At 65.5% G+C, this 105,175-nt stretch carries 121 protein-coding genes, 6 tRNA genes, 1 other RNA gene and 1 pseudogene (2 of these 129 cut by a window edge); 59 read left to right on the forward strand and 70 right to left on the reverse strand.

The window, feature by feature from the left end; translation table 11 throughout:
* A protein-coding gene (alr, locus tag G584_RS0105230) for an alanine racemase (RefSeq protein WP_028493672.1) crosses the window boundary here: on the forward strand, positions 1–692 show its 3' portion. It extends 433 nt beyond the left edge of the window; 692 of the gene's 1,125 nt are visible here — the last part of the coding sequence; the start codon falls outside the window, past its left edge; its stop codon occupies positions 690–692.
* 4 nt (positions 693–696) lie between these two features.
* Entirely contained in the window at positions 697–1,017 is a 321-nt protein-coding gene (locus G584_RS0105235; RefSeq protein WP_028493673.1) for a DUF3208 domain-containing protein, read from the forward strand.
* On the opposite strand, the gene G584_RS0105240 is transcribed toward G584_RS0105235, so the two are convergent.
* From G584_RS0105240 to G584_RS0105280, 9 genes are read right to left on the reverse strand one after another with little or no spacing between them, the layout of a single operon-like run.
* Positions 1,014–1,712, reverse strand: a complete 699-nt coding sequence (locus G584_RS0105240) for a glucodextranase DOMON-like domain-containing protein (protein WP_028493674.1) — start codon at positions 1,710–1,712, stop codon at positions 1,014–1,016. The two genes, G584_RS0105235 and G584_RS0105240, sit on opposite strands and share 4 nt — an antisense overlap.
* Before the next feature lie 8 nt (positions 1,713–1,720).
* Entirely contained in the window at positions 1,721–2,974 is a 1,254-nt protein-coding gene (locus G584_RS0105245; protein ID WP_028493675.1) for a gluconeogenesis factor YvcK family protein, read from the reverse strand.
* Positions 2,955–3,776: an RNase adapter RapZ gene (gene rapZ / locus G584_RS0105250; protein WP_028493676.1), complete on the reverse strand. Its 822-nt coding sequence runs from the start codon at positions 3,774–3,776 to the stop codon at positions 2,955–2,957. The genes G584_RS0105245 and rapZ overlap by 20 nt, the downstream gene beginning before the upstream one ends.
* Before the next feature lie 8 nt (positions 3,777–3,784).
* Entirely contained in the window at positions 3,785–4,579 is a 795-nt protein-coding gene (locus G584_RS0105255) for a CPBP family glutamic-type intramembrane protease (RefSeq protein WP_028493677.1), read from the reverse strand.
* A complete protein-coding gene (locus tag G584_RS0105260; protein ID WP_028493678.1) occupies positions 4,576–5,085 on the reverse strand; it encodes a hypothetical protein in 510 nt (169 codons plus the stop codon). The genes G584_RS0105255 and G584_RS0105260 overlap by 4 nt, the downstream gene beginning before the upstream one ends.
* The gene (locus G584_RS0105265) at positions 5,051–5,239 is read right to left on the reverse strand and encodes a type II toxin-antitoxin system antitoxin (RefSeq protein WP_015718336.1); all 189 of its coding nucleotides are present in this window, start codon (positions 5,237–5,239) and stop codon (positions 5,051–5,053) included. Before G584_RS0105265 ends, G584_RS0105260 begins: the two co-directional genes overlap by 35 nt.
* A 10-nt stretch (positions 5,240–5,249) precedes the next feature.
* Positions 5,250–6,113 (reverse strand): SPFH domain-containing protein, encoded by an 864-nt coding sequence (locus G584_RS0105270; RefSeq protein WP_028493679.1) that lies wholly within the window; start codon positions 6,111–6,113, stop codon positions 5,250–5,252.
* A gap of 11 nt (positions 6,114–6,124) precedes the next feature.
* Complete coding sequence (locus G584_RS0105275; protein ID WP_028493680.1) at positions 6,125–7,303, reverse strand: ABC transporter permease; 1,179 nt, start codon at positions 7,301–7,303, stop codon at positions 6,125–6,127.
* Complete coding sequence (locus G584_RS0105280) at positions 7,300–8,019, reverse strand: ATP-binding cassette domain-containing protein (protein WP_028493681.1); 720 nt, start codon at positions 8,017–8,019, stop codon at positions 7,300–7,302. Before G584_RS0105280 ends, G584_RS0105275 begins: the two co-directional genes overlap by 4 nt.
* A gap of 55 nt (positions 8,020–8,074) precedes the next feature.
* Between G584_RS0105280 and G584_RS0105285 the strand changes: the two genes are divergently transcribed.
* Entirely contained in the window at positions 8,075–8,359 is a 285-nt protein-coding gene (locus G584_RS0105285) for a hypothetical protein (RefSeq protein WP_028493682.1), read from the forward strand.
* On the opposite strand, the gene G584_RS0105290 is transcribed toward G584_RS0105285, so the two are convergent.
* Complete coding sequence (locus G584_RS0105290) at positions 8,356–8,919, reverse strand: cob(I)yrinic acid a,c-diamide adenosyltransferase (RefSeq protein WP_028493683.1); 564 nt, start codon at positions 8,917–8,919, stop codon at positions 8,356–8,358. The two genes, G584_RS0105285 and G584_RS0105290, sit on opposite strands and share 4 nt — an antisense overlap.
* Before the next feature lie 57 nt (positions 8,920–8,976).
* Positions 8,977–9,053 (reverse strand) — tRNA-Arg (locus G584_RS0105295).
* Positions 9,054–9,106: 53 nt separating this feature from the next.
* On the opposite strand from G584_RS0105295, the gene G584_RS0105300 reads away from it, so the two are divergent.
* The 5 genes from G584_RS0105300 (at position 9,107) to leuS (ending at position 15,436) form a co-directional block, all read left to right on the forward strand.
* Positions 9,107–9,316 (forward strand): hypothetical protein, encoded by a 210-nt coding sequence (locus tag G584_RS0105300; RefSeq protein ID WP_157626381.1) that lies wholly within the window; start codon positions 9,107–9,109, stop codon positions 9,314–9,316.
* A 142-nt stretch (positions 9,317–9,458) separates the two neighbouring features.
* On the forward strand, positions 9,459–10,562 hold the full coding sequence (gene proB, locus G584_RS0105305) for a glutamate 5-kinase (RefSeq protein WP_028493685.1): 1,104 nt from the start codon (positions 9,459–9,461) through the stop codon (positions 10,560–10,562).
* Positions 10,559–11,830, forward strand: a complete 1,272-nt coding sequence (locus G584_RS0105310) for a glutamate-5-semialdehyde dehydrogenase (RefSeq protein WP_051209178.1) — start codon at positions 10,559–10,561, stop codon at positions 11,828–11,830. Before proB ends, G584_RS0105310 begins: the two co-directional genes overlap by 4 nt.
* Positions 11,831–11,883: 53 nt before the next feature.
* Complete coding sequence (locus G584_RS0105315; RefSeq protein WP_028493687.1) at positions 11,884–12,666, forward strand: YhjD/YihY/BrkB family envelope integrity protein; 783 nt, start codon at positions 11,884–11,886, stop codon at positions 12,664–12,666.
* Between the two features lie 133 nt (positions 12,667–12,799).
* Positions 12,800–15,436, forward strand: a complete 2,637-nt coding sequence (leuS, locus tag G584_RS0105320) for a leucine--tRNA ligase (RefSeq protein ID WP_028493688.1) — start codon at positions 12,800–12,802, stop codon at positions 15,434–15,436.
* Here the strand turns inward: leuS and G584_RS0105325 are convergent.
* Positions 15,414–16,136: a Clp1/GlmU family protein gene (locus tag G584_RS0105325; protein ID WP_028493689.1), complete on the reverse strand. Its 723-nt coding sequence runs from the start codon at positions 16,134–16,136 to the stop codon at positions 15,414–15,416. The genes leuS and G584_RS0105325 overlap by 23 nt on opposite strands.
* A gap of 94 nt (positions 16,137–16,230) precedes the next feature.
* Between G584_RS0105325 and G584_RS0105330 the strand changes: the two genes are divergently transcribed.
* On the forward strand, positions 16,231–17,394 hold the full coding sequence (locus tag G584_RS0105330) for an acyl-CoA dehydrogenase family protein (protein WP_028493690.1): 1,164 nt from the start codon (positions 16,231–16,233) through the stop codon (positions 17,392–17,394).
* Here G584_RS0105330 and rlmN read toward each other — a convergent pair.
* The 7 genes from rlmN to G584_RS0105365 are packed head-to-tail and all read right to left on the reverse strand — an operon-like array spanning position 17,363 to position 22,462.
* On the reverse strand, positions 17,363–18,412 hold the full coding sequence (rlmN, locus tag G584_RS0105335; protein ID WP_028493691.1) for a dual-specificity RNA methyltransferase RlmN: 1,050 nt from the start codon (positions 18,410–18,412) through the stop codon (positions 17,363–17,365). The two genes, G584_RS0105330 and rlmN, sit on opposite strands and share 32 nt — an antisense overlap.
* Complete coding sequence (locus tag G584_RS0105340; protein WP_028493692.1) at positions 18,409–18,948, reverse strand: Uma2 family endonuclease; 540 nt, start codon at positions 18,946–18,948, stop codon at positions 18,409–18,411. Before G584_RS0105340 ends, rlmN begins: the two co-directional genes overlap by 4 nt.
* A gap of 31 nt (positions 18,949–18,979) precedes the next feature.
* Positions 18,980–19,204 (reverse strand): hypothetical protein, encoded by a 225-nt coding sequence (locus G584_RS0105345; protein ID WP_028493693.1) that lies wholly within the window; start codon positions 19,202–19,204, stop codon positions 18,980–18,982.
* 11 nt (positions 19,205–19,215) lie between these two features.
* A complete protein-coding gene (locus tag G584_RS0105350) occupies positions 19,216–19,887 on the reverse strand; it encodes a molybdenum cofactor biosynthesis protein (protein WP_028493694.1) in 672 nt (223 codons plus the stop codon).
* Positions 19,877–20,782 carry an HrcA family transcriptional regulator gene (locus G584_RS0105355; protein WP_028493695.1) on the reverse strand — a complete coding sequence of 302 codons (906 nt, stop codon included), beginning with the start codon at positions 20,780–20,782 and terminating at the stop codon, positions 19,877–19,879. The genes G584_RS0105350 and G584_RS0105355 overlap by 11 nt, the downstream gene beginning before the upstream one ends.
* 4 nt (positions 20,783–20,786) lie before the next feature.
* Positions 20,787–21,137, reverse strand: coding sequence for a P-II family nitrogen regulator (locus tag G584_RS0105360; protein ID WP_028493696.1), 351 nt, complete (start codon positions 21,135–21,137; stop codon positions 20,787–20,789).
* Positions 21,134–22,462, reverse strand: a complete 1,329-nt coding sequence (locus G584_RS0105365; RefSeq protein WP_028493697.1) for an ammonium transporter — start codon at positions 22,460–22,462, stop codon at positions 21,134–21,136. Before G584_RS0105365 ends, G584_RS0105360 begins: the two co-directional genes overlap by 4 nt.
* 219 nt (positions 22,463–22,681) lie before the next feature.
* Between G584_RS0105365 and G584_RS0105370 the strand changes: the two genes are divergently transcribed.
* The 3 genes from G584_RS0105370 to G584_RS0105380 are packed head-to-tail and all read left to right on the forward strand — an operon-like array spanning position 22,682 to position 25,571.
* The gene (locus G584_RS0105370; protein WP_028493698.1) at positions 22,682–24,229 is read left to right on the forward strand and encodes an ATP-binding protein; all 1,548 of its coding nucleotides are present in this window, start codon (positions 22,682–22,684) and stop codon (positions 24,227–24,229) included.
* Positions 24,230–24,232: 3 nt separating this feature from the next.
* Positions 24,233–24,682 (forward strand): tRNA (cytidine(34)-2'-O)-methyltransferase, encoded by a 450-nt coding sequence (locus G584_RS0105375; RefSeq protein ID WP_028493699.1) that lies wholly within the window; start codon positions 24,233–24,235, stop codon positions 24,680–24,682.
* Positions 24,683–24,689: 7 nt separating this feature from the next.
* Positions 24,690–25,571 (forward strand): histone deacetylase family protein, encoded by an 882-nt coding sequence (locus G584_RS0105380; RefSeq protein ID WP_028493700.1) that lies wholly within the window; start codon positions 24,690–24,692, stop codon positions 25,569–25,571.
* On the opposite strand, the gene G584_RS0105385 is transcribed toward G584_RS0105380, so the two are convergent.
* Positions 25,541–26,395 (reverse strand): GNAT family N-acetyltransferase, encoded by an 855-nt coding sequence (locus G584_RS0105385; RefSeq protein WP_028493701.1) that lies wholly within the window; start codon positions 26,393–26,395, stop codon positions 25,541–25,543. The two genes, G584_RS0105380 and G584_RS0105385, sit on opposite strands and share 31 nt — an antisense overlap.
* A gap of 249 nt (positions 26,396–26,644) precedes the next feature.
* Here G584_RS0105385 and G584_RS0105390 point away from each other — a divergent pair, with 249 nt between their 5' ends.
* Positions 26,645–26,971 (forward strand): nucleotidyltransferase domain-containing protein, encoded by a 327-nt coding sequence (locus G584_RS0105390; RefSeq protein WP_028493702.1) that lies wholly within the window; start codon positions 26,645–26,647, stop codon positions 26,969–26,971.
* Positions 26,946–27,362 carry a HEPN domain-containing protein gene (locus G584_RS0105395; protein ID WP_028493703.1) on the forward strand — a complete coding sequence of 139 codons (417 nt, stop codon included), beginning with the start codon at positions 26,946–26,948 and terminating at the stop codon, positions 27,360–27,362. Before G584_RS0105390 ends, G584_RS0105395 begins: the two co-directional genes overlap by 26 nt.
* A 211-nt stretch (positions 27,363–27,573) precedes the next feature.
* Here G584_RS0105395 and G584_RS11970 read toward each other — a convergent pair whose 3' ends face one another.
* The gene (locus G584_RS11970; RefSeq protein ID WP_051209181.1) at positions 27,574–28,239 is read right to left on the reverse strand and encodes a histidine phosphatase family protein; all 666 of its coding nucleotides are present in this window, start codon (positions 28,237–28,239) and stop codon (positions 27,574–27,576) included.
* Positions 28,240–28,256: 17 nt separating this feature from the next.
* Between G584_RS11970 and G584_RS0105405 the strand changes: the two genes are divergently transcribed.
* Entirely contained in the window at positions 28,257–29,177 is a 921-nt protein-coding gene (locus tag G584_RS0105405) for a diacylglycerol/lipid kinase family protein (RefSeq protein WP_028493704.1), read from the forward strand.
* A gap of 213 nt (positions 29,178–29,390) precedes the next feature.
* Here the strand turns inward: G584_RS0105405 and G584_RS0105415 are convergent, their stop codons facing one another.
* Complete coding sequence (locus G584_RS0105415; protein ID WP_245563322.1) at positions 29,391–29,789, reverse strand: nucleotidyltransferase substrate binding protein; 399 nt, start codon at positions 29,787–29,789, stop codon at positions 29,391–29,393.
* Positions 29,770–30,081 carry a nucleotidyltransferase family protein gene (locus G584_RS0105420; protein ID WP_028493707.1) on the reverse strand — a complete coding sequence of 104 codons (312 nt, stop codon included), beginning with the start codon at positions 30,079–30,081 and terminating at the stop codon, positions 29,770–29,772. Before G584_RS0105420 ends, G584_RS0105415 begins: the two co-directional genes overlap by 20 nt.
* Positions 30,082–30,109: 28 nt before the next feature.
* Here G584_RS0105420 and aspC point away from each other — a divergent pair, with 28 nt between their 5' ends.
* Positions 30,110–31,267 (forward strand): aspartate/prephenate aminotransferase, encoded by a 1,158-nt coding sequence (gene aspC, locus G584_RS0105425; protein WP_028493708.1) that lies wholly within the window; start codon positions 30,110–30,112, stop codon positions 31,265–31,267.
* A 4-nt stretch (positions 31,268–31,271) separates the two neighbouring features.
* On the opposite strand, the gene G584_RS0105430 is transcribed toward aspC, so the two are convergent.
* Positions 31,272–31,490 (reverse strand): DUF2283 domain-containing protein, encoded by a 219-nt coding sequence (locus G584_RS0105430; RefSeq protein WP_028493709.1) that lies wholly within the window; start codon positions 31,488–31,490, stop codon positions 31,272–31,274.
* A 72-nt stretch (positions 31,491–31,562) separates the two neighbouring features.
* Positions 31,563–32,012, reverse strand: coding sequence for a signal peptidase II (gene lspA / locus G584_RS0105435; RefSeq protein WP_028493710.1), 450 nt, complete (start codon positions 32,010–32,012; stop codon positions 31,563–31,565).
* A 73-nt stretch (positions 32,013–32,085) separates the two neighbouring features.
* On the opposite strand from lspA, the gene rpmB reads away from it, so the two are divergent.
* Genes rpmB through G584_RS0105455 form a run of 3 tightly spaced genes read left to right on the forward strand, consistent with a single transcriptional unit; the run spans position 32,086 to position 34,236 of the window.
* Positions 32,086–32,382: a 50S ribosomal protein L28 gene (rpmB, locus tag G584_RS0105440; protein WP_015718306.1), complete on the forward strand. Its 297-nt coding sequence runs from the start codon at positions 32,086–32,088 to the stop codon at positions 32,380–32,382.
* A gap of 56 nt (positions 32,383–32,438) precedes the next feature.
* Positions 32,439–33,134: a M23 family metallopeptidase gene (locus tag G584_RS0105450; RefSeq protein ID WP_028493711.1), complete on the forward strand. Its 696-nt coding sequence runs from the start codon at positions 32,439–32,441 to the stop codon at positions 33,132–33,134.
* A 4-nt stretch (positions 33,135–33,138) separates the two neighbouring features.
* Entirely contained in the window at positions 33,139–34,236 is a 1,098-nt protein-coding gene (locus G584_RS0105455) for an AI-2E family transporter (protein ID WP_028493712.1), read from the forward strand.
* 47 nt (positions 34,237–34,283) lie between these two features.
* Here G584_RS0105455 and tgt read toward each other — a convergent pair whose 3' ends face one another.
* The 6 genes from tgt to G584_RS0105485 all read right to left on the reverse strand — a co-directional run bounded on the left by tgt (position 34,284) and on the right by G584_RS0105485 (position 38,576).
* Positions 34,284–35,441, reverse strand: coding sequence for a tRNA guanosine(34) transglycosylase Tgt (gene tgt, locus G584_RS0105460; RefSeq protein WP_028493713.1), 1,158 nt, complete (start codon positions 35,439–35,441; stop codon positions 34,284–34,286).
* Positions 35,441–36,649: a flavodoxin-dependent (E)-4-hydroxy-3-methylbut-2-enyl-diphosphate synthase gene (gene ispG / locus G584_RS0105465; protein WP_028493714.1), complete on the reverse strand. Its 1,209-nt coding sequence runs from the start codon at positions 36,647–36,649 to the stop codon at positions 35,441–35,443. The genes tgt and ispG overlap by 1 nt, the downstream gene beginning before the upstream one ends.
* 55 nt (positions 36,650–36,704) lie before the next feature.
* On the reverse strand, positions 36,705–37,484 hold the full coding sequence (locus tag G584_RS0105470; protein WP_028493715.1) for an enoyl-ACP reductase FabI: 780 nt from the start codon (positions 37,482–37,484) through the stop codon (positions 36,705–36,707).
* Between the two features lie 34 nt (positions 37,485–37,518).
* Complete coding sequence (locus G584_RS0105475; protein WP_015718300.1) at positions 37,519–37,962, reverse strand: PIN domain-containing protein; 444 nt, start codon at positions 37,960–37,962, stop codon at positions 37,519–37,521.
* Positions 37,962–38,210 (reverse strand): AbrB/MazE/SpoVT family DNA-binding domain-containing protein, encoded by a 249-nt coding sequence (locus tag G584_RS0105480; RefSeq protein ID WP_028493716.1) that lies wholly within the window; start codon positions 38,208–38,210, stop codon positions 37,962–37,964. Before G584_RS0105480 ends, G584_RS0105475 begins: the two co-directional genes overlap by 1 nt.
* A gap of 99 nt (positions 38,211–38,309) precedes the next feature.
* Complete coding sequence (locus G584_RS0105485; RefSeq protein WP_028493717.1) at positions 38,310–38,576, reverse strand: glutaredoxin family protein; 267 nt, start codon at positions 38,574–38,576, stop codon at positions 38,310–38,312.
* 45 nt (positions 38,577–38,621) lie between these two features.
* Between G584_RS0105485 and G584_RS0105490 the strand changes: the two genes are divergently transcribed.
* Genes G584_RS0105490 through fmt form a run of 9 tightly spaced genes read left to right on the forward strand, consistent with a single transcriptional unit; the run spans position 38,622 to position 44,708 of the window.
* Entirely contained in the window at positions 38,622–38,897 is a 276-nt protein-coding gene (locus G584_RS0105490) for an AbrB/MazE/SpoVT family DNA-binding domain-containing protein (RefSeq protein WP_028493718.1), read from the forward strand.
* Complete coding sequence (locus tag G584_RS0105495) at positions 38,894–39,292, forward strand: type II toxin-antitoxin system VapC family toxin (RefSeq protein WP_028493719.1); 399 nt, start codon at positions 38,894–38,896, stop codon at positions 39,290–39,292. Before G584_RS0105490 ends, G584_RS0105495 begins: the two co-directional genes overlap by 4 nt.
* An 18-nt stretch (positions 39,293–39,310) precedes the next feature.
* Entirely contained in the window at positions 39,311–40,282 is a 972-nt protein-coding gene (gene zapE, locus G584_RS0105500) for a cell division protein ZapE (protein ID WP_028493720.1), read from the forward strand.
* A 9-nt stretch (positions 40,283–40,291) separates the two neighbouring features.
* Positions 40,292–40,546, forward strand: coding sequence for a hypothetical protein (locus G584_RS0105505; protein WP_028493721.1), 255 nt, complete (start codon positions 40,292–40,294; stop codon positions 40,544–40,546).
* Positions 40,546–41,688, forward strand: a complete 1,143-nt coding sequence (locus G584_RS0105510; RefSeq protein WP_028493722.1) for a phosphopentomutase — start codon at positions 40,546–40,548, stop codon at positions 41,686–41,688. The genes G584_RS0105505 and G584_RS0105510 overlap by 1 nt, the downstream gene beginning before the upstream one ends.
* Before the next feature lie 3 nt (positions 41,689–41,691).
* A complete protein-coding gene (gene cdaA, locus G584_RS0105515; protein ID WP_028493723.1) occupies positions 41,692–42,405 on the forward strand; it encodes a diadenylate cyclase CdaA in 714 nt (237 codons plus the stop codon).
* Complete coding sequence (locus G584_RS0105520; RefSeq protein ID WP_028493724.1) at positions 42,398–43,216, forward strand: CdaR family protein; 819 nt, start codon at positions 42,398–42,400, stop codon at positions 43,214–43,216. Before cdaA ends, G584_RS0105520 begins: the two co-directional genes overlap by 8 nt.
* A gap of 5 nt (positions 43,217–43,221) precedes the next feature.
* Positions 43,222–43,797, forward strand: coding sequence for a peptide deformylase (def, locus tag G584_RS0105525; RefSeq protein WP_028493725.1), 576 nt, complete (start codon positions 43,222–43,224; stop codon positions 43,795–43,797).
* Positions 43,794–44,708, forward strand: a complete 915-nt coding sequence (gene fmt / locus G584_RS0105530) for a methionyl-tRNA formyltransferase (protein ID WP_028493726.1) — start codon at positions 43,794–43,796, stop codon at positions 44,706–44,708. The genes def and fmt overlap by 4 nt, the downstream gene beginning before the upstream one ends.
* A 36-nt stretch (positions 44,709–44,744) precedes the next feature.
* Here fmt and G584_RS0105535 read toward each other — a convergent pair whose 3' ends face one another.
* On the reverse strand, positions 44,745–46,502 hold the full coding sequence (locus G584_RS0105535) for a hypothetical protein (RefSeq protein ID WP_028493727.1): 1,758 nt from the start codon (positions 46,500–46,502) through the stop codon (positions 44,745–44,747).
* The gene (locus tag G584_RS0105540; protein WP_245563324.1) at positions 46,499–47,110 is read right to left on the reverse strand and encodes a hypothetical protein; all 612 of its coding nucleotides are present in this window, start codon (positions 47,108–47,110) and stop codon (positions 46,499–46,501) included. The genes G584_RS0105535 and G584_RS0105540 overlap by 4 nt, the downstream gene beginning before the upstream one ends.
* Positions 47,111–47,188: 78 nt before the next feature.
* On the opposite strand from G584_RS0105540, the gene G584_RS0105545 reads away from it, so the two are divergent.
* The 5 genes from G584_RS0105545 (at position 47,189) to G584_RS0105565 (ending at position 49,791) form a co-directional block, all read left to right on the forward strand.
* A tRNA-Gln gene (locus G584_RS0105545) sits at positions 47,189–47,262 on the forward strand.
* Between the two features lie 6 nt (positions 47,263–47,268).
* Positions 47,269–47,343 (forward strand) — tRNA-Glu (locus G584_RS0105550).
* 21 nt (positions 47,344–47,364) lie between these two features.
* Positions 47,365–47,440 (forward strand) — tRNA-Glu (locus tag G584_RS0105555).
* Positions 47,441–47,572: 132 nt separating this feature from the next.
* Positions 47,573–48,547, forward strand: a complete 975-nt coding sequence (gene trxB / locus G584_RS0105560) for a thioredoxin-disulfide reductase (protein ID WP_028493729.1) — start codon at positions 47,573–47,575, stop codon at positions 48,545–48,547.
* 8 nt (positions 48,548–48,555) lie between these two features.
* Positions 48,556–49,791: a DUF4127 family protein gene (locus G584_RS0105565; protein WP_028493730.1), complete on the forward strand. Its 1,236-nt coding sequence runs from the start codon at positions 48,556–48,558 to the stop codon at positions 49,789–49,791.
* Positions 49,792–49,849: 58 nt separating this feature from the next.
* Here the strand turns inward: G584_RS0105565 and glmS are convergent, their stop codons facing one another.
* Entirely contained in the window at positions 49,850–51,664 is a 1,815-nt protein-coding gene (glmS, locus tag G584_RS0105570) for a glutamine--fructose-6-phosphate transaminase (isomerizing) (RefSeq protein WP_028493731.1), read from the reverse strand.
* A gap of 477 nt (positions 51,665–52,141) precedes the next feature.
* Here glmS and G584_RS0105580 point away from each other — a divergent pair, with 477 nt between their 5' ends.
* Complete coding sequence (locus G584_RS0105580; protein ID WP_028493733.1) at positions 52,142–54,823, forward strand: S-layer homology domain-containing protein; 2,682 nt, start codon at positions 52,142–52,144, stop codon at positions 54,821–54,823.
* 77 nt (positions 54,824–54,900) lie between these two features.
* Positions 54,901–56,901 (forward strand): excinuclease ABC subunit UvrB, encoded by a 2,001-nt coding sequence (gene uvrB, locus G584_RS0105585; protein ID WP_028493734.1) that lies wholly within the window; start codon positions 54,901–54,903, stop codon positions 56,899–56,901.
* On the opposite strand, the gene G584_RS0105590 is transcribed toward uvrB, so the two are convergent.
* Positions 56,898–58,013, reverse strand: coding sequence for an E3 binding domain-containing protein (locus G584_RS0105590; RefSeq protein ID WP_028493735.1), 1,116 nt, complete (start codon positions 58,011–58,013; stop codon positions 56,898–56,900). The two genes, uvrB and G584_RS0105590, sit on opposite strands and share 4 nt — an antisense overlap.
* A gap of 20 nt (positions 58,014–58,033) precedes the next feature.
* Here G584_RS0105590 and G584_RS0105595 point away from each other — a divergent pair, with 20 nt between their 5' ends.
* Positions 58,034–59,122 (forward strand): aminopeptidase, encoded by a 1,089-nt coding sequence (locus G584_RS0105595; RefSeq protein ID WP_028493736.1) that lies wholly within the window; start codon positions 58,034–58,036, stop codon positions 59,120–59,122.
* Here the strand turns inward: G584_RS0105595 and G584_RS0105600 are convergent.
* Together G584_RS0105600 and G584_RS0105605 are read right to left on the reverse strand one after the other, a co-directional pair.
* Entirely contained in the window at positions 59,119–59,889 is a 771-nt protein-coding gene (locus tag G584_RS0105600) for an ABC transporter permease (RefSeq protein WP_028493737.1), read from the reverse strand. The two genes, G584_RS0105595 and G584_RS0105600, sit on opposite strands and share 4 nt — an antisense overlap.
* Positions 59,882–60,760 carry an ABC transporter ATP-binding protein gene (locus G584_RS0105605; protein WP_028493738.1) on the reverse strand — a complete coding sequence of 293 codons (879 nt, stop codon included), beginning with the start codon at positions 60,758–60,760 and terminating at the stop codon, positions 59,882–59,884. Before G584_RS0105605 ends, G584_RS0105600 begins: the two co-directional genes overlap by 8 nt.
* Before the next feature lie 19 nt (positions 60,761–60,779).
* On the opposite strand from G584_RS0105605, the gene ffs reads away from it, so the two are divergent.
* An RNA gene (ffs, locus tag G584_RS12460) (signal recognition particle sRNA small type) lies at positions 60,780–60,880 on the forward strand.
* Between the two features lie 85 nt (positions 60,881–60,965).
* On the opposite strand, the gene G584_RS0105615 is transcribed toward ffs, so the two are convergent.
* Positions 60,966–62,168: a CaiB/BaiF CoA transferase family protein gene (locus G584_RS0105615; protein ID WP_028493739.1), complete on the reverse strand. Its 1,203-nt coding sequence runs from the start codon at positions 62,166–62,168 to the stop codon at positions 60,966–60,968.
* Positions 62,169–62,212: 44 nt separating this feature from the next.
* Here G584_RS0105615 and G584_RS0105620 point away from each other — a divergent pair, with 44 nt between their 5' ends.
* Together G584_RS0105620 and G584_RS12650 are read left to right on the forward strand one after the other, a co-directional pair.
* The gene (locus tag G584_RS0105620; RefSeq protein ID WP_028493740.1) at positions 62,213–62,998 is read left to right on the forward strand and encodes a carbohydrate ABC transporter permease; all 786 of its coding nucleotides are present in this window, start codon (positions 62,213–62,215) and stop codon (positions 62,996–62,998) included.
* Between the two features lie 39 nt (positions 62,999–63,037).
* Entirely contained in the window at positions 63,038–63,628 is a 591-nt protein-coding gene (locus tag G584_RS12650; RefSeq protein WP_028493741.1) for a hypothetical protein, read from the forward strand.
* Here the strand turns inward: G584_RS12650 and G584_RS0105630 are convergent.
* The gene (locus tag G584_RS0105630; protein WP_028493742.1) at positions 63,579–64,853 is read right to left on the reverse strand and encodes a replication-associated recombination protein A; all 1,275 of its coding nucleotides are present in this window, start codon (positions 64,851–64,853) and stop codon (positions 63,579–63,581) included. The two genes, G584_RS12650 and G584_RS0105630, sit on opposite strands and share 50 nt — an antisense overlap.
* A 44-nt stretch (positions 64,854–64,897) precedes the next feature.
* On the opposite strand from G584_RS0105630, the gene G584_RS0105635 reads away from it, so the two are divergent.
* Both G584_RS0105635 and G584_RS13075 read left to right on the forward strand, forming a co-directional pair.
* Positions 64,898–65,581 (forward strand): nucleotidyl cyclase domain-containing protein, encoded by a 684-nt coding sequence (locus G584_RS0105635; RefSeq protein WP_028493743.1) that lies wholly within the window; start codon positions 64,898–64,900, stop codon positions 65,579–65,581.
* Between the two features lie 65 nt (positions 65,582–65,646).
* The gene (locus G584_RS13075; protein ID WP_272595912.1) at positions 65,647–65,769 is read left to right on the forward strand and encodes a hypothetical protein; all 123 of its coding nucleotides are present in this window, start codon (positions 65,647–65,649) and stop codon (positions 65,767–65,769) included.
* Between the two features lie 44 nt (positions 65,770–65,813).
* Here the strand turns inward: G584_RS13075 and phnE are convergent, their stop codons facing one another.
* The 4 genes from phnE to typA all read right to left on the reverse strand — a co-directional run bounded on the left by phnE (position 65,814) and on the right by typA (position 70,927).
* Positions 65,814–67,439 (reverse strand): phosphonate ABC transporter, permease protein PhnE, encoded by a 1,626-nt coding sequence (gene phnE, locus G584_RS0105645; protein ID WP_028493744.1) that lies wholly within the window; start codon positions 67,437–67,439, stop codon positions 65,814–65,816.
* Positions 67,436–68,185 (reverse strand): phosphonate ABC transporter ATP-binding protein, encoded by a 750-nt coding sequence (gene phnC, locus G584_RS0105650; protein ID WP_028493745.1) that lies wholly within the window; start codon positions 68,183–68,185, stop codon positions 67,436–67,438. The genes phnE and phnC overlap by 4 nt, the downstream gene beginning before the upstream one ends.
* 61 nt (positions 68,186–68,246) lie before the next feature.
* Entirely contained in the window at positions 68,247–69,110 is an 864-nt protein-coding gene (locus G584_RS0105655) for a phosphate/phosphite/phosphonate ABC transporter substrate-binding protein (RefSeq protein WP_015718266.1), read from the reverse strand.
* Between the two features lie 53 nt (positions 69,111–69,163).
* Positions 69,164–70,927 (reverse strand): translational GTPase TypA, encoded by a 1,764-nt coding sequence (typA, locus tag G584_RS0105660; RefSeq protein ID WP_028493747.1) that lies wholly within the window; start codon positions 70,925–70,927, stop codon positions 69,164–69,166.
* A 52-nt stretch (positions 70,928–70,979) separates the two neighbouring features.
* On the opposite strand from typA, the gene G584_RS0105665 reads away from it, so the two are divergent.
* From G584_RS0105665 to folE, 4 genes are read left to right on the forward strand one after another with little or no spacing between them, the layout of a single operon-like run.
* Positions 70,980–71,846, forward strand: a complete 867-nt coding sequence (locus G584_RS0105665; RefSeq protein ID WP_028493748.1) for a DUF1028 domain-containing protein — start codon at positions 70,980–70,982, stop codon at positions 71,844–71,846.
* On the forward strand, positions 71,837–72,217 hold the full coding sequence (locus G584_RS0105670; protein WP_015718263.1) for an NUDIX hydrolase: 381 nt from the start codon (positions 71,837–71,839) through the stop codon (positions 72,215–72,217). Before G584_RS0105665 ends, G584_RS0105670 begins: the two co-directional genes overlap by 10 nt.
* A complete protein-coding gene (locus G584_RS0105675) occupies positions 72,198–72,890 on the forward strand; it encodes a gamma carbonic anhydrase family protein (protein WP_028493749.1) in 693 nt (230 codons plus the stop codon). The genes G584_RS0105670 and G584_RS0105675 overlap by 20 nt, the downstream gene beginning before the upstream one ends.
* 38 nt (positions 72,891–72,928) lie before the next feature.
* On the forward strand, positions 72,929–73,537 hold the full coding sequence (folE, locus tag G584_RS0105680) for a GTP cyclohydrolase I FolE (RefSeq protein ID WP_028493750.1): 609 nt from the start codon (positions 72,929–72,931) through the stop codon (positions 73,535–73,537).
* A 198-nt stretch (positions 73,538–73,735) separates the two neighbouring features.
* Here the strand turns inward: folE and G584_RS0105685 are convergent, their stop codons facing one another.
* Genes G584_RS0105685 through rlmB form a run of 5 tightly spaced genes read right to left on the reverse strand, consistent with a single transcriptional unit; the run spans position 73,736 to position 76,861 of the window.
* Positions 73,736–73,957, reverse strand: coding sequence for a DUF2905 domain-containing protein (locus G584_RS0105685; RefSeq protein WP_028493751.1), 222 nt, complete (start codon positions 73,955–73,957; stop codon positions 73,736–73,738).
* Positions 73,944–74,852, reverse strand: coding sequence for a glucokinase (locus G584_RS0105690; RefSeq protein WP_028493752.1), 909 nt, complete (start codon positions 74,850–74,852; stop codon positions 73,944–73,946). The genes G584_RS0105685 and G584_RS0105690 overlap by 14 nt, the downstream gene beginning before the upstream one ends.
* Positions 74,849–75,085, reverse strand: coding sequence for a putative signal transducing protein (locus G584_RS0105695; protein WP_028493753.1), 237 nt, complete (start codon positions 75,083–75,085; stop codon positions 74,849–74,851). The genes G584_RS0105690 and G584_RS0105695 overlap by 4 nt, the downstream gene beginning before the upstream one ends.
* On the reverse strand, positions 75,070–76,140 hold the full coding sequence (locus tag G584_RS0105700; protein ID WP_028493754.1) for a M20 family metallopeptidase: 1,071 nt from the start codon (positions 76,138–76,140) through the stop codon (positions 75,070–75,072). The genes G584_RS0105695 and G584_RS0105700 overlap by 16 nt, the downstream gene beginning before the upstream one ends.
* Before the next feature lie 4 nt (positions 76,141–76,144).
* Entirely contained in the window at positions 76,145–76,861 is a 717-nt protein-coding gene (gene rlmB / locus G584_RS0105705) for a 23S rRNA (guanosine(2251)-2'-O)-methyltransferase RlmB (protein WP_028493755.1), read from the reverse strand.
* A 46-nt stretch (positions 76,862–76,907) separates the two neighbouring features.
* Between rlmB and G584_RS0105710 the strand changes: the two genes are divergently transcribed.
* The 5 genes from G584_RS0105710 (at position 76,908) to G584_RS0105730 (ending at position 79,517) form a co-directional block, all read left to right on the forward strand.
* Positions 76,908–77,342: a universal stress protein gene (locus G584_RS0105710; RefSeq protein WP_028493756.1), complete on the forward strand. Its 435-nt coding sequence runs from the start codon at positions 76,908–76,910 to the stop codon at positions 77,340–77,342.
* Between the two features lie 42 nt (positions 77,343–77,384).
* Positions 77,385–77,900, forward strand: coding sequence for an LOG family protein (locus tag G584_RS0105715; RefSeq protein ID WP_028493757.1), 516 nt, complete (start codon positions 77,385–77,387; stop codon positions 77,898–77,900).
* Positions 77,897–78,280, forward strand: coding sequence for a hypothetical protein (locus G584_RS0105720; RefSeq protein WP_028493758.1), 384 nt, complete (start codon positions 77,897–77,899; stop codon positions 78,278–78,280). The genes G584_RS0105715 and G584_RS0105720 overlap by 4 nt, the downstream gene beginning before the upstream one ends.
* A gap of 13 nt (positions 78,281–78,293) precedes the next feature.
* Complete coding sequence (locus G584_RS0105725; RefSeq protein WP_028493759.1) at positions 78,294–79,043, forward strand: HAD family hydrolase; 750 nt, start codon at positions 78,294–78,296, stop codon at positions 79,041–79,043.
* A gap of 84 nt (positions 79,044–79,127) precedes the next feature.
* A complete protein-coding gene (locus tag G584_RS0105730; protein ID WP_028493760.1) occupies positions 79,128–79,517 on the forward strand; it encodes a hypothetical protein in 390 nt (129 codons plus the stop codon).
* Here the strand turns inward: G584_RS0105730 and G584_RS0105735 are convergent.
* Genes G584_RS0105735 through amrS form a run of 3 tightly spaced genes read right to left on the reverse strand, consistent with a single transcriptional unit; the run spans position 79,514 to position 81,928 of the window.
* The gene (locus G584_RS0105735; protein ID WP_028493761.1) at positions 79,514–80,071 is read right to left on the reverse strand and encodes a Uma2 family endonuclease; all 558 of its coding nucleotides are present in this window, start codon (positions 80,069–80,071) and stop codon (positions 79,514–79,516) included. The genes G584_RS0105730 and G584_RS0105735 overlap by 4 nt on opposite strands.
* Positions 80,072–80,075: 4 nt before the next feature.
* Positions 80,076–80,888 (reverse strand): AmmeMemoRadiSam system protein B, encoded by an 813-nt coding sequence (gene amrB / locus G584_RS0105740; RefSeq protein WP_028493762.1) that lies wholly within the window; start codon positions 80,886–80,888, stop codon positions 80,076–80,078.
* Positions 80,876–81,928, reverse strand: coding sequence for an AmmeMemoRadiSam system radical SAM enzyme (gene amrS / locus G584_RS0105745; protein WP_028493763.1), 1,053 nt, complete (start codon positions 81,926–81,928; stop codon positions 80,876–80,878). The genes amrB and amrS overlap by 13 nt, the downstream gene beginning before the upstream one ends.
* 72 nt (positions 81,929–82,000) lie before the next feature.
* Between amrS and G584_RS0105750 the strand changes: the two genes are divergently transcribed.
* The 3 genes and pseudogenes from G584_RS0105750 to G584_RS0105760 all read left to right on the forward strand — a co-directional run bounded on the left by G584_RS0105750 (position 82,001) and on the right by G584_RS0105760 (position 85,360).
* Positions 82,001–83,437, forward strand: coding sequence for an SWIM zinc finger family protein (locus G584_RS0105750; protein ID WP_028493764.1), 1,437 nt, complete (start codon positions 82,001–82,003; stop codon positions 83,435–83,437).
* A gap of 22 nt (positions 83,438–83,459) precedes the next feature.
* Positions 83,460–84,458, forward strand: a pseudogene (locus G584_RS11975) (acyltransferase family protein).
* A 92-nt stretch (positions 84,459–84,550) separates the two neighbouring features.
* Entirely contained in the window at positions 84,551–85,360 is an 810-nt protein-coding gene (locus G584_RS0105760) for an alpha/beta hydrolase family protein (RefSeq protein ID WP_245563326.1), read from the forward strand.
* On the opposite strand, the gene G584_RS0105765 is transcribed toward G584_RS0105760, so the two are convergent.
* Together G584_RS0105765 and G584_RS0105770 are read right to left on the reverse strand one after the other, a co-directional pair.
* Positions 85,357–85,689, reverse strand: a complete 333-nt coding sequence (locus G584_RS0105765; protein ID WP_028493766.1) for a nucleotidyltransferase domain-containing protein — start codon at positions 85,687–85,689, stop codon at positions 85,357–85,359. The genes G584_RS0105760 and G584_RS0105765 overlap by 4 nt on opposite strands.
* The gene (locus G584_RS0105770; protein ID WP_028493767.1) at positions 85,652–86,047 is read right to left on the reverse strand and encodes a HEPN domain-containing protein; all 396 of its coding nucleotides are present in this window, start codon (positions 86,045–86,047) and stop codon (positions 85,652–85,654) included. Before G584_RS0105770 ends, G584_RS0105765 begins: the two co-directional genes overlap by 38 nt.
* 72 nt (positions 86,048–86,119) lie before the next feature.
* On the opposite strand from G584_RS0105770, the gene G584_RS0105775 reads away from it, so the two are divergent.
* The 3 genes from G584_RS0105775 (at position 86,120) to G584_RS11980 (ending at position 87,058) form a co-directional block, all read left to right on the forward strand.
* Positions 86,120–86,210: transfer RNA gene (locus tag G584_RS0105775), tRNA-Ser, on the forward strand.
* Positions 86,211–86,218: 8 nt separating this feature from the next.
* A tRNA-Ser gene (locus G584_RS0105780) sits at positions 86,219–86,311 on the forward strand.
* Positions 86,312–86,347: 36 nt separating this feature from the next.
* The gene (locus tag G584_RS11980; RefSeq protein WP_157626383.1) at positions 86,348–87,058 is read left to right on the forward strand and encodes a DNA/RNA nuclease SfsA; all 711 of its coding nucleotides are present in this window, start codon (positions 86,348–86,350) and stop codon (positions 87,056–87,058) included.
* On the opposite strand, the gene G584_RS0105790 is transcribed toward G584_RS11980, so the two are convergent.
* Positions 87,011–87,757 (reverse strand): ZIP family metal transporter, encoded by a 747-nt coding sequence (locus G584_RS0105790; RefSeq protein ID WP_028493768.1) that lies wholly within the window; start codon positions 87,755–87,757, stop codon positions 87,011–87,013. The genes G584_RS11980 and G584_RS0105790 overlap by 48 nt on opposite strands.
* A 10-nt stretch (positions 87,758–87,767) precedes the next feature.
* A complete protein-coding gene (locus tag G584_RS11985) occupies positions 87,768–88,091 on the reverse strand; it encodes a hypothetical protein (protein WP_211218400.1) in 324 nt (107 codons plus the stop codon).
* Positions 88,092–88,185: 94 nt separating this feature from the next.
* On the opposite strand from G584_RS11985, the gene G584_RS0105800 reads away from it, so the two are divergent.
* Both G584_RS0105800 and G584_RS0105805 read left to right on the forward strand, forming a co-directional pair.
* The gene (locus G584_RS0105800; RefSeq protein ID WP_051209188.1) at positions 88,186–89,010 is read left to right on the forward strand and encodes a DUF4388 domain-containing protein; all 825 of its coding nucleotides are present in this window, start codon (positions 88,186–88,188) and stop codon (positions 89,008–89,010) included.
* A gap of 2 nt (positions 89,011–89,012) precedes the next feature.
* Positions 89,013–90,368 carry an alanine/glycine:cation symporter family protein gene (locus G584_RS0105805; RefSeq protein WP_028493770.1) on the forward strand — a complete coding sequence of 452 codons (1,356 nt, stop codon included), beginning with the start codon at positions 89,013–89,015 and terminating at the stop codon, positions 90,366–90,368.
* Positions 90,369–90,398: 30 nt separating this feature from the next.
* Here G584_RS0105805 and G584_RS0105810 read toward each other — a convergent pair whose 3' ends face one another.
* From G584_RS0105810 to G584_RS0105830, 5 genes are read right to left on the reverse strand one after another with little or no spacing between them, the layout of a single operon-like run.
* Positions 90,399–90,797 carry a hypothetical protein gene (locus G584_RS0105810; protein ID WP_028493771.1) on the reverse strand — a complete coding sequence of 133 codons (399 nt, stop codon included), beginning with the start codon at positions 90,795–90,797 and terminating at the stop codon, positions 90,399–90,401.
* A 10-nt stretch (positions 90,798–90,807) separates the two neighbouring features.
* Positions 90,808–91,092: a hypothetical protein gene (locus G584_RS0105815; protein ID WP_028493772.1), complete on the reverse strand. Its 285-nt coding sequence runs from the start codon at positions 91,090–91,092 to the stop codon at positions 90,808–90,810.
* A gap of 9 nt (positions 91,093–91,101) precedes the next feature.
* A complete protein-coding gene (locus tag G584_RS0105820; RefSeq protein ID WP_028493773.1) occupies positions 91,102–91,380 on the reverse strand; it encodes a hypothetical protein in 279 nt (92 codons plus the stop codon).
* A gap of 2 nt (positions 91,381–91,382) precedes the next feature.
* Positions 91,383–91,859, reverse strand: coding sequence for a YbaK/EbsC family protein (locus G584_RS0105825; RefSeq protein ID WP_028493774.1), 477 nt, complete (start codon positions 91,857–91,859; stop codon positions 91,383–91,385).
* Entirely contained in the window at positions 91,856–92,971 is a 1,116-nt protein-coding gene (locus tag G584_RS0105830) for a M20 family metallopeptidase (RefSeq protein WP_028493775.1), read from the reverse strand. The genes G584_RS0105825 and G584_RS0105830 overlap by 4 nt, the downstream gene beginning before the upstream one ends.
* 198 nt (positions 92,972–93,169) lie before the next feature.
* On the opposite strand from G584_RS0105830, the gene G584_RS0105835 reads away from it, so the two are divergent.
* Positions 93,170–94,798, forward strand: coding sequence for a 30S ribosomal protein S1 (locus G584_RS0105835; protein WP_028493776.1), 1,629 nt, complete (start codon positions 93,170–93,172; stop codon positions 94,796–94,798).
* Positions 94,799–94,862: 64 nt separating this feature from the next.
* Here G584_RS0105835 and G584_RS0105840 read toward each other — a convergent pair whose 3' ends face one another.
* From G584_RS0105840 to G584_RS0105885, 10 genes are all read right to left on the reverse strand, one after another.
* The gene (locus G584_RS0105840) at positions 94,863–96,125 is read right to left on the reverse strand and encodes a cytochrome b (RefSeq protein ID WP_028493777.1); all 1,263 of its coding nucleotides are present in this window, start codon (positions 96,123–96,125) and stop codon (positions 94,863–94,865) included.
* 9 nt (positions 96,126–96,134) lie between these two features.
* Entirely contained in the window at positions 96,135–96,764 is a 630-nt protein-coding gene (locus G584_RS0105845) for a QcrA and Rieske domain-containing protein (RefSeq protein WP_028493778.1), read from the reverse strand.
* Between the two features lie 10 nt (positions 96,765–96,774).
* A complete protein-coding gene (locus G584_RS0105850; RefSeq protein WP_028493779.1) occupies positions 96,775–97,257 on the reverse strand; it encodes a hypothetical protein in 483 nt (160 codons plus the stop codon).
* A gap of 13 nt (positions 97,258–97,270) precedes the next feature.
* Positions 97,271–97,996 carry a c-type cytochrome gene (locus G584_RS0105855; protein WP_028493780.1) on the reverse strand — a complete coding sequence of 242 codons (726 nt, stop codon included), beginning with the start codon at positions 97,994–97,996 and terminating at the stop codon, positions 97,271–97,273.
* Positions 97,997–98,092: 96 nt separating this feature from the next.
* Positions 98,093–98,860, reverse strand: coding sequence for a sugar phosphate isomerase/epimerase family protein (locus G584_RS0105860; RefSeq protein WP_028493781.1), 768 nt, complete (start codon positions 98,858–98,860; stop codon positions 98,093–98,095).
* Positions 98,861–98,994: 134 nt separating this feature from the next.
* Entirely contained in the window at positions 98,995–100,191 is a 1,197-nt protein-coding gene (locus tag G584_RS0105865; protein ID WP_028493782.1) for an ABC transporter substrate-binding protein, read from the reverse strand.
* 140 nt (positions 100,192–100,331) lie between these two features.
* Entirely contained in the window at positions 100,332–101,522 is a 1,191-nt protein-coding gene (locus G584_RS0105870) for an ABC transporter substrate-binding protein (protein ID WP_028493783.1), read from the reverse strand.
* A 10-nt stretch (positions 101,523–101,532) separates the two neighbouring features.
* A complete protein-coding gene (locus G584_RS0105875) occupies positions 101,533–102,315 on the reverse strand; it encodes a PaaX family transcriptional regulator C-terminal domain-containing protein (protein ID WP_028493784.1) in 783 nt (260 codons plus the stop codon).
* Positions 102,315–104,294: a threonine--tRNA ligase gene (gene thrS / locus G584_RS0105880; protein ID WP_028493785.1), complete on the reverse strand. Its 1,980-nt coding sequence runs from the start codon at positions 104,292–104,294 to the stop codon at positions 102,315–102,317. The genes G584_RS0105875 and thrS overlap by 1 nt, the downstream gene beginning before the upstream one ends.
* A gap of 170 nt (positions 104,295–104,464) precedes the next feature.
* A protein-coding gene (locus G584_RS0105885; protein WP_028493786.1) for an MFS transporter crosses the window boundary here: on the reverse strand, positions 104,465–105,175 show its 3' portion. The gene runs 513 nt beyond the window's last position; the window shows 711 of its 1,224 coding nt (coding positions 514–1,224); its start codon lies beyond the right edge, outside the window; it ends in the stop codon at positions 104,465–104,467.

The raw sequence follows: 105,175 nt of genomic DNA on the forward strand, positions 1-105,175 counted from the left end.
TGAACCGGGTGGGCTTTCCCTGGGAGAAGGCCAAGGATGCCCTCCTGGCGGTGGAGGCCTTGGGGATAAGGGTGGAGGGAGTCTACACCCACCTGGCCACCGCCGGGGAGGACGAGGCTTTCGTGGAGGTGCAGAGAAGCCGCTTCCAAAGGGTGCGGGAGGCTTTGGGGGAAGGCTACTTCTACCACCTGGAAAACTCCTACGGGCTTCTGCTGCACGGGGGGGAGAACGTGCGGGTGGGTCTTGCCCTCTATGGCCTCATCCCGGGTTTCAGCCTAAAGCCCATCCTCCGCCTTCTCGCCCGGCCCACCCTGGTGAAGCAGCTGGGGCCGGGGGATCGGGTGGGCTACGGAGGGGAGTACGTGGCCCGGGGTGGGGAGTGGCTCTTGACCTTGCCCGTGGGTTATGCCGACGGTCTTCCCCGGGGGGCGGTGCGCTTCGTGAAGGGTCCCGAAGGAGACCTTTACCCGGTGGCGGGCCGTATCTCCATGGACCAGACCACGGTTCTTTCCCCGGGGCCTTTGTCCCTGGAGGCGGTCTTGGAAGTGCTCTCCCCGGATTTCGGCCCCACGGGGCTTTGCGCCTGGGCCGAGGCCCGGGGGACCATCCCTTACGAGGTAGCGGTGCACCTTTCCCGGAGGCTTCCTCGGGTTTACCGTTATGGCGAGGAGGTGTGGGAGGTTCTAAACTAGACGGGTGCAAGCGGTGCGCCTGTTCCAGGGCTACCTTTGGTACCCCAGGGAGCTTGCCTTGGACCTGAAAACCCTGCTTCCCCAGGAGGTGGAGGGAGCCAGGCTTCTCCTGGACGAGGTGCCGCCCCCCGCGCCCTTCTTTGAGGACGGTACCCCCACCCACACCCAGCGTTTTTACCAGGTTACCCTTCTTCTCCTCACCGAGGAACCTCCCGAGGCCTTGAAGCCCCTGACGGAAACCCTGGCCCCCATCCTTCGGGGGATGCTGGAGGGGCTTCCCAAGGAGGTGGGGTGGCTTCTTCTGGAGGATTTGCGTCCCCTCTAGGGCTTGCGGAGGAGGAAGGCCAGGAGGAGGGAGGCCCCGCCCAGGGCAAAGGCCAGGAGGCTTTCCCTTTTGAGGGCGAATCCCTTGGGCCTTAAGGGCTTCAGGATGCCGGTTTGGTAGGCCTTTACCTGGTCCAAGGGTGCCTCCGCCAAAAGGTCCACCACCGGGGGGCTTCCCGGGGGGGCCCCCAGGGTCCAGGGGCCTCCTTCCGGGCCTGTGGGGCGCAGGTACCAGGAAGCGAAGGGGTCGAAGAGGCCCACGGCCCCGTAGTAGCCGTAAGGCCCGGGGGAAATCCCGGTGTCCACCACCACCCATTCCCCTTCCCGCCACACCCTCGCGGGCGTCCTTTCCCCGGTGGGGGTGCGCTTTTCCCCGCCAAATCCCGTGAGGATATAGGCCACCTCCCAGCCTTGGCCAGGAGGGGTGGAAAGCCCAGGAAGCAAGGCTTCCTCCCCTCCTTCCCCGGTGTCCAACCAGAGGGCCACCGTGGCCAGGCTGAAGCCCAAGGGGCCCCCGAGGGGATTCGGGTAGCGGCTCAGGCGCACCTTCAGGACCAGCCTCCCTTCCCGTTCTTCCCCTGCCAGGGCCAGGAGGTCGGCATAGCCCTCCCCCGCCTCCTGGAACAGGGCTGCCCGGGGATAGAGGTAGGCCAGGCCCTGATCGTCGCCCACGGGGTCCTGGAAGAGAAACAGCATGCCCATCTTTATACCAGGGCCACGAGGGCCCTCACCACCTTTTCCGGGTCGTGCTGGGCCAAGGGGCCCTCCTCCCGGAAATCCCCGGCGATCACCCTCACCCCATCCGCGGCGAAGGGCCTCGGGTCAAAGGCCACGGGAAAACGCCCTTCTGCCGCATACCGCCTTTGGACTTCCTCCGGGATGGGGGCGGTGTGCACCAGGACCACCTCGGGCCTCCTGCCGAGATGGTAGGCGATGGCCTTGTAATGGTCGTAAGCGGTGTAGCCATCGGTTTCCCCCGGCTCGGTCATGAGGTTCACCACGTAGACCAGGGGAGCCCTGGCCTTGGCCATGGCCTCCAGGAGGGGCTTGGGCAGGAAGCTGGGGATGACGCTGGTGTAGAGGCTTCCCGGGCCCAGAACCAGGAGGTCCGCTTGGCGGATGGCTCTAAGGGCTTCCTCCATGACCCGCTGGGGTTCGGGTTCCAGGAAGACCTCCTGGATCCGCCCCCTTTTTTCCCGGATGGCCACCTCGCCCACCACCTCCGAGCCATCGCGGAAGCGGGCTTTAAGCCGCACGGCCTCGGGGGTGGCGGGAAAGACCTGGCCCCTAAGCTGCAGGATGGCGTTGGCCTCGAGGATGGCCTGGGCGAAATCCCTGGCTTCCTGGTTCAGGGTCAAGAGGAAGAGGTTGCCGAAGGTGTGGCCCTTAAATTCTCCTTCCTGGAAGCGGTAGTGCAGGAGCTTGGGAAGGGCGGGGTGGTCGGAAAGCGCCGCCAGGCAGTCCACCAGATCCCCCACCGCCGGCAGGCCGAAAGCTAGCCGGAGCCGGCCTGTGGAGCCCCCGTCGTCGGTCACGGCCACGATGGCGGTGGTGTTGGCCGTGTGCTCCTTTAGGCCCCTAAGCACACGGGAGAGCCCGGTCCCGCCGCCAAAGGCCACCACCTTGGGGCCTTGCTCCAGCCTCCTGCGCACGTAGACCCTTTCCGGCACCGCCTCGGGCTCGGTGAAGGCGGAGAGCATGCTCCGGTTCATGCTCCTTACCCCTCCCACCAAGAGGGCGAGGCCCAAGAGGACGAGGCCCAGAGCCCAGGGCTCCGGGGGTGGGGGAGGGAGGAAGCGGGCGAGCCCGTAGGCCATGAGACCCACCCCTAGGCCTGCCAAAGCGGCGTAGCGCTTGACCCGCATCCCTGGGTGGAGCCAGCGAAGCGGGGGAAAACGCCGGGCAAGCCCTTTGGCTACCCGGTAAAAGCCCAGGGGCTTATTCCTCCTTGTCCACATCCCGGTGGCTCACCTCCACCCGGAACCGGCTGGAGAGCTCTTCGGCAAGCCGCTCGGCCACGGCCACGCTCCGGTGCCTTCCCCCGGTGCAGCCCACGGCCACGGTGTAAAAGGCCCTGCCTTCCTTCTGGGCCCCCTCTGCCGCCAACCCCACCACCGCCAGCAGGGCCCGGTAGTAGGGCTCGTACTCTTCCCGGAACACATAGGCCTGCACCTCCGGGTCAAGCCCCGTCTTGGGCTTGAGGGCGGGGTCGTAGTGGGGGTTGGGTAGGGGGCGCACGTCTAGGACCAGATCCGCCTCCTGGGGCGGGCCCCACTTGAAGCCAAAGGAGATGAGGCGCAAAAGAAAGCCTGCCTCCTCCCCAAGAAAACGCACCAGGGCGTCCTTGAGGGCCCTTGGGGAAAGCTCCGAGGTATCCAGGACCAGGTGGGCCCTGGCCCGTAAAGGACCCAGGATGCGGCGTTCCTCCCCGATCTCCCGCATGAGGTTTCCCGCCCCCAGGGGGTGGACCCTCCGGGTCAGGTTGTAGCGGCGCAGGAGGACCTCGGGGCGGGCCTCGAGGTAGACCACGGTGGGCTTGAGCTGGTCCAGGACCCTTTCCAGGTCCCCGAGGAAGGCCAAGGCCCGGGCGTCCAGCACCACCCCGGCCCGCTCCACCCCTCTTCGGGCCAGTTCCTGCAAGAGGGCTTCCCACAGGCTTGGGGGGAGGTTGTCCACCATGAAGTAGCCCAGGTCCTCAAGGTATCCCTTGGCCGTGGTCTTGCCCGCTCCAGAAAGCCCCGAAAGCACTAGAAACCGCATCCCCTTGACTATACCCGCCTCCTCAGCCAGAGGTTGAAAAGGGAAAGGAGGAAAAGTCCAGGAAGCCCCACCACCCCGATGAGGAGGTCGTGGGTGCGTTCCACCAGAAGGAGGGAGAGGCCCGCTATGGCGTTCAGGGTTCCGTGGAAGAGGGCCGCCGCCAGCACCGAGCCCGCTTTTTCCCGGACCCAGAGGAGCCCAGGGGTCAGGGCCAGGGTGAAAAGGATCATCATGGGAACGCCGAGGAGAGGTTCTCTGGGATAGTTGTGGCCAGCCAGGATAAGGGGAGCATGCCACAGGCCCCACCAGAAGCCGATTTCCAGGCTGGCGGGCCAGAAGCCCCGCTCCTTTAGCTTTTCCCACAGGTACCCCCGCCACAAAAGCTCCTCTCCCAAAGCGGCCAGGAGGTTTACCGTGGCCCCCGCCATCAGGGCGGAGAGGATGAGGACCAGGGGGAGAAACGCAGAGAGGGTTTCCGGGATCGATTGGGCTGTTGCCTGGGGCGTGGGTTGCCGGAGGGCTTCCCATCCTTTCCGGGCACCGAAGGGAAGGCTTAAGGGAATGGAAAGCAGGGTGAGGGCCACGGGGAAGAGCCAGGCGAAAAGCCAGTAGCGGTTGGGCCTTAGGGCAAGGGGGAGACGCACTCCCTCCTTGCGGGCGAAGGAAAGGGCCACCAGGCCGGGAATCCACATGTAGAGGAAGCCAAAGGCCAGATAGGCAAGGCTACCCACCCGCCCGCCCAGCAGGTAAAAGACCAGGAAGGCCACCCAGGAAAGGCCCAGGGTCCAGTAAAGGGCCCTCATGCCTCCTCCTTCCACCTCAGTAAGGGAAGGGGATCTTCCGGGTTTAGAAGGAGGCCGGAGCGGTTTTTGAGCACCAGGAGCACTCCCTCCCCCCGCCTGGCTCCCACGAGGGCCTCCACGGGTAGCCCCTCCAGGCGGAGCCGCTTGCGGTGGTAGCCGGGCATGGAGACCTCCCCCTGAAGGGTCCACCAGGGAAGGGCGAAGGTGAGGAGCCTCACCTCCGCCACCTCTGAGCGGTGGACCGTGCGGCGGCCTAGGGGTTGGTGGACGACGAGCACCGGGCCATTTAGCTCGTAGAAAAGCCTTTGGGGAAACCCCATGAGCCAGTAGAGGAAACCCCCCATCAGGAAGAGGTCCACCAGGAGGATGCCGAGGAGGAGGGGGAGGCTTTCGGGATCCTCCCGGGCAGCCAGGAGGACCACCCCACCCAGGGCCAGAAGGGAAAAGAGGAGCAAGACCAGGAAAAACCGCCTAGGGTTCCCGTCCCTCTTCGGGTGGAGCCTCATCCTTCCACCTCCCCGCCTTCTTGGCGGCTTCCTTGAGGAGGAACTCGATCTGGGCGTTCACGCTCCTCAGCTCGTCCTGGGCCCATTTCTCCAGCACCCGGTAGAGCCTTGGGTCAAGCCTCAAAAGGAAGCGCTTCTTCTCCTTTTCTCTCACCCCACCCCCTTTAGGTGTACAGGGTACCCACGTTCATCACCGGATGGGCCTGGGCCTCGGCCACCAGGGCCACCATGAGGTTGTTCACCATGGCCGCCCGGCGTTCCTCGTCCAGGGCGATCCCCTGGGCCTCGAGGCCCAGGAGGGCTTCCTTCACCATGCCCACCGCTGCCTCCACGATGAGCCTCCTGGCCGCCACCACTGCCAGGGCCTGCTGCCGGCGGAGCATGGCCTGGGCGATCTCCGGAGCGTAGGCCAGGTGGGTGAGACGGGCCTCCAACACCTCCACCCCGGCCACCTTCAGGCGCTCCTGCACCTCGGCCTTGAGCTCCTCGGCGATTTCCTCCGGGTTTCCCCTTAAGGACCTGCCCTCGGCATCGTAGGGGTGGCGGCTCGCCAGCGCCCTGATGGCCGCCTCCGACTGGATGGCCACGAAGCTCTGGTAGTTCTCCACCTGGAAAAGAGCCTTGGCCGTGTCCACCACCCGCCACACCACCACGGCGGCGATCTCTATGGGGTTTCCGTGGGCGTCGTTCACCTTGAGTTTATCGGAGGTGAAGTTGTGGACCCTCAGGGTGACCCGTTTTCGCTGGGCCAGGGGGTTGGCGAAGTGGAAGCCTTCCTCCCGGACGCTACCCACGTACCGCCCCAGGAAGACCAGGGCCACCGCCTCGTTGGGTTGCACGGTGAAAAGCCCCGCCGCTAAAAGCCCCGAGGCCAGAAGGGCGGAGATGAGGTGCCAGAGGTAGAAAAGCTCCTTCTCGCCCACCAACCGATACCCTGCCCAGCCCAGCCAGAGGAGGGCCAGGAGGAGAGCCAAAAGGGCCAGAAAGCCGTTTTGCCGCCACGCCGCAGTTTCCTTTACCTCGCGCATGCTGCCTCCCTTTAGTTCCTGAAGACCACCTCTTCCCGGGAAAAAACCCGGACCGCCACCAGGAGGGCAAGCCCGGCGTAGACCAGGGTGGAACCCCAGGTGAGGCCCGCCTGCAGGGGGCTTGCGCTTCCCTTCAGGAGGGCGTCCATGAGGAGGGCCACGTTGAAGAGGGGCACCAGGTGGTGCCAGGTTTGCAGTTCAAAGAAGCCCCGAAACTGGAGGAAGATGAGGGGGAGCAAGACGAGAAGCTGGAGGGGGGCCATGTAGCTCTGGGCTTCCTTGAAGCTTCGGGCGAAAAGCCCCAGGCTTACCATCACCGCCCCCATGAAGAGGGCTAAAAGGAAGGCGGAGAGGAAAAGAGCTAGGAAGCCAGTTCCATCCAATGCCAGCCTCCCCCCTAGCTCCAGGATCTGGCCGCTTTCCGTGAGGAGGCCACCACCAAACGTTGCCGCCATGGTGCTGCCGAGGGCCAGCCCTAAAAGCCCTGATGTCCCGGAGAGAAGAGCCATGGCCACTGTAGCCAAGGTCTTGCCCATGGCCAAGTGCAAAAGGGGTACCGGAGCCACGAGGAGGGCCTCGAGGGTCCCCTTCTCCTTCTCCCCCGCGGTGGCGTCCACCGCCACCACCTGCCCCCCTGTGAGGACGAAGACCACCAGGAAGAAAGGAAGGAGGAAGCCCAGAAGCCCCCCGGCCTTCTCCCGCTCGGTGGAGGTGTCCACCACCTCCACCTGGAAGGGAGTGAGGACCTGGTGGGGGATTCCCCTCTGGGCCAGGGCCTCGGCCACCTTGGCCTCCTTAAGGGCTTGCAGGGCCCCTTGCACCTTGCTCACCGCCACCTGCCCCTCCGTAAGCCCCCCTGCCAGGCGGCCATAGACCCGGTACACCCCCTGCTCGTAGCGGACGCCCACGGGATACTTCCCCTCCCGCACGGCTCCCTCGGGGTCGGGGTGGGCTTTGGGGGAGAGTCCGGCCTGCTCCAGGGCGCGGAGGGCTTCTTCGGGCAGGTTCAGGACCGCCACCTCCTGCTTCCTCTCCTGGGCGCCCTGCAGGAGCCTTTGGAGGACCAGGCTGGGCCCGAACATGAAAATGGGCATGAGCAGCACAGGAAGGATCAGGGTAGAGAAGACCAGCTTGCGATCGCGGAAGACCTGTACCAGCTCCTTCCAGAAGATGCGGTAGATATCCCTCATGCGGCCTCCTTCACCCTGCGCACGAACGCTTCCTCCAGGCTTCCCTCCCCCAGGGCCAGGGCTTCCTCCTTGCTTCCCTCATAGACCAGCCGGCCCTGGTGCAAAAAGCCCACCCGGTCCGCCACCTCCTCCGCCTCGCTCATCACGTGGGTGGAGTAGATGATGGCGTTGCCCAGCTGGCGGTAGGCCTTGACGAAGTCCAGAAGAGCCCTGCGGGCGAACACGTCCAGCCCGGCCGTGGCCTCGTCCAGAAGGAGGACGGGAGGGCGGTGGAGGATGGCCCGGGCGATGACCACCTTCTGACGCATGCCGGTGGACATCTCCATGACCCTTCGCTCCAGGGTTTCCTCCATCTCCAAAAGGTCCGCTACCCAGTCCAGGGCCTCCTGGAAGGCCTGGCCCTCGAGGCCGTAAAACCCGGCGAAGAACCGGAGTACCTCCCGCCCCGTGAGGCGGTCGTACACCCGCATGCCTCCGTTAACCAGGCCCAGGCGCCGGCGCACCTCGAGGGGGTCTTGGACCACATCGAACCCCGCCACCCTGATCCTGCCCTGGGTGGGGCGGATCAGGGTGGAGAGAACCCGCAAGGTGGTGGTCTTCCCAGCCCCGTTGGGGCCCAGTAGGGCATAGACCTCCCCGGGGGCCACCTGGAAGGTGAGGTCCTGCACGGCCAGGCGCTGGCCGTAGGCCTTGGTGAGACCGGTGACTTCAATCATATATCTAAGTGATATCATGCCACCCTATCCGGGTCAAGGGCCATAATGGATTTGCATGAAGGCCATGACCTTCTGGGTCAAGCCGCAAAGCTCCATTGAGGCCCTGCCCGAGGCCAGGGACCTGGTGCGGGACCTCTTGGAGCTTTTCTATGAGTACTTTCCCGAGTACGAGGGATGCCTGGGGTTTTCCCAGTCTCCGAGAAGGCCCCGCTACCTTTTCCTTTACATGGAGGGTCCTTGCGGAGGGCTTCTTCCCTCAGCCGCCTTGTTCCTGAAGGATCTTCTGGAAACCGCCTTCCCCGGGGCCGAGGTGAGGGTTTACGGCAAGCCCTGGCCCTAGCGCCTTTTCTTCACCAGCCACGCCTCTTCCCGCACCCCTTCCCGGGTGTTCACCACCCGGGCCAGGACGAAGAGGAGGTCGGAAAGGCGGTTGAGGTAGCGGATGGCCTCGGGGTTCACGGGTTCCTCCCGGCTTAAGGCCACCACCTTGCGCTCCGCCCGGCGCACCACGGTTCGGGCCAGGTGCAAGGCTGCCGCCGCCGGATGCCCTCCCGGGAGGATAAAGCCCTGGAAGGGAGGGCTTTCCTCCATGTAGCGGTCGATGGCCTGCTCCAGCCCCTCCACGTCCTGGGCGTCCATGCGGGCGATGTTCTTCTCGTAGGGGCTCCCCATGCGGGTGGCTAGGTCGGCCCCCAGGTCAAAGAGGGCGTTTTGGATGCGCTCCAGGAGGTCGTGCAGGTCCAGGTGTTCCCGGGGAAGGAGGCTTCGCGCCAGGCCCAAGGCGGAGTTGGCCTCGTCCACGGTGCCATAGGCCTCCACCCGGGGATGGGCCTTCGCCACCCGCTCGGCCCCGTAAAGGCCGGTTTCCCCTGTGTCCCCGGTCTTGGTGTAGATCTTCATGGCCCCATTGTAGGGCTTTCCTGAAAAAACGTTCCCCCTGGTTTCCCCAGGGGGCTTTGGCGGGCCCGAGAGGATTCGAACCCCTGACCTGCTGATCCGTAGTCAGCCGCTCTATCCAGCTGAGCTACGGGCCCAAGCCGACCCTCAAGGTAGCATGGGAAAGCCCCCCTTGTCAATAATGGGGTTGGTGCGGGATAGGCGTCTAGAAGCCCATCTTCTTGCCCTACTCCGGGAGGCTAAGACCCTCGAGGATCTCCATGCCCAGCTTCAATCCCTCCGTCCCGGGCTTAGGAAGGCCACCCTCTTCGCCCTCCTGGTGCGGCTTAGGCGGGAGGGAAAGGTGGTCTTTCGCCAGGGACGCTTCGTAGCAGGGAAAGCGGAGGATTCAAACGTTTAGTCCGTTGGAAGGCTGGATTCCAAAGGCACCTCCAGGAACAGGATCCTCCGGGGCAAACCGCGCTTCCCCTGCTCAGCGTCAGAGGCTCAGGGTGGTGCGGGTGCCATCCGCGGCCGCGTGGGGGATGCTATCCTGGGCCTTAATGCGGCCGGGACTCGAGGCCAAGCGGCTGGTCATCAAAGTGGGAAGCGCCGTGTTGGCGGGGCCCCAAGGGTTGGAGCAGGGGGTGATGCAGGAGATTGCCCGCCAGGTTCTGGCCCTGCGCCAGGAGGGGCGGGAAGTGGTTCTGGTTTCCTCGGGGGCGGTGGCGGCGGGGATGGCGGCCTTGGGCCTGCCCCGCCCCCAGGACATGCCAGCCAAGCAGGCCCTGGCCGCCATCGGCCAGCCCCTCCTCATGGCCCGTTGGCGGGAGGCCTTCGCCCCCGCCCCGGTGGCCCAGGTGCTTCTCACCGCCGAGGATCTGGCGAGCCGCGGGCGCTACCTGAACGCCAAGGCCACCCTGCAGGCCCTTTTGCGCCTGAAGGCAGTTCCCATCATCAACGAGAACGATACGGTGGCCTTCCAGGAGATCCGCTTCGGGGACAACGACCAGCTTTCCGCCCGGGTGGCGGCCTTGGTGGAGGCAGGGCTTTTGCTCCTCCTTTCCGACGTGGACGCCCTCTATGAGGATGACCCCAAGAAGAACCCCAGCGCCCGCCCTATCCCGGAGGTGGAACGGGTGGAGGCCGTGCTGGCCCATGCTGGGGAGGGGAATCCCTTGGGAAGCGGGGGGATGCGTTCCAAGCTGCTCGCCGCCCGCATCGCCGGAAGGGTGGGGATACCCACCCTCCTTCTGCCGGGGAGAAGGCCAGGGGCGATCCTCGAGGCTCTGGCAGGAGCTCCCTTGGGAACGTACTTCCACGCCAGAAGGCGGTACCGGGGCCAAAGGGCCTGGCTTTACAGCCTCCTTCGGCCCAAGGGGGAGCTGGTGCTGGACGCCGGGGCGGTGAGGGCTTTAAGGGAGAGGGGAGCAAGCCTCCTGCCCGCCGGCATCAAGGCGGTGCGGGGGCGGTTCGGTCGGGGAGAGGCGGTGCGCCTCCTCACCGAGGCAGGGGAAGAGGTGGGGGTGGGCCTGGCCAACTACGCCGCCGAGGAGATCGAGCGCATCAAGGGGCACAAAAGCGCCGAGATCGAGGCTCTGCTGGGCTATCGCTACACGGAGGAGGTGGTTCACCGGGACCACCTGGCCTTGAAGGAGGAGGCATGAGGGAGTTGGCTGCTTCCCAAAGGGAACATCTTGAGAAAACGCTGAGGGAACTGGCGGAGGGGGCTCGGGCCCGGCTTCCTGAGATCGCCAAGGGAAACCGGGACGGGGCTCTTCTGGCCATGGCCCGCCTCTTGGAGGAGGCCTGGCCGGAGGTGCTAAAGGCCAACCAAGAAGACCTCAAGGAGGCGGAAGAGGCGGGGCTATCCCGGGCCAAGCTGGACCGCCTGGCCCTCAAGGACAAGGACCTTAGGAGCCTCACCGAGGGTCTTCGTCAGATTGCCGCTCTCCCGGATCCCTTAGGAAGGATTGAGGGGCTTAGCAAGAGGCCCAACGGCCTTAGGGTGGGAAGGATGCGGATCCCCTTGGGCCTCATCGGCTTTATCTACGAGGCCCGGCCCGGGGCCACGGTGGAGGCGGTTTCCGTGGCCTTAAAGGCGGGAAACGCCATGCTCCTCAGGGGAGGGAAGGAGGCTTTCCGTTCTAACCAGGCCCTGGTTTCCCTGTGGCACCGGGCCTTGAGGGAGGCCGGGCTTCCTGTGGAGGCGGTGAGCCTGGTGCCCACCACCGAGCGAGAGGCCATCCTGGCCATGTGCCGCCTGGAGTTATTGGACCTCCTCATTCCCCGGGGTGGGGAGGAGCTCATCCGTCTGGTGCAACAGGAGGCCCGGGTGCCGGTCCTGGCCCATGCCAAGGGGGTGAATCACCTCTACGTGGACGAGAGGGCGGACCTGGATATGGCTCTCCGCCTGGTCGTTAACGGTAAGACCCAGCGGCCTGCCGTGTGCAATGCCCTCGAGGCCGTGTTGGTGCACGAGAGGGTGGCCGAGGTCTTTCTTCCCATGCTGGAAAAGGCCATGCGGGAAAGGGGAGTGGAGCTCAGGGCCTGCCCCAAAGCCCTACCCTTCCTGAAGGAGGCGGTGCCCGCTCAGGAGGAGGAGTGGGACCGGGAGTATCTGGACTTGATCCTGAGGGTGAAGGTGGTTTCCGGCCTGGAGGAAGCCCTGGAACACATCGCCCGCTACGGCTCCCGCCACACCGAGGCCATCTGCACGGAGGATCCCAAGGCTGCCTGGCGGTTTTTGGAGGAGGTGGACGCCAGCCTGGTCCTATGGAATGCCTCCACCCGCTTCAACGATGGCTTCCAGCTGGGCCTGGGGGCGGAGATCGGCATCAGCACCTCCAAGCTCCACGCCTACGGCCCCATGGGGCCCATGGAGCTCACCACCACCAAGTGGGTGGCCCTGGGGGAGGGGCAGGAGCGGGAATAGGTGCCCCCTAGGGGAGGGTGTCCGCCGGGGGAGCGGGTAGGAAAGGGGAGCCCGTGTTGCACAAGGCGTTACGCCTCTACACCCAGGCCCATGTGCCCTTCTTCGCCGCTGCCTTGGCCTACTACGCCCTTCTTTCCCTCATGCCCCTTCTCTTTCTCCTGGTGGGGGTCTTTGGCCTTTTCCTCTCGGGAAGCGAGGCTCTGAGAGAGGGTTTTTTGGAGGGAGTGGAAACCTTGGCCGAGGGTCTTTTCCCGGCCCGGCCCGAGCTGGTCCAGGACCTTCTCCGCTTCCTCACCCGGGGGGCCTTTCCCCTCACCCTGGTGAGCGCCCTCTTCCTCCTTTGGTCGGGAAGCAATTTCTTCGCCGCCCTAAGCTACGCCCTGGGGCTCATCTTTGGCCGTCCCCCGGGTTTTCGCCACCGCCTTTTGGGCCTCCTCATGCCGATGGTCTTGGGCCTTGCCCTCATTCTCCTTGCCCTTTTGGGCTTGGTCCTGGGGTTTCTCCTCCGCTTCCTTCCCCCGGAGTGGCGGGGGGCCTTGGGGCCCCTGGAGGCTTTTTTACCCCTCTTCCTGGCCTTTTTGCTCTTTCTCCTCACCTACGCCTTTTTCCGCGGTCTCAAAGGGTTTCGCCACCTGGTGCCCTTGAGCGTGGGGGCAGGGGTGGCGGCCCTTCTCTTCGAGGGGGTGCGGCTTGGGCTTCCCAAGCTCCTTCCCCGCTCCCAGTACGAGCTTCTCTACGGCCCCCTGGCGGGGTTTGTCCTGGCGCTACTCGGCCTATACCTCGTGCTTTGGGTCTTCCTCCTGGGGGCGGTGGTGGCGAGGGCGGTGGAGGACTAGGGTGCCCCACGCTTTTTTGCCGGGTTGCAGTATCATGTTCCCATGAGTCCGGCCAGGCTAATCCCCTAAAGCGGGAAGGGGCCTGGCCGTCCCCTTCCCCTTGGGGAAGGGGTTTTTTGGGAGGAGGCCCGGCATGGAGAAGTACAACCCGCACGCCATAGAGCCCAAGTGGCAACGCTTCTGGAAGGAAAAGGGCTTCATGAAGGCCAAGGAAGTCCCGGGAAGGAAGGGGAAGCAGTACGTGCTGGTCATGTTCCCCTACCCCTCCGGGGACCTGCACATGGGCCACCTGAAGAACTACACCATGGGGGACGTCCTGGCCCGCTTCCGCAAGGTGCAGGGGTATGAGGTCCTCCATCCCATGGGCTGGGATGCCTTTGGCCTGCCCGCGGAAAACGCCGCTTTGAAGTTCGGCCTCCACCCCAGGGACTGGACCTACGAGAACATCCGCCAGGCCAAGGAGAGCCTCGAGCTCATGGGCATCCTCTACGACTGGGACCGGGAGGTGACCACCTGCGAGCCCGACTACTACCGCTTCAACCAGTGGATCTTCCTGAAGATGTGGGAAAAGGGCCTGGCCTACCGGGCCAAGGGCCTGGTGAACTGGTGCCCCAAGTGCCAGACGGTCCTGGCCAACGAGCAGGTGGTGGAGGGCCGCTGCTGGCGGCACGAGGACACTCCGGTGGAGAAGCGGGAGCTGGAGCAGTGGTACCTGCGCATCACCGCCTATGCGGAAAGGCTTCTTAAGGACCTCGAGGGCCTGAACTGGCCGGAAAAGGTGAAGGCCATGCAGCGGGCCTGGATCGGCCGGTCGGAGGGGGCGGAGATCGAGTTCCCCGTGGAGGGCCTAGGGGAGACCGTCACCGTCTTCACCACCCGGCCCGACACCCTTTTTGGGGCCACCTTCATGGTCCTGGCCCCGGAGCACCCCCTCACCTTAAGGCTCGCCTCTCCCGAAAGGCGGGCCGAGGTGGAGGCCTATGTGGAGGCTGCCAAGCGGAAGACGGAGATCGAGCGCCAGGCGGAAGGCCGGGAGAAAACGGGGGTTTTTCTCGGGGCCTACGCCATAAACCCCGCCACCGGGGAGAAGATCCCCATCTGGACTGCGGATTACGTGCTTTATGGCTACGGCACTGGGGCCATCATGGGGGTGCCCGGGCATGACCAGAGGGACTTTGAGTTCGCCAAGAAGTTCGGCCTTCCCATAAGGAAGGTGATCGAGCGCCCGGGTGAGCCCTTACCCGAGCCCCTGGAGGCCGCCTACGAGGAGCCTGGCATCATGGTGAACTCGGGGCCCTTTGACGGCACCCCCAGCGAGGAGGGCAAGAAGAAGGTGGTGGCCTGGCTGGAGGAGAGGGGCCTGGGAAGGGCTAAGGTTACCTACCGCCTCCGGGACTGGCTCATCAGCCGCCAGCGCTACTGGGGCACCCCCATTCCCATGGTCCACTGCGAAGCCTGCGGGGTGGTGCCGGTTCCCGAGGAGGAGCTTCCCGTCCTCCTCCCCGACCTCAAGGACATCGAGGACATCCGGCCCAAGGGGAAAAGCCCCCTGGAGGCCCACCCCGAGTTCTACGAGACCACCTGCCCCAAATGCGGTGGCCCCGCCAAGCGGGACACCGACACCATGGACACCTTCGTGGACTCCAGCTGGTACTACCTGCGTTACACCGACCCCAAGAACGAAACGCTTCCCTTTGACCCCACGAAGGCGGACTTCTGGATGCCGGTGGACCAGTACATTGGCGGGGTGGAGCACGCCGTGCTTCACCTCCTCTACAGCCGCTTCTTCACCAAGTTCCTCCACGATCTGGGATTGGTGAAGGTGGAGGAGCCCTTCCAGGGGCTTTTCACCCAGGGCATGGTCCTGGCCTGGACGGACTTCGGCCCCGTGGAGGTGGAGGGGGATAGGGTGCGCCTGCCCGAGCCCACCCGCATCCGCCTGGAGATCCCGGAGAGGGAGCTTTCCCTGGAGGAGGTGCGGAAGATGGGGGCGGAGCTCAGGCCCCACGAGGACGGTACCCTTCACTTCTGGAAGCCCGCGGTGATGAGCAAGTCCAAGGGCAACGGGGTCATGGTGGGGCCCTTCGTGAAGGAGGAAGGGGCGGATATCGCCCGCATCACCATCCTCTTCGCCGCACCCCCCGAAAACGAGATGGTCTGGACCGAGGAGGGGGTGCAGGGGGCCTGGCGCTTCCTGAACCGCATATGGCGCCGGGTGGCGGAGGACCGGGAGGCCCTTTTGGCCACCTCGGGCCAGTTTGCCGCCGAGGCCCTGGAGGGTCCGGACCGGGAGCTTTACCGGAAGCTCCACGCCACCCTCAAGAAGGTCACGGAGGACCTCGAGGCCCTGCGCTTCAACACCGCCATCGCCGCCCTGATGGAGCTCTTGAACGCCCTCTACGAGTACCGTAAGGTGCGGCCCGTGACCCCCGTCTACCGCACCGCCATCCGCTACTACCTGCAGATGCTCTTCCCCTTCGCCCCCCACATCGCCGAGGAGCTATGGCACTGGTTCTGGCCGGATAGCCTCTTTGAAGCCGGCTGGCCGGAGCTGGACGAAAAGGCTCTGGAAAAGGATGTGGTGGAGGTGGCGGTGCAGGTGAACGGGAGGGTGCGGGGAACCATCCAGATTCCCAAGGACGCCCCCCTGGAGGTGGCCAGGGCCGAGGCCCTCAAGGTGAGAAACGTCCAGGCCCACGTGGAGGGCAAGGCCATCGTGAAGGAAATCTACGTCCCCGGCAAGATCCTCAACCTGGTAGTGCGGGGATAGGGAAGAGAAGCCGGGTGGGTACCACCCTGGCCACCTCCTCCCCCACGGGGGTGAGGAAAAGCCCCTCGTCCCCCGCCCAGGCTAGAAGCCGCCCGTAGCCCAGGAGGAACCCTTCCTCGTCCAGGAGCCCGTAAAGCCGGTGGGGCTCGGGGGGCACCATAAGGTATGCGGGCACGCGACCGAGGGGAAGGGGGCGGGGCCTGGCCCCCTGGAAGTGGGCAAAAAGCCTTTCCAGGCGGTTTTTCCGCCTCTCGGCCGGGGTTTTCCTGCGGACCCCCTGAAGGGGCGGGGCCAGGCGCGCCCTTAGGTCCTTGCGCCAGGAAAGGGCCTGGTAAAGTTCCTCCCACCCCAGGACCAGGACCTCGGCGGGCACCAGGGCCTCTATCTGTAAGAGCCGAAACCCGGGGTCCAGGTAGCCATCCGTGTCGGCTACGGTGGGGCTTCCTTTGGGGATGAGGCGGGCTAAGCGCAGGGCCCCCACCACCGCCTGCGCCTCCATCCCTCTAGGGGACAGGGCCCCCAGAAGGTAGCGGCGTAGGGGGGTGAGGGTTCCTTCCCGGTAGTGGAAGAGGGTGAAGGCCCCGGGCAGGGCTCCCTGCCCCGGGTCCAGGTCCAGGAGGTAGGCTTCCTTGGCCTTTTCCAGAAGCCTTAAGGCCAGGGTGGACTTGCCGGTATCCGTGGGGCCAGCCAGGAGGAGCATCCCCCTTGAAACTACCCCATGCCCCGGGATCCCGGGGGTCTGTAGGATAACGTATTTTTGCCATGTCGCAAGAAAGTGTTATACTATGCCCACCATGGGGCTCTGGTTTGAGGAAAGCCAGGAGGAGCGGGCAGTCTTGGGGCCCTTCCGCGAGTTTCTGAAGGCGGAGGTGGCCCCGGGGGCGGCGGAGAGGGACCGCACGGGGGCCTTTCCCTTTGAGCTGGTGAGGAAGCTCGCCCAGTTCGGCGTCTTCGGGGCCACGGTGCCCGAGGCCTATGGCGGGGCGGGGCTTAAAAGCCGGCTTTTCGCCCGTATGGTGGAGGAGATCGCCTATTACGACGGGGCCTTGGCCCTCACCGTGGCCAGCCACAACTCCTTGGCCACGGGGCATATCCTCCTTGCGGGGGACGAAAGGCAGAAGGAAACCTTCCTGCCCAAGCTGGCCTCGGGGGAGGCCCTGGGGGCCTGGGGGCTTACGGAGCCGGGGTCGGGTTCGGATGCCGCTGCCCTTAAAACCCGGGCCGAGCCGGTGTCCGGGGGATATGTGCTCAATGGCACCAAGCAGTTCATCACCCAGGGGAGCGTGGCCGGGGTCTACGTGATCGTGGCCCGCACCGACCCGGCTCCAAGCCCGGAGAGGAAGCACCTGGGCATCTCCGCCTTCGCCTTTTTCCGTCCGGAAAAGGGTCTTCGCATCGGCCGCAAGGAGGAGAAGCTGGGCCTGAACGCCTCGGACACCGCCCAGCTGGTCCTCGAGGACCTCTTCGTGCCCGAGGACAGCCTTTTGGGGGAGAGGGGCAAGGGGTTTTACGATGTGCTCAAGGTGCTGGATGGGGGCAGGATCGGCATCGCCGCCATGGCGGTGGGCCTGGGAAGGGCGGCCTTGGACTACGCCCTCCGCTACGCCAAACAAAGGGAGGCCTTCGGCAGGCCTATTGCCGAGTACCAGGGGGTTTCCTTCAAGCTGGCGGAGGCAGCCACGGAGCTGGAGGCGGCAAGGCTTCTTTACCTGAAGGCGGCGGAGCTTAAGGACGCGGGAAGGCCCTATACCCTTGAGGCCGCCCAGGCCAAGCTCTTCGCCAGCGAGGTGGCGGTGAAGGCCTGCGACGAGGCCATCCAGGTCCTGGGGGGGTACGGGTACATCAAGGACTACCCCGTGGAGCGCTACTGGCGCGACGCCCGCCTGACCCGCATCGGGGAGGGTACCAGCGAGATCCTGAAGCTGGTCATTGCCCGGCGCCTTCTAGAGTCGGTGTGAAGGTGAGGGCCTTGGGGGCCTTTAAGGCCAGCTGGCCGCAGGCTGCCCCTACGTCCTGCCCTCGGCTGAAGCGGATGGAGGTGGGAATTCCCAGGCGCCTCAGCTCCTCCGCGAAGGCCAGAATGCCCGCTTTGGGAGTACCTTTCACCGGGGCACCTTCCCAGGGGTTAAAGGGAATCAGGTTCACGTGGGCGCTTATGCCCTTAAGGAGCTTGGCGAGAAGCCGGGCCTGCCAGGGATGGTCGTTTAAACCCTTCAGGAGGGTGTACTCAAAGGTGACCCGCCTTTTGGTCCTGGCGTAGTAGTGGCGCACCGCCTCGAGGATCTCCCCCACGGAGTAGCGGTGAGCGGTGGGGATGATCTTCCTGCGGGTCTCGTCGTCGGGGGCATGGAGGGAAAGGGCAAGGCGCACCCCAAGGTCCTCCTCCGCCAGGCGGTAGATGCCCTTGGGAATGCCCACGGTGGAGAGGGTGATGCGCCTTGGGCTCATGGCCAGGCCCTTGGGATGGAGCATGATGCGGATGGCCTTAAGCACGTTGCCCAGGTTCAGGAGGGGCTCCCCCATGCCCATGAGGACCACGTTTCGGATATCCCTGGGGGAGATACCCTGGTGGTGGGCGATGGCCAGGAGCTGGGAAAGGATCTCCGCCGCGGTGAGGTTGCGGCCAAAGCCCAAGGCCCCGGTGGCGCAGAAGGTGCACCCCGCGGGGCAGCCCACCATGCTGGAGAGGCAGACAGTCTTGCGGTTCTCGTAGGGCATGTAGACGGCTTCCGTCTTCCTTCCGTCCAGCAGGGTGAAGAGGTACTTGACGCTTCCGTCCCGGCTTGGGTAGGCCTCCACCAGGGCAAACTCGGAGATGCGCCACTCCCCGGCCAGGGCTTCCCGGAGGCTCTTGGGCAGGTCGGTCATCTCGGAGAAGTCCATGGCCCCCCGGGCGTAGAGCCAGTGGGCGATCTGGGCCTTGCGGTAGCCCTCGCCGGGAAGCTCTTCGGGGAGGAGTTCCAGGATGGGTTTCATGCCACGCCCTCGTAGATTTCCTCAAGCTTCAAGGTCCCCTCCGGGCAGGGGAGGATAAGGAGTTCCTCCAGCCTTTCCTCCCGAAAGCCCGAAGGGGTTTTGCGGTAAAGGACGCCTCCCGGCCTGGCCCCCTCCAGGAGGAGATAGGCCTGGAGACTGGGGAGCCTAAGGTAATGCGAAAGCTTTTCCCGCCGGTCCTGGGCCTCGGTACCGGGGGAGAGAACCTCCACCACCAGGCAAGGGGCGGTTTCGTAGAGGGGATGGGCCTTGGGGCCGCAGACCACCATGACATCTGGGTAGTAGAAGGTGTCCTCGGAAACCTTAAGCCGGGCGGTTTCGCTGTAGACCCGGCATCCTTGGGCCCGGGCCAAGGGTTTTAGGAGGGCCACCAGGTTGGTGACGATGAGGTTGTGGTCCAGGCTGGCCCCGGCCATGGCATAAGGGATGCCCCCTACCAGCTCGTGGCGCACGGGGCTGGCCTCTTCCAGGGCCAGGTATTCCTCTTCCGTTAGCGGGCGCAAGGACCGCTCGGTCATCGTCCTATTGTAAGGCTTTCGCCGGGGTTTTTCAGCGTAGCCGCCCGTAGCCCAGACCTAGCCCCAGGAGGAGAAGGAGAAGCCCCAAGGGCCTGGGCCGGGCAAGGAGCCCCAGGAAGCCCCCGAAGAGGAGGAGGCCCAGGCCCACCCGCCTGCGCCCGTGCCGGTAGGCCCGGCCCGAGAGGAAGCCCAGAAGGAGGGGCAAAGCCCAGAGGACCAAGAGGAGGAGGCCCAGGAGGAAGGAAAAAGAGGCCATGGCTTGGGGCCCTAGAGGCGGTGCTCCTCTGGGGCGAAACCCTCCACCCAGAAGCTACCGTCCGGCCGGTGCTCCTTCTTCCAGACGGGGAGGATCTGCTTCACCCGGTCGATGGCGTACTGGCAGGCGGCGAAGGCCTCGGGGCGGTGCCGGGCTGAAACCACGATGGCGATGGAGGCCTCCCCGGGGTTCACCCGGCCCAGGCGGTGCCAGAGGGCCACCCGGCCCAGGGGCCAGCGGGAGCGCATCTCCCCGATGATCTCCGCCATGACCTTTTCCGCCATGCCGGGATAGGCCTCGTACTCCAAAAAGGCCACCTCCTCCCCCCGGTTGGGGCTTCGGGTGGTGCCCAGGAAGCTCACCACCGCCCCATACTCGGGGGCGGTGGCCCAGTCCACCAGGGCCTTCAGGTCCAGGGGTTCATGGGTGAGGCCGTAGGAGTCCTGTCCTCCCGAGACCGGGGGCAGAAAGGCCACCTCGTCCCCCTCCTTTAGGGGGGTTTCCCCTTGGGCCAGGGCCTGGTTCACCGCCGCCATGCCGCCCTCCAGCCTTAGGCTGGGGAAACGCTTCTCCAGGGCTTCTTTAGCATGTAGTACCCGGGCTCCTTCGGGCAGCTCCAGGAAGAGGCGGTCCGTGCCCGCCTGTTCCCGGTAAAGGGCGAAGAGCCGCACTTCAACCCGCATGCTGCCCAGTATAGACCCGGCTGAGGCTCGAGGCCACGGAGAGGGCCTCGAGGTAGCGCATGCGCATGGGTCCCAGGAGCACCAGCTCCCCCAGCCACTCCCCCCGGGCGAAGCCCGCCTGCACCTGAGCCAAGCCCTCCACCTCCCCCACCCGCACGTCCACCCGGCCGGGAGGGGTCAGGACTGCCTCATCCCCCCCGGCTTCATAAAGGGCCACCAGGCGCTCTAGAAAGCCAGGGTCCTTGGCCTCCGGTTCCTTTAAGGCCTCGGCCAGCCCCTCCCGGTAGACGAGGGAGAGGCCTGCGGAAAGGGCCCGGGAGAGATGGGCGAAAAGTTCCTCGAGGCCCCTGGGAGCCGGGGGCAAGGCGGTAAAGGGTCCGGAGAGGGCCTCCTCTGCCTGTCTTAGGCGCTCCGGCGAGAGGGTGAGGGGAAGGCGGGCCTCCTTCACCCTTCCCCCTTCCAGGACGAAAACCGCCAGGGTGCCTTCCGGCAGGGGGGAGAGGTGGACCTGGAGCACCTTGGGAGAGTTCCTGGGCCTCAAGCGCAAAAGGGCAGGGTACCCGGAAAGCCCCACCGCCATCTTCACCAAGAAGGCCTCGGGTTCCCTGGCCCCCTCCAGGGCCCGCTGGAGCCGCTCCTGGGTGGCCTCGGGAAGGGGTTTTGGGGGGAGGAGGGAAAGGGAGTACTGGCGGAAGGCCTGCCGGGTGGGGACCCTTCCGGCGGAGGCGTGGGGCTTGGAGAGGTAGCCCATCTCCTCGAGGGCGATGAGCTCATACCGGGCCAGGGCAGGGGATAGCCCCAGGCCCTCGGCCAGCCTCGCCGAGGGCACAGGGGCTTTGGTCTTGATGTATTCCTCCACTAGGAGGTAAAGGATGGCCCGCTGCCTGGCCGTCACATCTTTATTGTACCGGGGTCACGGCAGCCTCGTCCTCCTCCCCGGTGCGGATCCGGTAGACCTTCTCCACCGGCAAAACGAAGATCTTTCCGTCCCCCACCTCCCCGGTGCGGGCGGCTTTGAGGATGGCCTCCACCGTGGGCCTTACGAAGGGCTCGGACACCCCGATCTCCAGGCGGATCTTTTCGTGCAGGGCCATCTTCACCGTGGTGCCCCGGTAGGTTTCCACCCTTTCCGTTTCCCCCCCGTGCCCCTGGATCCTGCTGATGGACAGCCCCCGCACCTCCGCCCTGAAGAGGGCTTCCAGGACGTCCTGGAGCTTCTCCGGCCGGATGATGGCCACGATGAGCTTCATGCTTTACCTCCTGCGGGCTTGAGGGCAGGGGGGCTGGCCTCGGAGAGCACCAGGATGGCCCCCTCGCCTTCCACGTAGGCTTCCTCCCCGTGCTGGGTCACGTCCAGGCCCAGCCCTTCCTCCTTGGGGCTCGCCCGCAAGGGGGTAAGGAGGTTCGTGAGCTTAAGGAGGAGGAAGGTGCCGAGGGCAGAGTAGGCCACCGCCACCCCCACCGCCAAAGCTTGGATGGCGAGCTGCATGGGGTTGCCGAAGAGGAAGCCGTCTGCTACTCCGTTCCAGGTCTTCTCCGCCAGAAGGCCAGTGAGGAGGGCGCCGGTGATGCCCGCAATCCCGTGGGCGCCGAATACGTCCAGGGAGTCGTCCAGCCGGGTCCTGGGCCGCCAGAGCAGGAAGAAGTAGCTGGGGAAGGCGCTCACCGCCCCCAGCACCAGGGCGGACAGGGGGGATACGAACCCCGCCGCCGGGGTGATGGCCACCAGGCCCACCACGATGGCGGTGGCCAGGCCCACCGCCGTGACCTTGCCGGTGCGCAGGAGGTCCAAAAGAGCCCAGGTGGTGAGGGTGGCCGCGGGGGCGAGGAGGGTGTTCACGAAGGCCAGGCTCGCCAGGGCCCCGGAGCTCAGGGCGCTTCCCCCGTTGAATCCGAACCAGCCGAACCAAAGAAGGGCCGCTCCCAGGAGGGTAAAGGGCACGTTGTGGGGCAGGATGGCCTGGCGGCCGTAGTCCTTCCGGGCCCCCAAGACCAAGGCCCCCACCAGGGCGGCTATGCCAGCGTTGATGTGCACCACTGTGCCCCCGGCGAAGTCCAGGGCTCCCAAGGAGCCCAAAAATCCTCCACCCCAGACCCAGTGGGCCAGGGGAGCGTAGACCAAAAGCCCCCAGAGGCTCAGGAAGAGAAGGAGGGCGGGAAAGCGCATCCTTTCCACCATGCCCCCCGTGAGGAGGGCGGCGGTGATGATGGCAAAGGTGCCCTGGAAGGCCATGAAGAGGAGATGGGGGATCTCCCCCTTGGCCTCGAGGCCCACTCCCTTCAGAAGGGCGTGGTCTAGGCTCCCTAGCCAGGGACCGCCCTCGCCAAAGGCCAGGCTGTAGCCGAGGAGCGCCCAGCCCACTCCCACGAAGCCTAAGGCGGCGAAGCTCATCATCATGGTGTTCAAGGCGTTCTTGCTCCGCACCAGGCCGCCGTAGAAGAAGGCCAGGGCCGGGGTCATGAGGAGCACCAAGGCCGTGGAGACCAGCATCCAGGCCGTGGCTGCTCCATCCACCCCTTCTGCCAAGGCCAGTCCTGAGAGCCCGCTCACCGCTAGGAATAGGGTTTTCCGCATGGTCCGTCACCCCCTTAGGGCTGAGGGTAGCACCGGGTATGCATAATGTCAAGCATTAGCTTGATACTTAGCAAAAGCTTTTGGGGCATGCAACAATGATATGGGCACGCATATCGCATATCGTCAGCCTGAAAGTGCACAGATGTACAGATATGATTGCACAGAAAAGCGCACAATCTACCCCCTCCACGCCGGGCCTCTCCCCTTAAACTGAGGCCCGTGACGTGGGAAGAACTCTTGGAGCGGCTTTCTTTGGGACAGGACGAGCGTACCCTCTTCCTGCCCCCGGACCTTTCCCCGGAGGAGCTGGCCCGCTACGCCGCAGGTCTAGCCAACCACCGGGGCGGGATTCTCTTCCTGGGGGTGGATGGGGAGGGACGGGTGGTGGGAGCCTCGGAGATCCATCCCTTGCAGATCACCCATGCCCTTTTCCAACTCACCCAGGGGCTTCTCCTGCCCTATGTGGAGGTGATCGAGGGGCCTATGGGACGGGTTTTGGCCCTTCATGTACCGCAGAGCCCAGCGGCCATCGCCGTGGGGGCAGGGAGGGTGCCCTTTTGGGACGGCAAGAGGCTCACGGAGTTGAGGATGGGCCAGGCCCTGCCGGAGCCCGACTTTACCGCCCAGGTGTTGCCGGCGGCCAGCCTTTCCGACCTGGACCCGGTGGAGGTTTTGCGCCTTAGGCGCATCCTAGAGGAGCGGGGAAGCAATCTGGCGGCCTTGCCGGACCTGGAACTCCTCTTCGCCCTGGGGCTTTTGGAGCGGGTGGAGGGACAGGACAAGCCCACGGTGGCGGGCCTCCTTTTGGCGGGAACCCCCTTGGCCCTGAAGCGGCTTCTTCCCCAAGCGGAGGTGAGCTACTACTATCACGAGGCCGGCGTGGACCCGGAAGGCTACGCCTTCAGGGAGGATATTCTGCGCTCCATTCCCGCCCTTTTGGAGCGACTTAGGGACCTAATCCAGGCCAGGAACCGGGTTCGCTACCTCACGGTGGGCCTATTCCGCCTCGAAATCTGGGACTTTGACCAGGAAGTTTACCGGGAGGCCCTCTTAAACGCCTTGATCCACAGGGACTGGCAAAGCCCGGATGCCATCCAGGTGCACCACTACCCCGATCGCCTGGAGGTTTCCAACCCGGGGAGCTTCCCTCCCGGCATTACCCCGGAGAACATCCTCCGCCACCCCCCCAAAAGGCGGAATCCCCGTCTGGCTGAGGCCCTCTACCGGCTTGGCTACGTGGAGCGGGCGGGAAGCGGGGTGGACAAGATGTACCGCCTTCTCCTCAAGTACGGCAAAGAGCCTCCGGAGTACCGCCTTTACCCCGAGGCCCTCACCCTGGTCCTCTACAACCCAGAGTTGGACGAGGCCTTTGTGCGGGAGCTGGCCGAGGCTCAGGAGCGCCTGGGTGGCTTCAGCCTGGACCACCTCATCACCGTGGGCCACCTGCGGAGGGTGGGGGAGGCCACCCTCGAGGAGCTGGCCCGGGCCCTACAGCTTCCTTTGGAAGCTACCCGCAAGGTCCTCACCCGGATGGAGCGCATGGGCCTTTTGCGCAAGGAAGGGGGAAGGTACTACCTGGTGCGGCGCGATCCTTTGGGGGAAAGGGCCTTGGGCCTCCTGGCCAATCCCCTTTCCCGCCGGGAGGTGGAAGCCCAGCTGGGGCTTACCCCCAGGGCAACCCTAGCCTTGCTGAACCGGCTTATCCGGGAAGGCAAGGTGGAGCGGATGGGCCGGGGAGCCGCTACCCGTTACCGGAGGCGGGTCTAGGCCATGCTTCACCTGGTCCTTTTCCAGCCGGAGATCCCACAGAATACCGGGAACATCGCCCGCACCGCCGCTGCCTTGGGCTGGCCCTTGCACCTTATCCGCCCCTTGGGCTTCCGCCTAAGCGACCCTCGGCTTAAGCGGGCGGGCCTGGACTACTGGCCCCACGTGGACCTGCGCCTTCACGATACCTGGGAGGCCTTCTGGCAAAGCCTGCCCCCGGGTGCGCGGGTCTGGGCCTTTAGCGCCCGGGGGGATACCTCCCTCTATAGGGTGAGCTTCCAGCCTGGGGACTACCTCCTCTTTGGCCCCGAAACCCGGGGGCTTCCCCCAGAGGTCCTGGCTCTTTTCCCCAGGGTGTACATCCCCATGCCGGGGCCGGTGCGCTCCTTAAATCTGGCGGTGGCCGTGGGGGTGGCGGCCTATGAGGCCTACCGGCAGCTTCATAGGGCATGATGGAGGCGTGCGGGCCTATACCACCGCCCACCTAAGGGTGGACCTCCCTCAGGGCCATCCCTTCCCCCTCTACAAGTACCAGGGGGTGGCGGAGGCCTTGAAGGGACTTCTTCCCATCCTGCCTGCCCCCGAGGTGCCCCGGGAAGCCCTTCATCTGGCCCACCGCCCGGAGTATGTGGAAAAGCTTTTCACCGAGGGGCTTTCCCGCCAGGAGTCCTTGCGCCTGGGCCTGCCCTTTAGTCCAAGCCTCCTCAGGCGTGCCCTCTTCGCGGCGGGGGGAACGCTGGCCGCCGCCAGGGATGCCCTGGAGTTGGGCCTCGGCCTGAACCTCTCTGGGGGCACCCACCATGCCTACCCCGACCGGGCCGAGGGGTATAGCCTTTTCAACGATGTGGCGGTGGCCGTGGCCTGGCTCAGGCGGGAGGGCTTCCGGGGCCGGGTTTTGGTGGTGGACCTGGACGCCCATCAGGGCAACGGCACCGCGGTCTTTTTCCAGAAAGACCCCACCGTTTTCACCCTTTCCCTCCACGGGGAGCGGAACTACCCCTTAAGGAAGGAGAGGAGCGACCTGGATGTGGGGCTTCCCGACGGCGTGGGGGACGAGGCCTACCTCTATGCCCTGGATGAGGCGTTGGAAATAGCCCAGGCTTTCCAGCCCGAGCTGGTTTTCTACAACGCCGGGGTGGACGTGCTAAAGGGGGATCGGTTTGGCCGCCTGGGTCTGAGCCTCGAGGGGGTACGGAAGCGGGATGAACGGGTTTTTCGCATGGTAAAGACCTTGGGGGTGCCCTTGGTGGTGGTGATGGGTGGGGGGTACAACCGCGACCCCCGGCTCACCGTGGAGGCCCATGCGGGGACCTACCGCCTGGCCCTGAGTTCCTTGGCGTAGGTGGCCACCGCCTCCTCGAGGCTGAAGCCCAGGTTGCGGTAAAGCTCCAGGGCCCCGGTCTCGTGGTCGTGGGCCCGGACCCTCAGGAGGGTGGCGCCCTTTTTCTGCGCCAGCTTTGCTGCTTCCGCCAGGAGGGCCCGTCCGATGCCCCGGCCCCGGGCCTTGGGCACCACGCCGATATAGGCCACGCTGGCCTCCTTATCCTCCAGCTCCACCTCGGCCAGGCCCACGGGTTCCTTCCCCTGGTAGGCCACCAGGAGGTGGACATGGGGATCCTGGAAGTGCTCCCAAAGCTCCTCGTCCGTCCATTTAAGGCGCAGGGCCCAACCCTCTTCGCTTTCCCGGTAAAGCTCCCGGTAAACCCCGGGGCCCGGGAAACCCCTTCGGATGGCCACGCCCTCGGGGGGTGGGTAGTCCAGGCCCTCCGGGTTTTTCACGAAGAAGTAGGTGAGGTGCAAAAGGCCGAAGTCGGCTTCCTCTAACACCTTTCGCAGGGTGTGGTTTTCCTCCCGGGGGAAAGCGTAAAGCCGGTCCAGGTGAAGTTCACTGGCCCGCTTTTCCGCGGCCTGAAGAAGGGGGGGAAGGTCCTCCTCCCGGTAGGCCAGGGGTCCCTCGAGGGCCGCTCCATCCCAAAAGGCATAAAGGCCCACGTACCCCGCCACCTCCCCGTTCCTCAAGAGGACCAGGCCGTCCTCCAGCTCCTCGGCCAGGCCCTCGAGGTCCCTGGCCTCCGGGGCCAAGACCCCCCGCTTGGGGCTTTCGTCCATCCAGTGGAGGAGCTTGAGGAGCCCGGGGAGGTCCTGGCGGGCCACGGGCCGGATCATGCTTCTAGTCTACTCCCCGTTGCCGGGGACGGAACCAGGGACAAATGCCTTCCGTTTGCTACCTGCCCTCCTGCCCACCAAGAAAGGAGGAGGTACTAAAGGTTGGGCGCGAGCACCCCCTTTACCATATCGACGCAGAAACCCTGCTGTGTCCACCTGCATCTGGGTGGATCACCCTTCGAGCGTGGGAGGCTTTTGCAACCGATTACAAGCCTTGGCCGGGATCCCTGGCTAGGATACACTGAGGGCGTGGAGGTCCTGGCTCCCTACCTCGAAGAAGCGGTGCGGAGGCTTCGGGAAGCCCTAGACCTAGAGGCGGTTTACCTTTTCGGCTCCCATGCCCGGGGTACCGCGGATGCCCGCTCCGACCTGGACCTCCTGGTGGTAGCCCGCACCCACCTGCCGCCCCTGAAACGCATCGGTCTAGTACTGGAGCTTCTTCAGGATGCCCCTTGGCCCGTGGAGGCCCTGGTGCTCACCCCCGAGGAGTGGGTCGAAAGACAGGAGCTCCCGTTTTTACGGGGGATTCTAAGGGAGGCCGTGCCCCTTTATGAGCGTGGAAAAGAGGCGGCTTGAAGGGGAGCGCTGGCTAGTCCAGGCCGAAGACGACCTGGAGGCCGGCAAGGTTCTCCTGGCAGTGGGCAAGCACGCTCAGGCCGCTTTTATGACCCAGCAGGCCGGAAAGAAGGCCCTAAAGGGCCTTTGGTTCGCTCTGGGCTTGGATCCCTGGGGGCATAGCCTTGCCCGGCTTGTGCGCGACTTACCGGGGGAGTGGGGGAAGAGGCTCTCGCCCCTTCTCTCCCTAGCCCTGGCCTTGGACAAGCTCTACATACCCACCCGTTATCCGGATGCATTGCCCGGCTTGACTCCAAAGGAAGCCTATACCCGTGAGGAGGCCGAGGAGGCTCTAGCCCACGCCGAGGTCATCCTCGAGAGGGTTCGGCAGGCCTTCGCTGAGGTCCAATAGGTGCCCCCCCTCCCGAAGGAGCGGGAGGGCCTTCCCGCCTGGGGAAGCCCTGCCATACGACCCGTCAAGGTTGAACGCAAGCACCTCCCTACCGCGTCGGCGCGGAAACTCGAGGGACGTGAATGCTACCAGGAACATTCTTCGGCTGGAACGCAGCCTTTGGGCGCTAACCTCTGCGGCGGGGGTTGCCCAAGGTCAGCGGAGCTATCTACTAGTAGTAGCTGCCGGGTTTTAACCCGAGCGTAGCGTCACCCAGGTTGAGGGCCTTCACCACCCCTTCCTCCCCGTAGAACTCCACCACGGAAAGCCGGGCGTAGTCCTGTTCCACCCTGAGACCTTCTTCCACGGGAAGGGGTAGGGCCAGGCTCAAGGCGGCGCGGTTTAAGGTGCAGTTCCCCACCACCAACAGGGCCTGGCCTCGATGCTTTCCAAGGAGGGTCCTGATCGCTTCCCGCCCTCTTTCCCAGGCCTTCCTCAGGCTTTCCCCACCCGGGGGGGCAAAGCTGGCCTCGTCCTCCAGCCAGGCGGCTACTTCCTTGGGATACCGCTCCCTTACCTCGGCGAAGCTCAGTCCTTCCCATTCCCCCCAGCTTCGCTCCCTCAGTTCCGGGAGGAGGGTAAAAGGCACCCCAAGGGCTTCCGCAAGAAGCCCGGCCGCCTCGGCCTCGGCCAGGCTGTCGGCGGCGTAGACCCAGGCCACGGGGTAGCGCTGGGCTAGCCTGGCCAGGGAGCGGAGGGCTTGCCTGCCCTGTTCCGAAAGGGGAAGGCCCGGATGGCTGTAAAGGACGTGTTCGGGGTTTTCCACCGGCCCGGCGCGGGTGAGGAGCAGGGTGGTTTTGGGGTGGGGCCCCTTGAGGAAGTGGCCGAGGAGACCCATGGCCCTAGAATACGGGGGTGGAAAGGTGGGTCATCGTTAACCCGGCGGCGGGACGGGGAAAGGTAGGGAGGCTTTCCGGGTTCATCCTCAAGGCTGCCCGGGAAAAAGGAGCGAAGGCCTTCCTCACCGAGGGCCCGGGCCACGCCACAGAGCTTTCCCGGAATGCCCCCGAAGGGGCTAGGGTGGTGGCCGTGGGAGGGGATGGCACGGTGCACGAGGTGTTGAAGGGCCTGGCGGGCACGGAAAAGGTCCTGGGGGTGGTGCCCATCGGTAGCGGCAACGACTTCGCCCGCATGCTGGGCCTGAGGGAGCTTCCCTGGAGGGAGGCCCTGGAACTGGCCCTCTTCGCCCAGGAGGAGGCCATAGACCTCTGCTGGGTGAACGGCGAGCCCTTTGGGGCCTCCCTGGGCATCGGCTTCGATGCCCTGGTGGCCAAGAAGGCCCTCACCGCTCCCTCTTTCCTCCGGGGCATGCCCCGTTACCTTTACGCCCTCTTCGGGGTGCTTAAGGAGCTTCGCCTGCCCGAGGGGCGGGTGGTGGTGGAGGGGGAGGAGGTGCACCGGGGGCCTCTTCTCCTGGTGGCGGTGATGAATGGGCCCGTCTACGGGGGTGGCATCCCCATCGCTCCCATGGCCGATCCCCGGGATGGCGTTCTCTCCGTGATCCTGGCCCGCTCCTTCACCCGACCCGGGGTGGTCTTCATCCTGCCCCGGCTCCTTTTGGGCAGGCATCTTTCCCATCCTCAGGTGGTGGCCTTTGCGGGCCGGGAGGTGGTGGTGGAGTTCGCCCATCCTGTCCCCGCCCATGCCGACGGGGAGCTTCTTCCCGAGGCCCGCCTTTACCGGGCCCGGGTGGAGCCTTTGGGCCTTAGGGTGGTGGGAGGCAGGGCAGGGCAAAGGGGGGAAAGGCCCCTTTTAAGCCCGGTGGGAGCGGGTTGAGGCCTGGAGGTGCCGGTTCTTGAACCCGGAAAAAAGCCCAGTCCTCAAAGACTTGGGCGTGGAGGTGTCCAAGGGTTACTTGAAGGCCCGTGCCCTCGAGCTTCTCCGCCAGGTGGAGACCAAAGGGAGCGCTTTTGATTTTACCGCTCGGGGCTTGGTGGTCCAACCGTACCGGGAAGAGGGCTTGGGGAGGCTTCGGGGAACCCTGTGGGCCTAGGTGTCTTCCCCTTCCACCTCCTCCAGCCTTTGCAAAAGCTGGCGAAACCTTTCCAAGGCATTAGGGAGCTCCCCGTAGATCCTCTCCGCCAGGGCTTCATCGTAGGTGTGGCTGGTGAGGTTTCTCAGTTCCAGCATTTCCAGCCAGCCTGGGTCCTCCGGCAGAAGACCCACCTGGAAGGCTCCCCGGATAGCCGCTTTGGGGGAACGGGCCTCGAGGCCCTGGAGCTCGAGGTACTCCTTGAGGACCTTCCAGGCCAGTTCAAAGGTGAACTCAAAACGCTGGATGGCGGAGTCCCGGAGGAACTCGTTCTTAGGCTGGGCCAGGGCATTGGCCAATCGATCCACCGCCCGGCGGAAGAGGTGCAGGCGCTCCCTAAACCTCTCCTTCTGCAATCAGGATCCCCTCCTCCTCCACGGTTTTCTTAAGCCCTGGGGCCCAGGAGAGCTCCACCAGGTCTATCCTTTGCAGGATGGGAAGCTCCTCCAAGGCCTCCCGGATGCGGGCCAAGGTGGCCAGGTCCAGGGGCGGGTCGGCCCAGAGGGCCAGGTCGTAATCCGAGCGGGGGCTGGCCTCTTTCCGGGCCCGGGAGCCGAAAAGGTAAAGGCGGTAGCGCCTTCCCTTGAGGAGCTCTGCCACCCGCCTCGAGGCCTCCCTTAGCACTTCCTCGCGGGCTCCTTCCCCCACCCACGCATTGTACCCGTATACTTAGGCCATGCGCGGCCTTTCGCAAAGGGTTAGGGCCATGAAACCCTCGGCCACGGTGGCGGTGAACGCCAGGGCCTTGGAGCTTAGGCGCCAGGGGGTGGACCTGGTGGCCTTGACGGCGGGGGAACCGGATTTTGACACCCCGGAGCACGTGAAGGAGGCAGCCCGGCGCGCCCTGGCCCAGGGGAAGACCAAGTATGCGCCTCCCGCGGGGATTCCCGAGCTTCGGGAGGCCCTGGCGGAGAAGTTCCGAAAGGAGAATGGCCTTGCCGTCACCCCGGACCAGACCATCGTCACCGTGGGGGGGAAGCAGGCTCTGTTTAACCTCTTCCAGGCCATCCTGGACCCCGGGGATGAGGTGATCGTCCTGGCTCCTTACTGGGTGAGCTACCCGGAGATGGTGCGCTTGGCCGGCGGGGTGCCGGTGGAGGTGGAAACCCTTCCCGAAGAGGGCTTCGTGCCCGACCCCGAGCGCGTAAAAAGGGCCATCACGGCCCGCACCAAGGCCTTGGTGGTGAACTCCCCCAACAACCCCACGGGGGCGGTCTATCCCCGGGAGGTCCTCGAGGCCCTGGCCCGGCTTGCCCTGGAGCACGACTTCTACCTGGTTTCCGACGAGATCTACGAGCACCTCATCTACGAGGGGGAGCACTTCTCCCCGGGGCAGCTGGCTCCTGAGCACACCATCACCGTGAACGGGGCGGCCAAGGCCTTCGCCATGACCGGCTGGCGCATCGGCTACGCCTGTGGCCCCAAGGCGGTCATCAAGGCCATGGCGGATGTTTCCAGCCAGTCCACCACCAGCCCCGACACCATCGCCCAGTGGGCCACCCTCGAGGCCCTCACCAACCAGGAGGCCTCGAGGGCCTTTATCGAAATGGCCCGGGAGGCCTACAGGAGGCGGCGCGACCTTCTCCTTAAGGGGCTTTCCGAGATCGGGCTGAAGGCGGTGCGCCCGAGCGGGGCCTTCTACGTCCTCCTGGACACCTCCCCCTTCGCCGAGGACGAGGTGAAGGCGGCGGAGAGGCTTCTTGAAGGGGGGGTGGCGGTGGTGCCGGGCACGGATTTCGCCGCCTTTGGGCACGTGCGCCTCTCCTACGCCACCAGCGAGGAAAACCTGAAGAAAGCCCTGGAGCGCTTTGCGCGGGTTTTGCAAAGGGTCTAGGCCCTTAGGTTCCGTCCCAGACCGGGAGGGCCTCCAGGGAGAAGCGCCTTAGGGCCTTGGGGTCAGAAAGCCGCTTGCTGGCATCCAGGACTTCGATGCCCAAAAGTTTCCCCTCCGCATCCCAGTCCAGAGCAATGCCTTCTCCCACCTCTTCCACGGTGGCCGGCCCCTCGCCGAAGGCGATGTACAGGGCATCGGCCTCGAGGTCATAGGTAATCCGCATGGCTTTCCTCCGCTGTGGCCCTCCGAGTACGCGGGGTAAGCCGGATGGGTTTCTTGGGCGTGCCTCTGGGCTCTAGAAGCGGCGCTTCCGCCTGGGAGCCAGGAGGAGCAGGGCCGTCCCCACCGTCACGCATACATCCGCCAGGTTGAAGACGGGGAAGGTGGCGATAAGGGGGATGGAGGTTCCCAGGTCCAGGTAGTCCACCACAAAGCCCCGGCCCAGGCGGTCTATCCCGTTACCCAGAGCCCCCACGGCGATGAGGGAAAGGGCCAGGGTTTGCCAGAAGACATAGCGCCTTCGGGCCAGAAGGTAAAGGAGGAGGGTCCCCACCCCCAGGCTGAGCCACCCCAGGAGGAAGGCCCGGCCCTCGAAAAGGCCAAAGCCCGCCCCCGTGTTCTTGACCAGGGTGAGGTAGAGGAGGTCTCCCAGAAAGGGCCTCGGCACCGGGGAGAGGTTTTCCAGGGCCCAGAGCTTAAGGATCTGGTCAAAGGCGAGGAGGAGGGGCACCAGGATCGTGGGCATCCCCTAGAGTCTACCCAATGCTCCCTTTTGTGCTATACTCCATAGGGTTTGCCTTCGGGCACGGGAGGGTCTTATGTCCAAGGTGTGCGAGATTAGCGGAAAGAGGCCCATCGTGGCCAATAGCATCCAAAGGCGGGGTAAGGCCAAGCGGGAAGGGGGCGTGGGTAAGAAGACCACCGGCATTTCCAAGCGTCGGCAGTACCCCAACCTGCAGAAGATCCGCGTCCAGGTGGCCGGCCAGGAGATCACCTTCCGGGTGGCGGCGAGCCATATTCCCAAGGTTTACGAGCTTCTGGACCGGGCCAAGGGGCTTAAACTGGAGGGCCTTTCCGCCAAGGAGATCAAGGAAAGGCTCTTGAAGCTACTCTAAGGCCTTCCTCCCTTGGAAAAGCCCCCCTTGGGGGGCTTTTTTTGTAGCATAGGTTCATGATCTGGAAGCCGGGGCATTATCTCCTTCTGGCCCTGGCCCTCTACAGCCTGGTGGTCACCCTGGGGTTTTCCCTAAGGGGAAGGCAGCTTGCCAGCCTGCGCCAGGAGGTGGGGATCCTAAGCCAGAAGGCGGCCCTGGCGCCCGAGGGGTATGTTCTTCCCCTGCCTGGGGCCTGCCTGCCCACCAGGCCCGAGAACCTCCCGGGTGCGCCCCGTCCCTACCGTAAGGGGGTGAGCGCGGGCTTCGTGTTCATCCAAGGGGATGCCTGCGTGCCCGTGGTGCGGGGGATGGGGGTGGTGGCCGCTTTTGGGGGAGAGGTGGTGAGGGTGGAGGGGGATTACAAGGAGCCCTCTTCCGAGGAGTATCAGAGGCTTCTGGAGGCGGTGCGAAACGGGGCTTCCCCGGAGCAGATGGACTTCTTGCGGGGCCTCGAGGTCTGGATCCGCCACCCAGATGGCCGCACCAGCGTGTACGCCCACCTCGAGGGGCCCTACCCTGGCCTTAAGGTGGGGCAGAGGGTGTACCGGGGGGATCCCGTCGGCTATGTGGGCAGCACCGGGCTTATGGGCGGGGCTCCCAGGCTTCTTTTTGAGATCTGGGAAGGGGAGCCCGACCGGGGGAGGTTCCTCTTTCAGGGCCTATCCCGGGAGGAGCTCCTCAAAGAGGCCAAGGCCTTCTTCCGCTTAGAATAGCCCCATGCGCGAGGCTTTCGCCCGGGTCTGGGAGAACCCGTATGTGCGGGTTCTTGTTTACCTCCTATTCTTCTTCCTCCTCTACCGCTTTCTTCTCCGGGCCTGGCCTGCCCTTTCCATCCTCCTCACCGCCTTTGCCATCGCCTACCTCACCCATCCCGTGGTGCGCTTCTTTGAAGGCAAAAGGCTTCCCCGGCTCGTAGGGGTGGTCCTGGTCTACCTGGGCCTGGGCCTTTTCCTAGGCCTCGTCTCCTTCCTCACTGCCCAGACGGTGCTGGAGCTCTCCCGCCTGGCCCAGGAGCTTCCTGCGCTCCTGGACCCCTTCCTCTCGTGGCTGCTGGACCTGCCCAATCGCGTTCGGACCATACCCATTCCCGAATCCCTAAGGCCCGTGCTGGCCGAGGCCAGCCGTAACCTCCAGGGCCTTTTGCAGGGGTTTCTGGAAACCCTGGTTCACTGGCTTCAGGGGCTTCTCTCCCAGGGAGGCAACCTCCTGGGCTTTTTCACCTCCTTGCTGGGCGGTATCTTCCAGCTCCTCACCGCCCTCACCCTTTCCATCTACTTCCTCTACGACCTGCCGCGCCTGGCCCAGGCGGCCTTAAAGGTGTTCCCGGAACCCTACCAGCCCCTGGTGGCCGAGCTGGCCCATAAGCTGGACCAAAGCGTGGGGGGGTATATGCGGGGGCAGCTTCTGGTGGCCTTTCTGGTGGGGCTTCTGGTGGGGGTGGGGCTATGGCTGGTGGGGGTTCCCTTGGCCGCCAGCCTGGGCTTTCTGGCCGGGGTCTTTAACCTGATCCCCTTCGTGGGGGTGGTTGTCTCCGGGGTACCCGCCCTGCTCCTGGCGGCCACCGGGGGGTGGGGCAAGGTGCTTTTAGCCCTTTTGGTCCTCTGGCTGGCCAACCAGCTGGAGGGGAACCTCCTCGGGCCTTTCATCGTGGGCCGTTCCACCCGGCTTCATCCGGTGACCGCCATCGCTGCCATCTTGGTGGGGGCCACCCTTTTTGGCCTCTGGGGGGCGCTTTTAGGGGTCCCCACCGCCGCCTTCCTCAAGGTGCTTTTGGAGGAATATTACAAGAAAAGCCGGTTCTACCGGGAGGGCTAGGTTACGGCCGGGGTCCCCGCCCTGGCGCAAGCCAGGGCGGGGTGGCTTTACCAGTGCCCCCCCGCCGCCATGGCCTCCCGGAACCAGGGGGGTATCTCCTTGCCAAAACGCCTCTCGGCAAACTCCCGGGCAAAGGCCCCGTAGCTTCCTTGGCGGATGGCCTCCCGAGCCCTTTCCGTGAGGCGGTGCAGGAAGCGGAGGTTGTGCAGGGAAAGGAGGATGCCTCCAAGCATCTCCTCCGCGCGCACCAGGTGGGCGATGTAAGCCCGGCTGAAGGTTTGGCAGGCGTAGCAATCGCAGCCTTCTTCCAGAGGCCGCTTGTCCTCTAGGTACTGGGCGTTTTTCAGGTTTATTCGCCCTTCCGGGACCAAGGCCGAGCCGAAGCGGCCCGTGCGGGTAGGGTAGACGCTGTCGAAGAGGTCCACCCCTAGGCCCATGGCCGCCACCAGGTCCTCGGGGTGCCCCACCCCCATGAGGTAGCGGGGCTTTGCCTCGGGAAGGATCTCCGTGGAGAGGGCCACCATGGGGAACATCTCCTCCTTGGTCTCCCCCACGGCCAGGCCTCCGATGGCGTAGCCAGGAAGGTCAAAGCGCAGGGTTTCCCGCGTGGAAAGGGCCCTAAGCCCGGCATCCGTCCCCCCTTGGGCGATGCCGAAGAGGGCCTGGTCGGGCCGGGTTTTGGCCTTCAGGCTCCGCTCCAGCCAGCGCAGGGTGCGTTCTAGGGAAGCCTTCAGGTATTCGGGGGAGGAGGGGTAAGGAGGACACTCGTCAAAGGCCATGATGAAGTCCGCCCCCAGGGCCTCCTGGATGGCGATGCTTCTTTCCGGGGTGAGGCGGATCAGGCTCCCATCCAGGTGGCTTTGGAAGACCACCCCTTCCTCGTCAATGCGCCTCAGGTGCCCCAGGCTCATCACCTGGAACCCCCCGGAGTCCGTAAGCCAAGGGCCATCCCAGCCGGCAAAGCGGTGGAGTCCTCCCAGGGCCTGCACCCGTTCGGGTCCCGGGCGGAGGAGGAGGTGGTAGGTGTTGGCCAGGAGCACCTGGCTGCCGATGGCCTTCAGGTCCTTGGGCAAAAGCCCCTTCACCGAGCCCTGGGTGCCCACGGGCATGAAAAGGGGGGTTTCCACCCTTCCGTGGGGGGTGGTGAGAAGGCCTACCCGGGCCCGGCCAGAGCGGGCTTGGATGGTGAAGCGAAAGGGATCCATCAGGCTTTGGAAAAGCGCCGCTCCACGTAGTCTTCCAAAAGGGCCAGGAAGTCCTGGGCCAGGTTCTCCCCCTTGAGGATGGTGAGGAGCTTCCCGTCCGCGTAAACCGGGGCCTTGGGCTCTTCCCCGCTTCCCGGCAAGGAGATGCCGATATGGGCGTGGCGGCTCTCCCCGGGGCCGTTCACCACACACCCCATCACCGCCACCTTGAGTTCCTCCACCCCTGGGTACTTCGCCCGCCATTCGGGAAGCCTGGCCCTTAGGTGGGCGTTTACGGTTTCCGCCAGTTCCTGGAAAAAGGTGCTGGTGGTGCGGCCGCACCCCGGGCAGCTGGTGACCTCCGGGGCGAAGCTTCTAAGGCCTAGGGCCTGAAGGATCTCCTGGGCCACCTCCACCTCCTTGGTGCGGGGCTCCCCGGGGGCTGGGGTGAGGGAGATGCGGATGGTGTCCCCGATGCCTTCCAGTAGCAGGGGAGCAAGGGCTGCGGTGCTGGCCACGATCCCCTTCACCCCCATTCCCGCCTCGGTAAGGCCCAGGTGAAGGGGGGCTGGGGTGCGGCGGGCGAGTTCCCGGTAGACCCATACCAGGTCCGGGGCCTTAGACACCTTGGCGGAGAGGACGATCTTATCCTCCCCTAGACCCAGCTCCCGGGCGGCCTCATAGGCCCGCACGGCGCTTTCCACCAGGGCTTCCAGGAGGACCTCGTGGGCGCTTTTGGGCTCAGGGCGGCGGGCGTTTGCCTCCATGAGCTCGGTGAGAAGGGCAGGGTCCAGGCTTCCCCAGTTGGCCCCGATGCGCACGGGCTTGCCCAGGTCCAGGGCGATCCTTATCATCTCGGCGAAGTTCTCGTCCTTATGCCGCCCCCGGCCCAAGGTGCCCGGGTTGATGCGGAACTTGTCCAGGGCCTCGGCCATTTTAGGGTGCTTCCTTAGGAGCAGGTGGCCGTTGAAGTGGAAATCCCCCACCAGGGGCACCTCCACCCCCTCCTCCAGGAGCCTTTTCTTGATCTCCGGGACGGCCCGGGCCGCCTCCTCGTCGTTCACCGTGAGGCGCACGATCTCGCTTCCCGCCCGGTAAAGGGCCAGGATTTGCGCCGTGGTGGCCTCCACATCCTGGGTGGGGGTGTTGGTCATGGACTGCACGGCCACGGGGTGGGCGCCCCCTAAGGGAACGCGTCCCACCCAGACCGTAGGGGTAGGTCGCCTCATCCTTCCTATGGTAGCGGAAGGGAAGCCTACGGGCTAAGCCCTGGCGACGGGGGCTTCATTCCAGCTCCATCCCCATGATGTGGTACCCGGAGTCCACGTAGACCACTTCCCCGGTGATGCCGCTGGCAAGGGGTGAGAGGAGGAAAAGCCCCAGGTTCCCCACCTCCTCCTGGGTGATGTTGCGCTTTAGGGGGGCCACCTGGGCCACCCGGTCGTACATCTTCATGAAGCCCGGGATGCTCCTTGCGGCCACGGTGCGCACGGGCCCTGCGGAGATGGCGTTCACCCGCACCCCCTTGGGGCCAAGTTCGTAGGCCAGATAGCGGACGCTGGCCTCGAGGGCCGCCTTGGCGATGGCCATCACGTTGTACCTTGGCACCACCTTCTCGCTGGCGTAGTAGGTGAGGGTGACGAGGCTTCCCCCTTCTTTTAGGAGGGGTTCTGCCCGCTGGGCCACGGCCACCAGGGAGTAGGCGGAGACCTCGAGGGCCAGAAGCCAGTCCTGGCGTTTCGTGTCCAGGTACCGCCCCTCCATGGCCTCCCGGGGTGCGAAGGCGATGGCGTGGACCAGGTAGTCCAGCTCCCCCCAGGCCTCCTTGATCCCGGCGAAAAGCCGGTCCAGCTCTTCGTCCTTGGTGACGTCCGCCTGGAAGGTGAGGGCCTTAAGGGGAGCGGCCAGCCTCTCCACCTCCTCCTTGAGCCTTTCCCCCTGGTAGCTGAAGGCCAGCTCCGCCCCTGCCTGGTGGAGCTTCTCGGCGATGGCGTAACCCAGGCTCCGCTGGTTGGTGACACCCATGATGAGGGCTTTTTTGCCGGAAAGGTCCAGGGTGAGCATGGGGGGATTATACCCAAGGGTTAAGGGACCCTGCTTAGGGTGAAGGGGAGCTTTGTTGTTCCACGTTTTCCAGAAGAAGAGTCCAGGCTTCCTTCAGGGACAGGACCCATACCCCCCGTATCTTCCGCCCCATGAGGGAACCGAAATGCTTGCGGTCGCCGGTGACGAGAAGGTCCGCCTTGGCTGCCCAGGCGGCCGCCAGAATGGGAGCGTCCTTCGGGGGCAACCCTTCCCTCAGGGCCTGGCGTACCAGGCGGATGGGCGCCTCGGGAACCCGTTCTACCCTGAGGGATAGTTCCTCAAGGACCTTGAGGGTTTCCGGCCGCTTTAGGCTTAGGTTTCTTCGGGCCTCCTCCAGGGCGTGTGAGGAGGTTAGAAGATGGACTCCTGCCCTTTGCGCCAGGAGGAAGAGGCTTCTGGCCCTTCCCTCCTGCCAGGCTGCGGCGAAGAGGACATTGGCATCTAAGAAGAGGCGCATCAGCGCTCGCCCAAGGCCTTGGCCAAGCGTTCCCTTTCCTCCTGAGTAAGCTGGTCCTCCTCCAGAAACTCTTGGATGCGGGCCTGGGAATAGATCTCCACGGGATAAACCCCGGCGGGCCGAAGCACGATGGCTCCCTCAGGGGAAAGCTCCACCAGGAGGTAGGCTTCCCCCTCGAGGCCCAAGGCCTTGAGGAGGCGCTTGGGAATGGAAACCTGTCCCTTGCGGCTGAGCTTGGCGAGCTCCATGCTTTTAGCTTACCCGATTTCCTTGAAGTTTGGTTTCCTTACTCTCGGTGAGCCGAAGTCTGGGCTCGGCAATTTTTGGATAGGCCGACGGCCCCGGTTTCAACTGGAGGCCGGGGCTTGCTCGGCCTGGTACCTGGCCAGCCAGGCGTTGAGGGTGGCCAGGGAAACCCCGCGGATGGCCTCCACCTTGCCGTTCCACTCCAGGACCACCCCGGCGGTGGGGCTTCCCGCCAGCGCACGGATCTTCCTGGCCGCTTCCGGGTCCTGCCGGGCGTTGACGAACTCAAAGGGCACGCCCTTTTGCGCCAGGAACATCTTCACGATCTCGCAAGGACCGCAGCCGGGGATGCCGTAAAGCCGCACCATACCCCACCATGGTACCATGTGTTTCCTCGGTGGTACCATAAAAGCATGGCGGAAGTGGCGGAAAAAACCCACTATGTGGTACAGGTGGGCTCTAAAGGCCGGGTGGTACTCCCGGCGGAGGTTCGGGAGGCCTTGGGGCTTAGGGAGGGGGATCGCCTCCTCTTGCGCTGGCGGGAGGAGGGCACCCTCGAGCTGGTGAGCTTCCGCGAGGTGGCCCATCGGGCCAGGGGCCTTCTTAAAGGCCTGGCGCCAGGGGTGAGCCTGGTGGACGAACTCATCCGGGACCGGCGGGAGGAGGCCCGGAAGGAGGACCTGGAGTGAGGGCGGTGCTGGACGCCTCGGCCTTGTTGGCCCTGCTTTTGGATGAACCTGGAGCCCAGCGGGTGGAGGAGGCCCTAGCCGAAGGAGCGGCGATAAGCGCTGTCAACCTGGCGGAGGCGCTTTCCAAACTTGCCGAACGGGGAGGGGATCCCAAGGAAGTTCGGGATCGGCTGGAGCGGGAAGGGGTTCTGGGCCAGGTCCTGGTGGTCTTCCCTTTTACCGAGGAGGATGCCCTTTGGGTGGCCCGCCTCCGCCCTCTCACCCGCTCCTTGGGGCTTTCCCTGGGGGATAGGGCCTGCTTGGCCTTGGCCCAGCGCCTGAACCTGCCGGCCCTTACCGCCGATGCTTCCTGGGGTGCCCTTTCCCTGGGGGTGGCCGTGGAGGTGGTGCGCTAGCCGGCTAGAATGTAGGCCATGCGCCTGGTGGACCGCCACCCCGAGGTGGATTTGGAAAGACTCCTGCAAAGCTTTGTGCCCCCACCCCGCTACCAATCCGCCACCTTCGCCACCTATCGGCCCGATCCCCGCTATCCTTCCCAGACTCTGGCCAAGGAGCGCCTCCGACGATGGATCAAGGACCGCCCCCGGGGCTTCCTCCGGCCCCGGCTTCCCGGCCCCCAAGGGATCTACCTGGACGGGGGCTTTGGCGTGGGGAAAACCCACCTCCTGGTGGCTGCCTACTGGGAGGCTCCGGGCCCTAAGGCCTTCCTCACCTTTGAGGAGCTCACCTACACCCTGGGCCTCATGGGGCTAAGGGAAGGGGCCAGGCGCTTTGCCACCTTGCGCTACCTTTTCCTGGACGAGTTTGAGCTGGACGACCCCGGCAACGCCCAGATGATCACCCACTTCCTGGCCCTCACCATGGATAGGGGCCTGCGGGTGGCCACCACCTCCAACACCCCGCCCGGGGCCTTGGGGGAAGGGCGGTTTAACGCCGAGCAGTTCAAGCACCAGATCCAAAGCCTCGCCCGGCGCTTCGCCGTGGAGCGCATCGAGGGGGAGGATTTCCGCCACCGCGACCCGGACCGGTTTCCTGAGCCCCTCTCCGATTGCAGGCTCCTTGCCCTCTACCGGGAGGACCCCCGCCGGAAGACCCTGGACGCCTTTCCCGAGCTTCTTGCCCACCTGCGCGCCTTGCACCCCATCCGCTACCGCTACCTGCTGGATGGGGTGGAGGCCGTCTACCTTAAGGGCCTCGAGGCCATTCCCGACCAGAACGACGCCCTCCGCTTCGTGCACTTCGTGGACCAGGTGTACAACCTGGGGGTGGACCTCCGGGCCTCCGGGGTACCCCTCAAGGAGGTGTTTCCCGAGACCTACCGGCACGGGGCCTTTGCCAAGAAGTACGGCCGGGCCCTTTCCCGGTTGGCGGAGCTTTTGGGGTAGCATGGGGGCATGGAGCTGGCAGAAAGGCTTTCAGAACTGGCCCAGGCCCTATCCCAGGCCAGCGCCGCGGTGGGGATCCTCGAGGCCATAGAGGAGGTCTTGGACGATTACCAGGACGGGGAGCTTTCCCTAGAAGAGGCCATGGAGGAGATCCAGGGCCTGGTAGAGGAGTTCCAGGCGGTCCGGGCCCTTTCCGAGATGACCCCAGAGGAGCTCATGGCCCTGGCCGAGGAGGAAGAGGGAGAGGGGGGCTTGAAGTCTTAATGAAGGTCACGGCCATCGTCCTGGACTCGGTGGGCCTGGGGTATCTGCCGGATGCCCCCTTGTTCGGGGACGAGGGGGCGGACACCCTGGACCACACGGTGCTGAAGACCGGGGTGGAGCTTCCCCACCTGGCCGCCTTGGGCCTGGGGTGGGTTCCCGGGGTCCACACCCTTCCCCGGCTTGAGCCCCAAGGGGCCTTTGGCCGCATGCTTGAGGTGAACCCCGGCAAGGACACCACCACCGGGCACTGGGAGTTCGTGGGGGTGTACCTGGAAAAGCCCTTCCGCACCTACCCTGAGGGTTTCCCCGAGGAACTCCTTAGGGCCTGGGCCGAGGCCATCGGGGTGAAGGGATGGCTTTTGAACCGGCCCTATTCGGGCACCGAGGCCATACGGGACTTTGGCGAGGACCACCTGAAGACGGGTTTCCCCATCGTCTATACCTCTGCGGATAGCGTCTTCCAGGTGGCGGCTCACCTGGAGGTGGTGCCCTTGGAGGAGCTTTACCGCTTTTGCCAGGTGGCCCGGGAGATGCTGGTGGGCGAGCACCAGGTGGCCCGGGTCATCGCCCGGCCCTTCGCTGGGGAACCCGGGAACTTCTACCGGCGGGAGGATTTGCGGAAGGACTTCGCCTTAGAGCCTCCCAGGAACGTTCTGGACCTTCTGAAGGAGGGGGGCCTCGAGGTGGTGGGGGTGGGGAAGATCCCGGACATCTACGCCCACAGGGGCTTCACCCGGGAGGTGAAGACCAAGGACAATGCCGACGGCCTGGAGAAGACCCTGGCCCTCATGCAAGAGCCTTTTTCCGGCCTCCTTTTCACCAACCTGGTGGACTTTGACGCCAAGTACGGGCACCGGAGGAACCCGGAGGGGTACGCCCGGGCCCTTAAGGAGGTGGACGATTTCCTTCCCAGGCTTATGGAGGCCCTGGGCCCGGAGGACCATCTCTTTCTGGTCTCCGATCATGGCAACGACCCCACCTTCTTCGGCACCGACCACACCCGGGAGTACGGGATGCTCCTCTGGGTGGGCCCGGGGGTGAAGGGGGACCTGGGTACCCGGGAGAGCTTTGCGGATCTGGGGGCCACCTGGGCCAGGCTCTTTGGCCTCACCTGGGAGGGCCCTGGGAAGAGCTTGGTGTAGGCCATGCCCCTCACCTGGCGCGACGTCCTGGATATCCTTCTCGTCGGCATCCTCTTTTATTACCTCTGGCGCCTCATGGCGGGAACCCGGGCCCTGAACCTGGTGCGGGGGGTCTTGGTCTACCTGGTGGTCTGGTTTCTGGCCAGCCTCCTCGGGCTTTCCACCCTTTCCTGGCTTTTGGGGAACGCCGCCACCCTAGGGGCCTTTGCCCTGATCGTGGTCTTCCAGCCGGAACTCAGAGGGCTTTTGGAGCGCATCGGCCGACCTCAGGGGCCGAGGGCTCCTTCCTTGGCCCTGGAGGAGCTCCTCTTGGGCCTGGCCCGGCTTTCCGAGAGGCGCTACGGGGCCATCCTGGCCCTGGAACGGCGCACCCCCCTGGGAGAGTATGCGGCCACGGGGGAGATCCTCGAGGCTAGGCTCTCCGCCCGGCTACTCCAGACGGTGTTCTACCCCGGCACGCCCTTGCACGACGGCGGGGCCATCCTGAGGGGGGATCGGCTTTTCGCCGCGGGGTGCGTCTTTCCCCTTTCCGAGGCCCGCATGGGCCTGGGTACCCGGCACCGGGCGGCCTTGGGGCTTTCCGAGGTTTCCGATGCCCTGGTGATCGTGGTGAGTGAGGAAACAGGGGCCATAAGGCTGGCGGAGGGGGGAAGGCTTTCCCCACCCATGAGCCTCGAGGCCCTGCGGGAGAAGCTCAAGGAGGTGCTCCGTGCGTGACTGGGGGAGCTTCCTCATCGCCCTTTTGGCGGCTTTTGCCGTCTGGTACTCCTTAAAGGAAAGGGCCCCGGTGGTGGAGCGGGCGGTGAGCGTGCCCCTGCAGGTGGTGGGCCTTGGGGGGGAGCGCACCGCGGAGGGAGTGCCCAAGGAGGTCATGCTACGCCTGAGGGGGCCAGCTCCCCTGGTGGAGGGGGCCAGGCTTCCCGTGTCCGCCTACCTGGACCTTTCCGGGGCCGAGGGGGCCTTTTCCCGGGAGGTGCGGGTGGCCGTACCCCAGGGGGTGGAGGTTTTGGAGATCCGCCCTGCCCGGGTGGAGGGCCGGGTGGAGGGCCTCCTTACCCGCACCCTGCCGGTGGAGGTCCTTTCCCGAGGGGCGTGGGTGGAAACCAGGCCCGCCTTTGTGGAGGCTAAGGGGCCGAGAAGCCGGGTGGAGGAGGCGGTGGTGGCCTTGGGCCTGGACCTTGGAGGGGATACGGTGGCCCTTACCGCCTTTGGCCCCCAGGGGCCCCTGCCCGGGGTGGAGCTTCTTCCCGCCCAGGTGCAGGTGGTGGCGCGGGAGGCCCCCCTTTTCCGCAAGGAGGTCCCCTTGGTCCTGAGGCCCCCGGCGGGCTTAAGGGTGGTGGACTACGCTCCCAGGGCTGTGGAGGTGGTGGGACCCAAGGAGGCTTTGGCGGGCTTGACCCAGGTGGAGGCGAGGCCGGAAGGAGGCTTCCGCCCGGGAGAGGTTTCGGGCCCTTTTATCCTTGATCTACCTCCCGGGGTGAGGGTCTTAGGGGAGGTTTTGGGTAGGGTGCGGCTTGCGCTAGAATAGTTGGGATGATTTACCCCATACGCCTTTACGGGGACCCGGTGCTCCGCAAGCGGGCGCGGCCTGTCCAGGACTTTAGGGGCCTCAAGAAGCTTGCCGAGGACATGCTGGAGACCATGTTTGAGGCCCGGGGAGTGGGCCTGGCCGCACCCCAGATTGGGCTTTCCCAGCGCTTCTTTGTGGCGGTGGAGTACGCCGATGAGCCCGAGGGGGAGGAGAGGCCCCTCCGCGACCTGGTGCGCCGGATTTACGTGGTGGCCAACCCGGTGATCACCCACCGGGAGGGGGAGGTGGAGGGGCTGGAAGGGTGCCTCTCCCTCCCTGGCCTTTACGCTGAGGAGGTACCCCGGGCGGAGCGGATCCGGGTGGAATACCAGGACGAGGAGGGAAGGCCCCGCGCCCTGGAGCTGGAGGGGTATATGGCCAGGGTCTTCCAGCACGAGATTGACCACCTGGACGGTATCCTCTTCTTCGAACGCCTGCCCAAGGCCAAGCGGGAAGCCTTCCTGGAGGAAAACCGGGCGGAGCTGGCCCGGATGCAGAAGGAGGCCAGGGCGCTTTTGAAGGAGCTTTCCCAGGGATGAGGGTGGCCTTCTTCGGCACGCCTGCCTGGGCGGTGCCGGTATTGGATGCCCTAAACCGCCGCCACCAGGTGGTCCTGGTGGTCACCCAGCCGGATAAGCCCAAGGGCCGGGGCCTCAAGCCCGCTCCCAGTCCGGTGGCGGAGTACGCCTTGGCCCACGGGCTTCCCCTTTTGAAGCCCGAACGCCTTAAGGGGAACCGGGAGTTTCTGGAGGCCTTTAAGGCCGTGGCCCCGGAGGTGGCGGTAACCGCCGCTTACGGCAAGATCCTTCCCAAGGAGGTCCTCGAGGTTCCCCCCTGGGGGTTCTTGAACCTCCATCCCTCCCTTCTTCCCAAGTACCGCGGCCCGGCCCCGGTGCCCTGGGCCCTCATCCACGGGGAAAGGGAGACCGGGGTGGCCATCATGAAGACCGAGGAGGGCCTGGACACCGGCCCCCTTTACGCCCTTTGGCGTACGGAGATAGGCCCCGAGGAGGATGCGGTGGCCCTTTCCGAGCGCCTTAGGGACAAGGGCATCGAGCTTCTCCTTTGGGTCTTGGAAAACCTTCCCCACCTCACCCCCGCGCCCCAGGAGGGCGAGCCCTCCTATGCCCCTCTCCTTACCAAGGAGGAGGGGCGTATCCGCTTTGCGGATAGCGCCCAGGCCATCTACAACCGCCACCGGGGGGTGCAGCCCTGGCCGGGAAGCTACTTCTTCCACGGGGGCAGGCGGGTGAAGGTCCTAAAGATGCGCCCCGAGCCGGGGGCGGGGGAGCCTGGGGTGGTGCTGGGAGTAGACCGGGAAGGGGTCTTGGTGGGTACCGGGGAGGGAGCCATCCGGCTTTTGGAGGTCCAGCCCGAGGGAAAGCGCCCCATGCCTGCGGCCGACTGGGCGCGGGGGTATGGGGTGGGGCCGGGTACCCGCTTGGAATGAGGGGACTCCCCAACCTGGTTTAGCCGGGTTGGGGCCTTAAAACTCCTCGTCCCACTCCACGATGGTTTCGCTGGTGAGGGTGGTGGCGGATGGCCTTTGGTCTTGGGTGGCGGTTACCTCCCGCCCCCGCTCCCTGAGGAGGCCGAACTGGGCGGCGATGCCCCTGAGCCCGGCCGCGCTGAAGGCCACCACCAGGAAGATGGCGCTCCCCCAGGCCAGGTAGGGCACCAGGCCTTGGCCGATGGAGAGGTTGCTCAGGAAGGCCAGGAAGGGCGCACCCCCATAATCGGCCATGATGGCGCCGAAGTAGGAGAGCCCCTCCACCACGATGGGCAGGAAGAGGAAGAGAAAGGCCAGGGCCAGCAGGTTCCAGTAGACGTTTCGCCCCCCGAAGGTGAGGCGGATCAGGTAGAGGGGAAAGAGGCTTAAGGCCGCGGCCAGGAGAAAGAGGACGGCCCGGGGGATGCCTGCGCTCAGGGTGAGCCAGAGCTTGAAGGAAAGCCAGGGGGTGGAGGCGGGGCCTTGGGCGAACTGCCTCTTTAGTTCCTCGAGGCCTTCGTATACGGCGAACACATCCAGGGTGCGAAGGCCCGTTGCCGTGGAGAGGTGGATTAGGCTGGAGCTTACCTGCTGGGTAAGCTCGGGATTGATCAAGGAGAACAGGGGTTCCAGCTGCACCTGAAACCGCCAGAGCGTCCTTTGCAGGTGCTCCCTGGCCAGGTCGGGATTGGCCCTGCCCAGGGCGTTGGCGGCAAGCCCCACCTCCAACAAGACCTGGTCTACGGCGTCCAGGAGCTCAAAGTTGTAGTTGTATCCCAGGTCATAGGCTTGCTGGCGGAACCGCCTGGCGGTTTCGGGGTCCATCCAAGGGGGCGTGCGGAACGTTTCCACCGTGGCCACCGCGTCCAGAGAAGGAGAGGATGCGGGGGAGGCTTGGGGAGCAGGGGAAATGGGAGGGGAAGCGGAAGGCGAAGGGATAGGGGGAGAGGGCGGGGAAGCAGCCGAAGGCGTGGAGGAGGGTTTCCCCGCAGAGGGGCCGGGGGAGGACTGGGCCGGAGCGGGGGAAGGTGGGGGGGTAGCCGAAGGGGAAGGCGCCGCCTGGGTTTGCAAATGCCTTCGCCAAGCCAGGGCCCTTTCCTGCAAACCCCTTACCGAGGATCGGAAGTCCTCCCCACCGGAAACCTGGCCTATGGCCTGGATGAAGTCCTGGGCTTTAAGGGTGCTTTGGGGGCTATCCTGGATTACCAGGAAGCGGGCGTAGGCCCGGGCCAAGGCCAGGTAGGCCTGGGGGCGGGAGCCGGCGGAAAGAGCCTGGCCCAGGTCCTCGGCCATGAGTTGCAGGTAGCCGGCTTCCAGCCTGCGCCGGGCTTCCTCGGGAGCCAGGCTTTCCGCCCCCTGGGCCACGGGCTGGGATAAACCGGTGGCCCGGACCAGGCGGGTGAGGTAAAGGGCTTTTTGGCCAGGGGGGGCCTGGAAGAAACCATCGTAAAGCGCCTTGCCCAGCAGGTGGCGCACCAGGAGGAGGCGGGCCTCGAGGTCCACCCGGCTTTGCCTAAGCACCGCCTGCCGGGCGTCCTGCAGGTGCAGCAGAGTGGCGTCGCGCAACACAGGAGGAAGCCCGTCGCTTTCCTGTCGCAGAAGGCTTTGCGCCCGGTCCAGGGCGGAAAGGGCCTGGGTGGGGTTTTCCAGGCGCACCTGCCTTAGGGCTTCCTCCAGGCGGTCGTAGACCTGGGGCAGGGGGGCGGCCAAGGCCAGAAGGCCGAGGAATGGGGCTAGGGCAAACCACCGTTTCATCCGTTGACCTCCGCTAGGGATATGAGCCGCCTCAAGGCGTGAAGGAGGCGGCCGATATTGGCTTCCTTTCTGGCGAGAAGGCCGATGTATCCCTGGGCCAGGGGTCTTAAGGCCACGATTTCCCTTTCTAGGATGGCATAGAAGATTCCGTAACCCTGGCGCTTGAGGAGGGGATAGGCCAGGTCCAAGGGGGCAGGCTCCCCGGAAAAAAGCTCCTCCTTGCCGTTTGTGCCTGCCACTACCACCCCCGTCACCCCCTCCAGGCGGGCGAGCCTCTTGGCCAAGTGCTGGCGGGCCAAGGGATCCTCGAGGTCCACAGCCTCCACGGGTAGCCCTTCTTCCTCGGTTTCGGAGGCCTCGGCTTCCGCCACCTGGGAAGCGGCGAGCTCCCTCCATTCCCGGGCCAGGGCCTTAAGCTCGGGGGGCATTTCCCGGAAGGGCAGGAGGCGGCGGAGCTCAGGCCAGAGGATTTCCTCTAGAAGGTGCGCCCACTCCCCTGGCGAGGTGGGCCTTCTCTGGGCCAAGGCCCGCCTCAGCAGGTTCTCCGCAGCCCGGGGGGAAACATACCGGCTTAGAACCTCCAAAAGGCTTTCCTCGTTCGCCGCCATAGAGGGCACCCTGGGGCTTGCCAATCTGCCCCTCAGAGTGTACCATAACCTCTGCCCGAGCGATCGGGCAAAAGCCGCTGGGGTGTCGTCTAACGGCAGGACAGCGGACTCTGGATCCGCCGGTCGTGGTTCGAGTCCACGCACCCCAGCCAAAACCTGGCCCCATCGACTAGTGGTTAGGTCACCGCCCTTTCAAGGCGGCGGCGGGGGTTCGAGTCCCCCTGGGGTCACCAGAAGCAGTCCGAGCCGCGCACGGCCCCATCGTCTAGAGGCCTAGGACACGGCCCTCTCAAGGCCGAGACGGGGGTTCGAATCCCCCTGGGGTCACCAGATGCGGCTCGGATTGCTTTTTCATCCGGCTGAAGCTTGCCTTGACTTGCGCCCGGGGGTTGGGGGAAACTGGGTAAGCTATACCCCCGCTAGGTATAGGGGGGTGTAACCTGGACGAAGGAGGAGGGATCCATGGAGTTCACCCTCACGGGGCTTGCGGGAAGCGGCGAAAAGGAGGAGCGTTACGACGTGGTCATCATCGGCGGCGGGCCTGCGGGCCTCACCGCGGGGATTTACGCCGGACGGGCCCAGCTCAAGACCGTCATCCTGGAAAAGGGTCTTCCCGGTGGGCAGATCGCCCAGACCGACGAGGTGGAGAACTACCCCGGTTTCCCCGAGGGCATTTCCGGGCCGGAGCTGGCCAGCCGAATGGTCCAGCAGGCGGAGAAGTTCGGGGCCAGGATCGTCATGGACGAGGTGCTGGGCCTCGAGGTCCAGGACGGGGGTTTTCTGGTGCGGGGGTTTGAGCGCTCCTACTTCGGGCGCGCGGTCATCATCGCCACCGGGGCCAATCCCAGGAAGCTCGGGGTGCCCGGGGAGGAGAGGTTCTATGGCCGGGGGGTATCCACCTGCGCCACCTGCGACGGCTTCTTCTACCGCGACAAGGAGGTGGTGGTGGTGGGGGGTGGGGATGCGGCGGTGGAGGAAGGGCTTTTCCTCACCAAGTTCGCCCGCAAGGTAACCCTTGTCCACCGCCGGGACGAGCTGAGGGCCAACAAGGTGGCCCAGGCTCGGGCCTTCCAGAACCCCAAGATGCACTTCCTCTTCTCCCATATCGTCACCGAGGTCCTGGGGGAGGATCAGGTAACGGGGGTGCGCCTTAAGAACCTGAAGACGGGGGAGGAATACGTCTACCCCACGGATGGAGTCTTCGTCTTCATCGGCCACGAGCCCAACACCGCCTTCCTCAAGGGGGTGGTGGAGCTGAGGCCCGACGGCTACGTGGCGGTGCGGGATGAGGTCTTCACCTCGGTGCCTGGCATCTTCGCCGCCGGGGATGTGGCGGACCCCATCTACCGCCAGCTCACCACCAGCGTGGGGGCGGGCACCCGGGCGGCCATGATGGCGGAGCGCTACCTGGCGGAGGCCCATGAGAAGGTGAGTTAGGGCTTGGGGTGCGGGGCCTGGGGCTTTGGGGGCTTTTTCTTTGGGGTTTGGGCCTGGCCCAGGCTTCCATCCTTTACCTTCCCCTGGACGACCGTCCTCCCAACTGGGGCCCGTGCGCCTGGGAGCGGGTGGCCTGCCCTCCCCGGGAGGTCTACCGGGGGCCTGAGGGGGCCGATCTTGCCGCCTTAGGGGCCTGGCTTTTGGCGAGCCCGGGGGAAAAGCTGGTGGCCAGCCTGGACGCCCTGGCCTACGGCGGGCTTCTCCAAAGCCGCCACCTGGCCCTGCCGGCGGAGGATGCCCTGGCTCGGCTTGCACCCCTGCTGGCCTGGAGGGTTCGTTACGGAGGGGAGCTTCTCCTTTTCGGGGTGGTGCCCCGTTGGGACGCCACCCAGCGGCAGAGAAACCGGGCGGTCCTCGAGGCCTTGGCCTCCTGGCCGGGGCTTCCCGGGGTTTATCTGGAGGCGGTTTGGGACGATGCCCTGCGCAACTCCCCCGCCCCCAGAGAGGCTAAGGCCCTTCCCTACCCTAGCCGGCCCGGGGCGGACGAGGCAGGGCAGGTGCTTCTCCTAAGGGCCTTTAGACCAGGTCTAAAGGTCGCCGTGGTCTACGAGGAGGAGGCCCTGGCGGAGCGCATCACCCCTTATGAGGGGATTCCCTTGCGGGACACGGTGAGGGGGGTGTTGCAAAGCGCCCTGGCTATGGAGGTTTCCCTGGAAGGGAGGCCGGACCTGGTCCTTTACGTCTACGGGGGTGGGAATCCCAGGAGGGCTGTCCGCCACCTCCTTGGCCTCATGTCCCGCTTCCCCGTGGCCCTGGCGGATCTTTCCCGGGTGAACCGGGGGGATCCTGGGCTCATGGCTTACCTGCTGGGCCTCGGGCTTTACCCCCGCCTTGCCTCCTACGCCTCCTGGGGTACCCCGGCCAACAACCTGGGAAGCGCCCTGGCCCAGGGAGGGCTTTTCCTGAAGGACCCGGAGGCGCGGCTTAGGCGCCTGGCCGAGGCCTACTTCGCCCACTGGTGGGGGGAGGTGGGCCGCCCTTGGGCAAGGACCCGTTTCCCCGAGCCCCTGCCCCCGGAGGCCCGGGGGGTGGCGGCTCTTTGGCCGTACCTGGAGCTGGAGGGGTACCGGGTGGACCTCGAGGGCCTGCGCTTCCCCTGGGATCGATCCTTTGAGGCCGAGGCCCGCTTGGGTTTGACCGCCCTTGCCCTTGAGTTTGGGGGTAGGGCCCGGCCCACGTGGTAGGGCGAGGGGCGTTGTGGCCCCAAGCTGGCGGCGGTGTTCCTGAACCCGGTCCGCTAGCCTACTCCACGGTGACGCTCTTGGCCAGGTTCCTGGGCTGGTCCACGTCCCGCCCCAGGAGGACGGCGATCTCGTAGGCCAGAAGCTGCAGGGGCACCACGCTCACGATGGGGGCGAGGAGGGGGTGGACCTCCGGCACGTAGAGCACATCCTGGGCCAGTTTTGGGATCTCCGCATCCCCCTCGGTGGCGATGGCGATCACCCTGCCTCCCCGGGCCCGCACCTCCTGGATGTTGGAGAGGGTCTTCTCGTAAAGAGGCCCCCGGGTGGCCAGGACCACCACCGGCAGGTGCTCGTCGATCAGGGCGATGGGCCCGTGCTTCATCTCCCCGGCGGGGTAGGCCTCCGCGTGGATGTAGCTGATCTCCTTGAGCTTCAGGGCGCCCTCATAAGCCGTGGGGGCCTGCACGTGCCGGCCCAGGAAGAGGAAGTCCTGGGCCTGGTGGTACTTCTCCGCCAGGTGGGCGATGAGGGGACGCTTTTCAAGAACTTCCTCCACCAACCGGGGAAGCTTGCGCATCTCCTTGAGGAGGCCTTGGGCCTTTTCCTTGGGGAGGATCCCCCTCCTTCGGCCAAAGTGGACGGCCAGCATGGCCATGGCGGCAAGCATGGCGATGTAGGCCTTGGTGGAGGCCACCCCGATCTCGGGGCCCGCATGGATGTAGAGCACGTCCTCCACCTCCCGGGTGATGCTGGAGCCCTTGGCGTTGATAACCCCCAGGGTCCTGGCCCCCTTGGCCTTGGCTTCCCGGATGCCCTCCAGGGTGTCTATGGTTTCCCCCGACTGGCTGATGGCGATGGCCAGGGTCTTTTCGTCCACCACGGGATCCCGGTAGCGGTACTCGCTGGCCACGTCCCACTCCGTGGGGATGCGGGCCAGGGCTTCCAGGAGGTACTTCCCGTACCAGCCGGCGTAGGCGGCGGTGCCGCAGGCGATCACGTGGATGCGGTCGATGGCCAGGGGGTCCAGGCCAAGGCCGAGCTCCACATCCCCTTCCTCCTCCCTGAGGCGCCCTCCCAGGGTGTTTTCCAGGACCCAGGGTTGCTCGTAGATTTCCTTGAGCATGTAGTGGGGAAAGCCTCCTTTCTCGGCGGCCTCGAGGGTCCAGTCGATCTCCACCACCTCCCGGGGCAGGGGATGGCCCTCGAGGTCCGTGACCGCCACCTCCTCCCGGGTGATGCGGGCCAGGTCCCCGTCGTGCAGGAAGATGACCCGGCGGGTGTAGGGAAGGAGGGCGGGTACGTCCGAGGCCAGAAAGTTCTCCCCCTCCCCCAGGCCGATCACCAGGGGGCTCACCGTGCGGGCGGCCACGATCTCCTGGTGGTCCTCGTGGGCCACCACCACCGCGTAGGCTCCCCGCACCTCCTTCAGGGCTTCCCTCAGGGCCTGGAAAAGGTCCCCCCGGTACTTCTCCTCTATGAGGTGCGCCAGGACCTCCGTGTCGGTTTCCGAGGCGAAGCGGTGCCCCCGCGCCCTTAGAGCCTCTTTAAGCTCCAGGTAGTTCTCGATGATCCCGTTGTGGATGACGGCGATCTTGCCGTCCTCTGTGGTGTGGGGATGGGCGTTGGGGTCGGTGGGGGCTCCGTGGGTGGCCCAGCGGGTATGGCCGATGCCCAAAGGCCCCTCCAAGCGCTCCTCCTTCAGGGCGCTTTCCAGGGCGGAAAGCTTCCCCGAGCGCTTCACCACCTTAAGCCCTTCCGGGGTCCTTACCGCCACCCCGGCGGAGTCGTATCCCCGGTACTCCAGCCTCCTAAGGCCATCTATGAGCACATCCGTGGCGTTGCGAAAACCGATATAGCCTACGATTCCACACATATAACATCCTTTGGGGTGGCCAAGCGCTTGGCCACCCAGAACCTCCTATCCCTTCGCCCTGCCCCGCGGTTGTCCCTGAAGAGGGCTTTCCCTTGGGGCTTTTCTCAGGCGGGCGGGGCGGGCACACCCCGGGCGGCATCCGCGGATTCCTCGACCTTTCCCGGTTTCCCGGTTATCCCCTTCTCGGGGTCCGCCACCTCGTCAGGCCTTTTCGGCCCCCTGCGCTTCCCGCCTTCCTCCTTCCTGGCTGATTTTTTTCCTCCCTCCCACCCCCCTCCTTCGGCGGAGTATAGCAAAACCTTAAGGCCAAAAGGCTTGACAAGGTCTGGGTGAGGCTTTTATGATACCAGCGGACGCAAGGCGAAAGTTCTTTCTTAGAAGCAAGGTCTTGCGTCCCGGAAGGCACCCTTTGGGGAGGAAACGCGGCAACTCGCCCAAAGCGGAGCTTCCGAAACCCTAAAGGGGGTGTAAGGAAGTATGAAGAAAAGGCTAGTCATGCTACTGGCGGGGCTTTTGACCGTGCTCTCCATGGGCTTCGGTCTAGCCCAGTTCTCCGACGTGCCCGCCGGGCACTGGGCCAAGGAGGCGGTGGAGGCCCTGGCGGCCAAGGGGATCCTCGTGGGCTTCCCCGATGGCACCTACCGGGGCAACGAGACCCTCACCCGCTACCAGGCGGCCCTCATCATCTACCGCCTCCTGCAGCAGATCGAGGAGGAGCTGAAGGCCAAGGGTGAGTCCCCCACCATGCAGGCCATGTCCTCCGAGGACATCGAGGCCCTGAAGAACGCCGTGCAGGAGCTGGCCGCGGAGCTTGCTGCCTTGGGCGTGCGGGTCTCGGCCCTCGAGGACAGCGCCGCCACCAAGGAGGACATCGCCCGCCTCGAGGCCATGATCCAGGAGCTCAAGGCCCAGCCTGCTCCTGAGCCCGGCATGGACGCCGCTGCGCTTCAGGACCTGGCCGACCGGGTGGAGGCGGCCTCCATCGCCGCCGACACTGCCCTGGCCCAGGCCCAGCAGCTGGCCGAGCAGCTGGATGCCTTGGCCCAGGATGTGGAAGGGGTGAAGGGCGACCTGGCTTCCCTCCAGACCCAGGTGGAGGCCAACGCCCAGGCCATCCAGGCCCTCAATGAGCTCGCCGTCCTCCTCAACCAGGATGTCCTCTCCCTGCAGGACCGGGTGACCGCCCTGGAGAAGGGCTTGGCTGACTTGCAGGGGATTGACTTTGAGCAGTTCGCCTCCAAGGAGGATGTGGCTGCGGTGCAGGAGTTCGCCGCCGCCCTCCGCTCCGACTTGGTGGGGCTCTCCGAGAAGGTCTCCAAGCTCGAGGGCCAGGTGGCGGAGCTCTCCAAGGTGCAGTACACCATCTCGGGGAGCCTTACCGCCACCTACGGGATGAAGACCCTTGCGGGCACCAACTTTGATATCGACCGTCTCTTCTCCACGCCTTTCAGCACGGGGGTCTTTGGGGCAAGTCAGGTGGCTTCTTCCGTTATCCTTGAGGACGTCGCTTCCGCCAACCTTTCCAGCGGCTCCCTGAGCCTCACCTTAGGGGTGAAGAACACCGCTCCTGCCGCCACTGGCGTTGCGGTTTCCGAGGCGAGCGCGGTGGTCCAGGTGCCCGTGGCCTTTGGTACATCCTTTAGCGCTGCGCCCACAGTCCGGGTCAACGCCGCCACCGTGCGGGGTAGCGTGGACGGCCAGGCCTTCTCCGTGGCCTACAGCCGCGCGGCCAGCAGCTTCAAGTTCAACGATTACCTCTTCGTCAACGACAGCGATCCCGCGGGCCGCGAGACCCGCCAGGGGGTGGTGGCCACCTTCACGGGGAGCAAGCTGCCTCTGACGCCTACGGTGACGGTAGTAGCTGGGGTGAGCGACACCGCTGACAACGGTGGTGGTGGCGGGAACCTCCAGGGCAACTACTTCGGCTTCCGCTTCGCCACCAAGCCCATTGCTGGCCTGGACCTGGCCCTGAGCTACGCGGCCAACAACGTCAACCCCTCCCGCTCTGCCCTTGGCCTGGACGGCACCTTCAAGCTGGGCGATTTCTCTGTGAAGGGTCTCTTCGTTACCTCCAAGGTGACCAACATTGGTGGTTACTTCCGGGACTACTTTGACCCCGCTGTGGCTGACTGGGCCTACTACGTCCAAGCTGAGGCTAAGCTGGGGCCTTTGGGTCTCAAGGCAAACTACCGGGCCATTGACCCCCAATACGCCAACGGCGTGGCGGGGATGTCTGGTAGCCACCTGGCCTACTATGGAGGCCTGGGAGGCTTCCAGTCACCGGCTCCCTACCCTGCTAATCAGGAAGGCTTGGGGGTTGAGCTTTCGGCCGACTTAGGGCCAATCAGCCTTGCTGCGAAGGGGGATAGCTCCACTACCTATCCCTACACGGGTGGCCCAAGCAGCACTAGCCTTGGGGTTTCCGCTAATACCCGTCTCTTTGCTGGGTTTAGCCTTAAGGCCGCTTACGATACTTCCTACACTGGAACTGGTTACTTTAGCCTTACCACTCAAACGGCCTCTACGGTTACCGCCACCCTGCAACACGATGGCGGAGCCAAGGACGCCCTGGTCAAGGACCTTAACCTGACCTTCCAGGGTACTTACAACACCATTACCAACGTCTTTGGCCTCACCGCCCACGCCACCTACAAGCTGGGGCTTGGTCCCATCAGCCTGGACCGCATCCTTGCCCGCTATGCGGATCCCGACCTGAACGTTGCCAACGACCAGACCCTGAAGGGCGGCCTCCAGGCCTCCTTGGACCTTGGTGGCTTCCTGCCCTTCAAGCCCAAGCTCACGGGCGAGGTGGCGGCCCGGCAGACCGGGGGCGCGGGCGGCACGGAGGAGCTCAAGTGGGGCGTGGGTCTCTCCCTGGGCGAGTTCCTCTTCCCGGGCTCCAGCGCCGAGGTGCGCTACGCCCAGTACCGGGCAAGCAATGTGACCAGCGTGGCCGTAGGCGTGAATGACCATGCCTTTGCTGCGGACAAGGACCGGATTTACTCCGACCCTGGTGCTAACAGCGGTACCCTTGCCGGCTTCAACGTCACCTGGCGCTACTACGACTTCCGCGTGGACTACGGCGAGTACCTGTTGGATCGGTCTGGCGGTCCGGACCACGCCCGTACCTTCCGCGTGACCTACACAGTGAACTTCTAGGCTCCCCAGGCTTAGGCCCCCGCCCTTCGGGGCGGGGGTTCTTTTTCCCTCCCCAACCTCCCCCTAAACTGAGGGGGATGACCTTCCGCTACCGGGGTCCCACCCCCAAGGGGGACCAGCCCCGGGCCATCCAGGAGCTGGTGGAGGCCTTAAGGGATGGGGAGCGCTTCGTCACCCTCCTCGGGGCCACGGGGACGGGGAAGACGGTGACCATGGCCAAGGTGATCGAGGCCATGGGAAGGTCTGCTTTGGTGCTGGCTCCCAACAAGATCCTGGCGGCTCAGCTCGCCGCGGAGTTCCGGGAGCTTTTCCCGGAAAACGCCGTGGAGTACTTCATCAGCTACTACGACTACTACCAGCCCGAGGCCTACGTGCCGGGGAAGGACCTCTACATCGAGAAGGACGCCAGCATCAACCCCGAGATCGAGCGCCTGAGGCACTCCACCACCCGTAGCCTCCTCACCCGCAGGGACGTGGTGGTGGTGGCCTCGGTCTCCGCCATCTACGGCCTCGGGGACCCCCGGGAGTATAGGGAGCGGAACCTGGTGGTGGAGCGGGGGGCGGTCTACCCCCGGGAAGCCCTCTTGGAGAGGCTCTTGGAACTTGGGTACCAGCGGAACGACATCGACCTCGCCCCGGGCCGGTTCCGGGCCAGGGGAGAGGTGCTGGAGATCTTCCCCGCTTACGAAACCGAGCCCCTCCGGGTGGAGCTCTTCGGGGACGAGGTGGAAAGGATCCTCCAGGTGCACCCCGTCACCGGGGAGAGGCTTAGGGAGCTTCCCGGCTTCGTGCTCTTCCCCGCCACCCACTACCTTTCCCCCGAGGGGCTGGAGGGGATCCTGAAGGAGATCGAGAAGGAGCTATGGGAAAGGGTCCGCTACTTTGAGGAAAGGGGGGAGGTCCTCTACGCCCAGCGCCTTAAGGAGCGCACCCTTTACGACCTGGAGATGCTCCGGGTCATGGGCACCTGCCCGGGGGTGGAGAACTACGCCCGCTACTTCACCGGCAAGGCCCCGGGGGAGCCCCCCTACACCCTTCTCGACTACTTCCCCGAGGACTTCCTGGTCTTCCTGGACGAGTCCCACGTGACCGTGCCCCAGCTTCAGGGGATGTACCGGGGGGACTATGTGCGCAAGAAGACCCTGGTGGACTATGGCTTCCGCCTCCCCAGCGCCCTGGACAACCGCCCCCTTCGCTTTGAGGAGTTTTTGGAGAGGGTGTCCCAGGTGGTCTTCGTTTCCGCCACCCCGGGGCCCTTTGAGCTTCAGCACTCGGGGCGCATCGTGGAGCAGATCATCCGTCCCACGGGGCTTCTGGATCCCCTGGTGGTGGTGAAGCCCACGGAGAACCAGATCCTGGACCTCATGGAGGGGATCCGGGAGCGGGCGAAGAGGGGGGAAAGGACCCTGGTCACCGTCTTAACCGTGCGCATGGCGGAGGAGCTTACCGCCTTCTTGCAGGAGCACGGGATACGGGCCCGCTACATGCACCACGAGCTGGATGCCTTTGAGCGCCAGGCCCTGATCCGGGACCTGCGCCTCGGGCACTTTGACGCTTTGGTGGGGATCAACCTCCTGAGGGAGGGCTTGGACATCCCCGAGGTTTCCCTGGTGGCCATCCTGGATGCCGACAAGGCGGGCTTCCTGAGGAGCGAGCGAAGCCTTATCCAGACCATTGGCCGGGCGGCGAGGAACGCCAAGGGGGAGGTGTGGCTTTACGCCGATACCCTCTCCGAGGCCATGGAGAGGGCCATCCGGGAGACCAACCGGAGAAGGGCCCTCCAGGAGGCCTACAACCGGGAGCACGGCATCGTCCCGGAGACCGTGCGCAAGGAGGTTAGGGCCATCATCCGCCCCGAGGAGTACGGGGAGAAGGCTCCTGTGGAAGCCTGGGAGGGGGAGGACCTGAAGGAGCGGATCGCCGAGCTGGAGCTAGCCATGTGGCAGGCGGCGGAGGCTTTGGACTTTGAGCGGGCGGCGCGGCTACGGGATGAGCTACGGGCCCTCGAGGCCCGCCTGCAAGGCCTCACGCCCCCGGAAGCCCTGCCGGGAAGCCGGAAGCGGCGCAGGCGGCGCTAGGCCAAAAGCAGCACGGGGTTTTCCAGGTAAAGGGCCACCCGTTCTAGGAGCTTTCGGGCGATGGGGGCCTCGAGGCCCGAGGCGGCAAGCACCCCCTCCTGGGAGAGGAAAAGGCTCGGGCGGCCGGAGTGCACCTCCTCCTCCCCCGCAAAGCAGAGAAGTCCCTCCCCTTCCTCCCCCTCCTGCTGGCGGAAGAGGGCGAGGAAGCCATCCATGGGCCTTACGCCCCGCACCGCCTCCCCCGCCACCTGGCCCAGGAGGGGCCTTAGGGGAAGCTCCAGCTCCGCCAGGGCCTTCTCCGCCGCCTTGAGCAGGAAGGGAAGGGGGTTATGGGGCACCCCGTGGGCCTGGTGGAAGGCTTCCAGGGCTGCCTCCAGCCTCCCGGGGTCAAACCTCAGGCGCTGCACCCGCAAGAGGAAGGGAGCAGGAGCCGGGGCGGCGGTGAGGCCCGGGGCCGGGCTGGGCGGAGGGATGGGGGCGGCCAGGGGCGGGGGTTCCGGGGCAGGGAGCGCTTCCTCCAGGGCCTCTAGGGGTTCCGGGGTAGGGGCCTCCTGGGTTTCGCCGAGGAGGAGGTCTTCCTCCAGCTCCAGCTCCTCCGGTTCGGGGGAAAGCGCCTCCTCCTCGGCGGGAAGAAGGAGCTCCTCAAGCTCCTCCTCCACGGGCTCGGGGAGGAGGGTTTCCTCTTCCTCCAGCCCGGAGAGGGAAGGGGCTTGGTCTTCCCGGGCGGGTTCCCCGGCCAGGAGGAGGTCCTCCTCCAGGTCGAGGTCCAGGTCCTCCAGGAGGGCGGGCTCGAGGTCCAGCTCCTCTTCCGCCACCTCCTCCACCGCCAGGGTGGGGGCCTTGGGGGGTTCGGGGAGAACGTCTTCCAGATCCACGCCCTCCCGGCTCAGGACCTCTTGTACCCGCTTCAGTTCCTCTTCCGGGGGAAGGGGCGGGGCTTCCTCGGGCATGGGGGGCAGGTCCACCTCCCCGGCCATCACCTTGGCCAGGAAGGCAAGGATGTCCCGCTCCACGATGGTGCCATCGGGGCCGGTGCCCTGGAGCCTGCGCCAGTCTATGCCGTTTTCCTCGGCAAGACGCCGGGCCAAGGGCGTGATCTTGGGTTCGGCCATCTTGGCCCTATGATAACAAAGTGGAAGCCGCTTTCGCTCAACTCCTGGTGGAGTACTGCCTCGAGGCCCAGGAAGGGGAGACCATTTTGGTGGAGGCGGAGGCCCCGGCTTTGCCCCTCCTGCCCCATTTGAAAAGGGCCTTCCTGAAACGGGGGGCCTACCCCCTTTTCCGCATTGGCTACCCCGGGGAGGGGCGGGACTTCCTCCTCCACGGGAGGGCTTGGCTGGAGAGGATACCGGAGGTGGAGCGCGCTCTTTATGAGAAGGCGGACAAGTTCCTGCGCGTCCTTTCCGCGGAAAACCCCCTGGAGGGAGCCTCCCTGGACCCCGGCCTTTCCCTAAAGCACCAGCGGGCCTGGCGGCCTCTGGCCGAGCTCCGCCTGAACAAGCGCTGGACCCTCACCCTCTACCCCACGGTGGGGTACGCGGTGGGGGCGGGGATGGGGACGGAGGAGTTCCGGGAGTACCTTAAGGGGGCGTTATTCCTGGACCGGGAGGATCCGGTGGGCGCCTGGCGGGCCCTTTCCCGCTTCCAGGAGGCCTTGATCGGGAGGCTTTCCCAGGGCAGGGAGCTTCGCATCCAGGCCCCGGGCACGGACCTCAGGCTTTCCGTGGCGGGGAGGAGGTGGATCAACTCCGACGGCCGGCGCAACATGCCCTCGGGGGAGGTGTTCACCGGGCCCCTCGAGGATTCCGCCGAGGGGGAGGTGTGCTTCAACCTTCCCGCCTTCGTGGGGGGCAGGCGGGTGGAGGGGGTTTACCTGCGCTTTAAAGGGGGCGAGGTGGTGGAGGCCCGAGCGGAGGTGGGGGAGGAGTACCTGCTTGCGGCCCTGGCCACGGATGAGGGGGCCAGGCGGCTTGGCGAGGTGGGGATCGGCACCAACTTTGGCCTCACCCGGCCCACCGGCCTCATCCTCCTGGACGAGAAGATGGGGGGCACCGTGCACCTGGCCCTGGGCCGGAGCTACCCGGAAACCGGTGGGAAGAACCCAAGCGCCCTACACTGGGACCTGGTGCTTTCCCTAAGGGAGGGAAGCCTTCTCGTGGACGGCGAACCCCTGGTGGAGCGAGGGCGCTTCGTGGGCCTCCCTGAACCCTATCCCTTCTAGAGGTCCTTGCGTTCAAAAACCAAAGCCGCCAGGAAGGCGAAGCCCAGGGTGTAGATGAGGAGGAGAGGCAGGCCGAGCCCCGCTGCGTTGGGCCTTAAGTGGAGGTCCAGGTAGGTGGTGAGGAGGAAGGGGGTAAGGGCGGGAAAGGCCACCAGGAGGCGCATGAGAAGCAGGGTGGCCACCGCCGCCAGGGCGCTTGCCGTGGTGGAGAGGAAGACCGTGGCGTAGAAGAGGGCCAAGGCGGCGAGGGGTAAGAGGACGATCCCCGCCAGGAGGTGGGCGGAAAGGAGCTGGCCAAGGGCCTCTTGGGCGCTCAGAAAACCTACCCCGGCGAACCCTCCTGCCCCAAGCCCCGTGTCCCCGTAGAACCCTCCTAGCCCGTGGGGCAGGCCTGCCAGGAGGCTTCCCAGGAAGCTCGCCCCCAAAAGGACAAAGGGATAGAGGAGGGCAGAGAGGAGCTTGGCCAGGACGAGCCGGGTCCGGGAAAGGGGGTGGAGGAGGAGGCTTTTCAAGGTGCCTTGGGCCACCTCGCTTCCCAGGGACTCGCTGGCCGCCATCACCACCAAGAAGGGAAAGAGGAACTCCATCCCCGCCATCAGGCTAAGGGAAACCACCTGCCAGCCCGAGGCCAGGACCAGGCCGTACACTTCCTTAAGCCCTGGGGCCAAGGCCCACAGGAAGGGAAGAAGGAAGGCGGCCAGAAGCCCAAGCTGCACCGAGCGCAGGCGGAAGAGCTTGTAGAGCTCAAAGACCAGAAGCCTAAGCATGTTTCACCCTCTCCTGGTAGTAGAGCTTCAGGTCGAAACCTTGGGGATGGAAGGCCTTCACCCGGTACCCTTCCCTGAGAAGGGCTCCTAAGGCCGCCTCCGCCTCGCCCTCAAAGAGGATGGCCTGCCCTTGGATCCGGGCCGAGGCCACCTGGGGCAGGGTCTTGAGGAGGGCCAGGGCGCCTTCCAGGGGCTCGGCCTCGAGGCGGTAGGCCTTCCGCCCCTCGAGGACCACCTCGTCCAGAAGCCTCCCCCCTCCCAGGATCCCCACCTTGTGGGCGTACTGGCTCACCTCCTCGAGGTGGTGGGTGGAAAGGAGCACAGCCACTCCCTCCCGGGCCATCTCCTGCAAGAGGCTATGGACCAGCTCCACCCCCTCGGGGTCCAGGCCGCTGGTGGGTTCGTCCAGGACCAGGACCCTGGGCCGGTGCAGGATGGCTGCCGCCAGGCCCAGGCGCTGGCGTTGCCCCAGGGAGTAGCTTCCCACCTTCTGGTCGGCCACGGCGAGGAGCCTCAAGCGAGCCAGCACCTCCGTGATTCGGCCTTCCTCCGTCACCCCGGCCAGGTAGGCCCGCATCCTGAGGTTCTCCCGGCCCGTGAGGTAGGGATAGAAGGCGGCCGGAGCCTCCACCACCGCCCCCAGGTGGCGCCGGGCTTGGGGGTTTTGGTGCACGTCCTCCCCCAGGAGGAGGGCCCTTCCCTCGCTGGGAAAGGCCAGGCCGGTAACCAGGCGGATAAGGGTGGTCTTCCCCGAGCCGTTGGGTCCTGCCAGGGCGTAGACCTCCCCGGGACGCACGGAGAGGTTTATCTTCTCCAGGATGGGCTTGCGCCCGTAGCGCTTGCCCAAGCCCTCTAGCCTTAGGGCTTCCATGGGTGCTATACTACCCAAGCCCCCGGTCCAGCGCGACGGTCCGGGCGTGAACCGGGTCAGGTCCGGAAGGAAGCAGCCCTAAGCGCCACGGGTCGGGTGCCGCTGGGGCGCCGGGGGCAGTTATCCACAAGGTTATCCACAGGCCAAAAGGACCCATGGATAGCGGATCCAGAGGCGAAAAGGGCCTTGGGAACGAGGGTTTTGCTCACCGCCCTTCCTTGGCCTGGATGCGGACCACCCCCTTTTCCACAAGCCGGGCCACCTCCTCTGGGGTGTAGCCTGCTTCCCTTAGCACCGCCTCCGTATGCTCCCCAAGCAGGGGCGGGGGCAGGGAGGGGCTTGCCGGGGTGCGGGACAGGAAGCGCAAGGGGTTCGCCAGGGTGGGCAGGGCTTCCAAGAGGGGATGGGGAAGGGTCCAGATGGCCCCCCGGGCCTGGGCCTGGGGGTCTTGGAAGGCTTCGGCCAGGTCGTTCACCGGGGCGGCGGGGATGCCCTTCTCCCGAAACCTTTCCAGCCAGTGGGCCCGGGGTTGGGTCTTGAGCACCTGGGAAATAGCCTCCACCACCTCCTTTCTTGCCTCCACCCTCTCTGCGTTGGTGGGAAACCGCGCCGGGAGGTCCGGGAGGTTCAGGACCTGGCAGAGCCTGGCGAACTGCTCGTCGTTCCCCACCGCCAAAACCAGCCAGCCGTCCGCCGCGGGAAAGGCCCCGTAGGGCACGATCTGGGCGTGGGCGTTGCCCAGGCGCTTGGGGGGTTTGCCCGTGAGGAGGTAGCTTTCCCCCAGGTTGGCCAGGGCGAAGAGGCCCACGTCAAAGAGGGAAAGGTCGATGTGCTGGCCCAGGCCGCTTTTTTCCCGCTCGTAAAGGGCGGAAAGCACCGCCACCGCCCCCATCATCCCCGTCATCACGTCGATCCAGGCCACCCCCACCTTCATGGGGGGGCCTTCCGGCTCCCCGGTGACGGACATGATGCCGGTGTAGCCCTGCAAGGCGGCATCGTACCCGGGTTCCTGGGCCCTGGGTCCCGTGTGGCCGAAGCCGGTGATGGAGAGGTAGACCAGGCGCGGGTTAAGCTCCCTCAGGCTTTCATAGTCCAGGCCGTAGCGCCTCAGGTCCCCGGTTTTGAAGTTTTCCACCAGGACATCGGCCCTTTGGGCTAGCCTGCGCACCACCTCCTGGCCCTCGAGGGTCTTGAGGTCCAAGGCCAGGCTCTTCTTGCCCCGGTTCACGGAGAGGAAATAGGCGCTCTCCCCTTTGACAAAGGGGGGTCCCCAGCCCCGGGTTTCATCCCCCCAAGGGGGCTCCACCTTGATCACCTCCGCCCCCAGGTCGGCCAGGATCATGGTGCAAAGGGGCCCCGCCAGCACCCGGGAGAGGTCCAGCACCTGGATGCCGGAAAGAGGTTGCATGGGAGCATCTTAAGGCCCAGGCCCCTGTGGGGTATATTGGGCACGTGGGCCGGGCTTTGGGGCATCTTCTGGTCTTTTTGGCCTTGTTTTTCGTCCTCCTTCCCTTTCTCTGGATGGCCTACGCCGCCTTCATGCCCAAGGAGGCGGTGTACTCGGGGGAGCTCTTCTCCAAGGTGGGCTTTAGCCTGGAAAACGTCCAGGGCCTGGCCAAGGAGGGGTTTTGGGGCCGGCTCTTCTTCTCCCTGGGGCTTTCCTCGGGGGTGGTGCTTCTTCAGCTTTTCACCGCCCTTCTGGCGGCCTACGCCTTAAGGGCGGGGCTTGGGCTTCTTCCCTTTTACCTGGTGCTGATGGCCGTGCCCGCCGAGCTCCTCCTGGTCCCCCTCTATGGCATCCTCAAGGGGCTTTCCCTTCTGGACACCTTTTGGGCCTTAGCCTTGCCTTTTGCGGCCAGCCCCTTTGTCATCTACCTGGTTTACCAGGCCATGCGGGGGGTGCCCGAGGAGCTTTTGGAGGCAGCCAGGCTGGATGGGGCGGGGCACCGGGTGCTGCTTTTCGGCATCCTTTTCCCCTTGGTGCGCCCCACCCTAGTGGCGGCTGGGGTGCTGGCCTTCGCCGCCCATTGGAACCTGGTGCTCTACCCCAGGGTGATGGTTTCCGACCCCAGGCTCTGGACCCTCCAGACCTGGCTTACGGACCTGCAGCGCAAGTACCCCACCGACTGGGGCCTCCTTTCCGCTGCTGCCCTTTTCTCCGTCCTTCCCATCGCCTTGCTCTACCTCGTCTTTGAGAGGCGGGTGGTGGCCACCTTTGAGGAGGGCTTGAAGGGCTGATCCCCGAAGGGCTATCCTCGTCCCGAGGAGGCAACGGGTATGCGGGCAGTCTGGACCTTGGCGCTTCTCCCGCTTCTCCTTGCGGGGTGCCTTCCGGTGGCCGTTTTGCGTTCGCCCGAGCCGGTGCGGGGAGAGGAGCTGGCCCTGGGGCTCAGCCTGATACGGAATCCCTTTGCCAACCGGGATCGTTACCCCCTGATTCCCCTTCCCTATTTGGCCTATGCCCGGGGCGATGGGGCCCAGGAGGAGAACTTTTCCGTTCAGCTTGGCCTTCGGGCTGGGCTTAAGGCCACCTTAGCCCCGGGGGTGGCCTTGGACCTGGGGATCACGCCTCCCCTCTTCCTCCTCGGGGATGCGGGAGGATTCCCCTTTGTGCTGGACGGGGGGGTGCTCCTGGGCCAGGGGGGGTTTTACCTGAGCCCCCGCCTTCACTTGGCCGTGGGGCTTCTTCCTCCGTGTACGCCCGGAGGGTACAACTTTTTCTGCGGCCCCCCTGTCCTCCCGGTGCTCCAGGCGGCTTTCGGTTATATGGGGCCGGAGGGGGGCCTCGAGGCGGGGGCTTTCGTGGGGGAAAACCCCATCATCTATCTGGCGGGGGCCCTTCGCTTCCGCCTTGAAACCGGGCCCTAAGCTGGGCCAGCCGGGCCCGAACCCGCTCCTCCCAGCCCTCCCCCTGGGCCTGGAAAAGGAGGAGGCCCTCGAGGCCCTCAGGCAGGTACCTTTGGGCGAAGCTACCTTCCTTGTCCTCGTGGTAGTAGGCGTAGCCCTCCCCGTGGCCCAGAGCGCGGGCCAGGCCGGTGGGGGCGTTCCTCAGGTTCAGGGGAACGGGGGCCTCGGGGTGGGCCCTGGCCGCCTCCTCCGCCCGCTTCCAGGCGGCATAGAGGCTGTGGCTCTTCGGGGCCAAGGCGAGGTAGACCGTGGCCTCCACCAGGGCCAGCTCCCCTTCCGGGCTTCCTAGGGCCTCGTAGGCCTCCTTGGCGGCCACGGTGAGCCTTAGGGCCAGGGGGTCGGCGAGGCCTACGTCCTCGAGGGCCACCCGGATGAGCCTCCGGGCGAGGTACCGGGGGTCGGCCCCGCCTTTGAGGAGCCTCGCCAGGTAGTAAAGGGCGGCGTCCACGTGGCTTCCCCGCAGGGACTTGTGGAGGGCGGAGACCAGGTCGTAAAAGCGGTCCCCCTCCCGGTCCATGCCGAAGCGCTCCGCCCCCAGGGCCTCCCGCACGCTCTTTAGGTCCACCCGGCCGAAGCTTGCGGCCAGCTCTAAGGTGTTCAGGGCAAAGCGGGCATCCCCCTCGGCCGCCCTCGCCAGGAGCCTTAGGGCCTCCTCCTCGTAAGGGGTGCCGGGAAGCCCCCGGGGGTCCTCCAGGGCCCGGCGGAGGAGGGCGAGGAGGTCGGCCTCCTGGAGGGGCTTCAAGGGGAAAAAGCGGAGGCGGGAGCGGAGGGCGGGGGTGAGCTCAAAGGCGGGGTTTTCCGCGGTGGCCCCGATCAGGGTGAGGAGGCCGGACTCCAGGTGGGGTAGGAGGGCGTCCTGCTGGGTGCGGTTGAAGCGGTGCACCTCGTCCAGGAAGAGGACGAGGCCCCCTTCCCTCCGGGCCCTTTCCACCACCGCCCTTACCTCCTTAACCCCGGCCTCCACCGCAGAAAGCCTTAGGAAGGGCTTGCCCACCCCTTCCGCCAGGATCTGGGCCAGGGTGGTCTTGCCCGTGCCCGGGGGGCCGAAGAGGACCATGGAGGAAAGCCTTTTCGCCTCCAGCATCCGCCTTAAAAGCCCTTGGGGCCCCGTGAGGTGGGGCTGGCCCAGGACCTCGTCCAGGGAACGGGGCCTGAGGCGCTCGGCAAGGGGCTCCATCCCCCTCATGCTAAGGCCAGGGTAAGGGGAGGCATGGTAGGCTTGGAAGGAACATGCGCTGGCTTTTCCTCCTGCCCTGGGGCCTCTTCCTTTTGGGGCTTGCTCCCCTGGCCTTGACCGAACCCTTGGGCCAGGTGGAGCGGGGGCTTGGCCTTCTCCTTGCCGCCCTTTTGCTGGCGGCGGCGGGGAGCCTGTACTCCCGGTTCCCCGTGGTGTTTTCCGTGCAGTTTTTCCTGGTGCTGGGCCTTGGCCTCCTGGCGTTCCAGCTGGCCTTGGAAAGCACCCTGGCCTTCGCGGGGTTGGCGGGTTCGGGTTACACGGCCCTTGGGGGGATTCTGGGGGCCTTGGCCTTGGGCCTGGCCTTCTTCCTGGGCACGGGCAGGGAGGCTCCCCTTTTGCCGGCCCTCGAGGGGATGGGGACCCGGGAGGACCTCCTGCGCCTGGCCGGGGCCTTGGAGGGGCTGGCCCTTAGGCGCCCTCTGGTGCTGGTGTACCTTTCCACCTCCGCTCCTCCCGAGCGGCTTCAGGCGGAGCTTCGCCGCGGGGACTTGGCCTTCCGCCTGGCGGGAGGGTATCTTTTGGTCCTCCAGGGAAGCCGGCCTGAGGATGCGGCGGGGCTGGTGCGAAGGCTTAAGGAGCGGTTTCCCCTTTCCGCCTACGCCGTGGAGCGCTGGCAAGGGGGGAGCCTGGAAAGCGTGCTGGCCCGCCTCGAGGCGGAGGCCCTTCTCCAGTCCTGAGCGTTTTGGTGTAGGTGGTAGAGGCTACACCGACCCCAGGGTGTACGGGTTTTTGCTTTACCTTGATGCGCCTGCCCCTCCCGCCCCTTACCCTTAGGCTCAGGGAGGCCAAAATGGAGCAGGCCAAGGAGATCAGCCAGGCGTGGCAAGAAGCCCTGGAAACCTACGGGGAACGGGAAGAGGAGTAGACGGGAAGAAAGCCCAAACCGGGTCCCGTGGGACCCGGTTTTTTCTACACCAGGCGGCTTCGCAGCCAGCTGGAGGCAAAGTCAATCAGGTTCACCACGATGACGATGGCGATGATGCCGATCACCATCTGGTCGTAGTGGCCCGCATCCATGGCACCCTTGATGAAAAAGCCAATCCCCCCGGCCCCCACCAAGCCCAGGACGATGGACACCCGGAAGTTGATCTCAAAGCGGTACAGGGTATAGGACACGAAAAGGGGAAGCACCTGGGGCAGAATAGCCCAGCGGAGCACATTGCTCCCGCTGGCCCCCACGCTCTCCAAAGCTTCGATGGGTCCTTTATCCACGTTCTCTATGGCTTCGGAGTAAAGCTTGCCCAGATCGGCGAGGGAGTGGATAGCCATGGCCAGCACCCCGGCGAAGGGGCCCAGGCCCACCGCCGCCACCAGGATCAGGGCCAGGATCAAGGTGTCCACCCCCCGGTCCACGTTGTAAAAGCCCCGCATCAAATAGAAGAGAACGCGGAGCAGGGGGTTTTGGAAGGTGAGGTTGCGGGCGGCGAGGAAGCTGGTGGGCAGTGCGAATAGGGCGGCCAGCAGGGTGCCCACCAGGGCGATTTCCAGGGTCAGGAGCATCTCGCTGGCCACGCTCTGGAGCGGGTAGATGCCGCTTTGGGGTTGGGCCAGGTTGGGGGGCCAGGCCCGGTCCAGGAAGTTCACCAGGAAGGGCCAGCCTTTGACCAGTTTGCCCAGGTCAAACTCGGTGGCGTCAAAGGCGGGAAAGACGCTGGCGGCCACCAGGGCCAGGACCAGGCCCGTGCGGAGGTCATCGGGTTGCGCCAGCTTAGGTCGGAAAAGAAGCCAGATCCCCGAGCCCATCATCACCCCCAGGAAGAGGAGAAGGGCCACGTTCCCGTAGGCGGTGGACTGGGGTTGCAGGAGCCGGTAGCCCGCCTGGGCCACCTCCTGGGGCAGGCGCCCCTCGTTGAGGCCCGTGAGGTCCCGGATGGGCTTTAAGGGGGGAAGCCCGATTTCTTCCCGCACCCGGTTTAGCTTCTCCAGGCCCTGGTTGTACGCCGCCACCAGCTTTTCTTCGGTCCCGGGCTCGGCGGGAAGGATGAGCTTGTAGTAGCCCTCCATCCGGGGAAAGTAGGTGTGGGCCTGGGGGGAGTTGAGCCAGGCGAAGGTGGAGAGGGCCAGGGCTACCCCCAAGGGTAGCCAAAGCCCAGCCTGTTTCCTGCGCCAGACGGCCAGGAGCGCGAAGGGAACCAGGAGGCTTAGGGCCACCACGCCCTCCATAAGCCCCGGGAGGGGTTTAAGCCGCACCAGGTGGGCAGGGCCCTGGAGGAAGACCAGAAGGCTTGCAAGAGCCAAGCCCCCACCCAGCACGCCTCCGACACCTGCGGCCCGCCCGCCGAAGTGGGCCAGGAGCAAGGCCAAAAGGGCTCCTAAGGGAACCAGGGCCAGGTGGGGGGTCAGGGGGAGGAGGGCCAGGAGGGTGGGCCCCAGGGTTTCCCGGGAAAGGTACCCCACGGCCTCCACCACCGGGAAGGTGGGGGTGGCCACCAGGAGACCCAAGGCCGCAGCCACCAAGTAGCGGCGCATGGAACCCCGGCCCAGGCCGAGGAGGCTCGCCAGAGCCATGCCGAGCAGGAAAACTGCCAAGTTCATAGAGCCTCCAGGTTACCCGCGTAGACCATTCGCTCCACCTCGAGGGTCAGGGCCTCCACCGGACCGTCAAAGACCAGCCTTCCCCGGTTGAAGGCCAGAATGCGCCGGGCGTAGCGCCGGGCCAGTTCCAGCACGTGGATGTTCACCAGGACCGTCACCCCTTTTTCCTGGTTGTACTCCTTGAGAATGCCCAGGATCACATCGGAAAGCCTGGGGTCCAGGCTGGCCATGGGTTCGTCCGCCAGGATCAGCTGGGGTTCCTGGGCCAAGGCGCGGGCGATGGCCACCCGCTGTTGCTGGCCCCCGGAAAGCTGGTCGGCCCGGGCCTGCTCCTTTCCCTGAAGCCCCACCCGACGGATCTGCTCGAGGGCGATGGCGGTATCCTCCTCCCGGTAGAGCCCAAGAAGCCCCTTCCACGTGGGCAGGTAGCCCAGGCGCCCGTGAAGCACGTTTTCCAGGACGGTGAGGCGCTGCACCAGGTTGAACTGCTGGAAGATGAAGCCCACCTTCCGGCGGAAGGCCTGGAGCTCCTTGCGGGAAAGCCTGGTCACCTCCACCCCTCCCACCCACACCTCGCCGGTGGTGGGCTCCACCAGGCGGTTTAAGGTGCGCAAAAAAGTGCTCTTCCCCGCACCCGAGAGGCCGATGATGGCCACGAAGTCGCCCTGGGGTATGGAGACGTTCACCTCCGAAAGCGCCCGGGTCCCGTCGGGAAAGACCTTGCTCAGGTTCTTGACTGCGATCATGTTTCCTCGGCTTCCCCAAAAAGGCCCCCAGGGGGTCCTGGGGGCCCGGAGGGTCAAGGCTTCACTTATCCTGGCCGGAGATGCGCCGGGCCTCACGCACCACGTCGTAATCGCTATCCTTGGCCGGGACCATGTAGTCGATGCGGTAGAGGTTTTGGAGCAGGGTGCATTTGGGCGCCTGGCAACGCTGGATGGCGGCGGCGATTCCCTTGGCCAGGTTGGGGTACTTGCTGAGGAAGTCCTTGGCCACGGAGAAGGTGTCGCCGGGGATGGGCTTGGAGTAGAAGATGGCGGTGATCTGCCGTGCCTCCTCGGGTTTTAGGAACTGGGTCCAGGCCCCGGACTTGTTCTTGTCGTCGTTGGCGAAGGTGGCGGCGGCGTCCACGGACTTGTTGAGGACCGCCAGCACGGCAGCGTCGTGCTTGCCGGCGAAGACCTGCTTGGCGAAGAAGGTGTCGGGGTTGATGCCCCGGCTCACCAGGGCCGCCCGGGGGAAGACGTAGCCGGCGGCGGAGAGGGGGTCTACCCAGGCGATGGTCTTGCCCTCGAGGTCCTCGATCTTCTTGATCCCCGAGTCCTTGCGCACGATGATGGCCGACCAGTAGTAGGGGCTGCCGTTCCGCACCGACTTGAGGAGGACCTCCGCCCCCGCTTCCCGGTGGGCCAGCACGTAGCCGTCGGGGGGGAAGAAGGCGAACTCCAGCTTCCCCGCCCTCATGGCCTCGATGAGGCCGCGGTACTCGGTGGGGACGAAGATCTCCACCTCCACCGTCCCCCTGAACTCCTTCTCGATGTAATCCGCGATGGCCTGGGCGGCCGCCTTGAGCTGGTCGGAGTTCTGGGTGGGATTAAAGCCGATGCGCACCTTTACCGGGGCCTGGGCAAGACCCAGGCCAAGGCCCAGGAGGGCCAAAAGGAAAAGCATGAAACGCTTCACGGGCCGATTCTACACCGCTTGGACCCGGGGGCAAGGGGGGTTTACTTCCCCACCAGGCGTTTGCGCTGGGAAGGGTCCAGCACCTTCTTGCGCAGGCGAAGGCTTTTGGGGGTTACCTCCAGAAGCTCATCCTCGGCCAGGAACTCCAGGGCCTCTTCCAGGGAAAGCCGCCTTGGGGGTACCAGGCGGATGTTCTCATCGGAGCCCGCCGCCCGGATGTTGGTGAGCTTCTTGGCGAGGGTGACGTTCACATCCAGGTCGTTTTCCCGCACGTGCTCCCCCACGATCATGCCCACGTAGACCTCGGTGCCCGGCTCGATGAAAAACTGGACCCGCTCCTGCAGGCGGTTCAGGCTGTAGGCGGTGGCCACCCCGGCCTCCATGGCCACGGCGCTTCCCGTGGTGCGGGTGGGGATGGGGCCGGCCTCGGGGCCGAAGCCGTGGAAGGTGTGGCTTAGAAGCCCCTCTCCTCCCGTAAGGGAAAGGAAAAGACTACGGAAGCCGAAAAGGGCCCGGGCCGGGACCACGAACTCCGCCCGCACCCTTTCCCCCACCTCCATGTGCACCATCTCCGCCCGGCGGGCTCCCAAAGCCTCCATGACGCTTCCGAAGCGGTCCTGGGGCACCTCCACCACCAGAAGCTCGTAGGGCTCGAGGCCATCCTTGGTGAGCACCCGGGGCTGGCCCACGCTGAACTCGTAGCCCTCCCGGCGCATGGTTTCCAGGAGGATGGCCAGATGGAGCTCCCCCCGGCCCCTAAGCTCAAAGACCTCGGGGCCCACCTCCTCCACCTGGAGGGCCACGTTGGTGCGAAGCTCCTTAAGGAGGCGCTCCTTCAGCTTCTGGCCCGTCACGTGCGCCCCCTCCCGTCCGGCGAAAGGGGAGGTGTTGGCGGTGAGGGTGAGGGCCACGGTGGGCTCGTCCACCTTCAGGCGGGGAAGGGCCTCAGGGGCTTCTCTGGCGGCCAGGGTGTCCCCGATTCCCACGCCCTCCACTCCCGCCAGGGCCACGATGTCCCCGGGGAGGCTTTCCTCCACCTCCACCCGCTCCAGGCCCTGGTGGGTGTAGACCGCCACCACCCTGGCGGAAAGGACCCCGTCCCCTTTCAAGATGGCCACGCTTTCCCCCTTGCGCACCCGGCCCCGGGCCACCTTGCCGATGGCGATCCGCCCCAGGTAGGGGGAGTGGTCCAGGTTGGCCACCAGAAGCTGGAACGGCCCTTCCTCCCACCTGGGTGAGGGGATGTGCTCGAGGATGGTTTGGAAAAGCTCCGAGAGGTCTTCTTTGGGCGCTTCCCGCCAGGCCCGGCCATCCCGGCCGATGGCGTAGAGGTAGGGGAAGTCCAGCTGCTCCTCCGTGGCCCCCAGTTCCACCATGAGGTCAAAGGTGAGGTTGAGCACCTCGTCGGGGCGGGCCTCCTTCTTGTCCACCTTGTTGAGGACCACGATGGGCTTGAGCCCAGCCTGGAGGGCCTTCCGCAGAACGAACCGGGTCTGGGGCATGGGGCCCTCGGCGGCATCCACCAGAAGGAGCACCCCGTCCACCAGGGAAAGGGCCCGCTCCACCTCCCCACCGAAGTCCGCATGGCCGGGGGTGTCCACGATGTTGATCTTCACCCCACCCCAGACCACGGCGGTGTTCTTGGCCAGGATGGTGATCCCCCGCTCCTTCTCCAGGTCGCCCGAGTCCAGGATCCGCTCCCCCTCTTCCTTGGCCAGGGCCTTGGCCTGGCGGAGCATGGCGTCCACCAGGGTGGTTTTCCCGTGATCCACGTGGGCAATGATGGCAATGTTTCTAATCTCCATGGGCGCACCCAATCCTCCCACTCTACCACGTGGGGGCGCGTAGGATAGGGGCATGGTGGTGGCCACCTTTTCCCTGGTGGCCCAGGACCCGGAAACCGGGGACCTGGGCGTGGCCGTGGCCAGCAAGTTCCTGGCGGTGGGCTCGGTGGTACCCTTTGCCCGGGCGGGGGTGGGGGCGATCGCCACCCAGTCCTACGCCAATCCCCGCTTTGGGCCGCAGGGGCTGGCCCTTTTGGAGCAAGGGGCAAGCCCAGAAGGGGTCCTGGAGGCCTTCCGGCGCACCGATCCCGGGTTGGAAAGGCGCCAGTTCGGCCTGGTGAGCGCCCGCGGCGAGGCCCTCACCTTTACCGGAGGGGAGTGCCATCCCTGGGCCGGGGGGAGGGCGGGGAAGGGATTCGCCGCCCAGGGCAACCTCCTGGCGGGTCCCCAGGTGGTGGAGGCCATGGTGGAAACCTTCCTGCAGGAGGAACGGGTTCCTTTTCCCGAAAGGCTCCTTCTGGCCTTAAAGGCGGGGGAGGAAGCGGGAGGGGATAAAAGGGGCAAGCAGTCCGCGGCGCTTCTGGTGGTGGGGGAGGGCAAGGGGTACGGAGGGCTTTGGGACCGGTACATCGACCTCCGGGCCGACGACCACCCGGAGCCGGTGGAGGAGCTTTTCCGCCTGCTTTCCCTCCACCGCCTCCTCTTTGAGAGGCCCAAGGAGCGCCGCCCCTTGACCCCGGAGGAGGTGCGGTGGTTGCAGGGGGTGCTCCGGAGCCTTGGGCTTTACGCAGGGGAGGTGCACGGGGAGTTTGACGAGGCCACGGAGCGCGCTTTCCTTGCCCTGATCGGCATGGAGAACCTGGAGGAGCGCTACCAGGGAGGCCCGGAGGTGGACGAGGCCACCCTGAGCTACCTCAAGAGGAGGTACCCATGGAGCTAGGGGCGGGAGGTGTGGTCTTCAACGAGAAGGGGGAGGTGCTCCTCCTCCGCGACCGCATGGGCTTCTGGGTCTTTCCCAAGGGGCACCCGGAGCTGGGGGAGACCCTCGAGGCGGCCGCGGTGCGGGAGGTCCTGGAGGAAACCGGGGTAAAGGCGGAGGTCCTGGCTCCCCTTTTCCCCACCCGCTACGTGAACGCCAAGGGAGTGGAGCGGGAGGTGCACTGGTTCCTCATGCGGGGCACCGGCGAGCCCCGCCTGGAAAAGGGGATGACGGGCCTGGGGTGGTTCAGCCTGGAGGAGGCCCGCTTGCTCCTTTCCTTCCCCGAGGACCTGCGCCTTCTGGAGGTGGCCCTTGAGCGTCTACCGCTTTGAGGACAAGCTTCCCAGGGTGCACCCCAGCGCCTTCATCGCCCCCGGGGCCTACGTGGTGGGGGAGGTGGAGGTGGGGGAGGGAGCCTCCATCTGGTTTGCCGCCGTGGTGCGGGGGGATCTGGAGCGGGTGGTGATCGGTCCGGGAAGCAACGTCCAGGATGGCGCCGTTCTCCACGCGGACCCGGGTTTTCCCTGCCTTTTGGGTGCTGGGGTTACCGTGGGGCACCGGGCGGTGGTCCACGGGGCGGTGGTGGAGGAAGGAGCCCTGATCGGCATGGGGGCGGTGGTGCTGAACGGGGCCCGGGTGGGCAGGAATGCGGTGGTGGGGGCAGGGGCAGTGGTTCCCCCGGGGATGGAGATCCCTGAGGGCGCCCTGGCCCTGGGGGTTCCAGCCCGGGTCAAGGGTCCCGCCGAGCCCCCGGGCAACGCTCCCCGGTACCAGGCCCTGGCGGAGCGGTACCGGAAGGGGCTTTTGGCCATGGACCTTCCCAGGCGCTATCGCCTTACCCTGCGAGGCCAGGATGCCCTAAACCCCTTTAGCGAGCTTCACCTCCACCTGAAGCGCACCCGGAAGGAAGCCCTGGAAGCCTTGAGGCGGGCTTCCCAGGGGTTTCCCCTGGCCCTGGAAGAGGCCCTGCCCCTGGTGGAGGAGGGTTTCCTCGCCCCGGAGTGAGCCCGAGGCCACACAGGGGGAGGAACGGAGGTGGCAAGATGGAGCGCAAGATGGTGGAGCTCGAGGATACGGGTCTTACCTTTGAAACCCACGTGGACCTGGGGCGCCTGAAGCGCCTTGCGGCGGAGTGGCTGGAGGTCATCGGGGAGGATCCCAGCCGGGAAGGCCTCGTGAAAACCCCCGAGCGGGTGGCCAAGGCTTGGGCCTTCCTCACCCGGGGCTACCGCCAGGACCTGAAGGCCATCGTCAACGGGGCCCTCTTCCCCGCCGAGGGGAGCGAGATGGTGGTGGTGAAGGGCATAGAGTTCTACTCCATGTGCGAGCACCACCTCCTGCCCTTCTTCGGCCAGGTGCACATCGGCTATATCCCGGGCGAGAAGATCCTGGGCCTTTCCAAGTTCGCCCGCATCGTGGACATGTTTGCAAGAAGGCTTCAGGTGCAGGAGCGCCTGGCGGTGCAGATCGCCGAGGCCATCCAGGAGATCCTCGAGCCCCAGGGGGTGGGGGTGGTGGTGGAAGGGGTCCACCTCTGCATGATGATGCGGGGGGTGGAGAAGCAGCACTCCCGCACCACCACCAGCGCCATGCTGGGAGTCTTCCGGGAAAGCCAGAAGACCCGGGAGGAGTTCCTAAGCCACCTAAAGTGAACCCCCCCGCCTAGGCAGGGGGGCTTGGTCCGGTGCTGCTAGTCAGGGTTTTGCGGGGGCGCAGGCAGTTCGCATCCCGGCACTGGCGGTCTGCGCTTTCCCGGCGTGGGGGTGGCCGAGTTTACCCTGCGGGCCTCCCGCCTGCGGTCGGACGAGGGCACCTTTCGTACAGGAAGGGATCCGGTGGACGTGTGGGTCTTAGCGGCGAAGAAGGCCCAGGAGGTTCCAGAGCAGGGTGAGGAGAAGGGAAAGAACCAGGGCCGAGGTGATGGGAATGTACACCCGTAGGCCTTCCCGCTCGATCCGGATGTCCCCCGGCAGGTGGCCGAACCAGGAAAAGAGCTTGGGGAAATAGAGAAGCACCAGGCCAAGAAGGACCAGCAAAACTCCCAGGAAAAGTAGAGCCTTACCCACCTCCATCCCGAACCTCCAGATAGGCGGTGAGGGCGGCACCCAAGAGCCCGGCCTCCCCTCCCAAAAGAGCCCGGCGCAAGGGAGGAGCCTCCCAACCTGCCAGGTAGTGGCGGTAGGCTTCCTCCAAGGCTTCCCAGTAGGCCTGGGGGGCGTTTAGGGCAAGCCCCCCGCCCACCACCACCACCCCGGGGTCGAAAGCCTTGACCAGGCTGGCCAGGCCCATGCCCACATAGCGGGCTGCCTGGAAGAGGATGCGCCGGGCCCTGGGCTCGCCTTCCTGGAAGAGCTGGAAGAGCTCCTTGGTATCCACCTTGCGGTGGTAGGCGTAGGAGGCTTCCCGCTCCAGGGCCCTGCCCGCCGCCAGGGCCTCGAGGCATCCCTCCAGCCCGCAGCCGCACACCGGCCCCCCGGGAAGCAGGGTGATGTGGCCGAGCTCCCCTCCCTGCCCTCTTTCTCCCCTTAAGACCCGCCCCCCCAGGACCACCCCACCCCCGATCCCGGTGGATACCGTGAGGAAGAGGGAGCTACCCTCTCCCCTTGCCGCCCCCAGGTGGTGCTCGGCCAGGGCGGCGGCGTTGGCGTCGTTTTCCAGATGGACGGGCCTTTTGGTGGCCTCCTCCAGAAGGCGGCGGATGGGGAAGTTCACGAGGCCCCGGATGTTGGGGGTGAAGCGGATCACCCCCTCCTTGAAGTCCAGGGGCCCCGGGGTGCCCAGGCCGATGGCCACACCCTCCACCCCAGCCTCCGCCTCCGCTTTCCTGGTGGCCTCGGCCAGGGCCTGCACCACCGCCATCCCACCTTCCCCGGGGGTGGGGAGGACCACCTTGGAAAGAAGCCTCGTGCCGTCAAAGACCCCGGCGGCGATCTTGGTGCCCCCTAGGTCCAGACCCACCACGGTCATGGGATCTCCTCCTCCAGCGTGGCTTCTGCTTCCCCCAGAAGGGCCTCGGGCACAAAGAGGTTCACGTCTCCCATGTAGGTGCCCAAGGCCGCCTCGGGCAGGCCGGGAAAAGGAGTTTCCAGGATGACGGGGATGCCCCTGGCCTCGAGCCTTGCCTTCACTCCCTCGGCCACGGGCCGGGGGGCGGTGAGGAGCTTCCTGTAGGGGGTGCCGGCGATCAAGCGGCGTTCCATAAAGCCTCCACCAGGCGCACGTAGTCCTGGGCGGCCCCCTCCACCTCGGCCAAGGGAATATGCTCCCTGGGGGTGTGGGCTAAGGAGGGATCCCCCGGGCCGTAGCCCAAGACGGGAGCCTTGGTGCCCAGATAGGGGGCGTCGGTGGTGAAGGGCCAAAGGCCCGCCCCCTCCTGGTCCAGGGCCTTAAGGGCCGCAAGGAGCAAGGGGTGGTCCTCCGGCAAGCGGTAGGGAGGCCAGAGGGCGGGGATGACGAGGCGCACCTCCCCCGAGGCCCGCTCCTCCTCGGGAATGTAGACCGAGGCATCCCCCAGGGCCTTGAGCCTCTCCAAAAGAGCTTCTAGGTTGGCCTCGGGCTCGTAGCGCACATCCAGGTACAGGCGCACCACCCCGGGGGTCTGGTTCCGGGCCCCGGGGTAGGTGTCCACCCGGGTGGGGGTGAGCTTGAGGCCGGGGGGAAGGGGAAGCTCCTTTAGGGCCAGCAGGTACTCCCCGAGGCCGAAGAGGGGGTTTTCCGGGCCCGAGAGGGCAGCGTGGGCCTCCTCCCCTTCAAAGTCAACCCAGACCTCCGCTCGGCCCCGGTGGCCCCGCATGAGCCTTCTTCCCGAGGGCTCCCCCAGGATGAAGGCCAGAGGGGAAAGCCTTTCTGCGGCATGACGGCTTCCCAAGCCCCCCACCTCCTCCTGCACCGTGGCGAGGAAGCGCACCCGTCCCTTGAGGGGTTTTTGGGCGAGGGCCTCGAGGGCCAAGAGCATGGCCACCAAAGGCCCTTTCATGTCCACCGCCCCCCGGCCCCAGACGGCCTCCTGGGCCACGGTGCCCTGGGGGTAGGGCCAGTGCAGGGGATCCCCCACGGGCACCACGTCCAGGTGCCCGGTTAGCACCACCTCGGGTTCCTTCTCCCCCAGAAGGGCCTCCACGTTTCCCGCCTCGTCCAGGGTGGCCGTCAGGCCCATGCCCTTGAGGGCCTCCAGGAGAAGGGCCGCCACCTCCCCTTCCTGCCCGGGGAGGCTTTCCGCCTGGAGGAGGCGGGAAAGAAGCCGGATCCAGTCCACGACCCTATCCTACACCCCGGCCCAGGGCTGCCATGTAGAGGGCTATCCCTAAGGCCACGGAGGCGTTCAGGGACTCGGCCTCCTCCCGGATGGGGATGCGGAAAAGCTCGTCGCAGCTTTCCCTTACCAACCGGCGCATACCTTCCCCTTCCGAGCCCACCACCAGGGCCAGGGGCCTTTGGAAGTCCAGCTCCTTGGGGGTTTTTCCCCCCCTTACATCCAGGCCGTACACCCAGAGCCCCCTTTTCTTGACCTCCTCGAGGGCCCGGGGAAGGTTTTTCACCTTCACCACAGGAAGCTTTAAGGCGGCCCCGGCGCTGGCCTTCAGGGCCAGGGGCGAAAGGGGGGCGCTTCGGCGCTCCTCGGACACCACCCCGTGGGCTCCCAGGGCCAGGGCGCTTCGGATCATGGCCCCGTAGTTCCTGGGGTCGGTGATGCCGTCCAGGAAGACCAGAAGGGGAAGCTCCTTGCGGGCTTCCGCCAGGGAGAAGGCTTCCTCCAGGGGGGCGTAGCGGGGTTCCTCTATCTCCGCGGCCAAGCCCTGGTGGTGGGTGGTTCTCAGGAGGGTGTCCAGCTCGATCCGGGGCACCAGGGTGTACTCCGCCCCCAGCCTCTCCAGCTCCCTTAAAAGCCAGGCCTCCACCCCCCGGGCCACCAAAACCCGCCGCACCCGGCCCTCCTTCAGGGCCTCGAGGACCGGGTTCCTTCCGTAGATCCACATGGCCTGAGTTTACGACCCAGTATGATGAAAGCGAAGGAGGCGAGCCATGTACAAAACCATCCTGATGCCCACGGACGGAAGCTCCTGTAGCTTCCAGGCCCTGGAGCACGGCCTTTCCCTGGCCAAGGCCTTGGGGGCCAAGGTTCACTTCCTCTACGTGCTGGAGAATCCCGCCCAGGCCATCTGGATTGCTCCCGAGAGCGTTCCTTATGGCCTTGAGCTTTTGGAGGACCTGAAAAAGGCGGGGGAGGAGGCTATTGCCAAGGCCTTGAGCCTGGCTCAAGAGAAGGGGGTGGAGGCCACGGGGGAGGTGAAGGAGGGGGTGCCGATACCCACCATCGTGGAGGCGGCCAAGGGATTCGACCTCCTGGTCATGGGCACCCACGGGCGCACCGGGCTGGATAAGCTCCTTTTGGGCTCGGTGACCGAGGGGGTCTTGCACCGGGTGGGGATACCCGTTTTGGTGGTGCGGTGCCGTTAAACCCCATCTCCTGCTAGGTAAGGGGGAGCCCTGGCTGTAGCGATGCGGCTTATTAGCGCGTTCGTTTCCTCGAGGGTGGCCCCCAGTGATCCCTTGTACTCCCGCCTGGTCCGCTACGGGGAGGTGATGGCCGAGGAGGGCTTTGGCCTGGCCTGTGGGGGCTACCAGGGAGGGATGGAGGCCTTAGCCCGGGGGGTGAAGGCCAAGAGGGGAATGGTGGTGGGGGTCACCGCCCCGGCCCTTTTCCCCGAGAGGCGGGGGCCCAACCCTTACGTGGACCTCGAGCTTCCGGCTGCCACCTTGCCCGAGCGCATCGGTAGGCTTTTGGACCTGGGGGCGGGGTACCTGGCCCTGCCGGGTGGGGTGGGCACCTTGGCCGAGCTCACCCTGGCCTGGAACCTCCTCTACCTGCGGCGGGGCTTGGGGCGGCCCTTGGCGGTGGACCCTTACTGGCTTTCCCTCCTCAAGGCCCACGGGGAGATCGCCCCGGAGGACCTGGCCCTTTTGCAGGTGGTGGCGGACGAGGGGGACTTGCGGGCGTTTTTGCGGAGCCTATGAGCGAAACCCTTGTGGTGTACGTGCCGGATCTGGGCCAGGGCGTGAGCTTCTACCAGGCTTTGGGGCTGGCCCTGGAGGAGCTGATCCCGGAACGGGAGGCCCTTCTGGCTCCCCTCGAGGGGCCCCTTCTCCTCCTGCGCCCTGGAAGCGGGGGGGTGGAGCAGGGGCCCAACCGCCCCCGGCCCGAGGGGCATGGCTTTGCCCGGGTGGGGGTGGAGGAAGGCCGCCTGGTGTTCTTCGTGGAGAACCTGGAGCACGAAAAGTTTCGCCTTTCCAAGTACGGCCTTCCCTTCCGCGAGGCAGGGGGACACCTCCTCCTCTTTGACCCGGGGGAGAACCCGGTCTTGGTGCGGGAGCTTCCCCCAGAGAAACATTCCTGACCCGAGGAGATACATGAAGCTTTGGCTTTTGGATCTGGACGATACCCTTCTTGTGGACCACCGGGTGAGCGAGGAGGTCTTGGGCCGCTTGGGGCAGGAAGTAGGAGTGGAGGGACTACCCCAGGCGGTGCGAAGAAAAGCAGAGGAGTTCTTCCGGCAGGCTCCCTTCTACCCCTGGGCCGAGCGCATCGGCCACTCGGCCCTGGAGGCTCTTTGGGCCCGCTACTCCACCCCGGGGCTGGAAACCCTGGCGGAGTGGGCCTGGCCCTTTCGGGAAAGGGTTTTCCAGGAGGCCCTTAGGGCGCTTGGCGGTCCTGTGGAGCGGGCCCGGGAGCTGGCGGAGGCCTTTTTCCGGGAAAGGCGCCGCTACCCCCTTTTCCCCGAGGTGCCGGAGTTTCTGGAGGCCCTTAGAGCCAGGGGGGCCATCCCGGTCCTCCTCACCAACGGCGTGCCCGACCTGCAGCGGGAGAAGCTCGCCGGGGCAGGCCTTGGGGAGGCCTTTTCCCTCACCTTGGTTTCCGGGGAAGTGGGGCTTGGCAAACCTGACCCCAGGCTCTTCCGCATGGCCCTTTGCGCCTTTGGCGTGGGCCCGGAGGAGGCGGTGATGGTGGGGGATAACCCCGAGCGGGACATCAAGGGAGCCCTTTCGGCGGGGATAAGGGCGGTGTGGGTGGACCGGGGCCACCGCCCCAAGGACCCCCGGTATCCCGCCCACCTGGAAGTCCAGGACCTCCTGGAGGCCTTGACCCTCCTGGAGGCTTGACCCTCCTTGGCCGCAAAGGGAAGTTTTGATACCCTTTGTGATTTCCCTCCGTGAGCCAAGGACTTCCTGGGATAGCCTTGGACCATGTACGAGGCGGTCCTTTTCCTACACAACCTGGTGCGCTGGGCGGTCTTGGCCTTTGGCTTCCTGGCCCTTTGGCGCCCTGGGGCTAAAGAAGGAGCCTTTTTCGCCCACGCCCTCACCCTGCAGGTGGTGTTGGGGATCCTGCTGGCCTTCGTGAGCCCTCTCTTTCAGGGAGCCTTGGCCAGCCTCGAGGCGACCCTGCAAACCCCAAGCGAGGCCCGCTACTTCGTGGCCGAGCACTGGGTGGGAGGGCTTGTGGCCTTGGGCCTGGCCCACGCTGGGCTTTCCCAAGCCCGAAAGGGAAAGCCCCGGGCCCGGCTCCTCTTCGCCCTGGCCCTGGCGCTGGTGCTCCTTTCCATTCCCTGGTTCCGGCCCCTTCTTAGGCTTTAGCCTAGGAGCTCGGCCACCGGGAGAGAAAAGGAGGGGAAGGCCACGGGAGCCAGGTGGTTCCCTGGGGCCAGGGTTTGGGCTTCCCGGTAACCCTCGGGGGAGGGGGAGCGAAGGACGTGAAGCCGCTTGCCGTCCAGGTCCAGCACCCAAAGCTCAAGGACCCCGTGGCGCGCGTATAGGGGTGCCTTAACCCCCAGGTCGTAGGCCAAGGAGGCCTCCGCCACCTCCACCAGGAGGAGGACATCCTGAGGGCCGGGGTGCCCCTCCTGGTAAAGGTCAGGCCGGGGCCGCAAAAGGGCCAGGTCCGGCTGGGGCTCGCTGAAAGGGTTAAGGCGCACGGGGTCCTGTACGGCGATAAGGCAGGCCCCTTCCATCTCCAAGGGGGTGAACAGGCGGCGAAGGCGCCGCACGGCGGCGGCATGGCGGCTACCGATGGGGCTCATTTCCCAAACCTCTCCCTCCAGAAGCTCCACCCGGTCGTCCTCTCCCAGGAGGCCCGCCTGGGCCATCCTGTGGAACTCCTCCACGGTGAACCGCTTGCGCGCCGGGGTCATGGTTTCATCTTAAGGCGGATGGACCTTGCCCTAAATAGGCCACCGCGGCGTACCCCACCACGCGGCTTGTGTCCCCGGAGGCCTCGGCGCTGGTGGCGTAGGCCAGAAGCGTGGGCTTCCAACCCAAGCTTCTGGCCAAGGCGGTGAGGGTGGCCCAGGGAAGGTGGCCGCAGGCTTCCCCTTGGGCCACTCCCTCCACATCCAGGGCCAGGGCCTTTTCCAGGGTCTTTTGATCCCGCTTTCTGGCCACGGGGTCGGGATGGTAGTGGGAGAGGTCGCTGGAGGCCACCACCAGGTCCCCTTCCCCAAGCTCCGACAACAGGGCCTCGGCCACCTCTTTAGGGTCCGCCTCCCCGAAGAGGAGGGGCAGGATGGGCGTGTCCGGCAAGGCTACCTGGAGAAAGGGGAGGAGGACCTCGAGGCTATGCTCCTCCCGGAAGGGCTCCTCGTAGGTCAGAAAGGGAGAGCCCTGGGCCACAAGCCGGCTTCCCCCTTCCAGGTCCACCGCCACCTCCCCCAAGGGAGTGGCCCAGGCCCGGTAAGGGTAAAAGGCCGCTCCCAAGAAGGGCACGAAGTGGCTGGGCCCCAGGAGGAGAATTCTCCTCGCCCTTCCCCGCCAGGCGGAAAGCACCTTAAAGCCCTCCGCCGCCACCTTCCCCGAGTAAAAGTAGCCGGCATGGGGGGAAAGAAGCCCCCTGACCCTAGGGTCAGGGGAGGCGTGGGCTTTGTGCAGAAGGCCTTCCACCTCCTGCCTTAGGCGCCCTGACTCCAGGGGATAGAAGTAGCCGGCCACCGCCGGGAGCCTCACCAGGTCCATACCCCAGGAATCCTCCTCCCGCACCCCGGGCAGACCCCGGGGACCTCCCAAAGGGGCTTCACCCAGAAGCCCCGGCGCCGGATAAGGAGCCTTCCGCAATCCGGGCAGTGGGTGGAGCTTCTTTCCTCGTCCAGGACGTTGCCCACGTACACGAACTTAAGCCCTTCCTCCTTGGCGATCTCGTAGGCCCGCACCAGGGTGCTGTGCCGGGTGGGCCTCAGGTCCAGCATGCGGTAGTCAGGGTGGGCGGCGGTGAGGTGCCAGGGAACCTCGGGGGAAAGCCCCTTGAGGAAACGGGCCATGGCCCGGACCTCCTCCGGGGAGTCGTTGTAGCCCTCCAGGAGGAGGGTGGTCACCTCCACCCAGACCCCTTGGGCCAAAAGGTGCTCGAGGCTTTCCAGGACCGGCTTGAGCCGGGCCCCGCAGATCTTCCGGTAGAACTCCTCGGTGAAGCCCTTCAGGTCCACATTGGCGGCATCCAGAAAGGGCCGGATATACTCCCAGGCCTCCTTGGTTTCAAAGCCGCTGGTGACGAAGACGTTTTTCATGCCCCGTTTTTTGGCGAGCTTGGCCGTGTCGTGGGCGTATTCAATCCAGACGGCGGGCTCGTTGTAGGTGTAGGCGAGAAGCCTCACCCCCAGGGCCTCGGCCTTCTCCACGATGGCCTCGGGGGGCCAGTCCTCCCCGATGGGCCGGTCCAGGTGGCCCTCCGGCGTGACCTTGAACTCCCGGAACTGGGAGATCTCCCAGTTCTGGCAGAAGGCGCAGAAGAGGTTGCACCCCACGGTGCCCAGGGAAAGGATTCCCTCCCCGGGGTGGAAGTGGTAGAGGGGCTTTTTCTCCACCGGATCCAGGTGAACCGCGGCGGCTTTTCCATAGGTCACCAGATAGAGCCTGCCTCCAAGGTTGCGCCTGACCCCGCATTTGCCTGCTTGTCCTTCCGCGATGGCGCAGTAATGGGCGCAGGCCCGGCACTGCACGTAGCCCTTGGGCAGGGGGCGCTTCAGATCCGCTTCCCTAAGGGTAACCGTCAGGGTCATTTCATATGCTTCTCATCTCATGATACCACGCCCAGGGGGTTTCCATCCGATGGCGAGCCTTAAACTGATCCTGTGCCGCCTTTCCCCCCCAGGGAGGAAAGGGACTTCGCCTCCCTTGTTCCCCGGGAGGTGCTGCGCCGGGGGCTGGCCTACTACCAGGAGGGCCGGGTGCTCAGGGTCTTCCGGGTGGGGGAGAAGGTTTTGGGCTTGGTGCAGGGCTCGGCAGAGGCGCCCTACCGGGTGGAGGTGGGCCCGGGGCTTTGGGGCCGTTGCACCTGCCCTTATCCAGAGTTCCCTTGCAAACATGCGGTGGCCCTCCTCTACGCCTATGTGGAGGAAAAGGCACCGGACCTGGCGCCCCTGATTGAGGCCCTAACCCCTGAGGAGGCCAGGGGCCTCCTGAAAAAACTCGCCCTCCTTCCCGAGGTGGGCCTTTACCTGGCGGAAGCCCTGGCCCCGGAAAAGGCCTTTCTGGAAGGGGTGAAGGACCTGCGCCGGGCCTTCCGGCTGGGGGGAGGGCAGGAGGAGGCCCGGGCCCTGTCCTTGCGCCTGGACCGGGTGGGGAGGAAAGAGGTGGAGGCCTACCTGGAGGCGCTATTGGAAGCTCCCTTTGACCCGGAGCCCTACTTGCGGATAGCCCTGGAGCGCTACCTGGCCCTCACCCCTAGGCTTTCCTTCCTCCTGAACCTTTACCTGAGGCACCCTTCCGAGGCCTTGCGGGAGGCTTTCCTGCAGGTGGCGGGGGAAAGGGGGGAGGAGGCCCTTCACCTTTTAAGGGGTGGGAACGGCTTGGGACTTAAGCGGGCGCTTAGGGCCGAGCTTCTCTTCCGCCTGGGGCGGGTGGAGGAAGGGCTTTCCGCCTTGCGGGAGGGGCTGGAGGGGGTTGGGGACTACCTCCTCCTGGTGGAGCGCCTTATGGCCTTGGGACGGGTGGAGGAGGCATTAAGGTATGCGGAGGAAGCCCGGGACTGGTTTGGAAAAGACCCCAGGCTCCTTCCCCTTCTGGACCTGTTGGTGGCCCATCGGGGGAGCCCGGAGGACCACCGGGCCCGCTTTGGGGTACGGCCGAACCTCGAGGACTACCTGGCCCTAAAGTCCAAGCTGGGCCGGGAGTTTTACCGGGAGCGCAAGGCTCTTCTCAGGCAGGTGCGGGACCCTGCCCTTCTTGCCCGCATCTACCTCTTGGAGGAGGATTGGAAGGCCTTGGACCGCCTGTTGAGGAACACCCCACCGGAGGCCTATCCCGCCTTGGCGGAGGTCCTGGAGGAGAAACTTCCCGAGGAGGCCAAGAGGCTTTACCTGGAGGCGGCAAGGCGCGAGGTGGAAAAGGGAACCCGCAAGGCCTACCGGGAGGCAGCCAGGCTCCTTGGGCGCCTTTCCCGCCTGGACCCCAAGGCAGCCCGTGAGGCGGCCTTGGCCTTGCTGCAGGCTTATCCCCGTCGCCGCGCCCTAAAGGAGGAGCTCGGCTTTTGGCTCTCGGAAAAGCCTCATGGGCCTATGACAGAATAGCCCTGTGGAGCGCTTTCCCTGGGTGGAGGTCTTCCGAGGGCTTGCCATTTTGGAAGTGGTTCTCCATCATGTTACGGGCCGCTTCCTGCGGGAGCTTGATCCGGGAGGCTGGGAATGGCATCTTCTGGCGGCGGTGAACCGCACCCTGCATTTTGCCGTTCCCGCCTTTCTCTTCATGGCCACCCTGGTCCTGGGGGCGAGCTTTTTACGGGAGTTCCGCCTGGGTCGGTACCTTAGGAACCGCGCTTTGCGCCTCCTTTGGCCCTACCTCCTCTGGAGCGGGGTGTACTTGGCCTTCCGCTACTGGGACCACGGCCTCTTCTAGCCTGAGCGCCTTCTTCACCAGCTCCTTTGGGGGAAGGCCTACTTTCACCTCTACTTCCTGGCGGTGGCCCTGCAGCTCACCCTGCTTCTGCCCCTTTTCCTTCTCCTCCTAAGGCGGAGGCCCCACGGCCTGGTCTTTCTCCTCCTGGGGGTGGGGCTTACCCTGGGGGTCTACTTTCTGAACCGCCACTACCGCTTTTTGCCCTACCCGGGGAGCTTTGTCCTCTGGTACACCCCAGCCATCGTGTTGGGCCTTTATTTGGCAGGCCGCCTCGAGGGGCTGCCCCGCCTGTTGCGCTTCTGGCCCTTGGCCCTTTTAGCCGCTGGGGTGGGGCTTTGGGGGTACTTGCCCCTGGCCTTGGATGTGCTGAAGCGTCTTCCCGTGAACACCTTCCACTACCAGGCCTTCCACTGGCTGTACACCACGGGCATGGCCTTCCTCCTCCTGGCCTTGGCCTATGCCTTGGCCCGTACTCCCCTGCGGGTTCCCCTGGCCTTTTTGGGGCGCTATTCCTTGCAGATCTACCTGGTCCACCCCATGGTGGTGCGTCTTCTGGAGAAGTATCCGGACTTTCCCGAGCCCTTAGGCCTTAAGCCTGCCTTTGCCGTCTACCTGGTCCTGGCGCTTTTCCTGCCCCTCTTTCTGGCCCATTTGCTCGCAAGGGCCAGGGTATCCCCTGCCCTCTTTGGCCGATGAGGACGCTTGGGGTTTGGCTTTTGCTTCTGGCCCTCGGCCTTTTTTGGGGGTTGCGGTCAGCAAACCCTGGGCTGAAAAAGGTGGAAGGCGGTGTGGTTTACGGGCGGGACGGCGTCACCCTGTTTGCCCAGGTATGCCTTCCGGAGGGAACCACGGATCGGGCGGTGGTCCTGGTGCCCGGCGGTTTCGGTCCTCCCACGGAGGGCATGGAAAAAAGGTGCCGTTTCTATGCGGAAAAGGGGGTGGTGGCCCTGGTGCCCCACCTCCGGGGCCGGGGAAAAAGCGGGGGCAAGGTGAGCGGTTGCTTAGGGGAGGCTGAGGACCTGGTGCTTCTGGCCCGCCTTCTGCCCAGGCTGGGGATTAAGCATTACGCCTACGTGGGTTACTCCCTGGGGGCCTGTGTGGCCTTGAAGGCGGCGGCCTTGGAGGGAAGGGCCAGGGGCGTGGTCTTCGTCATCGGCCCCGTGGACTTTGTCGAGCAGGTGGAGATCCTGCGCCGCTCCCGTCCTGAGGCCCTTGCCCGCTGGCGGGAGGTTTTCGGCGGGCTTCCCGAGGACTGCCCGGACTGCTACGCTCGGCAAAGCCCCTTACCCTATGCGGCCCTTTTGGCGGCCCCCCTTCTCATCCTCCATGCGGGCAACGACCCCCTTATTCCCCCCACTCAAGCCTGTCGCCTGAGGGATGTGCGGGAGAAGATGGGCCGGAGGGTGTATCAGGTAGCCCTGACCCGGGAGGGTGAACCCTGGACCCTGCCCCTAACCAAGGACCGTGCCTGCCTAAGGCCCACGGGGTTCGGCCCCCTAGGGGAGGACCACCTAATCCTCTTTCCCGACCTCCACCATGCGGTGATCCCAGCCATGGAGGCTTGGGTGGAGCGGTTTGTCTTGGCCTGGCTCCGCTAAGAGTCCAGAAGGGGGATGGCCTGGGCCAGCATCCGTTCCAGAAGGGGTTTTAGGGTGTTTGTTTCCTCCTCCGTGTAGGCGTGAAGCTCCACCGGAAGGCCCTTAAAAGCCTTCCGCGCCAGGCGGTGAAGGTCCTCACGGGCAGGGCCTTGGTAGATGAGGAGGAGGTCCACGTCGCTTCCCGGTAGTGCCCGACCCGCGGCCCAGGAACCGAAGAGGTAGGCCTGCCGGAGGGGAACTTCTTCCCTTAGCACCGCTAGCCCTTCCTTCAGGCCCTTTAGGATTTCCTCTTTAGTCCAAGGAGGGAAGAAGACCCTGACAGAAGGCATTGATTTCCTCGGCATGCTGCAAAAGCCGCTCGGCCTCGGGGCGCCGGTAGCGCTCAAAGGGAGCCCCTTCGGGGAGGGCATCGGGATAACGGGTGGGGATGTAGGCCTTGTCCAGCTCGCTGGCTGCGTCTAGGAGGGACTCGCTTACGGGATGCCGCTTGGCCAGCTCCTCCAAAAGACCCAGCACCGAGTCCCCCCAGGCCACAGCCCCTAGGTGCTGGAAGACAGCTTTAACCGCTTTTCCCGCTGCTTGTTGGGCGGTGAAGGCGGCCCACTCGTAAAACCCCTTTTCCAAGGCGAAGCGGGCGTGCTCCAAGTCCCTCCTTGCTTGAAGGATAAAGTCCCGGCTTCGCTCCACAAAGGCAGTATAGCCCATCCCGATTGACAACCCAGGGGGCTTGCCGCATAGTAAAGGTTGCGGCCATACCTTGGAGGGTTGGCCGAGCGGTTGAAGGCGGCGGTCTTGAAAACCGCTGTGGGCTTCAGGCCCACCGGGGGTTCGAATCCCTCACCCTCCGCCAGAAGGCTTGGAGAGGTGGCCGAGTGGTCGAAGGCGGCACCCTGCTAAGGTGTTGTACCGGGAAAACCGGTACCGCGGGTTCGAATCCCGCCCTCTCCGCCAGGAAGCCCGGTCTTAGACCGGGCTAAAGTTTTGGTCATGCTGGCCTTGTCCTTGCCTCCCCTCAAACCCTGCCGTTTCCTAAGGAGGAGAAACCGCTTCCTGGTGGAGTCGGACGTGGGGCTCCTGCACCTTCCCAACTCCGGGCGGATGGGGGAGCTTCTCCTTCCCGGGACCCCTTGCTTTTACCATCCCAGGGCCACCCCCAAGACGGTGGGGCGGCTTCTTCTTTTGGAGAGCCGGGGCGTGTTGGTGGGGGTGGATGCCTCCTTGGCCAACCGTCTCCTGGAGTTGCTTTTGAGGGAAGGGGTTTTCGGTTCCCTTGCGGATTTGCGCAAAGAGGTGCGCCTAGAAGGGGAGAGGCTGGACTTCTCCGCCCGGATTGGAGGGAAGGAGGCCCTTTTGGAAGCCAAGAACTGCAACCGGGTGGAGGGAAGCCTAGCCCTTTTTCCTGATGCGCCTACCCCTCGAGGCGCCCGGCACCTGAGGCTTCTTTCGGGGTTTGCCCGGGCCGGGGGCTTGGCCTATGCGGTGTGGATGGTCCAGCATCCCTTGGCCCGGGCCTTTGCCCTCGACCCTGAGGACCGGGTTCTTTACCAGGCAGCCCGGGAAGCAAAGCGGGCTGGGGTGCAGCTTCTGGCCTACCGGGTGCGGCCGACCCTCGAGGCCCTCTACCTGGAGGGACAGCTTCCCTGGGTTTGGTTACCCTCCCAGGAGGATCTGGAAGGCCACCATCAGGGCCGCGGCTAGGGTGAGGACCGTGGCCACCCCCTCGGCCTTGGCTTCCTTCAGGGCCTCGGGGAGGATCTCCGCCGCCACCATCCAGATCATGGCCCCGGCGGCGAAGCCCAGGCCTACCGGCAGGGCGGGCTTGAAGAGCTCCACGAAGAGAAAGGCGGGCACGGCCATGAGGGGTTGGGGTAGGCTGGAGAAAACGCTCCAAAGGGCAGCGCCCAGGACGCTAACCCCCCTGGGGATCAGGACCAGGCTGATGGCCAAGCCCTCTGGAATGTTGTGCACGGCGATGGCCAGGGTGATGAAAACCCCTAAGGCCTCCCCGCCCCCGAAGGCCACGCCTACCCCCACGCCCTCGGCAAAGGAGTGGAGGGTCATGATGCCCACCATCATGAGGGCCTTGCGGGCGTCCAGGCCGTTTAGGCTCCCGAAGCTTACTTCCCGGCCATGGAGGAAGCGGTGGGAGAGCTGGATGAAAAGAAGGCCCAGGACCACGCCCAAGAGGGTGCGGCCCAGATGGTAGTGCACGCCCTCGTAGATGAGGCCGAAGCTGGCTGAGAGCATCAGCCCGCCAGCTGCGGCGTTGGCCAGGCCCAGGTGGTGAGCCAGGATACGCCGGGTGAAGAGGAAGGGGAGGGCCCCTAGGCCCGTGGCGACGGCGGTGAGCAGGGCATATAGGAAGACGGTCCAGGGAGAGATGGGGACGGGCTCCATGGCTTCCATCTTAATGCAAGTGAGTATTATTAGCAATAAGCTGCCCCCACACCGCCAGAACCTGAGCGGGGGTTTCCGCTGTCAGATGGGCGGAAAGTAGGGCCCCCCTGGGGAGCCCTGCTGTCCCTCGATGCTCGGGTAGCTTTCGGTAAGCCTCCTGGACCATTCCCCGCCGGTCCTGCCGGCGCACCTTGAGGAGGTCTTCCAGCCGGGTGCCATGGCCGAAAAAGGCCGGTGGGCTTACGCTAAACCCAACCTCCCGCAACACCTGGGGCAAGGGATCCAGGGTGAGGACGGGGTGCGGGGTAAACCCGTGGAGCAAGAGGAGGTTCATGCCCCTAGCTTACGCAAATGGGTTTGCCCTTCGGGCAAAGCAACGGGATACCCTGCCTGGACGCTTGGAAGGGGGCATGGTAAAACGGGGGGGAATGCTGGGTCAATCACCGGGCCATTCTGGGCGACCTTCAGGCTACCTTGAAGGCAATCTTGCGGAGTTTCCCTTCTCGGCCTTGGTGGGGGCTTTGATGGGCACCGGCCGCACGGGCCGGCTTCTCGTCCGCACCCCTTACCTGGAGGGGGAGGTCTTCCTGCGAAACGGCCAGGTGGTCCACGCCCGGGTGCGCTCGGGGGAAAAGGCCCTGGAGGGGGAGGAGGCCTTGGACCTTCTCACGGGGATCAAACGGGCTCCCTACCGCTTTGAGCCCGAGGTGTCGCCTCCCCATACCACCCTTCTTGGGGGGCTTGCGGTCCCCGCTCGCCTGGCTGAGGCCGAGGCTCAGTGGCGGGGGCTTGCCCTCCCCGCCGACTGGGGGTACGTCCTGCGCCTGCCCGCCAAGGGGGGTGAGGTAGAGCTTGGCCCCGAGGCCTTGCGAGTGCTCGCCCAGGTGGAAGGGAAACGCATCGTGGAGGTGCTCCTGGCTCCGGGGACTTTGCGCCTGGCCCGCATCCTGCACACCCTTTTGCAAATGGGGGCCCTCGAGGCGGTCCCCCTGGTGGAGGTGGCGCCCGCTTCCCTTCTGGTCCTTCCCATCTACGGCCCGGGGTCCGGGGTGGCCTATGTGGATGAGGCCCTTTACGCCGAGTGGGCCCGGGCCATCCGCCACGGGTTCCGCTTGCGCCTAAGGCCTCCCGAGGTGGTGATGGAGGTGCGGCCCAGGCCCAATATCCCGGGCCGGCTGGGCCTATTGGAGGAGGATCTGAGGCGCCTTCGCCTCAGGCGGGGGGATAGGGTGGAGGTGGTGCCGGAGGTATAGCTATGGATATCCTGGCCTTAAACGAGTATCTCAACCGAGTGGTATACGGCTTTCCCATGAAGCTGGTCTTCCTCCTGGTGGGGGCCTATCTGGTCATCTTCCAGATCCGCTGGTTCAGCGCCCCCTTGCGGATGATGCGGGTTTCCTTCAGCGAGACCCTGGGGGCGATCCGCGAGCGCGCCTACGGCTTTGGCGGGCAGATCACGCCCTTTCAGGCCACCATGGTGGCCCTCTCCGCCACGGTGGGAACCGGGCACCTTTTGGGTATGCTGGCGGCGGTCCTCATAGGGGGTCCAGGGGCGGTTTTCTGGATGTGGCTGGGCTACTTCTTCGGCACCGGTACCAAGTTCGCTGAGGCCACCTTGGCGGTTCATTTCCGCCGCCGCTATGCCGATGGCTCGGTTTCCGGCGGGCCCATGTACTACCTGTACCGGGGTCTCCCCAGGCTTCGTTTTCTGGCCTACTTCTTCGCCTTCTTCGCCGCCGTGGCCGCTTTTGGCATCGGCAACCTCTCCCAAGCTGGGGCGGTGGGGGGCGCCCTGGCTCCCCTAGGGGTACCTCCGGCTTTGGTGGGCCTTTTCCTGGCCCTGCTGGTGGGGGTGGTGCTGGGTGGAGGCATCGTGTGGGTAGCCCGTTTCGCCCAAGTGGTGGTGCCCTTGAAGCTCCTTCTCTTTTTGGTGGCGGTGGTTCCCCTTTTGGTGGTTTACGGGGGCCAGCTTCCGGAGGCCCTGGCCCTGGTCTTCCAGGCGGCCTTCAACCCGGAGGCAGCCTTGGGAGGGGCAGCGGGGTATAGCCTCTTCGCCGCCATCAACGCCGGGCTTGGCCGGGGCATCTTCGCCAACGAGGCGGGCTTGGGCTCCGCGCCCATCGCCCACGCCCAGGCCCAGGTGGACCATCCCGTGCGCCAGGGCTTCTGGGGGGTTACCGAGATGTTCGTGAGCTTCCTGGTGACCAGCCTAACCGCCCTTACCTTCATCGCCTCGGGGCTTTGGCGAGAGGGGGGAAGTGCTGCTGAGGCGGCGGGTGCCCTTTTCCAAGCCCATCCCCTAGGGGGGTTTGTCCTGGCCGTCACCGTGGCGGTTTTTGCCCTGGGGACCATGGTCTCCTGGGGATTTTACGGGGAGGAGGCTGCGGCCTTCCTCTTCGGGGAGGGGATCCGCTGGCCCTACCGCCTCACCTTCGCCGTCTTGGCCTTTGTGGGGCCTTTGGGGGGCCTCGAGGCCTTCTTGGCCATCTCCGACACCCTAAACGGCTTCATGGCCATACCCAACCTCCTGGGCCTCATCCTCCTGGGGCCGGTGGTGGGCCGGCTGGTCTACGGCTTCTTCCGGGGCGAGCCCTGGATACCACCCCGCTGACCGGCGGTTTTTCCAAGGGACGGTTCTCGTTCAATGGAATAGCGCCCGTATGGCCTTTTCCAGCTCCTCTCCCGTTTTGCGGTCCAGGGTGAGCTTGACCCTGAGGGCCACCCGTAAGGCTTCCTCCTCGAGGGCCTCCCGGCTTTGGCACCCCTCCAGGCTGGCCACAAAGGGGTCGGCCTTGGAGCCGAGCCGGGTTTTGAGGAGGCCCACCAACTTCTGGCAAAGCTCCTTGGCGCCCTCCACGGGCAGGATCAAGCCCCGCTTGAGAAGAGCGGCCAGGATGGCGTAGGCCTCCTCCCCGAGGCCGCTTTCCCGCACCACCTCCTCCTCGGTGCGCCGACCGTCGCAAAGGGTGTAGACCCGCCACTCCTCGGGGGTGGGCTTCCAGTCGGTTTCCGGAGGGTTGGGGTTACGGCGAAAGACCATGGCTCCATGGCTACAAGGAGGCCACGATGGCATCCAACAAGCGCAGGACCATGTAGACGAAGACCGCCCCCAAAAGGAGGATCAGGGAGAGGAGGAAGAGGAGAAGGCTGCTGGGCTCACTCCAGGTGAGAATCAGGACCACCAGGTAGGCCAGGGCAAAGAAGACGATGAGCCCTAGCATTTTCCCGCCCCTTTCTCCTATGACCCCGCCGGGGATGGCCCGCTTTAGCCGAAAGCCGTAGAGGACGTTATAGACCATGATCAAAAGGCCTAAGAGCAGCGAGAACTTTTCCATGGCTCCATTCTAGCCTTTCCATTCCCGGATGGGTATCAGCTCTCCCCCCTCAATGCGTTTGCGCACGGGGCGGTAGCGGGTGTCGAACCAGATTTCCAGGACCGCCCGGTCCAGGCTCTTGGGAGCCACGATCTCCTTGCGCACGTAGTAGCCTCCTTCCACCGGGCTGATCTCCATGCTCTTGGAGAGCCTAAGCTCCACCACTTCGCCGCTTTTCGTGCGCACCCGCACCCGGAAGGCCAAAGGGCCTTCGGGCTTCACATGGGGGTCTTTACGGAAGAACCACATGCCTAGGCCTCCTTGAGATCGGCCACCTGGGCTCCTGTGAGGGCCAGAAGTTCCTCTGGGGTCAGGGAGAAGAGGGCCTTGGGGGTACCCCCTGCGGCCCAAACCAGGGGGTAAACCAGGAGGTCCTGATCCAAAAAGGCCGGAAGAGGGGTTTCGTGCCCCACAGGGGGCACCCCGCCGATGGCGTAGCCGGTCAGGGCGCGCACCTCCTCCGGGGTGGCCCGCCTCAGGGCTTCGCCCGTGACCTTTTGGGCCTTGGATGGGTCCAGGCGGTTCCTACCGCTTATCAGGAAGAGGTAGGCCCCTTTTTCTCCCAAGAAGATCAGGCTTTTCACAATCTGACCCACCTCGGCCCCCACGGCCTCTGCCGCCTCCTGGGCGGTGCGGGTGGAGGTGGGAAGCTCCACCACCCTTAGGTGGCCGAATCCCTTTTCCTCCAAGGCCCTTTGTACCTTCTTTGCAGAAGGGGAGAGGTTCATAAGGCATAGAGGAGTTCGGCCAGAAGGGCCACGCGCCTGGGGATTTCTGAAACCACCACGTACTCGGTCTTCTGGTGGGCGTCGCCTCCAAAGAGACCGAGGCCATCCAGGGTGGGCACCCCAAGGGCGGCGGTGAAGTTGCCGTCCGATCCCCCGCCCACCCGTCCCGGGCGCAAGGAGAGGCCCAGGGCCTCGCCGATGGCCCGGGCCTTCTCGAAGAGGGCCAGGCTTTCCGCCGTGGGCTCCATGGGAGGGCGGTTAAGGCCACCGGAAAGCTCCAGCCTGGCCCCGGGGAGGATGGGGGTGAGGTTTTTGAGGCCCTCCTCCACCCGCTTCACCTCCTCCAGGGTCCAGGCCCGGAGGTCGATCTCCACCCAGGCTTCCTCCGCCACCACGTTGCTCACCGTGCCCCCCGCCACCACGTTGGGGCCCAGGGTGGTGCCCTTTGCCCGGTCCTCGAGGGCCGCCACCTTCACGATCTGGTGGGCGAGTTCCAGGATGGCGTTCACCCCCTTTTCCGGCTCCACTCCTTGGTGGGCAGCCTTGCCCAGGGCCTTAAGCCGGTAAAGCCCTACCCCTTTTCGGGCCACCTTGAGGTCCCCTTCCGACGTGGGGGGCTCGAGGACCAACACCGCCCGGGCCTTCCTGGCGGCGGCCTCGATGAGGGGCCGGCTTTCCTTGGAGCCGATTTCCTCGTCAGGGGTGAAGAGGATTTCCAAAGAGGGGAGCTTCCTTCCCGTGGCCTCCGCGTGGCGAAGGGCATAGAGCAAGGCCACGATGCCTCCTTTCATGTCGTAGACCCCGGGCCCCACCGCCCGGTCCCTTTCCACACGGAAGGGCTCGGGGAAGCTTCCCTTGGGATGGACGGTGTCGTAGTGGCAAAGCACCAGGACCGGGGCCCCTTCCCCTTCCCGCTTCAAGAGCAGAATGGGGCCCAAGGGGGTGTCCTTGCGGGAAAGCCGCCCCTGGAGGGGCCCGAAGGCCTCTTCCAGGAAGGCCGCCGCTTCCATTAGGCCCTTCAGGTCCTTGGAGGGGGATTCCCGGCGCACGAAGGCCTCGAGGTCCTTCAAGAACTCAGGGAGCTTCGCCTGCATCCAGGCTAGGGTTTCCATGGGCTCATTATGACCCAACCCCAAGAGGCCTGGTGCCTCTTGGCAAGGGGGCCTCCCCGTGGTATAAAGGAAGGGTATGCCCTTCGGGGCCGGTTCACACGGAAGCGGGGAGTGAGGCTTCTCCCCCTCCTTTTCGTGTGGACGTGCGCAAAATGCGCCCGCCTTCTCTGGAAGGCGTGTAAGGAGGAAAGAGGCGGCATGGAAGAAAAGGCGATCCAGGTCAGCGAAGCCAACTTGACCCCAGGCCAGACCTTCAGCATGGAGGAGGCCCTTCAGGAAACCGAGGCCCGCTTGGAAAAGCGCGTGCGCCCGGGCCAGATCCTGACGGGCAAGGTGGTCCTGGTGGGTTCGGAGGGTGTGGCGGTAGATATCGGCGCGAAGACGGAAGGCACCATTCCCTTTAACGAGCTTACGGAGAAGTCCCTTCCCGAGGAGGAGCTACGGGCTCTTTTCAAGCCTGGGGACCAGGTGCGGGTCCAGGTGATCAAGGTGGACCCCGAAACGGGCCAGGTTCTTCTTTCCCGCAAGCGGGTGGAGGCCACGGAGCACTGGGACCGCATCCGGGAGCTTTATGAGAAGGGCGAGCCGGTGACCGTCACCGTAAAGGAGAAGGTCAAGGGAGGCGTGGTTGCCGACCTGGATGGCGTGTCCGCCTTCATCCCTGCTTCGCAGCTGGACCTCAAGCGCATCCCCAACCTGGATGCTTACGTGGGCCAGCAGATCCTGGTGAAGATCATCGAGTTTAACCGCAAGAAGGGGCGGGTTCTCCTCTCCCGTCGGGCGGTTTTGGAAGAGGAACAGAAGCGGGCCAAGGAGGCCTTTTTCCAAAGCCTGCAGCCCGGCCAGGTGGTGGAGGGTACGGTGGTGGACGTCACCGACTTCGGGGCCTTCGTGAACCTGGGCCCGGTGGACGGCCTGGTGCACCGTTCCGAGATCACCTGGGGGCGGTTTAACCACCCCAAGGAGGTCATCCACAAGGGGCAGAAGGTGCGGGCCCAGGTGGTTTCCGTGGACCCCGAGAAGGAGCGGGTCAACCTTTCCATCAAGGCCCTGATCCCCGATCCCTGGACCACCGTGGCCGAGAAGTACCCGGTGGGAAGCCGGGTCCGGGGCAAGGTGGTGGGCCTCACCCAGTTCGGGGCCTTCGTGGAGGTGGAGCCTGGCCTCGAGGGGCTCATCCACATCTCCGAACTCTCCTGGACCAAAAGGCCCAAGCACCCCTCCGAGGTGGTGAAAGAGGGGGACGAGGTGGAAGCGGTGGTCCTTCGGCTGGACCCCAGTGAGCGCCGCCTTTCCCTAGGGCTCAAGCAGACCCAGCCCGATCCCTGGCAGCTCCTCACCGAGAAGTATCCCCCGGGCACCGTGGTGAAGGGCAAGATCACCGGAATCACCGATTTTGGGGTCTTCGTGGAGCTGGAGCCCGGCATGGAGGGGCTGGTCCACGTTTCCGAGCTGGATCACGGGCGTATCGAAAACCCCGCTGCCCTCTTCAAGAAGGGGGAGGAGATGGAGGTGGTGGTCCTCAACATCGACCCCGTGGAGCAGCGGATCTCCCTCTCCCGCAAGCGCCTTCTGCCCCCGCCGCCTCCTAAGGCCGAGGAGGAGCGGCCTCGCCGGGCCAAGGGCAAGGAGGCCCGGGGCAAGAGAAAGCCTGGACCCCGCCGGGCGGTAAAAGAGGAGCGCCGGGAATACGAGTATGGGGCCGTGGCCGAGTACAACCTGTACGATGCTTCGGCGGTGCCCACCACAGGCGCCAGTGTGAAGCTGGGCGACCTCTACGGCGACCTGCTGGCGAGCCTGGGCCTCGAGGAGGAAAAGACCTCTTAGGTTGTAGGGAGAACGCTAGGGCCCCCGCCTGTGGCGGGGGCCCTCTTTCTAAGGCTACGGGGGCCTAAGCCTTATGCGGGATTCTTTCTTTTCCGTAGAAGATGCGGAGCAAGGTGTAGGAAACGATGTAGGTGAGCAGGGGACCGCCCAGAACCAGGGTCCAGAGCACAGCGTTGTTTCCCAGGATGGAGCCCTGTTGCTGGAAGTCGATCTTGTACCCCGCCAGGGTGGCCATGAGGAAGAAGACCAAAAGGGAGAGGATGACGCTGGTGCGCACCGGATGCTCTGAGGGAAGCTCCATGTAGCGCATCTTGTCCTTGCGGGTGTCCACGAAGGGCAAAAGAAGCCCCACCAGGCCCAGGATCCCCGGGATCACCACCCCCCCGATGAACTCCGGTCCTATGGTGGCCCCGAAGAGGTGGAACTCCCAGCTGGAGGGGATGATCTGCAGGATGCCGTAGATCCAGAGGAAGTACCAGTCGGGCTTGACCGCAGGGGTATTGGGCGTGGGAGGGCCGAAGGCCTCGATGGGGTGGGCCAGGAAGGCCCCGGCGATCATGGTCATGATGCCCACGTACAGGGCGAAGAGGATGCCCATCATCACCAGCTGTTGGGGGTACATGGGTACCCCGAGGATCTTTCCGGGGGCTACCCTTTCTGCATACCGGGGCTGGGTGTGCTTCTGCTTCATCATGATGGCCAGGTGGACCCCGATGAGGGCCATGAGGAGGAGGGGGAGCCAGAGGACGTGGAGACTGTAAAGCCGGGGGATGGACTTCTCTGAGCCCGGGAACTCCCCGCCGAACATCACCTGGGCCAGGGTGGTTCCCACCCAGGGGATGGAGTTTGCGATTCCGTAGCCGATGCGGGTGGCGGTGACCGCGTAGTTGTCATAGGGAAGGGCATAGCCGGTGAAGGCGGTGACCACCGCCAGGCCCAAAAGGGCCAGGCCCACCAGGTAGTTGAGCTCCCGGGGTTTCTTGTAGGCCCCCGAGAGGAGGATGCGGAGCATGTGCAAGAAGGCGGCGGCGATCATCACGTGGGCCGACCAATGGTGGAGGCTACGGATCACCGCCCCGAAGGGAAGGCTGTCTATGTAGAGGACGCTGGCGTAAGCAGCGGGTACGGTGCGGCCGTCGGGGAGCTTGACCTCCCGGATGGAAGGCTCAAAGTTCAAGGTGAGGAAGATGCCGGTGAGCACCAGGACGACGAAGGCGAAGAGGGTGATCTCCCCCAGGAAGAAGGAATGGTGTACCGGGAAGGCCTTGCGCAAGACCTTCTGGTAGAGGCCCGTGAGGTCCAGGCGTTCGTCTAGCCATTTGTACATGCTTCCCTCCTAGACGTGACGGCAGAAGCCCGCTTCCGCCTTCACCCCCACCTCGCCCAGGAACTCCCCGGCGGCCACCAGGACGCCTTCTTCCACCTTAAGGGGAAGCTGGGGTAGAGGCCTGGGCGGGGGGCCAGCGATGACCCTGGCTCCGCGGGCGAGGTCATAGATTCCACCGTGGCAGGGACAAAGGCCTGCCTTCTTGTCCGCCACCCACTGGCTCACGATGCAGCCCAGGTGGGTACATACGGCGGAGTAGGCCACAATCCCTTCCACCCCGTTCTGGGCGGTTTCAGGGGAAAGCTCATCCGGGGTATACCGTACCACCAAGACGGTGTTCTTGGCCTCGCCGCTCTTCACCACCTTGGTCTTGGGGTCCATGGGGTAGGCCAGAACGAAGGGGTCGCCGGGCTTGAGCTCCTCAGGGCGGATGGGTTTAGGCTTACCCCCGCCTTGGGCGTAGACCAGGATGTCCCCCGGCTTCAAGGGTTCCTTCTCCGGGGTGACCTCGGCCTTGGGGCGCAGGCTCGCCCCCACGTAGAAGGCGGAAACCAGGGAGAGGCCGATTCCGGTGCCGATGGCGGCCTTAAGGAAAAGCCGCCTGCGGGATCTTTGCAAGCGAATCTCGCGCTCGTCCATGCTTCACCTCTCACCAGGGGAAGTGGCTCTTTTCCTCCTCGGTGACCACCTCGTCCCGGCCAAAGAACTTCTTGTAAATGCCCAAGAGGGCCGCCACCACCAGGCTGATGGCCCCAAAGACCAGGCCCTGGAGCCAGGTGGGGTTGTGCCCGGTCTGGGCGGAGTAAACGATGAGGCGCACGAAGAAACCGGAAAGGGCGGTGAGGAGGAGGACCAGGACTACCCCTACCGCTACAGGAGCCGTGGAGGGGGTTGGAAAGTGGCGGCCGGGGCGCAGCTCTACCCCCTCCAGCCAGTAGGAGACCAGGCCGATGAGGCTGTAGAGAAGGAAGACGGCGCCGAAGGCCATCAGGCCGATCTGGCCCACGGAAAGCTCCTCTGGGGTGTGGCCAAGGAGGCGGGCGATGTGGCGCCCATCCAGGTAGGCCATGTAGAAGAGGCCTGCGGCCAGGATGAGGGCGAAGGTGGGTACGATGGGGTCATTGCGGTACATGTCTTAGCCCTCCTTATTCCACTGGGCCGAAGTTGTTGCCGAAGCTGTTGCGGATGTAGGTGGCCACAGCCTTGAGTTCCTCATCCGAAAAGGCGGCGCCCACCGCCGGCATGGCCCCACGGCCGTTTTTGATGGTGTTCAGGACCAGCTGGGTATCTTTGAGGTTGGGATTTCCCGCCAGGGCGGGGAAGGCAGGGGGCATCCCCTGGCCGTTGGCCTGGTGGCAGGCGGCACAGTTGGCCTCGTAGATGGACTTACCCTTTTCCATGAGGGCTTGGTCCACGTTGGCGGCCTGGCCAGCGCCTTCCTTGGGGGCCTGGGCTTCCTGGGCCGGGGGGGCCACTTCAGCCACCACCTTCTCCGCCGTAGGGGAAAGGGCGAAGTAGGCCCAGATGCCGCCCAGCACGATCACCGAGGCCACCACGTACCAGATGGGGTTGAAGCGCACAGGCTCCACGGGGAAATCGGGTTCCCCCACGGCCAGGCGGAGCTCAAGGGTCCCTGCCACCTCCCCCCCCTCGTCCAGGCCCAGGACCATCACGTCGGGGTAGTTGTTAACGGTGAAGGGGATTTCTCGGACCTCCTGGCCTCCGCCGCGGAAGTGGGTCACCACCCGCAGGACATGCTCCCCGTCGGGGATCTTTCGGGTGTCCAGGTTGAGCCGGTAAGGAGGTTCCTTAAGAACCGCCAGGGGCTCGCTAGCCCCGTCTAGGTACACCTCAATCCGGTCTACGACCATTCTGCCTCCCTTTGTGAAGGGGGGTACAAACCCCCACTCCACTACTATAAGCGTACCCCGGCAAGGACAGATGTCCCCGCTCGTGGAGGGAGAGGCTTAGGAGGCAAGGAGGGCCTGCAGGCGGGAAAGGCTCTGGCGTACTCCTTGGATGTTCCCACCCACCTCGAGGGCCGCGGTGGCGGGGGAGCTCCTCAGCCGGGAGGACAGCCTTTCCCAGGGCACGGCTCCCGTGCCCACGGGCAGGTGGTCATCCCTGCGGGCGTGGTTGTCGTGGAGGTGCAGGTGGATGAGCCGGTCTCCCAGGGCCTCCCAGTAGAGGAAAGGACCCAGGGGACCCAGCTCCACCAGGGCGTGGCCCACATCCAGGCAGAAGCCGTACTGGGGGAAGCGGTCCAGGAGGGCCTTTAGCTCCTCCGGGCCCCGGAGGAGGTCCTCCTCGGAAAGGGCCAGGTTTTCCAAAGCCACGGGGAAGGGAAGGGGAAGGAGGGCGGAGAGGGTCTTTTCCAAGGCCTCCCGGGCCAGGCTTATGGCCATGGGGTGGCGCACGGGCACCTGGCCAGTGTGGAGCACGCCCACCTTGGCCCCCAGGGCCTCGCCAAACTCCAGGGCCCGCTTGAGGCGCTCCTCGGCCAGGGCGCGGACGCTGGGGATGAGGCTGGCTGGGTTCATCTCCACGAAGGGAAGGTGCAGGGTGAACCCCACCCCCAGGACTTCCCCCGTGGCCCGCAAGGTCTTGGCGTCGGGAAGGGGCAGGACCTCGTGCAGGTCGTAGGGAACCTCGAGGTCCAGCCCAAGCTCCGCCGCCAGGCGGAAGGCTTCCTCATAGCCCATCTCCGCATTGAAGGGACTGAAACCTAGGCGCATCCCTGCCATTTTAGGGTTTTTATGGAGGAGCTAACCCCTTCTCGCCCTATTGGGCCCCTTAGGTACTCCCAGACGTGGCTTGGAGGAGGGGTTTATCGGGGCCCCCACCCGGGCAGAGCCAGGGTGGGGTGGTATTACCGGATGGCCTCCGCCTTCCGCTGGGCTTCCTCCAGGGCCTTCTGGGGAGGAACCCCGCCCTTCAGGGTCTTTTCCAAGGCCTCTGCCAGGACGCTGGCCCAGGCGGAGAACTGGGGAAGGCGGGGGCGTTCCTGGGCGTGGGCGATCTGCTCAAAGGCCACCTTGCGGAAAGGGTTTTCCCGGTAGAAGCCCTCCAGGAGGGGGATGGCCGACTTGCGCACGGGCACGTAGTAGCTGGCCTGGACCCAGCGGGCCACGTTCTCGGGCTCCATCAGGTACCTCCAAAACTCCAGGGCGCCCCGCACCTGGGCCTCCGTGGCCCCTCGCAGGACCACCAACTGGGCCCCGCCCATGGGTACCTTGCCCCCGGGTTCCCGGGGTACCGGGGCCACCCCTAAGGTGAAGGCGAAGGAGAAGTTTTCCGCAGCGGGCCAGTTGGCGATGGAGGCCATGACCATCATCCCCTTGGTGCGCACGAAGTCCAGCTGGGCGAAGGTGGCCTCGGCCATGCTCCTTGCGGAAAGGGCTCCGGCGCGGTTTAAGCGCCAGAGCATCTCCAGGGCCTCGAGGGCCTCCTTGGAGGTGAAGTTGGGCTTTCCATCCCGCACCAGGTTCCCACCCCGGCTGGTCACCATGGCCTCAAAGAGCCAGGCCTGGGGGTCGGTGACGAAGATGAAGCCCTTGGCCTGGCGGGAGGTGAGGGCCTTGGCCACCTCCTCAAACTCCTTCCAGTTCCTCGGGGCTTTAAACCCCTTGGCCCGGAAGACGTCTAGGTTGTAGAAGAGGACCGGGGTGGAGGTGTTTAGGGGAAGGCCGTAACGCTTCCCCTCCATGACCCCGTAGTTCCAGGCGGGTTCAAAGAGGTCCTCCAGGAAGGCGCGCTCCAGGTTCAGATAACCATCCAGGACCAGGGCCCGGCCTTCCCCCACCAGCCGGGGGAAGAAGCTGATTTCCGCCTGAAAAAGCACGGGCTGGCTTCCCGTGCGTAAGGAGGCCACCAGCTTGGTCTCGGCTTCCCGGTAGTCCCCCGCGTACTGGGGCACCACCCGGTAGAGCCCTTGGCGGGCGTTGAACTCCTGGGCGAAGGCGGAAAGAAGCCTTCCCGCGGGGCCATCCATGGAGTGCCAGAAGGAAACCTCCACCTGGGCTAGGCCGGGAAGGAGGAAGAGGGCCAGGGCGACGAGCTTTTTCATGGGGGAGATCTTACCACCCTCCCTGTCAAAGGGGTGTCAGGCCTTTTCTCCCCCACGGCGCGCCGTGGATGCCCAGAGGCGCGGCCCGAAGGGGGGATTCCTTGGGGCCCCCGCCCTGGCTTGGACCAGGGTGGGGTGGCCTACCGCCTCTCCACCCCCATGGCCTTCCTCTGGGCCTCCTCGAGGGCCACCATGGGCCTTACCCCTTGCTTCAGGCTCCTTTCCAGGGCCTCTTCCAGGTAGCTGTACCAGACCACCAGCTCCGGGTCCTGGCTCCAGGGGCGGCCCACCTCCGCCTGGGCGAAGACCGCCTGCCTTTCGGGGTCTTTCAGGAAATCGGCAAGCTCCCTTTCCGCTTCTTTCCGCAAGGGCAGATACCAGGTGGTCCGCACCCACTCCGCTTGCCGCTTGGGTTCCAGGAAGTGGAGCCAGAAGGCCACGGCTCCCCGGGCCTGTTCGGGGCTTGCCCCCTTGAGCACCGCCAGAGCCGCCCCGGAAAGGGGTACCGCACCCCCTTCCCGCCGGGGCAGGGGGGCCAGGCCCACGCTAAAGGGCAAAGAGGTTTGGGCCAGCACCACGGGCAAGGCGGTGGTGGGTCCGATTCCCATAAAGGCCTTGGTGCGCAGGAAATCGGCCACGGCGAACTGGGCCTCGGCCAGGTTCCTGGCCTGGGCGTGCCCCTTCTGCACCATGCGGTAAAGCATCTCCAAGGCCTCCACCACCTCCTTGGAGGTGAAGGCGGGAAACCCATCCCTGACCAAGCTACCTCCCAGGCTCATCACGAGGGCGTTGAAGCTCCAGATGTCCGTGGAGATAACAAGCCCTTTGCTGGTGCGGCTGGTGAGCCTGCTGGCGGCTTCCTCCACCTCGGCCCAGGTCCTGGGGGGCTTAAGGCCCCGGGCGCGGAAGGCATCCTTGTTGTAGTAGAGGACGGGCACGGATAGCCCCAAGGGAAGGCCATAGGTCTGTCCCCGGACCTGGGTGGTTCGCATCATCTCCGGATAGAGGTCCTTGGGCAGGTTCTGGAGATAGGGGTTCAGGGCCAAGGCCACCCCTTCCTGGGCCAGGCGGGGAAGGAAGGAAAGCTCCCCGTGGAAAAGGACTGGGGCACCCCCTGAGCGCAAAGCGGCCAGGAGCTTTACCCCCGCCTCCCGGTAGTCCCCCACGTAGCGGGCCTCGATCCGGTAGGCGCGCTGGGACTCGTTGAAGCTTTTTATGGCCTCCTCTAAGACGCTGTTCCCCGGGGGGCCCGCCGTGTGCCAGAAGGGGATGACCACCTGGGCCTGGGCCAGGGTGGCGAGGATCAGGGTAAGGGGCAGAAGCCGCTTCATCCCCTAAAGGTTATCCCGCCTGGGGTGAGAGGGCTGAGAGGGGAAGGGAGAGCTTTTTAAGGAAGGGTTCGGCCTGCCGGTAAAGGGTTTCCCGAAGGGCGAGGAAGCGCTCCCGGGCGAAGGGGCCTGGGAAGCTTGGGGGAAGGAGCTCGGGGGGCAGAAGGGGGTCCAGGAAAAGGAGCTTGCGCATCTCGTGCACCAGGCGGGTCAGGGTCCGGAAGGCCAAAAGGGGGTCCTCGAGCACCGGGAGCACGTTGGAGAAGAGGGTTTGGTAATGGGCCGAGGCCTCCTTAAGGGGAAAGGCGCGGAGCACTTCCTCCTTCGGCCCAAGGTGCTCCGCCCGGAAGAGGGTGGCGGAAAGCCCGTAAAAGGCGAGGAGCTCCTGGGTGGCGGCCAGGTCCACCCCCGCCCCCAGGTAGACCCCGCTTTGCAGACTGCCGTAGCCCAAAAGGGCCATCTCCCGTCGAAAGCGTTCCCTTTCCCCCCGCTCCTTTGGGCCTTCCGGCAGGACCAGGAGGAAACGCCCGTCCCAGGAGGTCCTGGCCTCATAGAGGCGCCGCCGCACCTGGCGCACCTGCCAGTAGACCCGGTCGGAAAGGGCGTAGTAGGCTATGCGCCCCCGCCGCTCCGGCACCACCCAGCCCCTTTTGGCGCTCCGGGAGAGGGCCGCCCTCACCGCTGCCTCGGAGAAGCCCAGGACCTCCATCATGGTGATGAGGTCCCGCACCCGGGCGCGCCGTTCCGGGTAGATGTATTCCACAAAGAGGGTGAAGATGGTGGACCTGGCCCGCATCAGAGGGTTGGCTCCAAAAGGCGTTCCTTGTATTCCTTAAGGGCGGCCTCGAGGAAGGTGGCCAGGGGCATGCTTCCCAGGTTCCCCCGGTGCCGCCTGCGGACGCTCACCGTGCCCTCGGCCTTTTCCCTGTCCCCCACCACCAGGACATAGGGCACCTTCTGCAGCTCGGCGTCGCGGATACGGGCCTGCATGCGCTCGGGGCGGAGGTCGGCCTCGGCCCTGAGGCCCGCCTCCTTGAGCTTAAAGACCACCTCCTTGGCGTAGTCCTCCTGCTTTTCCGAAACCGGCACCACCACCACCTGCACCGGGGCGAGCCAGAGGGGAAAGTCCCCGGCGAAGTGCTCGATGAGGATGCCGATGAAGCGCTCCAAAGAGCCAAAGGGGGCGCGGTGGATCATGACGGGGCGGTGTTCGGCCCCATCTGGCCCCACATAGGTGAGGCCGAAGCGCTCAGGGAGGTTGTAGTCCACCTGGATGGTGCCGAGCTGCCACTCCCTTCCCAGGGCGTCCTTCACCACGAAGTCTAGCTTGGGGCCGTAGAAGGCGGCATCCCCTTCCTCCACCGTGTAGTAGAGGCCAGCTTCCAAGGCTGCCTCCTCAATCTGCCTTTCCGCCAGGGACCATTTGGCCTCGTCCCCCACGTACTTGTCGCTTTTGGGGTCCCGGGTGCCGATGCGGGCCCTATAGTCCTTAAGGCCCAGGGTGGAAAGCACCTTCAAAACCAGGTCCAAGACCCCCAAGAACTCCTCCTTCACCTGCCCGGGGGTACAGAAGAGGTGGGCGTCGTCCTGGGTGAAGCCCCGCACCCGGGTCAAGCCCAAAAGCTCCCCCGCCTTCTCGTAGCGGTAGACGGTGCCGAACTCGGCAAGCCTCAAGGGAAGCTCCCGGTAGGAGCGCTTTCTAAAGGCGTAGATGCGGATGTGGTGGGGGCAGTTCATGGGCTTTAAGAGGTACTCCTCCTCCTCGCCCCTTTCCTTGAAGCTGATGGGGGGGAACTGGCTTTCCGCGTAGTAGGGGTAGTGGCCGCTGGTCCGGTAAAGCTCGAGGCTCCCGATATGGGGGGTGGTGACCAGCTGGTAGCCCCGCCTGATCTGCTCCTCCCGCATGAAGGCCATGAGCTCCTCCCGGATCACGTTCCCCTTGGGAAGCCAAAGCACCAGCCCCTTCCCCACCATGGGATCGATCAGGAATAGCTCCAGCTCCCGCCCTAAGCGGCGGTGGTCCCGCTTCTTGGCCTCCTCCAGCTGCCAGAGGTATTCCTTTAGCTCCTCGGCGGTGCGGAAGGCCACCCCGTAGACCCGCTGGAGCATGGGCCTTTTCTCATCCCCCCGCCAGTAGGCCCCGGCCACGTGGGTGAGCTTGAAGTGGGGGGGGATGCGGCCCGTGGAGGGCACATGGGGCCCGCGGCAGAGGTCGGTGAAGCCGTAGGCCTCGTCCCCTTGCTGGTAGAAGCTGATCTCCTCGTCCTCGGGTAGGTCCAGGATGAGCTCGGTCTTGTAGGGGTCCTTGCCCTGGTAGCGGGAAAGGGCCACCTCTTTTGGCAGCACGAAGCGGCGCAGGGGAAGGTCTTTGGCGATGATGGCCCGCATTTTCTCCTCTATGGCGGGCAGGTCCTCATCGGAGATGGGCTCGGGGGCATCGATGTCGTAGTAGAAGCCCTTTTCGATCACCGGACCCACCCCGAGCTTCACGCTTTCCGGGTCGTAGCCCTTTTCGGCGAAGAACTCCTTCACCGCCTGAGCCAGGACGTGGGCCAGGGTGTGGCGGAAGAGGAGCTGGTACTCGGGGTCCTTCTCCGTGAGGATCCGGACCTGGGCCCCGGGCGGGAGGGGCTTTAGCAGGTCGTAGACCTCCCCGTTCACCAAGGCCCCCACGGCCGCCTTGGCCAACCCTGGGCCTATGGCCCGGGCCACGTCCCAGGCGGTGGCTCCCTCCTCCACCTCGAGGGCCTTCCCATCCGGCAGGTAGACCACCATGAACCCTACTATACACAGCCCCGCGGCCGGCGGGGATGGATTCAGCTAAGGGGAGGACTTGGGGCAAACCCAGGGTTTGCGCGAGGTGCGGGAACCGAACCCGCATGGGCGAGGGCGTGGATAAGCTGCTGGATGGAAGAAGCCTTCGGCCCACGGGGCTTTTTCCCTCTTTACCCCTCGTGGGGGAGTTTTCTCCCGGTGTAAAAGGCCCAGGCGTAGAAGAAGGCCGCCAGGAGAAAGAGGCTAGAAAACCCTAGGCTGTCGGCCACCCATCCTCCCAGGACAGTGGCGAAGGCGAAGACCCCGGCCACGGTGTTGGCCAGGCCGATGAAGGCGCTACGCTCCTCGGGTGGGGCCAGGTTCAGGAGGTAGGTGGTGGTGGAAAGCCCCAAGGCGGCCAGATAGGCCCCCTGGAGGAGGAAGACCAAACCGAAGAGGTGCCGGGGCAGGAGAAGGGCCAGAAGGGGAGCGAGGAGGGCTAGGAAGGCCCCAGCCTGGAGCACCCCCTTGGAGCCCCGCTCCGCCAGCCTGGCCCAAAGCAGGTTGGAAAGGGTGAAGGAAAGGGCGTAAAGGGAGAGGTAAAGGCCCAGCTCCTGTCCCTGCCCCAGGGTGCGCACCGCGTACACCGCATAAAAGGGCTCGGCCATCCCCGCAAGGCCCAGGAGAACCCGCACCCGAAGGTAGCGGCGGAAGCCTTGGTGCTCGAAGGGTAGGCGCAGGGAGATCCTTTCCTCCTTGGGGGGGTCTTCTGGTTCCCGGGTGAGGCCGAAGAGGTACCAGCCCGTACCAAAGGCCAAGGCTCCCAGGGCGAAGAGGAGGGCGTAGGGGAGGGGGAAGGGAAGGGGAAGGGCAAGGATTTCCCGGACCCCGAAGCCCGCCAG

The organism is Thermus antranikianii DSM 12462 (assembly GCF_000423905.1).
GTDB classification, from domain to species: Bacteria; Deinococcota; Deinococci; order Deinococcales; family Thermaceae; genus Thermus; species Thermus antranikianii.

Coding starts and splice junctions, on each gene's coding strand:
- G584_RS0105635 (WP_028493743.1), top strand. CDS start 64,898: ATGCGCTGGCTTTTCCTCCTGCCCTGGGGCCTCTTCCTTTTGGGGCTT.
- G584_RS0105325 (WP_028493689.1), bottom strand. CDS start 16,136: ATGCTCCTCCTGGCTGGCCCCACGGATACCGGCAAGTCCACCCTGGCC.
- zapE (WP_028493720.1), top strand. CDS start 39,311: ATGCGCCTGGTGGACCGCCACCCCGAGGTGGATTTGGAAAGACTCCTG.
- G584_RS0105870 (WP_028493783.1), bottom strand. CDS start 101,522: ATGAAGCGGCTTCTGCCCCTTACCCTGATCCTCGCCACCCTGGCCCAG.
- G584_RS0105875 (WP_028493784.1), bottom strand. CDS start 102,315: ATGCGGGCCAGGTCCACCATCTTCACCCTCTTTGTGGAATACATCTAC.
- G584_RS0105480 (WP_028493716.1), bottom strand. CDS start 38,210: ATGGAGCTCGCCAAGCTCAGCCGCAAGGGACAGGTTTCCATTCCCAAG.
- leuS (WP_028493688.1), top strand. CDS start 12,800: ATGGAGAAGTACAACCCGCACGCCATAGAGCCCAAGTGGCAACGCTTC.
- G584_RS0105840 (WP_028493777.1), bottom strand. CDS start 96,125: ATGTACAAATGGCTAGACGAACGCCTGGACCTCACGGGCCTCTACCAG.
- G584_RS11970 (WP_051209181.1), bottom strand. CDS start 28,239: ATGGGTCTCCTCGGCCACTTCCTCAAGGGGCCCCACCCCAAAACCACC.
- G584_RS0105600 (WP_028493737.1), bottom strand. CDS start 59,889: ATGCTTAGGCTTCTGGTCTTTGAGCTCTACAAGCTCTTCCGCCTGCGC.
- G584_RS11980 (WP_157626383.1), top strand. CDS start 86,348: ATGCTGGCCTTGTCCTTGCCTCCCCTCAAACCCTGCCGTTTCCTAAGG.
- G584_RS0105810 (WP_028493771.1), bottom strand. CDS start 90,797: ATGGTCTTTCGCCGTAACCCCAACCCTCCGGAAACCGACTGGAAGCCC.
- G584_RS0105790 (WP_028493768.1), bottom strand. CDS start 87,757: ATGGAGCCCGTCCCCATCTCTCCCTGGACCGTCTTCCTATATGCCCTG.
- G584_RS13075 (WP_272595912.1), top strand. CDS start 65,647: ATGCGCCTGCCCCTCCCGCCCCTTACCCTTAGGCTCAGGGAGGCCAAA.
- G584_RS0105685 (WP_028493751.1), bottom strand. CDS start 73,957: ATGGAGGTGGGTAAGGCTCTACTTTTCCTGGGAGTTTTGCTGGTCCTT.
- proB (WP_028493685.1), top strand. CDS start 9,459: ATGCGGCCGGGACTCGAGGCCAAGCGGCTGGTCATCAAAGTGGGAAGC.
- G584_RS0105510 (WP_028493722.1), top strand. CDS start 40,546: ATGAAGGTCACGGCCATCGTCCTGGACTCGGTGGGCCTGGGGTATCTG.
- phnE (WP_028493744.1), bottom strand. CDS start 67,439: ATGAACTTGGCAGTTTTCCTGCTCGGCATGGCTCTGGCGAGCCTCCTC.
- rapZ (WP_028493676.1), bottom strand. CDS start 3,776: ATGCGGTTTCTAGTGCTTTCGGGGCTTTCTGGAGCGGGCAAGACCACG.
- G584_RS0105830 (WP_028493775.1), bottom strand. CDS start 92,971: ATGGAAACCCTAGCCTGGATGCAGGCGAAGCTCCCTGAGTTCTTGAAG.
- G584_RS0105285 (WP_028493682.1), top strand. CDS start 8,075: ATGAAGGCCATGACCTTCTGGGTCAAGCCGCAAAGCTCCATTGAGGCC.
- phnC (WP_028493745.1), bottom strand. CDS start 68,185: ATGATCGCAGTCAAGAACCTGAGCAAGGTCTTTCCCGACGGGACCCGG.
- rlmN (WP_028493691.1), bottom strand. CDS start 18,412: ATGAAACCCATCCTGGAACTCCTCCCCGAAGAGCTTCCCGGCGAGGGC.
- G584_RS0105490 (WP_028493718.1), top strand. CDS start 38,622: ATGGCGGAAGTGGCGGAAAAAACCCACTATGTGGTACAGGTGGGCTCT.
- G584_RS0105275 (WP_028493680.1), bottom strand. CDS start 7,303: ATGAGGGATATCTACCGCATCTTCTGGAAGGAGCTGGTACAGGTCTTC.
- G584_RS0105470 (WP_028493715.1), bottom strand. CDS start 37,484: ATGCTCACCCTGGACCTTTCCGGCAAAAAAGCCCTCATCATGGGTGTC.
- G584_RS0105615 (WP_028493739.1), bottom strand. CDS start 62,168: ATGCAACCTCTTTCCGGCATCCAGGTGCTGGACCTCTCCCGGGTGCTG.
- G584_RS0105330 (WP_028493690.1), top strand. CDS start 16,231: ATGGGGCTCTGGTTTGAGGAAAGCCAGGAGGAGCGGGCAGTCTTGGGG.
- G584_RS0105855 (WP_028493780.1), bottom strand. CDS start 97,996: ATGGTCGTAGACCGGATTGAGGTGTACCTAGACGGGGCTAGCGAGCCC.
- G584_RS0105865 (WP_028493782.1), bottom strand. CDS start 100,191: ATGAAAAAGCTCGTCGCCCTGGCCCTCTTCCTCCTTCCCGGCCTAGCC.
- cdaA (WP_028493723.1), top strand. CDS start 41,692: ATGCCCCTCACCTGGCGCGACGTCCTGGATATCCTTCTCGTCGGCATC.
- G584_RS0105720 (WP_028493758.1), top strand. CDS start 77,897: ATGAGCGAAACCCTTGTGGTGTACGTGCCGGATCTGGGCCAGGGCGTG.
- fmt (WP_028493726.1), top strand. CDS start 43,794: ATGAGGGTGGCCTTCTTCGGCACGCCTGCCTGGGCGGTGCCGGTATTG.
- G584_RS0105835 (WP_028493776.1), top strand. CDS start 93,170: ATGGAAGAAAAGGCGATCCAGGTCAGCGAAGCCAACTTGACCCCAGGC.
- folE (WP_028493750.1), top strand. CDS start 72,929: ATGGAGCGCAAGATGGTGGAGCTCGAGGATACGGGTCTTACCTTTGAA.
- G584_RS0105505 (WP_028493721.1), top strand. CDS start 40,292: ATGGAGCTGGCAGAAAGGCTTTCAGAACTGGCCCAGGCCCTATCCCAG.
- G584_RS0105485 (WP_028493717.1), bottom strand. CDS start 38,576: ATGGTGCGGCTTTACGGCATCCCCGGCTGCGGTCCTTGCGAGATCGTG.
- G584_RS0105430 (WP_028493709.1), bottom strand. CDS start 31,490: ATGCGGATTACCTATGACCTCGAGGCCGATGCCCTGTACATCGCCTTC.
- G584_RS11985 (WP_211218400.1), bottom strand. CDS start 88,091: ATGAACCTCCTCTTGCTCCACGGGTTTACCCCGCACCCCGTCCTCACC.
- G584_RS0105725 (WP_028493759.1), top strand. CDS start 78,294: ATGAAGCTTTGGCTTTTGGATCTGGACGATACCCTTCTTGTGGACCAC.
- G584_RS0105730 (WP_028493760.1), top strand. CDS start 79,128: ATGTACGAGGCGGTCCTTTTCCTACACAACCTGGTGCGCTGGGCGGTC.
- G584_RS0105395 (WP_028493703.1), top strand. CDS start 26,946: ATGAGCGTGGAAAAGAGGCGGCTTGAAGGGGAGCGCTGGCTAGTCCAG.
- G584_RS0105540 (WP_245563324.1), bottom strand. CDS start 47,110: ATGGCGGCGAACGAGGAAAGCCTTTTGGAGGTTCTAAGCCGGTATGTT.
- trxB (WP_028493729.1), top strand. CDS start 47,573: ATGGAGTTCACCCTCACGGGGCTTGCGGGAAGCGGCGAAAAGGAGGAG.
- tgt (WP_028493713.1), bottom strand. CDS start 35,441: ATGGATCCCTTTCGCTTCACCATCCAAGCCCGCTCTGGCCGGGCCCGG.
- G584_RS0105845 (WP_028493778.1), bottom strand. CDS start 96,764: ATGGACGAGCGCGAGATTCGCTTGCAAAGATCCCGCAGGCGGCTTTTC.
- thrS (WP_028493785.1), bottom strand. CDS start 104,294: ATGGTGGTCTACCTGCCGGATGGGAAGGCCCTCGAGGTGGAGGAGGGA.
- G584_RS0105665 (WP_028493748.1), top strand. CDS start 70,980: ATGGTGGTGGCCACCTTTTCCCTGGTGGCCCAGGACCCGGAAACCGGG.
- G584_RS0105580 (WP_028493733.1), top strand. CDS start 52,142: ATGAAGAAAAGGCTAGTCATGCTACTGGCGGGGCTTTTGACCGTGCTC.
- G584_RS0105245 (WP_028493675.1), bottom strand. CDS start 2,974: ATGTGGACAAGGAGGAATAAGCCCCTGGGCTTTTACCGGGTAGCCAAA.
- G584_RS0105345 (WP_028493693.1), bottom strand. CDS start 19,204: ATGGCCTCTTTTTCCTTCCTCCTGGGCCTCCTCCTCTTGGTCCTCTGG.
- G584_RS0105825 (WP_028493774.1), bottom strand. CDS start 91,859: ATGAACCTCTCCCCTTCTGCAAAGAAGGTACAAAGGGCCTTGGAGGAA.
- lspA (WP_028493710.1), bottom strand. CDS start 32,012: ATGCCCACGATCCTGGTGCCCCTCCTCCTCGCCTTTGACCAGATCCTT.
- G584_RS0105630 (WP_028493742.1), bottom strand. CDS start 64,853: ATGAGGGGGATGGAGCCCCTTGCCGAGCGCCTCAGGCCCCGTTCCCTG.
- G584_RS0105735 (WP_028493761.1), bottom strand. CDS start 80,071: ATGACCCCGGCGCGCAAGCGGTTCACCGTGGAGGAGTTCCACAGGATG.
- rlmB (WP_028493755.1), bottom strand. CDS start 76,861: ATGTGGATCTACGGAAGGAACCCGGTCCTCGAGGCCCTGAAGGAGGGC.
- uvrB (WP_028493734.1), top strand. CDS start 54,901: ATGACCTTCCGCTACCGGGGTCCCACCCCCAAGGGGGACCAGCCCCGG.
- G584_RS0105255 (WP_028493677.1), bottom strand. CDS start 4,579: ATGAGGGCCCTTTACTGGACCCTGGGCCTTTCCTGGGTGGCCTTCCTG.
- G584_RS0105805 (WP_028493770.1), top strand. CDS start 89,013: ATGGATATCCTGGCCTTAAACGAGTATCTCAACCGAGTGGTATACGGC.
- G584_RS0105765 (WP_028493766.1), bottom strand. CDS start 85,689: ATGCCTTCTGTCAGGGTCTTCTTCCCTCCTTGGACTAAAGAGGAAATC.
- G584_RS0105670 (WP_015718263.1), top strand. CDS start 71,837: ATGGAGCTAGGGGCGGGAGGTGTGGTCTTCAACGAGAAGGGGGAGGTG.
- G584_RS0105340 (WP_028493692.1), bottom strand. CDS start 18,948: ATGACCGAGCGGTCCTTGCGCCCGCTAACGGAAGAGGAATACCTGGCC.
- G584_RS0105240 (WP_028493674.1), bottom strand. CDS start 1,712: ATGCTGTTTCTCTTCCAGGACCCCGTGGGCGACGATCAGGGCCTGGCC.
- G584_RS0105535 (WP_028493727.1), bottom strand. CDS start 46,502: ATGAAACGGTGGTTTGCCCTAGCCCCATTCCTCGGCCTTCTGGCCTTG.
- G584_RS12650 (WP_028493741.1), top strand. CDS start 63,038: ATGCGGGCAGTCTGGACCTTGGCGCTTCTCCCGCTTCTCCTTGCGGGG.
- amrB (WP_028493762.1), bottom strand. CDS start 80,888: ATGGACCTGGTGAGGCTCCCGGCGGTGGCCGGCTACTTCTATCCCCTG.
- G584_RS0105290 (WP_028493683.1), bottom strand. CDS start 8,919: ATGAAGATCTACACCAAGACCGGGGACACAGGGGAAACCGGCCTTTAC.
- G584_RS0105455 (WP_028493712.1), top strand. CDS start 33,139: ATGCGCGAGGCTTTCGCCCGGGTCTGGGAGAACCCGTATGTGCGGGTT.
- def (WP_028493725.1), top strand. CDS start 43,222: ATGATTTACCCCATACGCCTTTACGGGGACCCGGTGCTCCGCAAGCGG.
- G584_RS0105450 (WP_028493711.1), top strand. CDS start 32,439: ATGATCTGGAAGCCGGGGCATTATCTCCTTCTGGCCCTGGCCCTCTAC.
- G584_RS0105710 (WP_028493756.1), top strand. CDS start 76,908: ATGTACAAAACCATCCTGATGCCCACGGACGGAAGCTCCTGTAGCTTC.
- G584_RS0105375 (WP_028493699.1), top strand. CDS start 24,233: ATGCTTCACCTGGTCCTTTTCCAGCCGGAGATCCCACAGAATACCGGG.
- typA (WP_028493747.1), bottom strand. CDS start 70,927: ATGGAGATTAGAAACATTGCCATCATTGCCCACGTGGATCACGGGAAA.
- G584_RS0105350 (WP_028493694.1), bottom strand. CDS start 19,887: ATGCGGGTTGAAGTGCGGCTCTTCGCCCTTTACCGGGAACAGGCGGGC.
- amrS (WP_028493763.1), bottom strand. CDS start 81,928: ATGACCCTGACGGTTACCCTTAGGGAAGCGGATCTGAAGCGCCCCCTG.
- aspC (WP_028493708.1), top strand. CDS start 30,110: ATGCGCGGCCTTTCGCAAAGGGTTAGGGCCATGAAACCCTCGGCCACG.
- G584_RS0105280 (WP_028493681.1), bottom strand. CDS start 8,019: ATGATTGAAGTCACCGGTCTCACCAAGGCCTACGGCCAGCGCCTGGCC.
- ispG (WP_028493714.1), bottom strand. CDS start 36,649: ATGAGGCGACCTACCCCTACGGTCTGGGTGGGACGCGTTCCCTTAGGG.
- G584_RS0105365 (WP_028493697.1), bottom strand. CDS start 22,462: ATGCGGAAAACCCTATTCCTAGCGGTGAGCGGGCTCTCAGGACTGGCC.
- G584_RS0105270 (WP_028493679.1), bottom strand. CDS start 6,113: ATGCGCGAGGTAAAGGAAACTGCGGCGTGGCGGCAAAACGGCTTTCTG.
- glmS (WP_028493731.1), bottom strand. CDS start 51,664: ATGTGTGGAATCGTAGGCTATATCGGTTTTCGCAACGCCACGGATGTG.
- G584_RS0105860 (WP_028493781.1), bottom strand. CDS start 98,860: ATGCGCCTAGGTTTCAGTCCCTTCAATGCGGAGATGGGCTATGAGGAA.
- G584_RS0105815 (WP_028493772.1), bottom strand. CDS start 91,092: ATGGAAAAGTTCTCGCTGCTCTTAGGCCTTTTGATCATGGTCTATAAC.
- G584_RS0105260 (WP_028493678.1), bottom strand. CDS start 5,085: ATGAGGCTCCACCCGAAGAGGGACGGGAACCCTAGGCGGTTTTTCCTG.
- G584_RS0105385 (WP_028493701.1), bottom strand. CDS start 26,395: ATGATCCGGCCCGTGGCCCGCCAGGACCTCCCCGGGCTCCTCAAGCTC.
- G584_RS0105715 (WP_028493757.1), top strand. CDS start 77,385: ATGCGGCTTATTAGCGCGTTCGTTTCCTCGAGGGTGGCCCCCAGTGAT.
- G584_RS0105690 (WP_028493752.1), bottom strand. CDS start 74,852: ATGACCGTGGTGGGTCTGGACCTAGGGGGCACCAAGATCGCCGCCGGG.
- G584_RS0105605 (WP_028493738.1), bottom strand. CDS start 60,760: ATGGAAGCCCTAAGGCTAGAGGGCTTGGGCAAGCGCTACGGGCGCAAG.
- rpmB (WP_015718306.1), top strand. CDS start 32,086: ATGTCCAAGGTGTGCGAGATTAGCGGAAAGAGGCCCATCGTGGCCAAT.
- G584_RS0105590 (WP_028493735.1), bottom strand. CDS start 58,013: ATGGCCGAACCCAAGATCACGCCCTTGGCCCGGCGTCTTGCCGAGGAA.
- G584_RS0105800 (WP_051209188.1), top strand. CDS start 88,186: ATGCTGGGTCAATCACCGGGCCATTCTGGGCGACCTTCAGGCTACCTT.
- G584_RS0105360 (WP_028493696.1), bottom strand. CDS start 21,137: ATGAAGCTCATCGTGGCCATCATCCGGCCGGAGAAGCTCCAGGACGTC.
- G584_RS0105695 (WP_028493753.1), bottom strand. CDS start 75,085: ATGGAACGCCGCTTGATCGCCGGCACCCCCTACAGGAAGCTCCTCACC.
- G584_RS0105475 (WP_015718300.1), bottom strand. CDS start 37,962: ATGCGCCTCTTCTTAGATGCCAATGTCCTCTTCGCCGCAGCCTGGCAG.
- G584_RS0105850 (WP_028493779.1), bottom strand. CDS start 97,257: ATGTACCGCAATGACCCCATCGTACCCACCTTCGCCCTCATCCTGGCC.
- G584_RS0105310 (WP_051209178.1), top strand. CDS start 10,559: ATGAGGGAGTTGGCTGCTTCCCAAAGGGAACATCTTGAGAAAACGCTG.
- G584_RS0105820 (WP_028493773.1), bottom strand. CDS start 91,380: ATGTGGTTCTTCCGTAAAGACCCCCATGTGAAGCCCGAAGGCCCTTTG.
- G584_RS0105655 (WP_015718266.1), bottom strand. CDS start 69,110: ATGCTTTTCCTTTTGGCCCTCCTGGGCCTTGGCCTGGGTCTTGCCCAG.